This window comes from Brevibacillus sp. FIR094 (assembly GCF_050477165.1).
Taxonomy (GTDB): domain Bacteria; phylum Bacillota; class Bacilli; order Brevibacillales; family Brevibacillaceae; genus Brevibacillus.
Genome location: NZ_JBEAES010000002.1, coordinates 172,709 through 288,051, shown reverse-complemented (window position 1 = coordinate 288,051; position 115,343 = coordinate 172,709). Strand labels below are relative to the sequence as shown.

Here is a 115,343-nt window from a genome sequence, read left to right as displayed (position 1 = left end):
CTACTGGGTGGGCTGCATAGTGTAGTCAGGAAGGAACAGACATTGCAAGCTGGAGGAGGATATTGGCATTGCATTCGCAAACACGCGACTATTATCCGTACGTTGGTCCCTATGATCCTTGTCCGCCGATTCGGGTGAAGACATACCAGGTACCCCCTCAGCTGTTCATGACATTTCAGCCGGAGAACTTGCCGCAATACAGCCCGATGGAAGCGTTGAGATTAGGTACGTTATGGCCGGCACTTTTTAGCCCTTATGACCCAAGACTGAGTCATTTGGGGAGGGGGCACTCATGACAGCTGAAAATAGATTTGGCGATGAACAATATTACGCTTTGCTTGAACAATTGCAAGCGATCGACTTTGTACTGGTAGAGCTCAGTCTTTATTTAGACACGCATCCAACCGATCAGAATGCTCTTCACCAGTTTAATGATTTAACGGAGCAACGTTGGGTTTTGGCAAACGAATATGAAAAATTGTATGGACCTCTGCAAAATCTTGGTCGCAGCTATTCAGGCTATCCGTGGCAGTGGAATGATGATCCATGGCCTTGGCAAGTTTAGAAGAGAGGGATAACGAAACCGATGTGGATCTACGAAAAAAAACTGCAGTATCCGGTTCGTGTCAGTAAGTGCGATGTAAGAATGGCGAAGTATTTGATTGAGCAATACGGAGGGGCGGATGGGGAGTTGGCAGCCGCTTTGCGCTATATGAACCAGCGATATACGATCCCGAATAAAGTTGTCGGATTATTAACAGATATCGCTACCGAAGAGTTTGCGCATCTCGAAATGATTGCCACGATGGTGTATAAGCTGACCAAAGACGCGACTGTAGAAGAGTTGAAGGAAGCGGGACTGGGTGACCATTACGCCAATCATGATCGGGCGCTCTTTTACAACAATGCCAGTGGTGTTCCGTGGACGGCTGCCTATATTGCTGCCAAGGGCGATCCAATCGCGGATTTGTATGAGGATATCGCGGCAGAAGAAAAAGCCCGCGCGACGTATCAATGGCTGATCGACATGACCGATGATGTTGATTTGCAGGACAGCTTGAAGTTTTTGCGAGAGCGGGAAGTCGTTCACTCGATGCGTTTTCGCGAGGCTGTAGAGATTTTGAAGGAAGAGCGGGATGCGAAGAAGATATTTTGAGAGGGAAAAAGAGAGCCGGTGGGCTCTCTTTTTTTCAGTGGTCATTCTTCGCTGAAATCGTATGGGATCACTATGATGGATTTCTGCCCCCATTTATGATTAAAAATAACCTCGGATTCTAACATTTCTGCAACTTCTCGTAACGGGACCACAAGAATGGTATTATTGTGCAGCTTTGCTTTGGCCGATGCAGTAACTGGGTAATTATTGATTATGAATCGATTACTTCCTGCTGGAATGGTAATCCAAATTGCGCTTCCCGGATAGGTCTCTTGAGTGATTGTTGCGGACTGGGTTGAATCGTCCCATCGAATAGTAGCACCAAGAGCATCCGCTAATTCGCGAAGCGACACATACATGACATCATTTTCAACTAAGATTAGCTCATTCAGTTTTTTATTATTTACTACCACACTCAGGACGGGGTCTTTATAAGGTGCTGAGTTCTCATGCGTAAAGGAAAATTTTATCGTGTAAATATCTTGAACGCCACTAAACTTAGAGTTGATGAATTTCATTGGTATTTGAAAAGATACGCGGGCAAATTGTCCCGGTTCTAACCGCAGTGATGAATTGATAACAGCGTGATTGGTCTCGGAATAAAAGTGAACCATGCCATTCTCATCAGCTAATGAAATTCCCGAGTATTTAAAGTTTGTGGCTGTTGCCTCTCCGTGATTAGTTAAAATGGTCTTGATGGTGAGGTTGTCCCCGGATTGCTTAAATTCGATTGCTCCGGGGTGGATGTATGGTCTGAGTTCTGCTTTTTTCCCTAATGTAAATGTATACGTTGGTTTTAGATAAGCACCCTCAATTTGTGAGGGATTTGTAACGGAAGGAACAAGATCAAAGTCTACCATTTCGAAAAAGTCATAACCGCTAGTGCCGGCTTCGAGATTATATCGTTCAATGTATTTAGGTTTCGTACTGATTTTTTGACCCTGCTTATTGAGCAAATCAATGCTTCCTTTAAGTTCAATTATTTCATAAGGACTGAGATTTCCCCAATTCAAGTATCCTTGTGCATAGTGACTTCCATCCGGCTTGGTTACAAATTTTACTTCCGTATATTCGAACAGTAAAGGATTCTTCTCCAATGATGCCAAGGAAACTGGAACCGATACAAAGAAAATAAAAAAGGTCAAAGCAAGGCACGTAAAAAGTCTCACCATTTTCCCCATTTCAAATCACCTCAAGATTGAAAATATCATGTTAGAAAAGCCCTCCAGAAAGAAGGCTTTTCCCTCACACATCCATAATAATCGGCAGGATCATGGGTCTGCGCTTTGTTTTGGCATATACAAATTTCCCAATCGATTCCCGCATTCCTTGCTTCAAGCGGTTCCACTGACTCACATTCGCTTCCTGTAAATTGGTGATCACCTCGGATGCAATGCGAGTAGCTTCCTCCAACAGGCCCTCTGATTCCGGAGCATGAATGAATCCGCGAGAAATAAGGTCAGGACCCGACAAAATCTTGCCGTCGGTTTTACTGCGCGTCACAACGATCACGAGAATGCCATCTTCCGAAAGATGTTTGCGATCCCGTAATATTCCATTCCCTACATCACCGATTCCTAAACCATCCACCAAGGTATTCCCGGCAGGGATTTTTCTTTCCTGCACAGCCACACCATCCTGAATATCCACGACATCTCCGTTATTAACAATGAAAATGGACTCGAAATCAACGCCGACGGATTCTGCCAACAGACGATGTTGATGGAGCATCCGATACTCACCGTGAATGGGGATAAAGTATTGTGGCTTCATGAGAGTGAGCATGAGCTTCAACTCTTCTTGGAAGCCATGGCCGGACACATGCATGCCTGTCCCGGAGCCATAAATAACGTTGGCACCCATAATAAACAAGTTGTCGACGATGCGGGCTACATTTCGTTCGTTTCCTGGAATGGGGGAAGAAGAGAGGATGACGGTATCGCCGCGATCTACTTTAACGTGCCGATACCCAGAGGTCGACAACCGGGATAAGGCTGCCATCGGTTCGCCTTGGCTTCCCGTACATAGGACAGCGACACGGGCTGGATCGAGCTCGTTCACTTCTTCTATTTCCACCAGCATGCCTTCTGGGATATGCAAATAGCCTTGTTCTGATGCGATTTTGACCACATTGACCATACTTCGTCCCAGCAAAGCTAGCTTTCGATTCGTCGCTCCTACGGCATCAATGACTTGTTGCAGGCGGTATACATTGGAAGCGAACGTCGAGACAAATATTTTCTGCTGTGCCTTACTGAATGCTTCTAACAGACGATCGCCCACGTTCTTTTCTGATGGAGTAAAGCCTGAGCGCTCCGCATTGGTACTCTCGGACAACAAGGCCAATACACCTTTTTGACCGATTTCAGCCATTCTGTGCAAATCGGGGGATTGCTTATGTACCGGCGTTAAATCAAATTTAAAATCGCCCGTATGCACAATAGAGCCTGCTTTTGTCTCAAATACAACACCCAAGCAATCAGGAATGCTATGGTTTGTCTGAAAAAAACTGATCGTGAGCGAGCCTAATGAAATGGTAGAGTGACGATCGATGGAGATGAGAGTGGTCTGATGAAGCAAATCATGCTCCTTCAGCTTCAATTCAATAAGTCCTAACGTTAAACGGGTACCGTAAACAGGGACGTTTAATTGTCGTAAAAAATAGGGAATGCCCCCGATGTGATCCTCATGTCCATGCGTGACAATCAAGGCTCGGACTTTTTCTTGATTTTCCAGCAGATAACTAATGTCCGGTATGATCAGATCAATTCCTAAATAACTCTCATCCGGGAACTTCGAGCCACAATCAATGAGGACGATTTCATCCCCGCATTGAATCCCGTACATGTTTTTTCCGATTTCATATACTCCTCCTAAAGCAAAAATAGAAAGAGTTTCATTCCATGCATTCATACGCAGTCACTGACCTCCCAAAAAGCATCTTGTGGTTACTTTTACCGATTGGAATGCTGAGTATGTATGGCTGGCAGGTTAGATCATGCAGCAAAAATGGATGAATGAACCAATCAGGAGTCGGGCACACTGGGGTAAGACTCATTTTGGAAGGGAGCAGCTCCGGTGAAAACCAAACGATTTCTTTTCCGCTTGTTTCTATTGATTGCCATTGCGGCTGGTGTGGAATGGTTTGTGTACGCGAACCAACAAGCGCAAACCGAAGTGGTAGCAGACGAGTCGCACGCTCATCATGCAGCGCCGACACTCGCTGTGACGCATACCCTTGAGAAAGATGATTTGCAACTCAAATTGGCCGTTACGAACTTCTCTTTTTCCCTCGAAAACATGGGGAAAGAAAACAAGCACGGGGAAGGTCATGTTCATCTGTACCTCGACGGCAAAAAGATCGCTAAAGTGTTTGAGCCTAGCTATGTCATGAAGGATATCCCGGCTGGGAAGCATGAGGTCAAGGTAGAATTGGCCCATAATAACCACGAGTCGTATGGTGTTGCAGAGAGCTTTTCCATTGAGGTAAAGCCCTGATAAGTTAGGGTAACTGTTGGGAAAAGGAAAAAAGCCGACTTCGATACGCCTTGTGGCTTTCGAACTGTCGGCTTTTTTCATGGATAGACTAGCGCATATGCACACTGACTTTTGCTTGCTGGTCTGGCAGGGCAATCACCAACGTCGGATAGCTGATGACTTGTGTTTTCATCGAACCTGGAGCTGGTGCTTGTACGCGAACCTGTACGGCAAAGGCATGAGGGCCAGTCCGCTTGACTTGGTCCGCCACTAAACGATATCCTCCTGTAGGGCGCTGTCCTGCACCCACGACTACATAGGATTTTCCATTGGCACGAACAATAGTGTGTCCGCCATTTTTTCGAACTTTCTTCAAAGCTTCCTGTACAGCTGGCGGATATGGAGCAGCAACGGCCTCGTAAGCAGCATCTGCTTGTACAGCCTCTTTCGTCACGGGCTCAGATACGGTAGGATGTTGAGGTGACAAGACTTGGGTACCCGTTACTGCCAAGGTTGCTGTTAAGAGTAAACTAGGAAATACATGCAACATCAAGATCCCTCCAATTGGTAAAAGTAATGAATCGAACATCATATAGACTGAGGTGACAGGCGTGCGTGTGAAGGATTCGCTGGAATACCTGTCCGAATCAACGCGACAAGCGATTCTACATGAACAGACCAAACGATATCAGCTTGCCGAAGAGCAAGATTTAACAGCGAGATTATTGGACCCCGCTTTTATTGGGCAAGTATGGGAACAGGCAGATGAGCTGGAACGAGCCGTTATGCGGCTTTTCGTAACCAAAGCGACGAGAGGCTTTTTTAGCAAACGAACTTGGGAACGCGAAACGGCAAAAGAGCACAGACATCTGTCAGTCGGCTTGACGAAATTGCGACGGCTTGGACTGATCTTGACTGTACGGAAAATGTGGAGTGAAATCGGCTATTTAATGCCACAAGAGGTTCGAGAGCAGTTGACGAATCAAATGCTGCCGGAAGCCACTCAGGCTTTTGTTTCTCTTTCAAAAACGCTCCCTTATTATATATCAGCAGGCAGAGGGATACAGCTGGATCTTTTTGGGCTTTTGTTGTTTATTCGAGACAACCAAATTCCCATTACGCAAAAAGGAAGCATTCATCGCAGGATGTCGCAAAAAATGCTGCCGCTGCTCTCGTTTACAGACGAGCATGTAAAAGGAATCGTGATTCCGCCACTCGATCAGGAACAAAGAGAGGGCTTATCCTTGACTGTTGTCCTTGATATTGCACTCAGACTGGGCTTGGTGCATAGGGAAGAGCGAGAACTCGTACTCGATCTCAATCAAACGAAGCAATGGCTGCATCAACCGCCGCTCGTACGTTGGGAAGAGATGTACCAACTCGTCATGGAACAATTTTTGCCGCATGGCGACTGGTGGGAATTTTTCATTCAATTGATGAGACAGGTTCCTCTCGAGCAGTGGTGTTCCATCCATGAGCAATTGCGCATGCTAAAAGAAGCAGGATTCCCTTTACCCGACAATGCAGAGGAGCTCATTGTGGAGCAATGGATGCATGTGTTAGTAGGCTTGGGATGGATTCAGCTCGGAATGGACGAAGAGAGAGGGATATTTTGGCGTTGGAGCAGTCTGCCGCGATTATCGTCGGAGGAAGGCTGGTTTGTGGACCCCACAGGTGCCATTACAATCCCTCCGCTTGTTCCATTGCTGGATGTATGGGAGATCAGCCGATTTTGCCAGCTCCAATTTGATGGGCAATTGATTCGGGGTGAATTGCAAGCAAGGCTGTTGCAATCGTATTTGGCTCAAGGAGGGACGGAGGAGCAAGTCATCGAAAGGATCCGTGCCTCCTGTGTTCATCCGTTACCCGAGAGCTTGATTGAGGTTGTGAGCCACTGGGCGAGAACAGCAAGGCAGATTCAAATGGAGCCGTACTTCCTCGTGCGGACAGCACATGCTGGATTTCTGGAGGAATGGCGCGAAATTCCTGACTTTCGCCCATTCCTTACCCAAGTGATATCGACGACTGCGTTTTTAATTCCGCACTCGCAGGAAAAAGAACTGATCCGTTTACTTCGTCACTTCGGTTATGAGCCGCAGGTGCTGTCACATGTTGCTAGCGCAAGCAGAGAGCTCCAGCCGCACCAAAACAGTCTAGCGGGGAATAAAGGCTTGCTTCTCATTGAACGGCCTTGGGACGGTTATGCTATTGAAAACACGTTCCCTGAGCAAAATGAGGAAATCGCCGCATTACCCAAAATGTGGACGAAGCATTTCCAATCGTATCATCCACAGTCCATGCGGGATTTGTTTAAGCGCGCAATAGAACTGAAGCTGGAAGTCGAGGTCCAGCAAAGCGGAAAAGAAAAGCTGCGAGGTCTACCGACAGAAGTACGCCTGGAAATGGGGTATTGGATGGTTACGATTGCCGGACAGGGCGGCAAACAGTGCTACCGTCTCGAAAACATTGAGCGAGTGCGCATTGTCGTGCCCGAATATCTGTACTAAGGGTGTGCATCGTGATACAATCAGGAATGACGTAAAGTTTTCACTTTACGGCGAAAGGAGGTCTCGCTTTATGGAAGCATTGGAAGCTGTGGATATGACACAGTTGATCATGGAGTCTCATGAGCTGTCCACGATGATTAACCAATCGCGCGAGGTCTCAGAGTATCTGGAGGCCAAACGCCAAATGGAAGCAGATGAGGAAGTACAACGTCTGCTCGTCGTGTTCGAGGCAAAGAAGGAACAGTACGAAGATGTGCAACGGTTCGGGAAGTATCACCCGGATTACAATCATATATCCAAAGAAGTACGGGAACTGAAGCGCAACATTGAACTGAGGGATTCCGTACAGGCATTCAAGCGAGCAGAGGATGCTCTGGATGAGCTCTTGTATCAAGTGAGTAGAACCATCGCTCATTCCGTCTCGGATACGATCAAGGTACCGAGCAACAATCCATTTTTAGAGGCGCAGGGCAGTGGTTGCGGTACAGGTGGAAGCTGCGGTTGTAGTGTGAAAAAGCCATCGTAATCACGCTGTTCCCGATTCATTTTGGCGCAACAGGAAACAATCTTCACAAAGGTTGCCACAGCAGAATTGCTTTTCGTCAGGTACGCGAAAGCGGAAGCGATACACATGCTGCACGTCATCAGAACGCACGTAAATGCATTCTGGCTTTAATTTGGTATCAGTGGTCAGGCGCTCTCCTGTTTCCATGAGCTGCTTTGTCAGCATAGGAGCAGGGAGCGTACTGCATACATAGAAAAAGCGCTGGCCTGCATACATTCGCCAACTGCTATGGGTCACGATTTTTTCGCGGTGAAGCGCTTCCTCGAATTGACGATAAAACGTAGCCAGCATAGACCACGATTCCTTTCTGTAATAAGCTTTCACGAGTAAGTATACCACGATTGGGAAGGAGACCGACGGCAAAACATGAGAGAGCGACGTCTGGGGGTCGCCGTGTGGGTGAAAAACACGCGTGCCGCCAAAAATTTACGCAAATTTGGCACCATTCATTACATCTCCAAACGCTTAAATTACGTTTCGATGTATGTGGATGCCAATTTGTTGGATGAAACCATTCGCATTATGGAAAAGCTGCACTTCGTAACAAAAATTGAACGTTCCCATCGCCACGAGATACCGGTAGAGTACAACAATGCCAGACCGGATAAGGCAAAGGAATACGATTATAAACAAGAAAAGAACCAGGTAATGGCACTAGCAGAGACCTTACAGGCAGAGGAAAGCAGCCAAGCAACCGTTGGTTCGACATAAGTTGTTCATAAGCTGCCATTTTTCGGCAGCTTTTTTGCTTTTGTTAAACTGGCGTACATGGTATGCTAAAGTGGAAGAAAACGAGAAGCCACGCGTATGAATGCGTTTTCAAGAGATAGATTAGTGAAAGAGAAGGTGAGCATACATGATTCATCTGGATATTAACTGCGATATGGCAGAGGGCTTCAGCAGAGGTCGACAATCTGAGGATTTGGGGATTATGAAATGGATCACCTCCGTTAATATTGCTTGCGGATTGCATGCAGGTGATCCACATATTATTTGCAGAACAATCGAAGCTGCACTCAAGCATGATGTGAAAATCGGGGCACATCCCGGTTATGCAGATATTCAAGGCTTCGGACGTCGTTCGATGAACTTGTCTGTCAATGAAGTATATGAGCTGGTGCTGTATCAAATTGCAGCCTTGGCTGGGACTACAAAAGCACTCGGTGGGGAGCTGCACCATGTGAAATTGCATGGCGCGCTGTATAACGAAGCGGCTGAACGCCCAGAGCTCGCCGAAGCGGTTGTCCAGGCCATTTCGGATATTGATGAGGAATTGATCCTCTATGCGCTGTCTGGCAGTAAGCTTGTAGAAGCAGGCTTGGAACACGGCCTTCAAGTAGCAGAGGAAGTATTTGCAGAGCGGGCTTATTTGCCGAATGGTCGATTGGCCCCGCGTGAGTTGGAAGGAAGTGTCCTGATCAGCAAGGAAGAACGCATGGAGCAGACACGTCAGCTCGTTTTAAAACAAAGAGTAATGACGGTCAATGGCGAGCACATTGACTTGGCGGCCGATACCCTTTGTGTCCATCACGAGAGCCATGACGTACTGCAATTCCTTGTAGAGGTACATAAGTGGGCAAAGCAAAACGATGTGAAAATTGAACCAATCACTGCTCGATAGTAAAAAGCCATCCAGCAATGCCATCCCATTATCGGGAAATGGACGTTGCTGAATGGCTTTTTTCATTTATCCGTTCTTTGATTGTGCCGTTATCAATCAGGAAAATGACATCTGCGAGCTTCTCAGCTTCTTCACGATCATGGGTGACCAGTAGAAACGGGATGTTCCACATGGCGTGAAGGCGAAGTAACTCATCCTGGCATTGTTTACGCGTATCCGCATCCAACGCAGATAAAGGCTCATCAAGGAGCAGAATGTCGGGTTCAGTAGCGAGTGCCCGTACGAGTGCCACCCGTTGTTTTTGTCCTCCAGATAATTGGTGAGGATATTTTTGCAGCAGATGATCGATTCCCACTGTGGACAATAATGGAGCCAAATTTAGTTCATGCTCTTTTTTCAGGCCGTATCGAACATTTTGCTCGACGGTCATGTGAGGGAACAGCGCATAATCTTGAAATAAATACCCGATGTTGCGTTTTTGTACGGGAAGCGGCTTCTGTCCTTCGCGATAAAAGACGTTCTCGTTTAATTGGATCACACCGGTATCAGGATGAACCAGACCTGCAATACTGTTCAATATCGTTGTTTTGCCAGAGCCGGATGGTCCGAACAGCACGACAATTTCTTTTTGCACCGAAAAGGACACATCCAAAATAAAATCAGGCAAACGCTTCTGTATGTTGACGGAGAGCATTACGATTCACCTGCCTTACTTTTGATTGGCGTACCTGCGCACGTTGCGACGACTCCACCAATTCAGCCAGAGAGTCGTACCCATACCCAAGGAAACGATAATGATGACCCAAAACAATGCCTTATCCATTTGACCAGCTTCAACAGCAAAATAAATGGCGACGGGAATCGTATCGGTTTTCCCAGGGATGTAGCCTGCGAGCATCAGCGTAGCACCAAACTCCCCTAAACCACGGGCAAAAGAAAGAACAAACCCAGCCAACAGACCAGGCCAAGCCAACGGAAAGGTGACAGTCCAGAATAATCGCCATTCGGAAGCGCCCATCGTGCGTGCTGCATTCTCCAAACGACGATCCACTCCTGTAAAGGCTGCGACTGCACTCTGGTACATCAACGGAAAGGAAACAACAATCGAGGCAATTACGGCTCCTGTCAGCGTAAAGACGACAGTAATATTGAACCATTCATGCAAAAGCTGGCCGAGAAAGCCGTTTTTTCCGAAAAGCATCAACAAGCCGAAGCCAACAACAGTGGGAGGGAGAACAAGCGGAAGCAAAAAGAAGGACTCCAGCACATTCTTCCCCCAAAAATCTTTTTGTGTCATCCACCTTGCAAAAACCATCCCAAGGACAAATACAAAGGAGGTGGAGAGCGCAGCTACTTTAAGGGAAAGCATCAAAGGAGTAAGATTCGTTTCGATCACGCTTGCCACCCCCCATTCGATTGGTTTATTTATTGAAACCCGTACTTCTGTAAGATCGCTTTTCCTTTGTCGCTTGTCAAGTAGGTAAGAAAAGCTTTTGCTGCATCTGGGTTCTTCGATGCGCTGACGACCGCACCTGGATAAACGATCGGCTTGTGCCATTCAGGCTTGGCTGTCGCTAATACCTTTACATTTTTCGAAGCTGCCGCATCACTGGAATAGACAATACCGACTTCTGCGTTACCAGATTCTACGAAGGTCAAAACTTGGCGAACATCGCTGCCAAATACCATTTGTGCCGAAAGAGAATCCCACATTTTCAGCGTATCCAATGTTTCTTTCGCATATCGTCCAGCAGGGACTGTCTCAGGCTCACCGACGGCAATATGCTTGATCGTTGCGTTGCTCAGCTCTTCAAAAGAAGAGATAGTGATAGGACTTGTGTTACCTGCAATGAGAACAAGCGAGTTTTTCGTGAAGTCTTGGCGTGTGTCTTTGGCGATCAGTTGTTGTTCCTCTAGACCGTCCATGTCTTTTTTACTAGCCGACAAAAATACGTCAGACGGAGCGCCTTGCGTAATTTGTGTGGCGAGTTTTCCTGAGCCTCCGAAGTTAAAGGTAAGGGTAGTTCCCGGGTGTTCTGTTTCGTATTGAGTTTTCAACTCATTTAAGGCATCTGTCAAGCTAGCAGCAGCAGAAATCATTAGTTCTACCTTTGCTACTTCGGTTTTGGCAGGCTCACTTGCTTGTGGGGCTGTTTGTGTTGTCGAGCAAGCAGTGAGCATCAAGCAAAATGCCGTCACTAAGGCTAACCAGTGCTTCTTCATAAAAAAAGACCTCCATAGTTATATTTAGTTATAATTAATTATAACTGGACATAACTAGATTATATGGATTCGTAATGAATAATCAATTGCGATTTTACGACAGTTGTTTGAAAATAGAGCAAAGAGATAACGGAGGCGGGACATGAGTCAACAAAATTCTTATACCACAGAAGAAATAGCAAAAATTCTACGTATTTCCAAGCTAACGGTCTACGATCTGATTAAAAAAGGAGAACTGCCCGCTTATCGCGTCGGGCGGCAAATGCGTGTAGACGAAAGCGATCTGGAAGCGTACAAGGCGAAGGCAAAGGGAGAATACAGACAAGCCTCAGCCGTCAGCATCCCACAGACAGGACAAGCTCAGCAGCCGTCACGATATGAGCAGACAGGTACAGGCCGCAATATTATTATTAGCGGGCAGGATGTGAGCTTGGACCTACTGGGGGGGCATTTGGAGAAAAAGGATGAGGCATACCGACCACTTCGCTCGTACGTGGGCTCTCTGAACAGCCTCGTGGCGATGTATACAGGGAAAGCAGATATCGTCAGCACGCACCTGTACGATGGGGATACCAACGAATACAATGTCCCGTATATTCGTCGCATTTTATGTGGGCATCGTTTTGTTGTTATCAATATGTTGTCACGATGGGCCGGATTCTACGTCCAGGGAGGCAATCCAAAACAGATCAAAGCATGGAGCGATTTTACCAAGCGGGGCATTCGAATGGTCAATCGGGAAAAAGGGTCCGGTGCACGCACATTGATTGAAGAGCAGTTTCGACTGGCAAACATAGCGGGGAATGACGTGATTGGCTATGAACGGGAAGAGTCCAATCACCTGGCAGTCGCAGGGGTAGTAGCACGGCGCGAGGCAGACGTAGGGGTGGGCATTGAAAAGGCAGCTTCACTCGTCGGAGTCGAGTTTGTCCCAACTGTGCGTGAGCGATATGACCTTGTCTTGTTGAAAAATAAGGACAATGAACCACTCATTCAGGCTGTTCTTGATGTTCTCGATTCGCGTCCGTTTCAAAAGGAATTGGAGGCAGTCGGGGGCTATGATCTTAGTCAGACCGGAAAAATTATGTACGAAACCTGGTAAACGCTAAAGAAAGCTGCCAATCATTACGATACAATGAGTGGCGGCTTTTTTATTTCACTCAGGAAAGGCATCGTCAAATAAGGCGTTTCCTCTACAGAATCTCCTGAATTTCTACTCAGTTTGACATATATTTGCTACAATGAAACAAAAACACTTAGCGCCTGCCGCCGGGCGGTTTATTTTATGGGGGCTGTCATGAAATCACTACATAAAACGAGCTTGCTAGTATGTGTGACGATCCTCGTTTTTTTTGGCTCAGTTGGGGTCGTCGCGTATTGGCCAGCCATTTCTCAAATCATTGCCATGAATCAATCACCAGAGGAGGAGCAAAAGTTCGTTGATCCATTTTCATATGATCCACCTCTGCCGTCTTATGTAAAGGATTTGAACCCTGTCTATAAGATTCAAGCTGAATTACATACGTCCGAAGCAAAAATAACCGGAAACATGACCTTGGAGTTCGACAACCCAAAAACTCCAGATGTACGCCTGTATATTTACGACTACCTTTGGAACAAAATGACGGTGAAGTCGATTCGCTACAAGGACAAGCCGCTTTCTTTTGAACGTGGTCAATCGCTGGTGAAGCTGGCAAATCCTCTTGGTAAGGAGCTTCGAGGCGCCTTAACTATTGAATTCGAGAACCCGGTTCCACGTAGGGGCACACGATTTGGGGTCAAAGACGATATATGGACGTTGACGACATGGTACCCGATGCTCGGGGCCCAAAATCAAAAAGGTGTTTGGTATGACCCGCCGCAACGCGTTGATTTTGGTGATCCATTCGTTTACCACTATGGAGATTACGATGTGTCATTTACCTCTCCACAAGGCTACAAATGGGTCAGTTCATGGGGCAGAGGACAATCGAAGTCAATCGGTGGTAGTAAGCAACAAGTCCATTATCAAGCAAAAAATCTGTTGAACTTTGGGCTGGTGGGAAGTCCGCTTTATCACATCGAAACGATTCAATTTGCTCCGAATTTAACGGTTGACATTGCTTCCGTTGATAAAGGAAACATAGAAAGAATCAAGACCATTGCCCAATCGGTATTTCCTACTTTCATCGACATGTACGGTCCGTTGCCGTATCCACACGTGGCGATTGCGGAAACAAGTACAGGCACGACGTACGCTATGGAATACGCGAATCTCGCCGTATTCAAAAGAGACATGCATCACAACAATCTGATTGATCATTGGCTGCCGCATGAGGTAGGGCATCTTTGGTGGTACAACAGTGTGGCTACATTGGAATCCTCGCATGGGTGGCTTGATGAGGGGCTGGTGGAGCTCGGCGTGTCTCATTACTTGCAGAAGCGTTATGGTGCCCAATCAGCTACGACTCTGTTAGATGTGTACAACCGGGATGTCAAACGTTTGCAAGAGCGTTATCCAAATGGAAAGCTGGACAAGCCGCTACAGAAGTTTGCCACAGAAGAAGAGTTTAAGCTGACCTGGTATTCCCGAGGAGCACTCCTGTTCGACAACCTACGCCGCAAAATCGGTGACGATGCCTATAAGCGATTCTTGCAGCGCGTCCAGCAAAATTATCATGGCAGTGTCATTGGTGCAGAGCATCTCGATCAGGCGCTTGGACAAACCTTGCAAGGGGAAGCGAAATATTTCACCCTGTATACCAATAGTGCAAATAAGAATGGCTTTGGTGCAGTGCAATTGGAGCCCTATATTACCACGATCATTAATAACATGAGCTTTTATCCATCGATTCCGGCTCGGGTCACCCAAAATACGGTGTATATTCCGCTGCGTGAGCTCGGTGAGAAAATGGGATTAGTGATTAGCTGGGACGACAAGAAACAAATGATCCGCGTAAAAGGAAATGGACGCGAAGTATTTATAAAGGAACGGGAGCGCTTTGCTGACGTAGATGGGAAGCGAATAGATTTAGGCAGTCCGTTAATCGAAATCAAAGAACGTACGATGGTTCCACTGTCATTTTTTGAAAAAGCATTAGGATATGAGACAGCGTACAATCAACAACAAAAAACGGTGAAGATCAATACATACCGAACGATTGGAAAGGCGGCAGAAACAAAATGAAAAACCTGGTGTTAGTCGGATTTATGGGAACAGGAAAAACCACGGTTGGCGCCGCACTCGCTGCCTCTTTGGGAATGAAGCATACGGACTTGGATGATGCGATTGTGGAGTGTGAAGCTCGCAGCATTCCAGAAATCTTCACCGATCAAGGCGAAGCGTATTTCCGAGACGTGGAAACGAAACGTCTTGCACAATTACTGGCAGCAGGGCCTCAGGTACTAACAACTGGGGGAGGAGCTGTATTACGGAAGCAAAACGTAGAGATGATGATGGAGCATGGCATCGTAATCGCGCTGCATGCCACGGAAGAAGAGCTCATCAAGCGTTTGGAAAATGATACAGGCAGGCCCTTGTTGGCAGGGGGCGTGGCGACAAGGGTAAAAACATTAATGGCGGAACGCGCTGGTGTATACGATTTCGCGCCGATTCAGGTGGATACGACAGGCAAGAGCCTTTCCGATATTGTGATGGAAATTACGAGCCAAGTGGTTGAAAGAACGTAGGACGGGGAACAATAGAGGGGACAGCGCTTGCACCGTGGTGTGAATCCGCGAGTAAGAAGGAGGTCAAGTGCGATGTCCTTTCAGGAATATTTAAAGTACCTGACGAAGCTGTTTGTTCAGTACATGGATACCCCAAAAGATGAACGCCGTTTGCGTAAGACTCCACGCGAGTCCTGGTCGTCACGCTGGTTTGGTGCCATTCCCATGTCCATTCGGCTGTTGTGGCGCAAATAAAATTCGCAAACCTATCATGAACGAAGACGGAGGGTGCATATGGCGAGAGTAGCGGTAGAAAATTCCCTGTCTGAAGTGTGCAAGATGCTGCGTCAAAATGGTTACGATGTTGTTGATTTGGGCAACTGGCAGCAGGTGGTAGATGCGATTGTCATTACAGGCCAGGATATCAACGTACTAGGTAATGAAAACAAAACGATTACAGGTGCTCCCATCATTAATGCAGAGGGAATGACGGTCAATGAAATTTTTCATGCCGTTCATGAACGTCTCTCTCCTACACAACATCGGTGAATAGAAAACGTAAAAAACAAGCTCTCCAACCGGTTATTCGGCAGGAGAGCTTGTTTCGTTTACGAAAAATCGTCCGACGCGATGGGCATACGAATACGGGACAAAGCGCAGGCCCTCATCCCATACGCCGACATAAGCATTTTGGTCGTTCCATAAATGCAGGGACCCCACTACAAAGGGTGCCAAAACCTGTGACTGATGAATCGGGACGGCTAATGTTACCGGTGAGGTATAATCTTGCTGCCACAATTGTTTCCAGGACACGTCTGTGTCCGTTGTACTCATTTGGCTGACCCACCCGATATGATCAAAAGGATCAGCCTCGGCTGCGCTTAAAATTCTCATTTGAGTCAGGCGTTGTCCATTTTGTATGAGCTGCTCGCCTGCAAAAGCATCGACAGCGGGCTCACTAATTTGAAAGGAAGTGGGGTACATTTCTCCCGTTTTTGCATTGACCATTTGAGAATCTGACTTCTGGGTGATCAGCCAGTAAGAAGCGAACCCGTCATAAACTGGCTCTGCCGCGATTTCTTTCGGAGCAAAAGCGTCATCGAACAAGATGTACTCCCCGACACCGTATTCCAGCAGAACAAATTTCTCATGGGAAGTGGAATCAGGTGCTTCTCCTATCACCAAATACCCTACTTGCTTGTCCGCTTTTTTTATACTTACCAGCCATTGATGCTGCCCTGCACCAAGTGTTTGCACGTCCGTTTTTGCATCCTGCCATTGCTTGAATTGAGGGTCTCGGCTTGCGATTGCATCTACCCATTCTCGAATTTGTGCTTGGAATTGCTTGTCCCAACTTGCTTCGTCTTGCGCAAAAGCTGGTAAGGAAAGCAGCATCAGAGACAAAAGAGCAGCGATAAAAGGAAGAAATCGTCTGGTCACAACTATGCACCACCTTTTGTAAAGGCTTAACCTATTCCTATTGTAACCAGCTATGACAAAAAGATTTGTTGCAACGTGTCTTTTCTGTTTCACATTTTCTCGTTGATCTTTTACAGGATTCGCCCTGATGCGGGGAGATGTCGCATGCTTTTTGCTTTCGATGACCGCATGAGCGGAGGAGAGGAAGATAAATAGAACAAGCCACCGTTGATGAACGAAACCTCGATCCGCGGCTCGTATTGCCATGCCAACTCGTCCTTTCGGCGTTGTCTTTCCTCATCTGGCGTGCTCTTTTTCCACTCTGCTTGATTAATCTCTTCGCGTGAAGTGGTTTGGATTCCATTTGCTCGTAAAAAGTCGAGGATTCGTCCGCCAGAAGCCCGGTATTCGTCAAAAGATATTGGCTGTTCGACAGAAGCTGGTCCAGTTGGATCAGGTTCGGAATGCAGGGCTTCTTGCTCGAGCGACGACTGAGCTTCGGGCTGCTCTGCTGCATCATCGGTTTCATCTTCGGTTTTGTTCGCGTTTGCCTGCTCATCCTGTGGTTCGCGCCGTGCTAATTCTTCATAGTACGCTTCCAAGATGGACATTTCTTCGCTCAAACGTGTGCGCGCTTCCTCTGCCCATTGCTGATCTTCTTGTTCCAATGTATGTTCGACTTCCTGTTGTGCCATTTGGAGGGCTTCCTGTATGGTTACCTTTCGATCTAACGTGTAATAGTAGTCAGGGATCGCAGGGGTCAAGGAAAGTGAAAATAAAAACGAAGTGAAATCCGTCACCATCCGTGGCTGATGCAAATTAATCCCCAGGTACAATAAAATGTCACGACGCTTGTCACAGAGCAGAGAAACCTTCAAGTTCATCCCGAGCCAAGGCACGAGAGGGGTTGACCGACGCTTGCCGGCATTGCCTAAAAGTCCCCCTTGTTGCTCGTACATACAGACAAAGCTGCCATGCTTTTTGGTTGAAGAGAAAATTTGTTGCATGCGTGCAGCCCCTAGATGCAGATGCTCGGATCGTAAACCCTCAGGCGTGCAATCCGGATGAAAAGTAAAGGTGAGTATTAATGGCTGATAAGCCAAATTCATCTTATCCACCCAGCTCCAGTAAAAAGGGCGATTGCCGATATCTTTGTCCACCTCGACAGGGAGTTTGACTGTGAAATAATCCGGGTGAGATTCGACGATATGGGCTGAAAAAGTCGCCAAATAGCGCTCGACAAATTGTCTGACCTGTTGTTGCTGCATCAGGAGACCTCATTTCTTTTTCGTTTCCAACAGAATTATTGGTCAGCCGCCTCAGAAAGAGGGACCGATTCTTTTGTTATTTTGCTTGCCCGAATCGCGTGTCCAATGTTATCGAGCTTCAGCGCCATTTCTTTGGAGGAGCGGGAATCCATAATGATTTGAATCAGATTATCTTCCAAGGCGTGACTTAAATTCAGACGTTCCACAATATCATCGAGTTCACCGATGACCATTTCAAACAGGTCGATTTTTTCATACAGCAGCTTGAGAATATGCTCCTCGATCGTTCCTGTTGTTGATAAATTGTAAATGTGCACATCTCTTTTTTGTCCGAGACGATGGACGCGACCGATTCGTTGCTCCACTCGCATGGGATTCCAAGGCATATCGTAATTGATTACTTGATTGCAGAACTGCAAATTGATGCCTTCCCCGCCTGCTTCCGTCGCGATCAGGACTTGTGCACGATTTTGGAAAAGATCAGTCATCCAGTCCTTTTTGCTGCGTTTAAAGCCACCGCGGAAGGGGACAGAAGTAATGCCGTGGTCGTGCAAATACTTTTGTAGATAGTTTTGTGTTGCTCGATACTCGGTAAAAATGATCACTTTGTCGTTGATTTGTTGAATGAGCTCAACCGCTTTGGCAGCCTTGGAATGTGTCTCAATTTGTTTGATCATCTCGACTAGCTCAAGAATTTGTGTGCGCAAGGGAGAGTCCTCTCCGGTGCGCTGGTGCATGTTATACAGCGTCATAAACGCAGCTTCCTTACTTGAGCAGACCTCACGCTGCAAAGTAATCAGAGCGAGAGAGTTGAAGCCGCCTACGCCAAATCCTGTTTGGTATTGCTCACGAACAAAGCGCGTCACACCTTCGTACAAGGTCAATTCCTCTGGAGAAAGATCAATCGGAATCGACTGAACGCGGCGACTGGTGAATTGAATACCACCATCACTTCGTTTGTTGCGAATCATGACCTTTTCAATTTCTTCCCGCAATTTCTCGCTGTTTTTGGATTGGCGTTTGCCCTCTACGTAATTGGTAGAGAAGGTGGAAGTATGGCCGAGGTGACCTGGCTTTAACAAATTGATGAGGTTGTATAGCTCGTCCATCTCGTTTTGAATAGGAGTTGCGGTAAGGAGCAGGCAATATTTTTTGCGGATTTCTTTGACGAACTGATAGTTGCGTGTCCGTTTATTTTTGAGTTTATGGGCCTCGTCGATGATGAGCATGTCGTAATCGATGTCGAGTACGTGACGCCTGTGAGGATCTCGTTTTGCTGTGTCTATCGATGCGACAACGACCTCGTGTTGCCGCCACATATATTCTTTTTTTTGCGCGACTGCTGCAATCCCGAATTTCTGATGAAGCTCTTTTGTCCATTGAATGACGAGTGAGGCTGGAACTAGAACGAGAATTTTTTTAGCCAAGCCGCGGACCATATACTCCTTCATGATCAAACCTGCTTCGATCGTTTTTCCCAGACCGACCTCATCAGCGAGAATGGCTCGGCCACGCATCTCTAATAGGACACGTTTCGCCGTTTCCAACTGGTGTGGAAATGGCGATAAGAGTGGGAGGTATTTCAGACATTGCAGCTGATCAAATTCGTGAACAGACATCGCTTCCTCGGCTTCCAATGAGAGCTTGAATAGCTCCCACTTATCCCAGGGGCCATCTTCTTGCATACGTTCTGTAAGCGGATTGATCCAGTTCGTATCAAATGAAATAGGAACATTCGGCATATAAGATACTCCTTTTCATAGCTCTGCCATAACTTTCATGGTTAATGTCTAAAAACTGAACATTTATCTATTGTCAATGTCTTTTGTTAAGTTTTTCTGAAACTGACTGTTAATTTGTATATTTTCAACTTTGGACTCTCATGGTAGGATAAAGAGGTAGTACATCCATTAGTATGGAAATGATAGCAAAAACTTATGTATGACCATGAAACAACCGCGAATGATGGTAGTAGGGAGAGACTGCTTGAACGTTTGGCAGCGCCGAAGGAGCAAGCCGGTAACGGTGAATCTCTCAGGCAAAAGTACCTCTACCGGACGCAACTCTGGAGAGAGCTCACACGAGCCACCAAAGGGGAAACTTGCAAGTGGGGAAGAAAGATTCCTCATGAGCTTCGCAAGGTAACTCTCAGGTACCAAGGACAGAGGAGGAGAAATGGGCACCATTATTTTGGTGTACCCGTTTTTTCTCCTCTGTTTTGTTTTGGATCTTATTGTTCACAGGAGGTGCCACATGTCCAATTTGAAACGTACGCCACTATTTGATTCTTATGCAAAGTATGGCGCGAAAACCATCGACTTCGGTGGTTGGGATCTGCCGGTGCAGTTTACAAGCATTGGTCAAGAGCATGAAGCTGTTCGGACAAAAGCTGGTCTATTTGATGTTTCCCATATGGGAGAAGTGGACGTAAAAGGGGAAAACGCTCTTTCTTATCTCCAGCGTGTGACTACGAATGACGTATCCAAGCTGGCAGTTGGGCAGGCGCAGTACAGTGTGCTTTGCTACCCAGATGGGGGGACGGTAGACGATCTGCTTGTTTACAAATATGCAGATGATCATTACCTGCTCGTCATCAACGCGGGGAATATCGACAAAGACTATGCGTGGCTAGAAGAACATCTGATTCCCGGCGTAACGATTGAGAATATTTCGCCACAAACAGCACAAATCGCGATTCAAGGTCCTTTGGCAGAATCCATTCTGCAAAAGCTGACGACGACAGACTTGTCTCAAATCGGCTTTTTCCGTTTTGAGCGTGATGTCCAAGTGAGCGGTATTCCGGCATTGGTCTCCCGCACTGGCTATACTGGCGAGGATGGCTTCGAGATTTATTTGGATGCCGATCGTGCAGCAGAGCTGTGGAACATCTTGCTGGATGGCGGAAAAGAAGAAGGTCTTTTGCCGTGCGGTCTCGGTGCGCGCGATACGCTTCGTTTTGAATCCAAGCTGCCACTGTACGGCCAAGAGCTCAGCAAAGACATCACTCCGATCGAAGCGGGCATTGGCTTTGCTGTCAAGGTAGACAAAGAAGTGCCGTTCATCGGTCAAGAAGTGCTGAAGGCACAAAAAGAAAACGGTGCCCCACGCAAGCTGGTAGGGATCGAAATGATCGACCGTGGGATCCCGCGTACACATTACCCTGTCTATGTGGGGGAAGAGCTCATTGGCGAAGTGACGACGGGAACACAATCTCCAACCTTGAAGAAGAACGTCGGTCTCGCTCTCGTAAAAACCGAGCATGCTGCGTTAGGTACACAAGTAGAAGTAGAAATTCGCGGAAAACGTCTGAAAGCAGAAGTCGTAGCCGCTCCATTTTATAAACGTCCAAAAAACTAAGCGATACACCACATACATCCTTTTAGAGGAGGACAACGTCCGTGAAATACCGCTACCTGCCCCAAACTGATCAGGACAAGCGCGAAATGCTGGAAACCCTCGGCATTTCGAGTATAGAAGAACTGTTTGCTGATATTCCGGAAGAAGTACGTTTCAAAGGTGCTTTGAATATTCCAGAAGCACTTTCCGAGCCAGATTTGGTGAAGTATTTTACACGCCTCGCAAATAAAAACGTAAACTTCAGCACGCATGTTAACTTTCTAGGTGCGGGTGTTTATCAACATTACACGCCGAGCACAGTTAATCATATGCTGCTTCGCGGTGAATTCTTTACCGCCTATACACCTTACCAGCCAGAAATTAGCCAAGGTGAGCTGCAAGCTATTTTTGAGTTCCAAACGATGGTATGTGCGCTGACTGGCATGGAGGTAGCTAACTCCTCGATGTATGACGGCGCGACTTCTTTGGCAGAGGCAGCGATGATGGCTGCAGGTCACACTGGCAAAAAGCGCGTAATCGTTTCCCGCGCTGTACATCCGGAAGCGCGTGGTGTTTTGAAAACATATGCGTATGGACAAAACGTTGAGCTGGTTGAAGTAGGTATCAACAGCAATGGCGTTACGGATACAGCGGCTCTGGAAGCGCTTGTCGATGAAAATACAGCAGCGATCATCGTGCAGTATCCAAACTTCTTCGGAAACGTAGAGGATTTGGGAGCGATTGAACCAATTGCACACGGAAAAGGCGCACTGTTGATTACATCCTCCAACCCGCTTGCTCTGGGTGTACTGGAAGCGCCGGGCAAATTAGGCGCAGATATCGTAGTGGGCGACATGCAGCCATTCGGTATCCCAGCATCCTTTGGTGGGCCGCATTGCGGATATTTTGCTACAACATCCAAACTGATGCGCAAAATGCCAGGTCGTATCGTCGGTCAGACGAAGGACGAAAATGGCAAACGCGGTTTCGTATTGACGCTGCAAGCGCGTGAACAACATATTCGTCGTGAAAAAGCGACTTCCAATATCTGCTCCAACCAAGCGTTGCTCGCTTTGGCTGCTTCTATTGCCATGACAGCACTCGGCAAGCAGGGTGTACAAGAAATGGCGATGATGAACCTGCAAAAAGCTCATTACGCGAAGAATGCCCTGCAAGCAAAAGGCTTGGAGATCGTATTCACCTCCCCGTTCTTTAACGAGTTCGTGGTGAAGCTGAACAAACCAGTTGCAGAAGTGAACAAAGGCCTGCTGGCTGCTGGAATCATCGGGGGCTATGATCTCGGACTCGACTACCCAGAGTTTGCCAATCATACCTTGTTTGCAGTAACTGAGCTGCGTACCAAAGAAGAAATCGACACATTGGCGGCTGAATTGGAGGCGATCACACGTGCGTAACGACCAAGAGAAAGCACTGATCTTTGAAATGAGCAAACCAGGCCGTGTGGGCTACAATTTGCCGGCATTGGATGTTCCAGAAGTAGAAGTAGCAAGCCTTTTGCCAAAGCACCTCATTCGCGAAACGCCGGCTGAACTGCCTGAAGTATCTGAGCTGCAATTGGTTCGTCACTATACAGAACTGTCTCGTCGCAACCACGGGGTAGACAATGGCTTCTATCCGCTTGGTTCTTGCACGATGAAATACAACCCAAAAATCAACGAAGATGTTGCCCGTTACGCAGGCTTTGCGCAGACACATCCGTACCAACCGGAAGAAACCGTACAGGGCGCTCTGGAGCTGTTGTACAACCTGCAAGAAGAACTGGGTGAAATTACAGGCATGGACGCAGTTACACTGCAACCAGCTGCTGGTGCTGCGGGTGAGTGGACAGGTCTGATGATGATCCGTGCCTACCACGAGAGCCGTGGAGAAGGACATCGTACCAAAGTAATCGTGCCGAACTCCGCACACGGTACGAACCCGGCATCTGCTGCGGTAGCTGGCTTGGATACCGTAACCATTGCATCTGACGAGCGTGGATTGGTTGACATTCAAGCGCTGCGTGATGCAGTAGGACCTGACACAGCTGCCTTAATGCTGACCAACCCGAATACACTCGGATTGTTTGAAGAAGATATCGTGGAAATGGCGAAAATCGTCCATGAAGCAGGCGGCCTCTTGTACTACGATGGTGCGAATGCGAACGCGATTTTGGGAATTGCCCGTCCGGGAGACATGGGCTTCGACGTGGTGCATCTGAACTTGCACAAAACGTTTACAGGTCCTCACGGCGGTGGTGGTCCAGGAGCAGGTCCGGTCGGCGTGAAAAAAATTCTCGAGCCATTCCTGCCTACTCCAATCGTAGCGAAAAAGGAAGACGGCAGCTTCTACTGGGATAGCAATCGTCCGGCTTCCATCGGTCGCGTAAAAGGCTACAACGGAAACTTCGGTATTCTCGTTCGTGCGTACAGCTACATCCGTACCATGGGTCCAGAAGGCTTGCTGCAAGTATCCCAAAATGCGGTGCTCTCCGCCAACTACATGATGCGTCGTCTGGCAACGGCTTATCATCTGCCATTTGATCGCGTCTGCAAGCATGAGTTCGTCCTGTCTGGTGTAATCCAGAAGAAGCTGGGCGTACGCACGCTCGATATCGCAAAACGCTTGCTCGACTTCGGCTATCACCCGCCAACGATCTACTTCCCATTGATCGTGGACGAGTGCCTCATGATCGAGCCGACCGAAACCGAGACAAAGGAAACGCTCGATGAGTTCATCGACGTCATGCTGCAAATTGCCCGTGAGTGCGAGGAAACACCAGAAATCGTTCAGGAAGCTCCTCATACCACTGTGGTCAAACGTTTGGATGAAGCGACAGCGGCAAGAAAGCCAATTCTGCGTTATCAACCACAAGCATAATTCTAGATTCCGGGAAAAGTCGCCTGTTGTTACGGGCGGCTTTTCTTGCCGATTGGTGCTATCATGGGGGAAGAAGAGGCAGGGGAGGGTACGAACCGAATGAAGAGAAGGATTGTGTTTACCGGTGGTGGTTCGGCAGGACATGTCACTGTGAATCTTGCGCTTATCCCCCACTTTATCAAGCTAGGCTGGGAAGTCGCCTATATCGGTTCTGCGACAGGAATTGAACGAGAGCTAGTCGCCAACCAACCGGATGTTCGCTATATTGGCATTTCTTCAGGAAAACTGCGACGTTACTTTGATTGGAAAAACGTGAGTGACCCGCTGCGAGTCCTCAAAGGCATTTGGCAAGCTTCTCGCTTTCTCGGTAAGTGGAAACCGGATGTGATTTTTTCCAAAGGGGGCTTCGTCTCCGTGCCGGTCGTATTTGGGGGGTGGCTAAACCGTCTTCCTGTAGTCATCCATGAATCAGATCTGACACCCGGTCTCGCAAATAAGCTGGCTGTCCCTTTTTCCAGCAAGGTGTGCGTCACATTTCCAGATACGCTTTCGAAAGTGCCGAAAAACAAAGGGATTCACGTAGGCGCAGTTGTGCGAGATGAGCTGAAGCAGGGGCGAAGAGAAGCGGGTCTGTTATCCTGCTCTTTTACTACAAAGAAACCTGTCATGCTTGTCATGGGTGGAAGCTTGGGAGCACGGAGAATAAACGAGGCGGTACGCCATTCGCTTACTGCTTTGCTTGAACATTTTTCAATTGTACATATTTGTGGCAAAAATCAAGTGGATGAAACGATTCAGGTGGCAGGCTACAAGCAATTCGAGTATGTACAGGAGGAATTGCCCGATTTACTGGCGATGGCTGATATTGTCGTGTCACGAGCAGGCTCCAATGCGATTTATGAGTTTGTAGCTCTGCAAAAGCCGATGCTCTTGATACCGTTGTCCCGTGAAGCAAGTCGGGGTGATCAGATTTTAAATGCACAGTCCTTTGAAAGGCAGGGCTTGTGTCATGTTTTGTTGGAAGAAGAGCTAACGGCTGATCGCTTTTTTCAAGCGGTGAATGACTTGCAAAACAACAGAGAGTCCATCTTGCAGCGAATGCACGAAGAGAATGAGAAGAAAACAGATTCATTGGCGCAGGTCTTGGCCATTTTGCATGAAACAGCTCGCTCCAATTAGCCCATCAGAAGCTTGCCGTCCTTCGTGCCAGAAGCGTACAATGAAGGCGTTGTGAATGAGGAGGTACATAGATGGAACAGTGGCGCTATATCGTGACGGAAGCAATGTCACCCGCGATGAATATGGCAGTAGATGAAGCAATTTTGCAGTTACACAGTGAGGGCAAGGTTCCCCCGACCGTTCGTTTTTACACGTGGGACCCGGCGACACTATCGATTGGTTATTTCCAGAAGGCCATCAAGGAAATCAACCTAGAGGAAGTTCAAAATAGAGGACTGGGCTTTGTTCGTAGAGCGACGGGAGGGCGTGCTGTTCTCCACGATCAGGAGCTGACATACAGTGTCATCGTATCCGAAGACCACCCGAAAATGCCTTCGAGTGTGACGGAAGCCTACAAAATCATTAGCTTGGGACTGCTGCACGGATTCCAAAACCTTGGGCTCTCGGCGGAAATGGTCTCTTTGGCGAGTGATGAGGAGAAGGAAAAGTACAATTCCCCAGGGTCATCCGCTTGCTTCGATTCGCCCTCTTGGTATGAACTCGTGGTAGAGGGGAAAAAAGTAGCAGGAAGCGCTCAGACCCGACAAAAGGGCGTTATTCTTCAGCACGGCTCTATTTTGCTTGATATGGACGTAGATTTGCTATTTTCGCTCTTGCATTTCCCATCGGAGCGGGTAAAACAACGGATGATCGATAGTTTCCGACAAAAAGCAGTGACGATCAACGAAGTAAGCCCTCGGCCAATCAGTCTCCAAGAATCCATCGAGGCGTTCTCGAAAGGCTTTGCATCCGGATTGGAAGTAGAGCTGATCCCTTCAACGCTTACGGACGAAGAACTCGCGTTGGCAGAAGAACTCGTTAAGACGCGTTATGCCACAGAAGAATGGAATCTGCGTCGTTAAACAATAAACAAAAGCTCTCTCGGATGTATATGCTACATACCGGGAGAGCTTTTTTCATTACACGAGTACACTTGTGTTGATATGCTGTTCAAACAAGTCTTGTAGCGTAAGCACGACAGGTCCCGGCTGTCCGTTGCCGACAGCGACGTCATCTACCGAGATGAGTGGCATGATTTCCGCAGTCGTGCTGGTGAGGAATACTTCATCGGCTTGCTTCAAGAAAGCTATGTCGAATGCTTCTTCATGTACAGTGATCCCATTGTCTCGAGCCAAATCAATGACCACTTGGCGGGTAATTCCGTGAAGGATCAGATTGTCAGCCGGATGCGTATACAGCTCGCCATTTTTTACGACGAACAAATTGGAAGAGCTGCACTCTGTGATGACGCCGTTGCGGTGCAAAATTGATTCTTGGGCACCTGCATCCTTTGCATATTGTTTGACAAGAACAGCTCCTAGCAGATTGAGCGTTTTAATATCGCAACGCAGCCAGCGGATATCTTCGATGAGCTGTGCCGTCCAGCCTTTTTTCATATCGGCGACAGGGCGGTCCTTGCGACGGACAAAGCCCATGATCACAGGCTTGATCCCAGACGGAATATCATGAACGCGCGGAGAGGCGCCACGAGATACTTGCAGGTAAAGGCTGGCGTCATCATTCTCTGTGATGTTGTTCTTGGCAATCAGCTGATTCGCTAAGTCTGTCAGCTCTTCTACGCTCCATGGAAGCTCCATTTTTATTTCTTTGGCACTTCGGAATAAACGGGTGAGATGTCCATCCCATTGATACATGCGCCCCTTATAAATGCGTACTACCTCATATATGCCATCCCCAAAGTTATAACCGCGGTCTTCTGGATGAACTGCTACTAGCCCTTCTTCTACCCATTTGCCATCTACATACAGCATGGTACTTCCCCCTCAATGGATTCCAATCCGTTTCTTTCAAACGGTTTTTTGTTGATTCCACCTTAGCAAAAGGAAAGGACATAGGTCAATTTGAAAGTCGCCTTTTCTTTATCAATAATTTTACGGTGAAAAGCACCTTTCTATTAAGAATTCATATGGAGGGAAGCCACTCGAAAAATCGACGTTTTGGGCAGAAGAAAGCGAAAGCTGTCCAGGGATGGCGCAGGATGAAGTTATTTGACTAACTATTCTGACTAGACTCAGTTTGTCGTAACCGCCCATAATAAATACAAAGAGCGAAGGAAAGGGAGAATGCCATGCGATCTGTCCGTCATTATGCGCTATGTGCCTTGCTTGTTTGTGGAACGATATTGCCGATACCTTTCCTTTCACATCGTGCTCATGCAGAGGAAGCTCAAGATTGGATCGATAGTGAACGCTTATACAGCCATGTCGAGCAACTGGCGAGAACAGCCCGTCCACCTGCTACTGAAACGGAATTTGCGGCAGCTGTTTATGTGGAAAATACACTTCGATCTTACGGATACAAGACCAAGCTCGATCCATTTTCTTATTATACGTACCGAAAGCCTACTACTCTATCACTGACGATGGAAGAATGGCCCGGTCAAAAATGGACAGTAAGTGGATTTGCTTTTGGGATCAATGGAACCGCTACAGCAGAAGTGGTGGATGCAGGATTGGGAAGAGCAGTTGATTTTGCGAATGATGCATCCCGGGGGAAGATTGCCTTGGTCAAGCGAGGCGAGATTTCGTTCGGAGAAAAAGTACGCCAAGCAGCGGCTGCCGGAGCCGTTGCTCTTATCATCTGGAATGATCGAGAGGAAGGCTGGAATGCTTCGCTGGGCGAACCCTTAGATATCGCTGTGCCTGTAATCGCTTTGTCTAAGGCGGATGGCACGAAGCTCCAAAAACGCATCATGGATAAGCGACGCGTAAACGGGACCGTCAAGGTAGAAGGAGCCGTAAGCAGCAAGCAAACCTCGTATAATATCGTGGCAAGCCGAAAGCCCATTCAAAACGACACCGGGCAGGTCGTTCTGGTATCCGCTCACCATGATTCCGCTGGGTTATCGGTAGGGGCAAATCACAATGGCTCCGGTGTAGCGGCCTTACTTGAAATCGCGCGTAATATGGCTGACAAGCCGATCGATACGGAAGTGAGGTTCGTAAGCTTCGGTGCGGTTACATCGGGAAACAGAGGCCCGATTGCTTATGCGAATGCTTTATCAGCCAAGGAACGACAAGCCATGATTGCAGCCTTCTATGTCGATGGGGTGGGCAGCCAAAAGGCAGAGCTTGTTGCAACCAATTCGCTGGGCAACGAAAATTTGCCAATCCAACTCCTGAGAGAAGCGGGGGTGTCAACTACCGAAAAGAATGGTACACGTGAACGAAACGGTGCAGCGAGCTCTTTGGCAGCCGCAGGTATTCCTACGGCACTTGTGACAAATGCAGAGACAGGACATGCAAAAGAAGACACCTTGGCGCAAATGGATTGGGAAGAAATCACAAAGGCGACTAAGGCAATCCTATCAGCGATCCACAAAATTACGGAACAAACAACGCCAGCTTATCCGTTGGGTTCTCCAAATGGGGGACAGTTGAAAGCGGAAAGTGAGGCTTGCAGTAAACGTCTCCTTCGGGGGACGTTTTTCATTTGTGGTAAAATGAGGGAGAGTAACCATGTATAGAGGAGCCTACGTGACGATAAGTCCGTTGAATTGGATCCTATCATACGAAAAAAAGTGGCCAAGACTCTGTCTTGACCACAGGAGCTACGAGTAAACAAGCAGGTCAATGCTGATGCTTCCAAACGTACCAGCCCATTAAGAACATGCCGCAATAGGTCGTTACACTGGCGATTGCAGACATGCTCCACGGAACAACGAGTGTCAGGAGAGAGAATACAAAGATGGTAAGTAGCATGACGACAATCAGTGGCAGCATTTGCAGGTGTTGACGTGTCGCAATTGGATGTGTCAACGAGTAGAGTAGGGCTGCGACAATGATTCCGCCATGCACAAGAGAGAGGATAGCGAGAAGCCAATCTCCACCCGTCATCATTTGAACCAAAATTTGTTTGATAGGCAGAATCGCGGAGTGTGCATCATGCCAGTGGGCAAGAAGGATAGCTTGACCTAACATCATGAACAAAAGGAAGATTCCAGCTCCGATGATTGCCCCCATCCGAACCGTTCGCTCATGGGACGCACGTACTGCCAGAGGTAGAGTCGTGGCCAAGCTGATAAGAAAATGCAAGGCAAGGAAAAATACGGCGTGAATCAGCCAGTTCACATTCAGTTGATAACCCAAGCTCGGTATTGGAACATGGGATTGCGCGCTGAAAATCAATCCGAATAATAATAAACCGATGGATAGAGATATGGCTGTTGCAGTGACAATCCATCTCCGACGATTTATGATAAAGAAGATGGCTGCAATGGTCAGAAGGATGAACCATAGAGGAGAGAGCCCCTCCAAGAGGAAATCTGCCTGTTGGCCAAGCATGACTCCTGTATAGCCCAATAGCAGAATGTGGGTAATGACAGATAGGCTAGAAGCGAACGCTTCGCCACACAATACGTAGTACAGCTCGTATAGGGAGCGAATTTGCTTGCGATGGCAAAAGGTCAACAGCTGGACGCCGAACCATCCGAGGCCAAGAGCCGCAAGTGCAATGCCTATTGTCCCCCAGGAACCGAAATAAGTAAAAAAGCGTAACCACTCATATCCACCCAAGTAGAATCCACCTAACGCAGACCCTGCAAAAAGCACGGCGATATGCCAAGCGACTTTGTCCATAGGCATCATCCTCACTTGCAACTTGGTACAAGTGTATGAGGCAAACAGGTCTGTTCAGAACAGACGATATTAAATAAACATAAATGTTTACAAATTATACTTAATGGAATATAATGATGATCATACCAGTATTTAGATTATCGATGGGGTGAAACCATGAAAATTGTAGGAATAGCCGGAAGCATGAATGCCAATTCTACGACAAAACAAGCGATTCATATTGTACTCGAAGCAGCGAAGGCTGCAGGTGCCGATGTTGAAATGATTCATCTCGCGGACTGGAAGCTGCCGCTGTATGATGATCGTGATGATACCAGTACGTACCCTGAAATTGTCCATCAATTTGTCAAAGCGATTTCTGAAGCGGATGGACTTGTAATCGGTTCGCCTGAATACCATGGCACAATGACAGGTGCTTTGAAAAACGCCATTGACTTCCTGGAAGGGCGCATTTTGCGTGACAAGCAGGTTGCCATCATTGGCGTTGCTGGGGGAAGCATGGGTGCTACGAACACGGTCAACACCTTGCAGTTAATCATGCGCAATCTGCATGCATGGCCGTTACCATCTAGCCCTTCCATCCCAAGTGCTTACAATGCTTTTACACCAGAAGGCAAGTTGAAGGATGAGCGATTGCAGGCGCGCATGGAGCAGTTGGGTCAACAACTCGTACAATATGTCCAAATGATGAACCCAACACCAGAAAAACAGCTGCGATAGGTACTTTTTTCTTGCAAATGGTTCTCATTACACGGTATGATATTTCTACGTGCCTTTTTTGGCTTGATGAAATAACGGTTTGGAAATGAGGGGTTCACAATGCCGCCGACGCCGAGTATGGAAGACTATTTGGAACGCATTTACAACTTAATTGAAGAAAAGGGCTATGCTCGTGTCTCCGATATTGCTGAAGCGTTAGAAGTACATCCCTCTTCGGTCACGAAAATGGTTCAGAAGCTAGACAAAGACAAGTATCTCGTTTATGAAAAATACCGTGGGCTTGTCTTGACGCCAAAAGGGAAGAAAATCGGAAAACGCCTAGTGGACCGTCACAGTCTTCTGGAAGAATTTATGCGGATCATTGGCTTGGATGAAGAGCATATTTATCAGGATGTGGAAGGAATCGAGCACCACCTGAGCTGGGAATCGATTACATGTCTGGAGTATCTGGTTCAGTACTTCGAGTCAGATCCAAAGCGTATAGAAGAGCTTCGTAACATTCGCTTGTTAGATGAGCAAAAAGAGGAATAGTCTATATCTTTATCGTATTATAGCGCAAGCCGACCAGGCTTGCGTTTTTCTTTGTGGTAATGGAAAAGCTGTCGTCTTATACATGGAAAATGGGGAGGAATTTTAGGGAGGGGAAACAAGGTGAAAGCGGATGCGGTCTTTGAAGGTGGCGGCGTAAAAGGAATCGCTTTTATCGGTGCCTTGCGAGTCATGGAGGAGAATGGATACACATGGGAAAGGCTCGCTGGTACCTCGGCAGGCTCCATTGTTGCAGCTTTGCTCAGCGCAGGCTATTCAAGCCATGAGTTGAAACCGATCTTTGAAGAGCTGGATTACCTTCACTTTCTCAAGCGCTCAGGGCTGGGCAGGCTCCCTCTCATCGGACCAATCTATGAATTATTCGTGCGGGAAGGGGTTTATCGAGCAGATCGAATTGAGTTGTTCATAGAGGAGTTGCTACAGCGAAAAGGAGTGCGAACATTTGGAGATCTTCCTCCTGGTAAACTGAAAGTTGTCGCTTCTGATGTCACTGACGGAAAAATGCTAATATTTCCCGACGATTTGGCACGGTATGGTGTAGAAGCAGATCATTTTCCTGTGGCACGAGCCGTTCGTATGTCTTCCTCGATTCCATTTTTTTTTCAGCCCGCAAAGCTGACAAGTGCTGGACATGTGCACTACATCGTCGATGGCGCATTATTGAGCAACTACCCCGTGTGGTTATTTGATGTACCGGGTACTCCGCGGTGGCCGACGATTGGTTTTCGCCTGAGTGATGATCAAGACAAGAGGGAAGCGACCAGCATCAAAGGTCTTTTTTCCTTCTCTCGGGGATTGCTGGCGACTATGCTCGATGCCCATGACCGTCTGTATGTGGAAAAGGCAAAAGCCGTTCGGACGATTTTCATTCATACATTAGGGGTAAGGACAACCCAATTTCAGATGTCAAAAAAATTGAGGTTGCAATTGTTTGAGTCAGGGGAGGCAGCGGCTCACAAATTTTTGGCACAATGGGATTTTGAAGACTACGTCAAAGTGTTTCGTAATAGCTCTCCGAAAATGCTGGTCTAACAAAAAAACAGGTCGCCGATTCAGGCAACCTGTTCTTGTTTTTAGTGGGAGATATTATTTTGCGATTTTTCGTCTTGTTTTTCTTTTTGCTTTCCTTTATTTCCTTCGATCACACGAAACGGATGATCTTTTCTCGGGGTAGTCGACTGCTTTTTCACTGCTTGCCGACCTATGGAGGTCTTTGGCTTCACCTTGACCTTTGGCTGTCGAGGTTTACCAGAGCCTGCGCCTTGTGAAAAGAAGGAGCCGGTTTGCAAATAGTTGCGCACGACCAAGAAAAGTACAACGGATAATCCCAAGATGATAATCGTATTAACAGGATCATTGAAGAGTGTTATCAAAAATCCGTAGATCGCCAATACGATCACTATCAGAATCACTGGTGGAATGCGGCGTAACATAGGGCTTCACCTCTATGAGAATAAAAATGCCTCACGTTATCCGGTCGTAACCATTCTTTCCTGCACGTGCTTCTGATCAAGCTCCCGCATCTTTTGGAAGGAAGCGATGGCTACCTCGACTTGGTTGTCATCTGGTTCACGAGTCGTGATCTTTTGCAACCACAATCCTGGATAACCAAGGTAACGTAGGACTGGTACATCACGGAGCTTGTTTGTCCACTGCAAAACCTCATAAGAGACGCCGATTACCAGTGGCAAAAGAACAATGCGTTGTACGACCCTCTCCGTCAGGGAGTCATAACTGAACAGGGAGTAAATCACGACACCGACGAAAACTGAGAAAATGAGAAAACTGCTCCCGCAACGATAATGCAGGGCGGAAAATTTTTGTACATTGGCTACTGTTAATTCTACCCCGGATTCGAATGCGTTAATCACTTTATGCTCGGCTCCGTGGTATTGAAAAAGCCTTTTAATCAACGGAGCTTGTGCAATCGCTGTAATGTAGCCGAGGAGGAGCAAGATTTTAAATCCGCCTTCAGCCAACGTTTGAGGTACGCCATCCGGTACCCATTTTCCGAGTAAAAAGTCAGCCAGGAAAACAGGAACGAGTGTAAATACGAATTTCCCGAACAGGAAGGAAAGTACCCCGACGACAGCAACACCTAAAATCATGGTGAGCTTCGATGGACTTTCAGATACTTCTTCTCCAGACTCCATACTGTATTGTTCAGAGGCGAAGTTGAGATGTTTGGCCCCATTGGCGCTGGCTTCGACCAAACCAACAATCCCACGCACAAACGGAATCTTTTTCAGCGTAGTAATCCATTTATATTCCGATCTTGGGGATTCAAAATACTCAATTTCATGATTTTTTTTGCGAACAGCCGTAACAGTCATGGTTTTGCCACCGAACATAACTCCTTCGATGACGGCCTGACCGCCGTAGCTAGGTACGTTTTGTTGCGCCAATACAATCACCATCCTTACCACTATATTAACGGAAATGGCGACTTGAAGCTACAAGGAGTTCGCACTTTTCCAACAAATGTAAAGCGAAAGTGAAAAGCTTAGAGGAAGAGCATACTAGAGAACAGAGGTGATGGGAATGGAAATAAGCAAAACAGGACGGAAGCACAAACAAGCGCGTGTAGCCCATACGGAAGAAGAGAAGCAAGAGAGTAAAAGAATCTCCAGTTCGAAGATTTTGGAGGTCGCATTCTGGGGAACAATCATTTGGGGGCTCGCTCGGTTGATGGCTCACTTTTTGAACATGACGCCGTATGGAGTCGGAGCCTTTGCACGTCCCTTTATCAGCATCGAGGACGAAAATACGTTTGCGAGCGTGTGCCTTGGTGGTATCGTGCTGTTCGTTGAAACAGCAGTTGCTTCCTTTGTGTTCAGCTTGCTTTTTAGCCGGATCCGTGCGTGGTGGCTGGGACTCGTCTACGGGGCGGTCATGCTAGTGATAGCAGGCTTCTTCTTTCATATCGGAAATTGGGAGATAGCCACTTTAAGTACGGAAGGTGCTTGGTACTTGACGTTTGGCTTGTTTATCGGGATGACAATCGTACTCGAGCAATCCGACGAGAATCATACATGGAATGAGTCTACAAGGTAGGAGGATTTCTCCGTTCCTTGTCAAAATGGATGTAATAATGTTCGAAAAGTTGCATAGATGAATGCCCACTATGGAACTAGGACGGCTTGTGGTAAAATGTTTCATTAGTAAAAAAACTTTTATAGGGAGAGGGATGGTCGATGACTTCCGTCTTGTTATTGAACGGACCCAACCTGAATTTATTAGGGACAAGGGAGCCGGATGTTTACGGAAGGGAAACGCTGGAGGATGTGGTGACAATCTTGACGGGTGTCATGGATGAGTTGGGCGGAAAGCTTGAGCATCTCCAATCGAATCATGAAGGTGTCCTCATCGACGCGATTCATCAGGCGAGAGGTGTCCATGACGGCATCTTGATCAATCCAGGGGCATTCACACATTACAGCTATGCGATCAGAGACGCATTGGCCAGTGTGGCTCTGCCAACGATTGAAGTACATATTTCCAATATTCATGCACGGGAACCATTTCGCCATCACTCAGTCATCGCCCCTATCGCGATTGGACAAGTTGTCGGATTGGGGATCGATGGGTATGAATGGGCGCTAAGAGCGCTCGTCCGTAAAATCGAAAAAAAATAAAAGCTGTCAAAAAGGGGAAAAGGCTGCCATGAAACAACGTTTGCATAAATTGCGCGAGGCACTTACACAAGTTGGAGCAGAGGCGTTTATTACCGAAAAAACAGAGAATCGCTTCTACTTGAGTGGTTTCACTGGATCAACGGGATGGGTCATTGTCACCGAAACAGAGGCGTTTCTCGTCACTGACTTCCGCTATGTGGAACAGGCACAAGAACAAGCACCTGATTTTACAGTGGTAAATAACGAGAGAAAAGCTATTGAAGCGATTGCAAAGCTCCTGCAAGAAAAAGGGATTAAGCGTTTGGCATTCGAGAGCAGCGTGGCCTTTAGCACCTATCAGGAATGGAACAAAGGATTTGACGGAGTAGAGCTGGTGCCAACAAGCGGTCTGCTCGAAAAAATCCGCATGTTTAAAGACGAATCCGAGATGGTTATTATTCGTGAAGCGGTTCGTATCGCGGAAGCAGCATTTACGCATATTCAAGGCTACATCAAGCCAGGTGTGCGGGAATCTGATGTTGCTTTGGAATTGGAATACTTCATGCGCAAACAAGGAGCGACAGGCTCTGCATTTGATATGATCGTAGCGTCAGGCGTGCGCGGTGCTCTGCCACATGGACGAGCTTCCGAGAAAGTGATTCAGGCAGGGGAAATGGTTACGCTCGACTTTGGTGCTGCTTATCAGGGCTACAATTCTGATATCACTCGCACGTTGTCTGTGGGAGAGCCAGACCCGAAAATGCGTGAAATCTACGAAATCGTTCTGCGTGCACAACTCGCAGGTTTGGAAGCACTGAAGCCAGGTGTATCCGCAAAAGACGCAGACGCAGCCACGAGAGATCTTATTACAGCAGCAGGTTATGGCGATGCCTATGGACATAGTGCAGGTCACGGTCTCGGACTGGAAGTTCACGAGCTACCAGGGCTGTCGACTGTAAGTACCTTCGTATTGGAGCCAGGTATGCTTGTAACAATGGAGCCAGGCATTTACGTAACAGGACTTGGTGGCGTTCGGATCGAAGACGATGTGTGGATTACAGCGGATGGTCACGAGAACCTAAACAAGTCCACGAAAGAGTTGCTCATTTTGCCTGTGTAATTTATACTTATTCTGTTATTGATTGATTTGGGAGGACTACCATGATCTCTGTAAACGATTTTCGTACCGGTTTGACAATCGAAGTGGATGGCAATATTTTTACCGTGCTAGAATTCCAACACGTAAAACCAGGTAAAGGTGCGGCTTTCGTTCGCTCCAAACTGCGCAACCTGCGCAGCGGTAACACGACGGAAATGACTTTCCGTGGCGGTGAAAAAGTTAACCCTGCCCGTATCGAATCCAGCACGATGCAATATCTGTATGCGAGCGGAGACGAGTACACTTTCATGAACACAGAAACCTATGAGCAAATGACGTTCACTCAAAAGCAAATTGAGCGTGAACTGCGTTTCCTCAAGGAAAACATGAACGTGCAAATCATGCAGTACAACGGAGAAACAATCGGTATTCAATTGCCGAACACAGTTGAACTCGTTGTAACAGAATGTGAGCCAGGTGTAAAAGGTGACACTGCTTCTAACGTAACAAAGAAAGCAACCTTGGAAACTGGTTTCGTAGTAAACGTTCCTCTCTTCGTAGAAGAAGGAGAGCGTCTGATCATCGATACTCGTACGGAAGCATACGTTTCCCGCGCGTAAAAGTACGGATTACAAGAAAAAGCTGTGCCCATTTGGGTGCAGCTTTTTTTATTTGCTTCTCCTATTGATGCGATATTGTAAAAATTATGTAATTGCACTAAATTAAGTGGTACGGAGAAATAGTAGGGTGGAGGGGTATGACCTTGAGAACAGAACAAGAAATGATGAGCATGCTGATCGAATTCGCGAGGAAAGATGATCGAATCCGCTTGGTAACCTTGGAAGGGTCACGCACGAACAAAAATATACCCGCTGATCCGTTCCAAGATTATGATATTTCGTATTTTGTGACAGAGATGGATTCTTTCAAGAAAAATGATCAATGGCTCGATATTTTTGGGAATCGGATTATGATGCAAAAGCCTGAGGATATGGAGCTTTTTCCGTCCGAGTTAGGGAATTGGTTTTCCTATCTCATGCTATTTGAGGATGGAAATAAAGTAGATCTGACGCTGATTCCGATAGATGAGACAGAGCAGTATTTTGCAGATAGCGATGGTCTAGTTGAGGTTTTGCTGGATAAAGACGAGCTTATCAAACAAGAGGTGCTAGCTTCCGATCGTCAATATTGGACCCGGAAGCCAACTGCTAGAGAGTTTGATGACTGCTGCAATGAATTTTGGATGGTCTCTACTTACGTTGTGAAAGGTCTCGCGAGAAAAGAAATCCTGTTTGCGATTGACCACCTCAGCGAAATTGCCCGACCGAATTTGCTCCGAATGATGGCTTGGCAAATCGGATGTGAGAAAGGGTTTACCTTTAGTGTCGGGAAAAATTACAAATTCATCGATCACTATCTTCCAAAAGAAGATTGGGAAGCGTTACTTTCCAGCTATAGCGAAAACGACTACCCGCAGATGTGGGAATCATTGTTCACGTGCTACGAGCTATTTCGAAAGTACTCCAGCGCGGTGGCAAAAAGTCTCGGATATCCATATCCAGATTACGATGAAGCGATTACCAAGTATGCGGATAATATCTACCATTCATGGAAGTGATAGACGTCATTTGACCGCCTTTATCAAGGGCGGTTTTATTTTTGAAAGGTAATCAATCGACCAACAAAGCTGGTGAGAAGAAAAAGCACAGGGCTCGTAGACCTTGACAACGCCTACCCAGTCGGAACTTAAAAAAGGGGACCACGCTTGTCGAACACTTCTTCTTTGAGATACTACCGCCCGTAGGGTGGCTTTGGCTCGACGGTCCCCTTTTTTAAGTGGAGACGGCCAGTGAATCCCCCCTGCTGGCGTGTCAGAGTCGAAGAGAGCTGTGCTTTTTCTTCTCCTCCACCATGTTGACACAAACTTTTTTTAAAAATGCATTTATTTTTGGAAAGAAAATACAAAATGCTCCGTTAATCCATATGAACCTGCCAAAACGAACGCTGCGCAGCGAACTTTTTTGAAATGGGAGGATTTCCTTTGCAGGATGATTGGTTGCTCATACAACAGGTACAAACAGGGAATCGGGATGCCTACGCGCACCTGGTCGACAAGTACAAAGATCGATTATACGGCTATCTTTATCGAATGACGGGGCAGCAGCAGGATGCCCAAGACCTGACACAAGAGACGTTCATCAAAGCGTACTATCAACTGGATAAGTATAAGCCGACAGATGCTTTTTTGGCCTGGCTGTATCGGATTGCGTCCAACTTGTGCATAGACGCATGGCGCAAGAACAAGCACTATGCCAAAACACCTTTGGAAGAGACAACGTTGATTGAATCCGATACACCCGAAAAAGCTTATTTGGAAAAAGAAAAGCAGGATACCTTGCAGCAGCAAATCATGGCGTTGGGTGAAGAATACCGCGTTGTGTTTTTGCTGAAATACTTAGAACAGATGAGCTACAAAGAGATTAGCGAAATTTTGCATGTTCCGGTCACAACTGTACAAATGCGAATCCATCACGCCAAGAAAAAGCTCCGGGCTAGTATCGCGCAAGAAATGTCAGGAGGTGCTGCTATCTATGAATTGCTCCAAAACTGAAGAGTTGCGCAAGTATTTGACTGGTGAGTTGTCCGAAGGAACGGCTAGACTACTGGAACACCATGTCGGAGAGTGTATGCTTTGCCAAAGGCTGATGATGGAGGAAGAGGATAGCGGCGAGGATTTCCCGAGCCTGCAAGTTCAAAGCGCTTTGCCTACAGATTTTACTGCCCAGGTGATGGCTGCCCTAGAGCAAGAGCGACAGCCAAAACCAAAACCTGATTGGAAAAAAAGGAGTGTAAACATTTTGAAGAAAACCGCGTTAGCAGTAGCGAGTGTCACGGCAATCATTACGTTTGGGTCCATGGTGTCTCCGACTCTTGCGAGTTACGTAAACAGTGTCATCCAATCCATACAAGGCATCGACCAAGGAATGAAGCAGGCAGCGGAGAAGGGGTATGTCCAGGAGATCAATAAAAAGGTAACGGATCAAGGAATTACACTGGTTGTAAAAGAAGTGGTTGCGGATCCGGCGCGGATGGCGATCATTGCAAATATCGTGGATCAAAACGGCAAGCGTATCCCGTTTGATATGGAAAAAAACGCATTGTCCCTTACTTACAAAACCAAGTCAGGTGAAGACCTGAATCCTGGAGGAGGGGGATATTCCTACGGTGAAGAAGGAGAGTTTCTTGTCGTTAGCCATGATATTTTCCGATTCCTGAAAGATAGCAAGTCATTGCCAGATGAGATGATCGTCGGTGTCGAAGCAACCATGTTAGATGGGAAAGAAGGGAGTTGGAAGGTAGAGTTCCCAGTTGATATGAAGAAGGCAAGGGCAGTGGCAAACTATACAGAGATTGGACAAAAATACATGACACCGCATGGAATCGAGATCATGTTGCAAAACATTATGACGGTACCGAGCACAAGTATGATGGAGTTGGACATAGACTGGACAAAAGAAAGAGAAGAACAAATTCAAAAATGGAAAGAGCAAAACGGCTGGATTGTAAAAGAGCCAAAAACAGGTGTATTCACAGAAGCGGAGAGGATGGAGAGGTATTTTATCGACATGGGAGTAGCATTCCAAATATTTGACGAAAAAGGGAATGTGGTAGCAGGATGGGACGATGCGATGCATGAAGAACTTAACCAAATTCGAAAGAACAACGTAAAGCATTCGTACCGAGGAAAAGTGCATGATGACGGCAAAGGAGTTACGAAATGGAATGGGATAACTCCATTAGCAAAGGATCAAATGTACAAATTAAAAATGCACTCTCTGTATCTGTATGAACCATCGAAATTTCAGGCTACCATCCCGATTGGTACCCTGTTAAAGGATAAGGTGGCCGTGACGAACAGTGACAGTACCTATACCTTAACGGGCTTTACCTTAAAAACAACGGAGGGAGAAGAAAAAATCGGGGATGAGACCTATTTTGGAAAAGGTGCACTGATTTCGTTCTCGGCTATACTTCCAGAAGGCATCGTCTACACGACTGAATGGTCGGCGAAGGATGAGTCCAAGCAAACATACAAAGTAACGCTTCAAGGAACAACATATACAAAAGGCAAGAATGGTAGAGTGCATGTTACAGGAACATTCTTCATCCGTGACCTTGAAAAACAGCCGAAGGAATTAAAGCTGTCTCATTTGCTTCAACAACGCCAATATCAAGACCTCAACTGGGAAGTTCCGTTTAAGAGCTAAAACAACATAGACAAATCCCCCTCTTGCATGTAAAAGAGGGGGATTTCGTTTTTTATCTGCTTCCAAACCATTCCCACAGCTTCAACACAAACGCAGTAATACCAGCAGCCATCAAAGGTCCAACGGGAATGCCTCGAAAGAACACAATGCCAATAATCGAGCCAATCACCAGACCGACAATCATATGTGGCTCAGAGCGCAGCAAATCGAGTCCTTTTCCATTCATCCAGGTGGCAATGGCCCCACCAGCCAATGCGGTTAAGCCGACAACCGTAGTGAAGAGAGGTGTGACGTCTTTCCACGATATTTTTTCGCTGGCGAATGGAACCAGTACGGAAATGGTCAAAAAGAGCAGGCCGAGCTCCAATCCGCGACGTTCTACCGTTGGGAAAAAGCGCTCTAGCGCCGTCAGCTTCAACACCAACAAAATACTCGCAGCAGTGGCAATAATCGGTGAGCGCCCAATAAGACCGATAACGATCAGGATGACGAGCATCACTTCTCCAGACATCATTGGCATCATAACCCCTGTCCCTGTTCTCCTTTCACATTATGAGACAAGGTGTGGGAGTATGCGTTTCTCCTTGATGTACGGAACGATTTGATACTGATCTACTTGAGCACAGTACCGTATGTCGCTTGCGAGATGATGCTGGACGAGCCTTTTTCCTGTTGTTGTGTGGGGTAACAGCTCGCTCAGTTTTCCTGCGTAGTAAAGGTAGCTCGCTTTTAGAACTTCACCCAGATCACAAATTTGGATGCTCGGTAACGATTGTTGTGCCTGGGCAATCATCAAGCCGGCAGCCAGACCGTCTTCCAGAGCGAATTCCGACCGGGTACCTGCACAGTACAGCGTAATATCGAGATGATACGAAAGAGCGTGCCGCACGCATGCAGTGGCATTTAAGAAGCAGCCAATCAAGAGGGCAGAGGCACGCTCTGCTTTTTGGATCGCACGAGTTCCGTTCGTCGTGGTGAGAATCAACTGGCTCCCCGTTTTCCCCAGAGCTGCGATTTCGGTTGGTGAGTTGTTGCAGTCGAATTCTGGGATTTTCTTACAGTGGCGTTCACCAGCCAAAATACAGTCGTTGGCGCGGAGAGAGTTCGCTTGCCCGATGGTTTCGACCGGGATAACGCTACGAAAACCATTGCCTAATGCGGTGACAATCGTACTGGAGGCTCGAAGCACATCGATGACAATGACAACATGATTGCTGATCTGTTCAAAACGAATTTCTTCCACGGTCGGCACCACTTCTATTCGCACGGATAAACCCCCCCTCTCTCCATGAGTAGGGCTGTATCGCCGCGCAATCCTCGTCGTAGCGTCTCCACAGAGAATACATCCGTATAGGCAATATTTCCGAGATTTACGTCGCTGCCAATGGCCTTAATGAAGCAGACCTGTTGATCTTTTTGTGGGGCTTCCCAGATCAGGCGGGAGGCTTTTTCTTTGGCCGCCGAGACAATATCTCGAACGAAGGAGTCGTCAATATTGCCATCCCCGTCACAAACGCCGACAGTACCACTCTCTCTCGCTTCGACAATAACGTGACTGGCACCGTTGTGCAGGTCGAAGCTAAGTGTCTCCAGCAATTCTTCTCGACAAGCGCGATAATCGGCCGCTTTTTTTCCGACCTCAGTATAGACCACCAGATCATTGTCTAACGCGTAATTGATGGCTTCCTGTCGCTGTGAGAAGGATAAAGGGAACGTTCCATCGGATATTTCTACCGCAGTAAAACCGAGAGTGCGAATCAGCTTCATATAATCTGCAATCGTATTATGACGGATGGCAATTTCAAAAAAAGTTCCTCCTGGCATGATGTGTACGCCATTTTGTTTTGCGAGGGTCAATTTTTGGTTGAGAATTTCGAGGGGGTACAGAGCGATGGTGCCAAAACCGAGTTTGTATAGATCGATATAAGGAGCAGCCAGCGCTAATAAGTCGGAATAAGCGGTAAGACCAAGGCCTTTGTCAATGACCATGGTTAAGCCCTTCGTACGGGGCTTTTCTCGAAATTGCCCGGACGGATTTGCCCAGCTTTCAGGCAAAAACGACTGATCACACTCTATCATCGGCAAGTTCCTCATTTCTCTAGGCGTATGGTTCAGTGTATGCCCAGTGAAGGGGAGGAGTGAGGGCAGAAGCCTATCGTGATGATTCAAAAAGTGCTGAAATGATGTGGTACAGGCATAGAGTGAAAGGAGAGGAGGACGATACGGTATGTTGGAAAAAGCAATTATGGGTATGGCGGCGCTTAGGGTCTTCTCGGGTAGTATCGAGATCATTGCAGCTTTGCTCATTTTAAAAGTGAACCAAGTCGAAAAAGCGCTGCTCATTAATTCAGGTCTTGCGATCGTCGGGCCAATCATCTTGATCACCACTACAACAATTGGTTTGTTAGGCATGTCGGATCGGGTTAGCTTTGCTAAAATTGCCTGGATTCTGGTGGGGATCTCCTGCATCTTGATTGGTGTCCGCAAGTAGTTACCCATTTCCTTCCATTGGTAAATGCAATCATGATGGGGAACGATATGTGGGAGAGATTGGATGGGAGGGAATGTGGATGCCAGAATCATTGGCGAATCGAATCGCATACTTGCAAGGGTTGGCAGATGGATTGGAAGTGGGGGAGAAGAGCCCCGAAGGAAAAATTATGGTAGAGATGATTGAGATTCTAGGTGAGGTACAGGGTCAGCTCCGAGAGATACACGCGCGAGTGGAAGAGGCAGAGGATTATGTAGAGGCCTTGGATGAAGACTTAGAGGACATCGAGCTCTACCTTTTTGAAGATGATGATGACTTGTACGAGACCGTTGTCGATTGTGAGGATGATGACGACGAGTACGCGACTTTCTACGATTTGGATGATGATGAAGATGCACAACTGTATGAAGGACAAGTAGATCCCCATCTCGATACGACCTACGAGTTCGCGTGCCCTAGCTGTCAGAAAGAAATCTATCTGCACGAGGGCAAAGATGAGGAAGGCTACCGACACTATGTAATAGAGCCGGTGGATAACAAGAAAAACAGATAATCGATGAGCTACATAGGAAAAGCTTGCTACTCGCGTTCTAGCACGAGAGCAAGCTATTTTTTTTGCATAAATCTCGTCCACCTCAGCATAGGATGGAGGTAAGACAACGTGTACAAAGGCAGAATGCTGCAAAAGGAGGGTACCGGATGAATGAGATTTTGGCGATTTTGCCAGCAACTTTACGCACGATTTTGACGGCCCTTCCTATCGCGGTAAGAGAGAATTTGGAAGAGATTCGGCTTCGGCAAAACCAACCGCTAGAAGTCCGGTTTGGCCAACAATCTAGCTATGTGACACCGTCGGGGCAAATCACCTCGATACCCGCGCAAGGTTGGCTGTTTTCAGCAGAAGAGGCTGCAAAGCTCTTAAACCAGGTCAGCCAGCATTCTCTCTATGCCTTGGAAGAAGAGTTGAAAAGGGGTTACATCACGGTAGTTGGCGGTCATCGCATTGGCATTGCGGGGAAAGTGGTGCTGGACAAAGGTGAAGTGAAGGGAATCAGAGATGTGACCAGCTTCAACATCCGGATTGCCCGCGAGAAAAAAGGCGCGGCCAAGAAGGTCATGCCGTATTTGTTTGAGGATGGCAAATTGCTGAACACGCTGCTCATCTCCCCACCTCAGTGCGGGAAGACAACCTTGTTACGTGATATGGCGCGAACCATCAGCTACGGGAGCGAGTGGTCTTCAAGTCGCAAGGTAGGAATTGTGGACGAGCGTTCTGAGTTGGCGGGATGCTTGCAGGGAGTTCCTCAACGAGACGTCGGTCCGCGAACGGATGTGCTGGACGCTTGCCCAAAAGCTGCAGGGATGATGATGCTGATTCGCTCCATGTCTCCTGATGTTCTGATTGTGGACGAGGTGGGAAGAGCGGAGGATGGCGACGCAGTCTGGGAAGCCATTCATGCAGGGGTAGCCGTCATTTGCTCGGCACATGGAGCGAGCGTCAAGGAAGTAGCCGAACGCCCCATGCTGGGCAAGCTGATTCGCTATGGTGCCTTTTCCCGCTATATCGTACTCAGCCGCGCAAAAGGTGTTGGAACCATCCAGGCCATCTACGATCAAAGCATGAACCTAGTTGAAAGGGAGAAGGTTGCATGGTCAAGCTGATGGGAGCCGTCCTCATCCTGTTTTCAGCGTCGATGGTTGGTTGGCAGATCGGCAAGTATTACGCGAATCGTCCCGTTCAGCTTCGGGCTCTGCTCGTTGCTCTGCAAATGCTCGAAACGGAAATCGTGTTCGGGATGACTCCGTTACAGCGGGCGTTTGTGAAGGTCGGTCATCGTGTCTCCGAAGAGGTAGGGAAAGTATTTCTACTAGCCGCTGAATTCCTGCAGACAGAAAAGGCGCATTCGGCTGAGGAAGCCTTGCAACAAGCTATGAATAGACTCTGGACCCAAACCGCCTTACGCAGACAAGAGCGAGAGGTGCTTGAGAGTCTAGGTCAGGTACTCGGATCATCGATCGGGAAGACCAGCAAAAGCATTTGCGCCTAGCTGTCACTCACCTGCGAGGGCTGGAAGAGGAGGCTCGTGCAGAACAGGAAAAGTACGAAAAAATGTACAAGAGTTTGGGCTTTTTAGGTGGACTCTTGGTCGTCATCCTGATGTTCTAAAGGCGAGGTGTTCACAGTGGATTTTGATTTGACACCTGTTTTCCAGATAGGAGCAGTAGGGTTTATAACAGCCATCCTGCATACAGTCCTGAAGCAGGCGGGCAAGGAAGACATTGCGCATTGGGCAACTCTAGTCGGATTCATCATTGTCCTGTACATGGTGTCCCATTACATCGGTGATCTGTTCTCCGAGGTAAAACGCGTCTTCCTGTTCAACTGAGGAGGGGCTCCAGATGGAGATTGTACAAATTGTCGGACTAGGACTGGTGGCTACAATTCTCGCGCTAGTCATTAAGGAACAGAAGCCGATGTTCGCCTTTTTGCTGGCGATCGCGAGCGGAGTCATCATCTTTTACTTTCTCGTCGGAAAAATAGCAGATGTCATTCGTGTTTTGGAAAAATTGGCGGTTCAAGCAGATTTGAACCTTGTGTTTCTGGAAACGATTCTAAAAATCATTGGAATTGCCTATATTGCTGAATTCGGTGCACAGATGACCCGAGATGCTGGACAAGGTGCGATTGCTTCGAAAATCGAGCTCGCTGGAAAAGTCCTCATACTGGTTATGGCTGTACCGATCATCCAAATCATTATCGAAACAGTGATCGACTTGTTGCCGGCATAAGGGAGGTGGGATGTCCATGGCACACACTTGCAAGCTGATCCTGTTCTTGTTCCTGCTTCTTGCCTTGTTTCCAGTTGCGGTGTCTGCTGCAGTGACACCCGCTGTGACACCTGCAGCCGGTCCGATCAATCAAATCGTGCAACAACAGGTCGATCACTTGCAGCTAGACCGAGTCGAACAGTATTGGCATCAGTTGCAGCGCGACTATAAAGGGTACTTGCCCGACTTGAAATCGGAAGGCTTTATCCAAATCCTCATGCAGCAAGGTGACTTAAGTATTTCAGGCGTCCTGCAAGGAATGGGCAAATTCATCTTTCATGAGATTTTGATGAATGGCAAGCTGCTCAGTTCCATCATTATCATTACGGTCTTCGCGATGATTCTCGAAACGATGCAGAACGCCTTTGAACGCAATGCGGTATCGACAGTGGCGTACTCGATTACTTATCTCGTCTTGATGGTACTCGCGATCAACAGCTTCCATGTCGCCATTACCTATGCCAAAGACGCAATCGCGAACATGTCTGATTTCATGCTGGCCATGATTCCACTCGTCATCGCACTGCTTGCTTCGGTAGGTAATCTGGCATCCGCCACTATGTTTCACCCGCTGATTATCTTCATGATCAACACCAGTGGCATGATGATCTCTTATGTCGTGTTTCCGCTTCTGTTTCTCTCTGCGATGCTCTCTATCGTTAGCCTGTTTTCAGAGAGGTACAAAGTCACACAGTTAGCGACCCTGCTTCGCAATATTGCAATGGGTGTCCTTGGCTCATTTCTGACGATTTTTCTCGCCATCATTTCCATACAGGGAGCGACTTCAGCTGTTGCGGACGGGGTCACTCTCCGAACAGCGAAATACATCACAGGCAATTTCATCCCGATCGTAGGTCGTGTGTTCTCCGATGCGGCAGATACCGTACTCAATGCCTCGCTCCTGGTCAAAAATGCCGTCGGCTTGGCAGGGGTTTTAATCCTGATCATGCTATGCGCGTTTCCGGCTTTGAAGATACTGGTACTGGCTCTGATTTACAATCTGTCCTCGGCCGTACTCCAACCGCTTGGAAACAGCCCAATCATCAGTGCATTAGGTACGATTGGGAAAAGTCTTTTGTTCGTCTTCGCTGCTTTGGCGACAGTCGGCTTGATGTTCTTTCTGGCGATTACGATCATTATTGCGGCGGGCAACATCTCCATGATGGTTCGGTAGGTGATGAAATGACGTGGTTAACACTGTGGTTGAAAAAAATTATCCTGCTCGTCCTTTTGGCTGCCTTCCTCGATCTGATTCTGCCCAATACGACACTGCAACGCTACGTAAAAATGGTGATGGGCTTGATTCTCTTGCTGACGATCATTTCTCCCGTGTTTAGTCTGTTCAGCCTCTCGCAGGAAGATTTGGCCTTTCGTCTGGATCGCTACCAACAAGAGCTGAACAAACCTGCTTCGGCAGAGTGGAAACGCATCACTGACAAGCTGCTCGGTCAACAAAACCAACAGATGACCGCTTACGTCCAGTCACAGGTAGCGTCCTCGGTAAAAGCCAGTGTCAAAGAGCAGTACGGCGTAACTGTCGAAGATGTCACGATTACCGTCAATCAGCAAAATCCGGAACAGCCAACCCTTGAGCGAATCGAGTTGGTTGTCGGTGACGCGAACAAGGAAGAGCAAAAAGGGCAGAGCACGATTGAACCGATTAAACCTGTCCAGCCTGTTGAGATTTCGATTGGCGAACCCATTGAAATACAACCTGATCCCAAATCAGATATTGCAGCAACAGCTCATCATGACAATCCACTTTACGCGCAAATCACAAACGATGTCGCCAAAGAGTGGGGGCTTTCGAAGAGTCAAGTCGTCATCAAAGATGAATCGAGAGAAAGAGAGAAACAGTAGTGGATTCTGTCAGTGAAGTGAGGTGAAAACATTGAACCAATTGTGGGAAAAGCTGAAAAGTCTGTTCATAAAGAAACAAGGCGAGAGGATGCAGGAAGAAAAGAAAATCGTGGTGGGGAGCAAAGGCAAAAACCCAAAACTAAAGCCGCTGCATTATTTCATCGTCATATTGGGAATAGGTGTAGCCATTATGATTTTGACGGATTTCCTCAGAGTGGAAAAGATCAGCCACTCGGATTTGGAGATATAGGGAGTGAGGCGCCAGGTCCTCCTGGAGGTGATTCCACTTCCCATGTACTAGGGGGATCACCGACTACCGACATCATTGCAGAATATGAAAACATTTACGAGACACAGCTTCGGGATATCCTCGCTTCTGTTGTCGGCGTCGGTGAAGTAGAGGTCATGGTTAATCTGGAATCAACACCAGAGCTGGTTGTGGAAAAAAACCGAAACATTCGTTCCTCAACCAATCAGGAAATGGACAAAGAAAAGGCAACCCGCAATCAAAATGACCAGTCACGAGATGAGCAGGTCGTCATCGTGCAAGGCGGCAAGCAAGATGCCCCTGTTATTGTGAAGACGCTGAAGCCGAAAGTCCGCGGGGTCCTGGTAGTGGCTAAAGGGGCCGATAACATCCAGGTTAAAGCGTGGATCACTGAAGCCGTTCAAAAGGTTTTGGATGTACCCGCTTATAAAATATCCATTTTGCCCAAAAAAGGGTAGGAGGTAATGGCGAATGATTCTGCGAAAGCAAACGGTATGGTTGTTGACAATGCTTGCTGTCATGGTTGTGCTCTCCGGATATTACTTGGTGAAGGGGCCGCAAGAACAGGTCCCAACATCAGGACAAGAACAAGCCGTTCAGAAACAAGAGCAAAATTCTGGCGTGGTTGTTGAATCCAAGCAAGTAGATCACGCTCCACAAGCAACTCCTGTCGATCAAGCTCCAAAGGCAACTCCGGTAGACGAAAAAAATGGCACGCAGGAAGCCAAAACACCTGCTGCGCCAGAAGCAAAACCAGCCGCAACGAACACGGTCGTCCCAGTAGCAGAAACGGCGAGTGAAATCTTCCAAGGCTACAAAATGAAACGCGAAGCCATGCTGCAGCAACAAAAAGACGAACAGCTCGCAATCGTAAACAGCACGGAGTCTTCTCCGCAGGCAGTTGCAGAAGCGATGGCCAAGTTTGAAGAGCTGTCCAACGTGGAAAGTGCTACGATGACTGCAGAAGAAATGCTCAAGGCGAGTGGCTATCAGGATGCGGTCGTCACTGTCCAAAACGACAAGGCGACAGTCATTGTACAAAAAGATAAATTGAGCGCCAACGAGGTCGTGGAAATCATTGCAAACGTGAAGCAGCACTTGAATATCCCAGCGACAAACATTAACGTACAATACAAGTCATCTTAAAAAAGGCTGCGGTACTTTCTCGTTATAAGGGATTGGAGAAACGGGCATGATGGTAAGGATTTTCTCGCTTCTGTTGGAATAGAAGCGGGGAAATCCTTTCTTGACGTGGTATAGGCAACAGGCTACCATGGATTTATGGTTTGCCAAAAGGATACATAATGGACTCCACGAACCTTATTGAAAGAAAAGAAGGAGTGCTTGTTCGTAATGAAAATGCATGAAATCCGTGAAATTATTAAGTTAATTGATCAATCTTCCATTCAAGAATTTAACTTGGAAACAGAAGGTGCCAAGGTGTCTCTGAAAAAATCCAATGGTACGGAAACGATTGTCGTCACGCAACCAGCGGTTCAAGCTCCTGTTGCAGCACCAGTAGCACATATCCCGGCTCAGCCAGTTGTTGCGGCAGCGCCAGTCGTAGCAGAAGCTCCGAAAGCAGCAGTTGTACAAGCATCTGATGACGCAAATCTCCACAAGATTGTATCTCCAATGGTAGGAACTTTTTATAGCGCACCAGAACCAGGCAAGCCGTCTTACGTACAAGCTGGTGACAAAGTGAATGCGAGCAAAGTCGTTTGCATCGTGGAAGCTATGAAACTCTTTAACGAAATCGAAGCAGAAGTAAGCGGCGAGATCGTGAAAGTGCTCGTAGAAGATGGTCAATTGGTTGAGTATGGCCAAGCATTGTTTTTGGTGAAGCCAGAATAAGGTGGGGGAGAGCGGAATGTTTCAAAAAGTATTGATTGCCAATCGCGGGGAGATTGCCGTGCGTATTATCCGGGCATGCCGCGAGTTGGGCATTCGTACGGTCGCCGTCTACTCCGAAGCGGATCGTGAAGCGCTTCATGTGAAGCTGGCCGACGAAGCCTACTGTATTGGTCCAAAGGCATCCAAGGAAAGCTATTTGAATATAGCAAACATCATGAGTGTAGCGACCAAGGTAGGGGCAGACGCCATCCACCCTGGTTATGGTTTCTTGGCAGAAAACGCAGACTTTGCCGAGATTTGTACCGCCTGCAACATTACCTTTATCGGTCCAGACCCAGAAGCAATTGTGAAGATGGGGGACAAGTCCACAGCTAAGGATACGATGAAAACGGCAGGTGTACCTACTGTACCAGGTACGGAAGGACTGATTGAAGATGTGGCTGACGCTGTAGTCACCGCAAACGAGATTGGTTATCCTGTCATGGTCAAAGCGACAGCGGGTGGCGGCGGACGCGGAATGCGCGTAGCCGTTGACGACGAAGATTTGGAAAAAGCGATCCGTCAGGCGCAAAACGAGGCGAAAACGGCTTTTGGCAATTCAGGGGTTTACTTGGAGAAGTTCGTAGAAGGCCCACGACATGTGGAAATTCAAATCATGGCAGACAAGCATGGCAATGCCGTATTCCTGGGTGAGCGCGACTGCTCCATCCAACGTCGTCACCAAAAGCTGATCGAGGAAGCGCCATCTCCAGCATTGAGTGAAGAGCTGCGCCGACAAATGGGTGAAGCTGCTGTTGCGGCGGCAAAAGCCGTTTCCTATCACGGTGCAGGCACTGTCGAGTTTTTGCTGGACAAACACGGACAGTTCTACTTCATGGAAATGAATACGCGTATTCAGGTAGAACATCCTGTAACCGAGCTGGTGACTGGATTTGACCTGATCAAGGAGCAGCTGACCGTAGCGGCAGGCCAACCATTGTCCTTTACACAAGAGGATATCCAAATGGATGGCTGGTCTATTGAATGCCGCATTAATGCTGAGAATCCTGCGAAAAACTTCATGCCTTCGCCAGGTCGTATCACAGAATATTTGGCGCCAGGCGGCTTTGGTGTGCGCGTAGACAGTGCAGCGTATGCGGGATATTCCATTCCTCCATACTACGACTCTATGATCGCCAAGCTGATTGTGTGGGGCAAGGATCGTAACGAAGCGATTGACCGTATGAAGCGTGCCTTGAGCGAATTCGTCGTAGAAGGTATTACGACAACGATTCCATTCCATTTGAAGGTATTGGAGCATGAAGTATTTGTCAGCGGCAATTTCGATACGAAATTCTTGGAAACCTACGACTTGAACCTTGATGAAGAGTAAGTAGGGCTGATTTGTAAAAATACGGTGTGCTTGGTATAATGAAATACAAATCTAAAGGGAGGTGCGAAGCATGGAAGAGTTTACTCCAGATTTAGATAGAACAGAACTTGGTAAGGTCCAGATCGCTCCCGAAGTGTTGGAAGTGATTGCCGGCATGGCTGCGTCCGAAGTAGAAGGCGTAGCACAAATGAGCGGCGGTTTCGTAGGAGAAATAGCTGAACGTTTAGGCCGTAAAAATATAGCTCGTGGCGTTCGTGTGGAGGTTGGCTCCAAAGAAGCAGCGGTTGATGTGTCCATTATTGTCAAATACGGACATCGCATCCCGGAAGTCGCTCGAAATATTCAAGATAGTGTACGCAATGGGATCGAGAGCATGACAGGTCTTTCCGTAGTAGAAGTAAACGTACATATCGTTGATGTTGAGTTGAAAGCTGAAGAAAAAGCACCGGCGCCAGTACCGGTTGAAGAACACCAGCGCGTGCGCTAACAAGCAGCGGATGGATGCCCCCTACGAACAGGGGGCATTTTCCTCATTTGAAAACGTGATTTTGTTAGGCTTTTAGCGTAAATTCATGGAGTTTTTCGGAGCGTGCCGTGTTTGTCTCCTTTTTCAAACATGGCTGAAAGGAGAGGTGCTTGTGAACTTGTTTGACCGCTTTATCTTGACGATTTATAGCTTTGCGCTCATTGTTTTGTCCTGCATCGCGATTGCAGCGACCAGCGGATTGATTCATCCAGATTTTTTCCGCCCGTACGTGGATCAGATGCTGGCGGGTACGAACATCACCTATCTCGTTGTCGCGATTATTTTCCTCGTAGTCAGCCTTCGCTTCTTTTTCAGTTCTTTCCGCTCTAACAAGCCTAAAGTAGAACGGGGAATCCGTCAGCGCAGTGATTTGGGTGAGGTCAACATTACGATCCAGACAATCCAGACCATTGCAGAGCGTGCAGCCCGCCGTGTTAAAGGAGTGCGCGATATGAAAACGACAGTCAAAGCACTCGAGAGCGGCAATATTATCACCCTGCGTGTTTCAGTAGATGGCGAAACGCCATTGCCTGAACTGACACAGAAGCTACAGGCTGACGTGAAGGAGCAAGTCGAAGGGATTGCTGGTGTTGTCATTTCCGAGGTGGTCATTGTCGTGACGGAAGTAGCTCAGCAGGAAAACTACGCGGCTCGTAAACGGGTGGAATAGAAGGTGAAGTCCATGCTAAGGGAGTTAATGTGGGAACACAAGGGGAAGCTAATGGGGGTTTTGGCCGGGTTTTTTTTCGGCATCATCTACCTTCTCGTGGGATTTTGGGATACACTGGTTTTTGTTGTGATTGTCGGGACCGGTTATTACATTGGTCGCAAGCTTGATCATAAAGAAGACTTGCGTGAGATACTCGACAAGATTTTACCAGGTAAGTTTCGGTGACATAAAGAAGGTCCGAGCTCAATCTAATTAGTAGGTGAATGAATGGTATGAAACGAAGAACAGCACGAGAAAAAGCAGTTCAATGTCTTTTCCAAATCGATATGGCAGAGGTTCCGCTAACGGATGCGGTCGCCCTCGTCATGGAAGAATCCGAGGAAAATGCGCAGTACTTGCGTTATCTCCTCGACGGTGTATTGAATAACTTGACTGAGATTGATGCAGAAATCAAGAAGTATCTGCGTGGATGGCAATTGGAACGCATCGCCAATGTAGATCGCGCTATTCTTCGTCTGGCTTTTTACGAGATCATGTTCGAGCAAGGCACTCCTGACAAAGTCGTGATGAACGAAGCGATTGAGATCGCGAAGCTCTTTAGCGACGAGCAGTCCCACCGATACATTAACGGTGTGTTGTCTAGCTTCTTGCAATCGCGTGAAACCAAGCAGGCGTAATAGGTAGGAGATACAAGCATGAGTAAGGTAATGTTGGGCATCGACACGAGCAATTACCGGACATCACTGTGCTTGGCAGAGGAAGACGGCCGAATTGTCGCAGAAGCAAAACGCCTTCTGAAAGTAAAGGAGGGCAAGCGCGGACTGCAACAATCCGAAGCCGTCTTTCAGCATGTGATGAACCTGCCGGAATTAAGTGAAGAGATGAAGTGGAAGGATTACGAGATTGCAGCGATTTGCGTGAGCGAGAAGCCGCGTCCGCAAGACGGATCGTACATGCCTGTATTTAAGGTAGGAGAGGGCTTGGCGAAATCGTTGGCGACGTATTTGCGCGTTCCCCTCCACTTGACCACTCATCAAGAGGGGCATATCGCGGCGGGGGAATATACTGCTGAGGTACGTCCGACAGACGATCGCTTTTTGGCCGTACATTTGTCTGGGGGCACCAGTGAGTTGTTGTTGTGCGAGCGTCATGCAGCCGGTTATGCCATTGAGAAAATCGGTGGAACGATTGATCTGCACGCTGGGCAGCTGGTTGATCGGATTGGTGTGGCACTCGGTCTGTCCTTTCCTGCAGGTCCCGCGTTGGAGCAGTTAGCCAAGGACTCAACAGGTGCGTTTCGGATTTCTTCGGCGGTTGATGGGCTTTCCTTTAGCTTTTCTGGTCCAGAAGCTTCGCTTTTGCGTGAAGTGGAGAAGGGAAGTACGAGCCCTGCTGAGATTGCTCGGGCGACAGAGCAATGTATTGCCAATACACTAGAGAAGTCATTGCGCCATGCTGTAGAGCAAGGCTACCCGAAGGATATCTTGATTGTTGGTGGAGTAGCTGCTAATTATTACATACGTGAGCGGCTGATCAAACGCCTGCAACACCCTGCTGTGAAGGCGAAGCTGTACTTCTGTGACCCCGTTTACTCCGGTGATAATGCCTATGGAGTCGCTATGTTGGGGTGGATGAAGCAAAAGACGAACATTAAATAAATGAAAACTTTTTATAATTCGGCTTTACAGCTGAGGGGGAAATCGGTACACTTAACGTATCGACGTTGATAAAGGAGGCAATTTCTCCATGGCTGCAACCATTCTCCAGGGAAAAGAAGTAGCACAGAGTATTCGGGCCGAATTGGCGCACGAAGTAGCTGAATTGAAAAAACAAGGGATCGTACCGGGTTTGACCGTTGTCATTGTTGGAGACGACCCGGCTTCACACTCCTATGTGCGTGGTAAAGCAAAAGGCTGCGAGGAAGTCGGTATTTCATCCGAGATCATCATGAAGGACGCTGACATCACAGAGGAAGAGTTGTTGATTATCATTCAACAGTTGAACGAAAATCCGAACGTTAATGGGATTTTGGTTCAGCTTCCTCTTCCCGGTCATATTTCAGAGCATGCGGTAATTGAAGCCATTGCTCCTGAAAAAGATGTGGATGGTTTCCATCCGATTAGCGTAGGAAACATGGTATTGGGAAATGATACGCTGCTTCCTTGCACACCACACGGGATTATTGAATTGATCAAGCGCACAGGTACCCCTATGGCAGGCAAACATGCAGTAGTGATCGGACGTAGCAACATCGTTGGTAAGCCGGTCTCATTGCTACTGCAACAGGAAAATGCTACGGTAACCATGTGTCATTCTCGCACGCAAAATCTCGAGGACTACACCCAAAAGGCAGACATTCTCGTCGTTGCAACCGGTAGGGCTCATATGATCGGCAAGGAGCATGTCAAACCGGGCGCTGTCGTTATTGACGTTGGTGTGAACCGCATCGAAACGGGTAAGCTGGTTGGAGATGTCAAGTTCGACGAGGTCAAAGAAGTGGCTAGCTTTTTGACCCCAGTTCCGGGTGGTGTTGGCCCGATGACAATTACGATGCTGCTGAAAAATACCGTTGCGGCAGCGAAAAAGCAAGCAAAACAATAGAAGAAAATCGGCAACTTATTATAGAATGGATAAGGCATAAGCTTTATCCATTCTTTTGCATAGTCCTTGTTATATGCACGGCAAAGCCAAGTTTTTTGTAAAGGAGGGGCCGCATGGCATTACAAGATATCTTATCAGTGAGTGATCTCAATCGTTATATTAAGCTGGTGCTGGAACAGGAACCCCACCTTCAAGATATATGGGTGAGAGGGGAAATCTCCAATTTTACCCACCATTCCAGCGGTCATATGTATTTCACGCTCAAGGACAAGCAGTCCCGCATCAAAGTCGTCATGTTTGCGAGTCATAACCGCTTCCTGCGTTTCTTGCCCAAAGATGGAGCAAAAGCGATCGTACGCGGGTCTATTTCTGCATACGAACGGGACGGCGCGTATCAGCTGTACGCCAAAGAGATGCAGCCAGATGGTCTTGGCTCGCTTTATCTAGCATTTGAGCAGCTGAAAGAAAAATTGGCTCAAGAAGGGTTGTTTGCAGCGGAGAGGAAACGGATGCTTCCGCGTTTTCCCAAACGTGTCGGTGTCGTCACTTCTCCGACAGGAGCAGCCATTCGAGATATTTGCACGACGATTCGCAGACGGTATCCGCAAGCAGAGATCGTACTTTCACCAGCCGTTGTCCAAGGTACGGAAGCACCTGCATCGATTGTCTCCGCTATTCGGATTATGAACGACCAGCCTGATATTGATGTTCTCATCGTAGGGCGAGGTGGTGGTTCCATCGAGGAGCTGTGGGCGTTTAATGATGAAAACGTAGCGAGGGCAATTGCTGCATCACTCATCCCTGTCATCTCCGCTGTTGGACACGAGACGGATGTGACGATCGCCGACTTCGTTGCAGATGTCCGTGCAGCTACGCCTACAGCGGCAGCTGAATTGGCTGTACCGCATTATTTGGAATGGGTCGAGAGAGTGCGGCAGCTCGAAATACGGATGCATCGAGCAGTACGTGGTACCATGACAGAGCAGAGGAACCGTTTGACACGCTTGAGCAATTCGTATGCGATGCGCCAACCGGAGCGAAGATTGGAGGAAGCCTCTGAACGATTGGATCGGGCACATTTGCGGATGCGTCAATCGATGAAGCATTTGCTGGAAAGAAGACGCGAGCGCTATACGCGATTAGACGAACAGATCAAGCGCTATCGTCTTGCCGATCAAGTTGGGGATAAAAGAAAAAATCTGTCTAAACTCCGCGCCACCCTGGACGAACGAATGCTCGGCCGTCTCAACCAAAAAAGAATGGCATTCGCAGCTCGTGTAGCTACATTGGAAGCACTGAGTCCGCTGAAGGTCATGCAGCGTGGTTTCTCACTCGTATACACGAATGACAGACTCATAAAATCGGTGGAACAGTTTGCTCCGGGCGATGAGATCATGGTACGATTAAGTGATGGCAGTGCGACTGCGCGTGTAGAAAAAGTGAACCGGGAGGAGGAGAAGAAGAGTGGCTCGCAAGAAAACAGAACAAGAGACTGATATGCAGTTTGAAGACGCGATGAAGCGTCTGGAAGAAGTCGTCAATCGACTCGAGGAAGGAGATATTCCCCTCGAAGAAGCGATTTCGTTATATCAGGAAGGAGTAACTCTTTCCAGAATTTGCGGTCAAAAGCTGGATGCAATCGAAGCGAAGATTACCCAGTTGGTAGAAGAAGACGGGCAGGTAAAGCAGAAGGCTTTTCGCGTGGAAGGAGAATAATGATCGGCGTGCATACATTCGAGAGTTATTTGGTGGAGAAGACCGCCTATATAGAACAAAAACTCCTGCCCGCCCTTGAGCAGCAAGGAGTCCCGGAAAACTTGTACGAATCCATGAAGTATTCGCTCATGGCAGGCGGAAAGAGGCTGCGTCCCATGCTGGTATTGGCGGTCCTCGAAGCATTGGACAAGCCGATTGAACGGGGTGTGGCATTTGCGGCTGCCTTGGAAATGATACATACGTACTCCTTGATTCATGATGACCTCCCTGCTATGGACGACGATGATCTTCGTCGCGGAAAACCGACCAATCACAAAGTATTCGGTGAAGCAACAGCCATTCTCGCAGGAGATGCCTTGTTGACGAGAGCATTCGCATACATTGCAGAAGCTTACATGGATCGAGCTGATGTTTCAGCGGCTACTACCGTAAAACTGATTGCGGAGCTGGGAAAACGTGCAGGAGCAACTGGCATGGTCGGCGGACAAATGGCTGATATCGAAGGGGAGAGCAAGCGTCTTAACCTGGAGCAGCTCGAATTTATCCATCGTCACAAAACGGGTGATCTCTTGATCGCAGCCTTGCGCGGGGGAGGCTACCTCGCAGAAGCATCCGAAGGACAAATGGAAGCATTGACACGCTATGGCGTTTGCATTGGTCTTGCTTTTCAAATTCAGGATGACATCTTGAATGTGGAAGGAGATGCCCAAGAGCTGGGGAAAGCAGTTGGCAGCGATGCGGATCGGGAAAAGGCGACGTACCCATCGCTTCTTGGTCTAGCAGAATCGAAGACGCGTCTTGACGAATTGATTGCGGAGGCAAAAGCAGCACTTGCAGATGCGGGAATTGAGAACTCTGCACTCAGCCCTTTGGCCGACTACGTTCGTGATCGTAATAAATAAGTGAAAGCTGGCAACCCATACGGGAAATGCCAGCTTTTTTGTATACCTACGTATTACAAGCTTTTATCGTCAATGCTATTTAAAAATTGTTCAATCTCGCCAATCACTGATGGTATACTGTCGTCCTCAAAGGGAGAATACAGCTTCGCCACTTGTACCAACTCGAGGAACGATTTGCTTCCGCCTTCACGGCAAAGCGTCAAATAATCCTCCCAAGCCTGCTTCGGCTCAGATTGAGACCGTTTCCAAAATTGGAACGCGCAAATCTGTGCCAATGTGTAGTCGATGTAATAGAAGGGGCTATGAAAAATATGCGCTTGTTGCTGCCAGAAACCGCCCTCCTCCAGATACTCATTCTGTGAGTAATTGCGATGCGGGAGGTACTTGCGCTCAATTTCACGCCAAGCCCGTTTGCGCTCTGTCGGGGTCATATCTGGGTTCTCGTAGATAACATGCTGGAACTCATCAACAGACACCCCATACGGAATGAACTGGAGTCCGCCACTCAAATGAGAGAACTTGTATTTGTCGGTATCTTCTTTGAAAAAATGCTCCATCCATGGCCAGGTCAAAAACTCCATGCTCATCGAATGGATTTCACAGGCCTCATAGGTTGGGAAATGATATTCAGGGACCTCAAAATCTCGGCTTACATACACCTGAAACGCATGTCCTGCCTCGTGCGTGAGTACGTCGATATCACCAGATGTACCATTAAAATTGGCGAAAATATAGGGGAGCCTGTATTGGCTGATGTATTCACAGTAGCCGCCTGTAGCCTTCCCTTTTTTGCTCAATAAATCAAAACAGTCGTTGTCCAGCATGAAGTTGTAAAATTCGTCCGTTTCAGGTGACAACTCGGCATACATCTTTTTCCCGTTTTCCACAATCCATTCCGGCGGGCCTTTCGGGCTTGGATTCCCTGTAGCGAAATCAAAGGAGAGATCGTAATACTCAAGTGTATCGACACCAATGCGCTGGCGCTGACGTTCGACGAGCTTAGACGCTACTGGAACGATGTGCTCAAGCACTTGCCGGCGGAAACTGCCTACCATTTCTGCGTTGTAATCGGTACGGTTCATACGTGCATAGGCTAGCTCCACAAAGCTAGTGAAGCCGAGTTTTTTGGCGATGCGTGTGCGTACCTTGACGAGCTGATCGTAAATGCGATCAAATTCGTCCGTATGTTGCCGCATAAAACCATACTTCGCTTCATTAGCACGTTTGCGCATGTCTCTATCTTTCGCGATTGTAAAAGGAACGATCTCTGAAAGGTTTCGCTCTTCTCCTTCAAACATGATTTTGGCAGAAGCTTTCAGTGCGAGATATTGACTGGCCAAACGGTTTTCTTCCTGCAAATCAGAAATGACTTCTGGCGAAAATGTACGGAGTGTGCTCTCCGCGATGCGGAAAAGCTGTGCTCCCCATTTTTCCTCCAATTCAGCGCGGAAGGAAGAATCGACGATCGCCTGATAGTAGCGGGAAACGATTCCGGTATACAAAGGAGTTGCTTCATCCCAATAGTCCTGCTCGGCTTTGTAGAAAGGATCTTCTGTATTGATCGTGTGGCGAATTTGTGCGACATTCCGCGCTGATTCCACTTCTTGTCGCAGTTTGTTCAATTGAGCCATGAGTGTATCTTGCTCAGAGAAGCTTGTAGCATGTTGAAACGCTTCCAACAATTGCTTGAATTGTCCTTCAACTTTGTCCATATCCATGCGTTCATACTGAATTTGTGAGAACTTCACGGACGTCCACCTCTTTTGTTCGGAGTATGTATTCATAATTATCTTACCAGAAAATGCAAGAGATCGCCTTCATATTCGTATATGTTGATGAAAAGTGGTGTTTTTATTAAGAAACCGTTATAATGAATCAAGCTGAAAATAAGCGAAATCGGCTATAGCAATAAGGAAAGCCGGGTTTTCTAGCGGCTTGATTGATATGCAGCATGCACAATCGCCGGAGAACGAACAGTGGAAAGTGAGGAATACCAGTGCTGCTTACTACTATAAATGATCCTCAAGACTTGAAAAAGTGCACGCAACCGCAGCTACATACATTGGCATCCGAGATCCGTCAGTTTTTAATCGAGACGTTATCGAAAACAGGTGGCCATCTCGCGCCGAATCTGGGAGTCGTCGAGTTGACGCTAGCGCTGCACTATGTTTTTGACAGTCCCAAGGACAAGCTGATCTGGGATGTCGGACATCAAGCATACGTACATAAACTGCTGACAGGACGCCGGGAAATGTTTCCGACCTTGCGTCAGTATAAAGGTCTGTGTGGGTTCCCGAAAATGGTGGAAAGCCCGCATGACGTCTGGGAAACCGGGCATAGCAGTACGTCATTGTCTGCAGCAATGGGGATGGCGACTGCGCGGGATTTGAAAAAAGAAAAGAACCATGTGATTGCTGTGATCGGAGACGGTGCACTGACAGGTGGTATGGCTCTGGAGGCCTTGAATCACATCGGTCATGAGCGTAAGAATGTCATCGTTGTATTAAATGATAACGAAATGTCCATCGCGCCAAACGTTGGGGCATTGCACAACTACTTGGGGAAAATTCGCTCGACGGAGAACTATCAATGGGCGAAGGATGAAGTCGAAGGATTGTTGAAATCCATTCCGGCTGTAGGGGGCAAATTGGCTCACATGGCTGAACGCTTCAAGGACAGCATGAAATACTTGCTCGTATCTGGCGTTCTCTTCGAAGAGCTCGGCTTTACGTATATTGGCCCAATCGACGGACATAATATGGAGCTGTTACTCGATACATTGAAGACGGCCAAGCATACAAAAGGCCCTGTTTTGATTCATGCCATCACGAAAAAAGGACTAGGCTATGCGCCAGCGGAAGCTGACTCTGTCAAATGGCATGGTATCGGTACGTATAAAATCGAGTCAGGTGATACACCGAAATCAGCACCAACGTATACGTCTGTTTTTGCGGATACGATGATGAAGCTCGCAGATGAAGACAATTCGATCGTGGCTGTTACTCCTGCGATGCCAGCGGGTTCAGGCTTGATCCCATTTGGACAGAAGTACCCTGACAGACTGTTTGATGTTGGGATTGCAGAGCAGCACGCATGTACATTTGCTGCAGGATTAGCGACACAAGGCTTGAAGCCAGTCTTTGCGATTTATTCGACTTTTTTGCAAAGAGCCTATGATCAGTTGATCCACGATGTCGCACGCCAAAAACTCAATGTGATTTTCGCCGTTGACCGTGCTGGACTCGTCGGAGCAGACGGGGAGACACACCAAGGGATGTACGATGTGGCATTTATGCGTATCATTCCCAATATGGTCATTATGGCACCGAAGGATGAAAATGAGCTGCGTCACATGATGAAGACAGCAGTGGAATATAAAGAAGGTCCGATCTCTTATCGTTATCCGAGATTGCCGACTCGTGGCGTTAAAATGGATGATGATCTGCAAGTGCTGCCAATTGGAAAAGCGGAGATTGTACGCGAAGGCAAACACGTGGCAATCCTGTCGTTCGGTCACGTATTCGAAATTGCTGAGGCGGCTGTCAATCAGCTTCAAGAAGAAGGAATCAAACCGATGCTGGTTAATGCGCGTTTTTGCAAGCCTTTGGACGAAGAGCTGTTGTTCCGTCTGGCGAAGGAAGGCTACGATATCATTACGGTCGAAGAGGGCTGTGAAATGGGTGGATTCGGCAGCGCTGTCATTGAATGCTACAATCGTGCAGGCTATCACGGCATGAATGTACAGGTTGTCGCCGTACCTGATTATTTTGTTGAGCATGGAAGTGTGAAAGAACAGCGGCAAGAGGTAGGGCTCACAGCTGATAATATTGCTGCTCGTGTCCGATCCTTGATGCCAATTTCGAAGGGCGTAGTGGAAGCATGAGTGTAAGAAAAGAACGGGTTGATGTTCTCTTGGTCGAAAGAGGCCATTATGAGACCAGAGAAAAAGCAAAAGCAGCCGTAATGGCAGGTCTTGTGCAAGTAGCTGGCGAGCGCTGTGACAAGCCGGGAACCAAATTTGCCGAGGATGTTGCGATTACGGTGAAGGGCGAGGTACACCCGTATGTGAGTCGGGGTGGCCTCAAGCTGGAAAAGGCATTGCGTGTCTTTGAAATCGACATGAAGGATCGTGTCATGATGGACATCGGGGCTTCCACTGGCGGATTTACTGATTGTGCGCTACAAAACGGTGCGCGACGTGTATACGCTATTGATGTCGGGTACGGACAGCTCGCGTGGAGCTTGCGACAGGATGAACGAGTGGTCGTCATGGAACGGACGAATTTCCGCCATATGGACCCGGAAGCGTTTGAACATGAGCGTCCAAACTCGGCATCGATTGACGTATCGTTTATTTCATTGCGATTGATTTTACCCGTGTTGTACCGTTTTCTGACGGGTGGCGGTGACGTCGTTGCGCTGGTTAAGCCTCAATTTGAAGCCGGCAAGGATAGAGTCGGAAAGAATGGAATCGTCCGTGATCCAGAAGTACACGAGAGCGTGCTGACTGACATCGGTCAATTTGCCAGTGGATTGGGTTTCGCGCTAAAGGGCTTGGACTACTCTCCAATTACAGGGGGAGAAGGAAACATTGAATTTGTTATGCATGTCCAGAAAAGTGAGGGCGGCATGGATTCGGAAGCTTGGCTGCAATGCGTAACAGAGGTAGTTGCCTCTGCTCATGCGAATTTGAAATAGGATAAAAAACCAAAGCCTCGAGAGTTTTGTCACAATCGAGGCTTTTTATTTATGCATGTGAAGTTGTATACTTGTATATGAGGTTGTTCAAGAAGGATTTCCAACCAACCAGTTTTGGGGTGGACCACGTGAAGAAAATTGGAATCATAGCGAACAAAGGAAAACCCGAAGCACGTATCGTTGCACGGGAACTGCTGTATTTACTTGAGGACAGAGGGGCACAGGTATTCCTGGATGAACATGTCGCATCAGATGTAGGACATCCAGAGCTTGGCACATCTGTAGAAGAGATGGGGAAGCAGGCAGATTTGGTTTGTGTATTAGGGGGCGATGGCACGCTACTCAGAATTGCTCGCCAGCTTGCCGGACACTCGATCCCGATCTTTGGAATTAATTTAGGCACGTTGGGCTTTTTGTCGGAAGCGGAACCGGAGCATCTGCCTCAGGCTGTTGACAATCTCCTATCTGGAAAGTACGACATTGAAAAGAGAGCGATGTTGGAAGCTTGTTTGGTGCGAAAAGGAACCACATTGGGGACATACACGGCCATGAATGATATAGGGATTGCAAAAGGGTCATTTTGCCGAATCATTCAATGTGCGGTCTTTCTCGATGATGAATACGTCGCGACGTTCAGCGGAGATGGTGTCATTGTCTCTACGCCAACAGGATCAACGGCATACTCACTCTCTGCAGGCGGTCCTATAGTGGCGCCCAATGTGGACATGCTATTACTGACGCCAGTGGCTCCGCATTCCTTGACGGCCCGACCAATGGTACTGTCAGGCAATCAAACGATCCGGGTCGAAGTGGATGCCATACATCAAGAGATGGGACTGTCCATTGACGGGCAGTTTGGTTATCGACTCGAGGGCGGCGATCAGATTTACATTAAAAAGTCACCGTGTGTTACTCCGCTGATTAAGTGGAAAAAAGGTGGCTTTTTCGAAGCAATACGAACGAAATTACAAGGGGAATGGGAGTAATCCATATGAACAAAGGGCAACGACATATTCGAATTCGGGATATCATCAGCAATCAAGAGGTGGAAACACAGGATGATCTGGTGGACCGCTTGCGGATTGCTGGCTTTAACGTAACGCAAGCGACTGTATCCCGAGACATCAAGGAACTACACTTGGTAAAAGTGCCGCTCCCTGATGGACGATATAAGTATTCAATGCCTGCTGAACAAAAATTCAATCCACTGCAAAAGCTGAAACGCATGCTTGTGGATTCCTTTATTAGCATTGACCAAGCTGATCATTTTATTGTACTGAAGACACTTTCGGGACATGCGAATGCGGTAGCTGAACTGATTGACAATCTTCCGTGGGAAGAAATCATGGGGACAATCAGTGGCGACAACACCATCCTGATTATTTGCCGTTCCAAAGAAAATACCAATGAAGTGACAAAACGCTTAATGGAAATGTTGTAGAAGGTGGTCGCTTGCGATGCTAGTAGAACTCTCGATCCGAAATTTTGCCATCATCAAATCAGTGACGGTCTCTTTCCAAAAAGGCCTAAATATCCTGACAGGGGAGACTGGTGCCGGTAAATCCATCATTATTGATGCGCTAGGACTGTTGTTAGGAGGACGGGCTTCGGCTGATTTTGTCCGTTACGGAGAGCCGCGTGCAGAAGTGGAAGGACTGTTTGAATTGCCGCCTGGTCATCCTGGACTTGACGTTTGTAAGAATGTCGGTGTCCAGATTGAGCAAGACGGAATGCTCGTGGTACGCCGAGATATATCGAATCAAGGGAAGAGTATCATTCGAATAAATGGCCAGCTCGTAACTCTCGCTATGCTGCGTGAGTTAGGGCCATGGCTGGTTACGGTCCATGGACAACACGATACGCATATGCTGATGCAGTCAGACAAGCATATCAATTGGCTCGATGCATATGGGGAGGGCGCATTAGGATCTGCGAAGCAAGAGTACGGTACCCTGTATGCTGCTTACCGCAAAACAAAGCAAGATCTGGAGCGTATGGCACGTAATGATCGGGAGCTGGTACAACGCATCGATCTATTGCAATATCAGCTGGATGAAATTGAGGCGGCAACTCTCACGCCTGGCGAAGACGAGAAGCTCATGCAGCAGCGGAAAAAGTGGATGAACATTGAAAAAGTTTATTCAACGATTCAAGATGCATACCGAGCATTGCATGGTGACCAAAAGGGCATGGATTGGTTAGGGCATGCGATGGGAGAGCTTGAGCGTGGTGTGAACTACGAAGAACAGATCGTTCCGATTTTGGAGATGGTCCAATCGGCATACTACCAGATAGAAGATGTGGTACATAACCTTCGTCAATTGTCGTACCAAATGGAATTTGAACCGGAGCAATTGGCAGAAGTAGAGCGTCGTCTTGATCAAATCCAGTCGTTAAAACGCAAGTATGGCAAAAGTGTAGACGATATTTTGGAGTACGCTGCCACGATTCAGGATGAATTGGATGACATGCATCACTACGAAGACCGCCTACAGCAGGTGGAAAAGCAATTGCAGGAGTTTGCAGCCGATTTGGCAGTGGAGGCATTGGAGTTGTCGGTCATTCGTTCCGAATGTGCAGGACAACTCGCACAAGAAATCGAGCAGCAGCTAAAAGAACTGCACATGGAGCGTGCTCGTTTTGCCATCGACGTCAGGCAGACGCCAGATGATGATGGGGTAGAAATCGACGGAATCAAGCGATTCGTAGATGCAAACGGAATGGATCAGATCGAGTTTTTAATCTCACCTAACCCGGGTGAGCCATTGCGTCCTTTAGCGAAGATTGCTTCTGGCGGGGAGTTATCTCGTGTCATGCTTGCCATTAAAACGATTTTGGCGGGCACGGATCAAGTGGAGACCCTTATTTTTGATGAAGTCGACACAGGTGTCAGTGGAAGAGCAGCTCAAGCGATAGCAGAAAAGCTCGCCCGAGTCGCTGGGCAACGCCAAGTCCTGTGCATTACGCACTTGCCCCAGGTAGCATCCATGGCAGACGCGCATTTTCTGATCAAAAAGGAAATGAGCGAGAATGAAACGGAGACGCGGGTCCATCGGTTGTCTGATGATGAACGAGTAACGGAGCTGGCTCGCATGCTAAGCGGGGCAGAGGTAACAGCGAAAACAGAAGAACATGCACGCGAGATGATCCTTCTCGGCCGTGAACGAAAGACTGTCAGCTAATGTAAGTTGGCAGTCTTTTTTTCGTTAATTAGAGTACAGCAATGGCCTCCTGTGGGCTTGGTGAAGCTTGGTTTTCTAATGTTCAGAGTGGGTTATTTTCCTGACATAATCCGCTTGGCTGGTGGCAACATTAAAGGTACACAAGGTGGAGGTGTCCCTCATGACCGCTTGCGGTCAATCAAAACGGACCTGACCGTTTTGTTTTGTAGGTGTAGGTAGGGAACGGTAGGAGTGATTACTGGTGATCCGACAAAACAAAAGAAAATGGATGGGAAGTCTCCTTCTCCTCATCACGGCGCTTGTCGTGAGTTCCACCCCGTTCCGCGATCTGTCCTCCTTTCCCCGTGAATTGCGTTTGATGGAAGGGTCCCTTGAGCAACTGCGGGTCTCTGTGCCGGTAATGGGCACGCTAATCAATAGCAATCCTGATATTTTGCACGTTAACGGGACAGAGGCGCGTGAGGTATCCGTTGATTTGAGCAGGCCTATGTCCGTTGAACCGCGTAGGGCTGGGGAAGCCCAATTGCAGGTGAAGTGGCATAACATTCCGCTGACTGCTGTAAAAGTAAATGTATTGCCAGATCTGCGGTTGTACCCTGGTGGACAGTCAATCGGGGTGAAGCTGCAAACAGCGGGTGTTTTGGTTGTCGGTCATCATTTAGTTGACAATGGTAAAAACAAGTTTTCTCCAGGTGAACAGGCAGGTATACACGTCGGTGACATGATTATCAAAATGAACGACATGTACATCAATGACATGAACGACGTAAAGAAATTGATTAACGAAACGGGGAAAAAGAATCATTCCGTTCAATTGCTTGTCGTTCGTGGCAAGGAAAAGCTTTCGCTCACTTTGCACCCGGCAAAAGACAAAAAAGACAGTGAATACCGTATGGGTCTCTATATTCGGGATTCAGCGGCAGGAGTAGGGACACTGACCTTTTATGATCCGAATTCCAAAGCGTACGGGGCATTAGGGCACGTCATTTCCGACGTTGATACTGGTCAAGCCATTGTCGTAGGAGATGGCCAGATCGTGCAAGCAAGTGTCACATCGATTGAAAAAGGACAAAGTGGCAACCCAGGGGAGAAATTTGCACGTTTCTACAATGAAAGTGAAGTTCTCGGAAATATAACCAAAAATACCCCTTTTGGCATTTTCGGCAAAATGAAGGACGAGCCCAAACGCAGCTATTACCAGGAGCCGTTACCGATCGCTCTTGCTGAGCAGGTAGAGGAAGGGCCAGCCAAAATTCTTACTGTCGTGGAAGGCCAGAAGGTAGAAGAGTTCGATATTGAGATCGCAAACGTGGTCAAGCAGCATTTTCCTGCAACCAAAGGGATGATTATTAAAGTCACGGACAAACGCCTTTTGGAAAAGACTGGTGGTATCGTACAGGGGATGAGCGGCAGCCCCATCATTCAAAAAGGCAAGATCGTCGGTGCTGTCACGCATGTGTTTGTCAATGATCCTACTTCGGGATATGGCTGCTACATTGAGTGGATGCTTCAGGATGCTGGTGTGAATGTGCGGGGTACTGCCGAATCTCGAACCAATACAACCAAAGCTGCTTGAATGAAGTGCCGTCACGCGAACGAAGCGAGGCGGCTTTTCGATTTTTGCAGTCCTTTGACGAATCGATTGGGAATGAATGGATTCTTTGTCGAAATATCAGTTATATCATTCAATCTTTCGTCATTGGCAGGAATGGAATTTGCTTTGTCGAATAATTTTTGTAGAGAAAAGATGGTAAGGACTAATCCTTTTAGATTTGTTAACTTCTAGAACGCCACCTTCTTTCCAAAAGACCGTCCATTGTTAGGAGGAACGACCTTGAGCAAGATTGAAGTGTTGTTGGCAGATGATAACCGTGAATTTGTAAATCTGTTGGAAGAGTACATCAGTAGCCAGTATGACATGAATGTTGTGGGTGTTGCTTACAACGGCAATGAGGTAGTCCGACTGCTGCAGGAACGTGTACCCGATGTATTAATTTTGGATATCATCATGCCACATCTGGATGGCTTGGCTGTTTTGGAGCAAATTCAGGCCATGCGCTTAAGTCCTCAACCTAAAATTATTATGTTGACTGCTTTCGGGCAGGAAGAAATTACGAAGAAAGCAGTAGAACTGGGAGCAGCATACTACATTTTGAAACCGTTTGATATGGAGGTGCTGGCACAGCGCATCCGCCAAATCATTACAACCAAACCTGCCTCGTCTTTTGTTTCTTCTGTGAAACCGCAAGCTACCTTGCAAATCCGCGGACGTAATTTGGACGCGAGCATCACCAGCATCATTCATGAGATTGGAGTTCCTGCTCATATCAAAGGATATTTGTATTTGCGGGAAGCGATTACAATGGTATATAACGATGTCGAGCTGCTCGGTTCGATTACCAAAGTCCTGTACCCGGACATTGCCAAGAAATTCAATACAACCGCTAGTCGTGTAGAACGTGCCATCCGCCATGCGATAGAAGTAGCGTGGTCCCGTGGTAATTTGGACTCCATCTCCAGTTTGTTTGGTTATACGATTTCCAACACCAAGGCGAAGCCGACCAACAGTGAGTTCATCGCGATGGTGGCGGACAAGCTGCGGATTGAGGCGAAGATTAGCTAGGGTGTAGGCGTAGCAAAAAGTAATTAATAAGAAAATAACCAATACAAAGGACACTAGCTATAGGTAGTGTCTTTTTGTATGGTGCAAATGTCCGTAGATTTTATTAATTTAGAACAATTTCAGTCGGATTCGTTCTTCAACATCACCTATTGAGTTTAAGTAGGCTGGTTTTCGTCAAAGGTATCTAACCATTGAAGGAAAAGAGATCGCCAATACAGGTATAGATTGTGAAACCTGTCTTTTTTATGCCGACGTTTCAGGAATGGATATGAAAAACTCAACAAAAATATCCAACCAATTAAATCAAGGGATAAATACACTGGACCAAGCTTTCATGTCTGATTTATCCTGTCTCATTCCCAATGGTCATTACATTGCAACTCTGCTGAAGGTGTATCCTAGGATGAAAAGAGAGGCGATTACCCTCTTATCCTTTTTATCGATGGATGAGTCATTCGCCAGTAAGAAACAAATCGATAAACTTTTCCAAGTATTAACCTGATGAATTGGCTAAACTTAGACCTGTCTCGGGGCAAGAAGTAAGCCAAGGTATTTTAACCCTGGCTTTGATTATCATTACACAATTTTTAATAGAATCACAGAGGTTACTTCGATGTTTCTGTAGCTGGTGGTTGCTTAGGACTTGCTTCTGGATCATTTTTATATTCAAAGACCATTTCGGAAGTACTACTTAATCCGGTTTGTTCCATACCTTTACTCGTCAAGGCGATTCTGCCAAATGCGGTAACAGTGGGAGGAATTGCTCCATCTGGTTTGATAATGGACACAGAAATAGAGTTAACTTCCTCTTTCTTGTCTTTGGCTAAGGTCCGAGTATTTTCCACGAGAGCACGTAATTCCTTTTCATCATTGGACTCGGTTGACAAAGCAACGAACCACATTCCAGTACCTTCGTCAAATCGATCAATGGCTAATACATAGGCAGGTAGCCAGTACTTCAGGTGTGTTTGCCGTTTCACTACAGGCTGGAAGGATTAGTGCTAGTGCAAGTATTAAGGCTAGTCTAAATTTCAATAAAAAAAGAACTCTTTCCGGAGGAACTGAACCGATGTGTCTGGAATTATTCGTCATGATAAAAGAAACACCGGGATTTGAACCTAAGCCGCTACTTTCCCCTTATGTTTTGACAGGCAAACTGTCTCGGGAAAAATGCCCTCATTTTTTCAAGCATTTTCCGAAAAAACAGGCATGGTGGGTGACAACCGAAGAGGGTTGCGCTTGCAGATTTAGCATTTCCAAGCATCCTGATAAAGTAAAACTCGGGATGTACCCAGAAGAGGAGAGGCCTCGTTACTATCAAGAACACGTAGAGGACTATCAAAAAAGAATGGGCAGAATGATGCATCTACGTGCTTGGTGCGAGGAGCTACTTGATCACGACAAGACGCAGGTTGAACTGTATGGTCTATGGATAGGTGAGAAATTCACAAGAAGAGAACCAATTTACTCGACGATTGAGAACCTCTTCTCACCAATAAAGTTTCGTTTAGATGAGCAACATTACATCCTGACAAAATGAACCACTTGATAAGAAACTGCCATAGTCACTTGCGAGATTTTGATCCTCCTATGTAAAATAGAAAAGCATACGATACAAATACATACTACTAAGAGAGGTAGGTGCTGTGAAAGTGCGCAATTTGGATGAAATTCTCGCATTTAACCATGAATTTGTGGCGAATCAAGAATATGAAAAGTACCAAACCACCAAGTTTCCTGATAAACGATTGGTCGTGCTATCTTGTATGGATACCCGTTTGGTTGAACTGCTGCCGAAAGCCATGAACATGCGCAATGGGGATATTAAGCACGTAAAAAGCGCCGGGGCAATCGTGTCCCATCCTTTTGGGAGTATCATGCGTAGTATTCTTATTGCGATCTACGAATTGAATGCCGAAGAAGTGATGGTCGTCGGGCATTATGACTGCGGAATGAGTGCGATAGACAGCAAACGCACGATGGAGAAGATGCTGGAGCGAGGAGTCTCGGCTCAAACGTTTTCCACGCTTCAACATGCAGGGATTAACTTACATAAATGGCTGCACGGATTCGATCGTGTAGAAGAAAGTGTGAAAAATAGCGTAGAAACGATTAAAAATCACCCACTCCTCCCACCGAATGTGGAGGTGCATGGCTTACTCATTGACCCGGTGACGGGAAGATTGGACGTTGTCGTGAATGGGTATGAGCGAATGAAAGACAGTGAGTGATCCTAACCTTGCTCCCATTTCAAGAAAGACATTTCTCCACAAAGTCACGAAATGGGTAGGGGGATTAATTGGTCTCGGTATAGCGGCTGGCGTGTACGGACATGTTTGGGAACGAAAAACACTTGATGTCGTGCGATTGTCCATCACGATTCCGGGATTGCCAGAAAGCTTTAAGGGGACAAAGCTCATTCAATTCAGTGATGTCCATCTCGGTCATTATTTTGAACCGAAAGAGTTGGAGTCGGTTATTGCCTTGATTCAGAGCGAAAAACCGGATTTGATTTGCTTCACAGGGGATATCGTAGATGAAGTGACGCGACCTCTATTCGCCGCCGTTCCCCTTTTCAATCAGCTCCTAGCCCCATTAGGCAAATTCGCCGTTTTGGGCAACCACGATTATCGAGCTGGTGAACAACAAAAAGTTCGAGATGGCTTAGTCGCGTCTGGATTCGAAGTGTTGGATAATCGGCATGTTGTTGTGCAAAAAGATGACCAGCAGTTATACATGGCAGGGGTCGATGATGTTTTCTATGGCGTACCTGATCTTCCGCGGGCGTTAGAAAATATCCCGCCGGAGGGCAGCGTGATCTTGTTGGTGCATGAGCCTGATTTTGCTGATATTGCGTCAGAGCATCCTGTGCATCTCCAACTGTCCGGCCACAGCCATGGCGGACAAGTGCGCTTACCCTTCATTGGTCATCTCTTGGCGCCGCAATACGGGCGTAAATATGTACAAGGACTGTATCAGGTAGGTGACATGGCTGTGTACACTAACAGAGGGTTGGGTACGACGATCTTACCTGTTCGTTTATTTTGCCGCCCAGAGCTTACGGTACTAACACTACAATAAACTTTTGTTAATAATGTTCCTTAATCCATTGGACGAATTGCTGGAAAGCATCGTCCTCTTTTTTTGGATGCAGGTAGGCGATGAGTGTAGGGCGTACTAATTCGCCGTTTGCGATATCGTAGGCAACCAATCTTCCGGTTGCTAGCTCTTGTTGTATGGTTCTTTCCGGAAGGATCGTGATCCCTAGCTGACGTTCGACCATTTTTTTAACAGCATTGAAGCTGTCCAATTCCATAATAATATTCGGAAAAACTCCCTGCTGCGCCAGATAGCGGTCAATCCGTTGGCGATAAGGAGCGGTGTGATTCCCGAACACAATCATTTCCTCGGTTCCCCATGCCTGAAAACCTGGAAACCCGCTTGCCCAAGGATGGTTGGGCGCCATGACGAGTAGGAGCCGATCGCTGGGAAGGAATTCTTGATGGATGTGCGGGTGATACATTTCACTCCCGAGAAAGGCAATATCGGCCGTTCCGGTTAGCAGAGCACTGAGGGACTCCTCATACAACGTAGAGCGTACGTAGCAGGTGAAGCCCGGATGAGCAATGCGGTACTCCCCAATTAGTCTTGGCAGCTCATAGGCGACAAAAGCTTTTCCTGCGACGATGTTCATCGATTGGCGCTGTTCTTTCTCTTGGATAAAGGAGCGCATTTGCTCCACGATATTTGTAGCTACTGGTAGCAATCGACGTCCTTCGCCTGTAAGACTCACTCCTGAAGCAGTACGAACAAAAAGCGCACTCCCAACCTGGCGCTCTAGCTGCTTCAATCGGTGCGTAAGTGTTGATTGCGCCAAAAATAACGCCTGTGCAGCGCGATTAATCGATCCATGCCGAGCAATCGTCAAAAATACCTCAAGACTTTCTCGATCCATTGTGAGTTGCCCCCTATTCAAATTCTCGATAACTAGTTATCTGTATTCTATAACAAAGATAACAAACATTGGAATATGATAGAGGCAGGAGGTGTTCCTGATGAAGAATGAGGAGATCAAACAAGCTGTTCAAGCGCAATTTGGAAAAAATGCAGAGCAATACGTGCAAAGTAAGACGCATGCAAAAGGCAGCGATCTGGAACTGATGGTAGAGTGGATGCAGCCAGCAGCGAAGTGGCGGGCACTGGATATCGCCACAGGGGGCGGGCACGTAGCGAGGACATTGGCTCCATATGTGCGCTTGGTCGTCGCCACGGATTTGACTCACCCGATGCTCATGGCGGCGGCTGCGGCCAATGATATAGCACTTGTCCATAATGTGATGTATGTTCAGGCTGATGCAGAATCTCTTCCGTTTCTCGATGAATCATTCGAGATCGTCACATGCCGAATCGCGGCTCATCATTTTCTGGATCCGACTGCTTTTGTTCGTGAGGTGAGGCGCGTGCTTTCGCCTGGCGGGTTGTTTCTCTTTATCGACAACGTTTCGCCTGATGAGTCGTCGCTTTCGGCATTCATAAATGAAGTAGAGAAAACACGCGATCCTAGTCATGTTCGCTGTCTTTCCGTAAGTGAATGGCGCACTTTGTTTGAAGCGAACGGCTTGACTCCACAAAAGCAGCAGGAACGCAAAAAAAGATTTGAATTTTTACCATGGGTTCAGCGCACTTCCGAATCATCTGAGCAGGAGGCGGCCGTTGAAAAACTGCTGCTGAACGCTACAGACGAACAAAAGGAATATCTAGGACTTACCACAAAGGAAGGCAGAGTAATGACCCATCAGATTGACGAGTGGATGGTTCTGTGCAAAAAAAGAGGAGGGCAAGAAGACGATGACAAAAAAGCATGAATGGATTGGACTCGATCATGTACAATTAGCAGCACCAGCAGGAACGGAGGACGTAGCCCGCAAGTTTTTTGGTGAGCTTTTGGGAATGCCGGAGGTTCCAAAGCCAGAGAAGTTACTTGTCCGAGGTGGTGTATGGTTTCAATGTGGCGCTCAAATGATTCACATAGGCGTAGAGGAAGGATTCATTCCCGCGAAAAAAGCACATCCGGCGTTCCTTGTGCAAAACATTGATTCGCTGATGGAGCATCTGCAAGCAAATGGGGTATCGTATCGGATTGACGAAGAAATTCCTCACCTTATCCGCTTTTTCACAGAGGACCCATTTGGAAACCGACTGGAGTTCATGGAGGCGAAATAGGAATGACAATTGATTTTCACGCGGTGAAGAACCAGTCGAGCTATACGGGGAGAACTGCTGATGATTCGTGGAGTCAGACGATCCTGTCACTCGTCAATCCCGAGGGAAAAAACGTCGTGGATATCGGTTGTGGCGGTGGAATTTACAGCAAGGCCTGGGCTGGGCGCTGCTTCTGTCACAGGCATTGATTTTTCCCAGGTGATGGTAGAAGCGGCGAGAGAGCAATGCGCTGACGATCCGAAGATTTCATTTGCACAGGGGGATGCCCGCGCAACAGGCTTGCCGAGTCAGTGTGCGGATATTGTATTCGCTCGCGCCTTGATCCATCATTTCCCCGAGCAAGACTTGCAAAAGTTTTTTAAAGAAGTTAACAGGCTATTGGCACCAGGGGGAGTATGCTTAATCCAAGACCGGACGATGGACGATGTCAAAATGCCAGCATCGCCGACTCATTTTCGCGGTTACTTCTTTACCCGGTACCCGCGCTTACTAACGATCGAACAGACACGAAGACCGGATGATATAGCGGTACAGAACACCATGAAGCTCGCGGGACTTGAACAGGTGAACAAGAAGACGCTATGGGAGACAAGACGTGAATATAATAGCTGGTCTGAATTGGAAGCTGACTTGCTTTCAAGAAAAGGCCGCTCCATTCTGCATGAATTAACCGATTCGGAACTAGAGGACCTCATTCACACCATCCATGATCACGTAGCCGGGCAAGAAAAATGGAATGAGCAAGATTGCTGGAGTATATGGATAGGTAGCGTAACATGTGGCACAATAAAAGGGGAATAATTGTGAAACTTTTTGTTCACAAATTTGGATATGCTTGTCTCATAATACGTGAAGCTATATAATGGAATTGCCATTGTATTCCGGTTTGCGTCATCATGGTGAAGGAGTTGTCGTTTATGAAAATCGTTTTATTTGACATCCTGATGTTTATCTTCACATTCTTTATTGCTTGGGGCTGTTTGAGTTCCATCAAAGCGAAAAACACATTTGCAATCTTATTTGGCTTTGTATCTTTGATGGTTTTCCTGTTCGCAGATGGTTTGATCATTTACTACCTGGTCAAGGGTGCGTAGATGAAACTGAAAACGCTTCGCTTAAAAGAGGTTGTGCATTTGATGCACGGCTTCTTTTTTTTGCATGTAGAAAGGAAATATTTAGCATACTAAGGGCGGAGGTGGAAACGTGGGCAAACGAAAAGGTTCTGCAGCACATTCATACACGGCTGTCGTAGCAGCTGATCTGAAGACAAAGCAGTTGTGCAAACGTCTCCATTCCCATCATATTGCCATCATTGATCATCCGGACGTTGATGAGATAGCAGCACAGTCCTTGCTAGAAAAAGGGGTAAAAGTCGTTCTCAACCTTTCGTCATTCATGACGGGGCAATACCCAGCTGAAGGAGCTCGCCAACTTTTAACTAACGGAGTCACACTCTATGAGGCACTAGATGTAGATGTGTCGGATTCGTTCGTGGAATGGATCGAGGGCAAGTATGCAACGATACGTGAAGAAAATCTGTACATCCTATTGGAAGAGAAGTGGGTCCGTGTATGTAGGCTGCAACAGGTGACGGTTCCAGCTATTTTGAACCGATGGCATGAAGCGCACGATAAGTTGGATGACACGCTCTCATCGTTTATTGACAATACACTTTTGTACGCTAGCAAGGAAAAAGACCTATTTTTAAAACCACTTTGCCATGTGCGATTACATACAAAAATGGAACAGCGACATGTCGTTGTCGTCGTTCGTGGGAAACACTACAGAGAGGATTTACTGACGCTGTCTTCCTATATTCGGGAATATCGACCTGTTTTGATTGGTGTCGATGGCGGTGCAGATGCCCTCATGGAAGCAGGGTATCGTCCAGCTCTGATTGTGGGAGATATGGACAGCGTCTCAGACAGAGCGCTCCAAAGCGGAGCGGAGATCGTCGTACATGCTTTTGTGGATGGGACAGCACCTGGAACGACTCGTGTAAAAGCACTCGGTTTGCCTTATCATGTATTGCCGGCACCTGGTACGAGCGAAGATGTGGCGATGCTGTTAGCGTACGAAAAAGAGGCTGAACTGATCGTCACGATCGGTGCCCATACAAATATGATTGATTTTCTGGAAAAAGGCCGCAAAGGTATGGCGAGCACGTTATTAGTCCGCACGAAGATCGGGACAAAGCTAATTGATGCCAAAGGAGTCAGTCATCTCTATCGGCCGAGCGAATCATGGAAGCTGTGGGGTTGGTGTATAGTCGCTATGCTTCTCCCTATTTCAGCCGCGCTCGTCATTAATCCGATCACCCGTCATGCTGTCCAGATGATTTGGACCCAGTGGCGGACTTGGACATTATGAACAACGCACTTTCATGGAGGTATACATGATACCCTTCCGCTATCATTTGATTTCTCTGGCTGCCATATTTGTTGCCCTTGGGGTAGGTATCTTGTTAGGAGGGACGGCAGGCCATTCATGGATAACACAAGGCACAAAAGGCATTCTTTCCAATATGGAAGTAAAGTACGATCGCGCCCTCAAAAGCAACCATGAATTAAGGCAGCAAATGAATCGATTGCTCAAGGAAGTTGCGCGCAGCAACCAAGAAGTCGTCCAGCTCATGAGCATACGCTATGTGGATGAACTTGGAGGACGCAAGGTGTATGTTTGGCAGGAGGATGGCAGCGTTGCTGAACAGATTCAACAACTGATGCATTCGGTAGGCATGGAAGTGGTTTCGTATCGAGAGGGAAACAATTGGGAAGATGGGGTGCTTTTAGTGGTAGCTAGGCAAGCACCGCCTTGGCTACGGGAAAGACAGGTGAATTCCTGGATTCAGGTCGTAGAAGTGCCTGACTCTCCTGCAAAACAATGGGCACTTTTGGAGCAAGTGCAAAATAGATTGGCTGAGAGGAAGGGCTCGCGTGAAAAAAGTTAGCGTCGTCATCCCGGCGTTCAACGAACAGGCTTCCATCGGTGATACACTCCGGGCCATCCGTGAACGTTTTATTTGTGATGAACTGATCGTTGTTGATGATGGCAGTATAGATGAGACGGCACACATCGCAAGCAAGTGGGCGGATACGGTGATTCGAGCGCCGCGTAATCAAGGGAAAGGGGCAGCTGTTCAACTGGGCTGGAAGAGCGCCAGTGGGGATGTGGTCATGCTTCTCGACGGTGATTTGCGGGACAGCGCAGCGGAAGCCGCACATTTAGTTACGCCGGTGCTACAAGATGTGTGTGATATGGCGGTAGCTGTTCTTCCACCTCCGACAGTGAAAGCAGGGCTCGGATTAGCAAAAGGCTTGGCCCATCATGGCATTCGGATGTTGACAGGCTTTGAAGCAAGAGCCCCTTTATCGGGACAACGGGCAATACGTCGCGAGCTTCTTGACCGATTGGGGAGCCAGGATAAAGGATTTGGCATAGAGGTGGGGCTCACTGTCGATGCTTTGCGGGCAGGGTATCGTGTAGCAGAGGTCCCTGTCTTTTTTTCGCACCGTGAAACGAAAAACGATTGGTCAGGCTTTTGCCATCGTGGGAAAGAGTTTGTCGCAATTAGCCGAACGCTATGCTGGAAATGGTGGGAGGGGCAGGAGTGGAAACGAAAATCATGATGCTCTTGATGCTTGTCGCGGTTGTTTTTCCGCTGGTGCTTGACCGCCAGCTTCATAAAATCGGTATACAAAAGCTCAAAGCCCTGGAGATGAAAAGATTCAATTACGATAGAGAGCTAGTACTAACAGCAGGGGGGCTTATCCTCGTATGTTCGAGTGCTATAACCGGGATCGTGCTGATCGGAATCCTTTTGCTCAGAGGGACCAAAAGTGAGATTCTCCTGCACGGCTTTTTATTTCTGGCAGGCATGATCACAATGGCCTTTTGGGGATGGCGTGACGATTGCGCATCAGATCGGGATGCAAAAGGCTTTCGTGGACATTTCGGTGTGTTATGGAGAGAGAGGCGAATGACCAGTGGTATGTGGAAGCTGATAGGCGGGACAAGCACGGCTTTTTGTCTTTCCTTCTTTCTTTCGAACTCGTTGTGGGCAGGTATTGTTTCCTTTGGTTTACTTGCTCTCTCCCCCAACATCATTAACTTGTTTGATTTGCGGCCTGCACGTGCGATCAAAGTGTATTGGGGCCTGACATTGCTGGTAGGGACCATTGGCATTTGGACAATAGGAGCCAGTGCGGCGGTGGCAAGCTGGATTTTTTTGATGCCTATTTTCATGGCGAGCATACTTATGTTTCCTCATGACGCTGGAGGCAAAATCATGCTAGGAGATACAGGGTCGAATGCCTTGGGGTTTGCAGCAGGCTTTTCCTTTGTCATCGGGACACCGATTTATGTACAGGCGAGTATGCTCGTGCTGTTCTTGTGTCTTCAGGTTGCGGCAGAATTTTGCTCGTTTTCCCGTGTCATTGAACAGGTTGGTTGGCTCCGTCTACTCGATCAATGGGGGAGAGTTGCAGAAGCTGAAAATAAAAAAAACCAGACTGGCTCGTCCGGTTTGGTCTAGTCCTCGTCATCAGGTTCAGGAACCATGAAACGGGGCTGTACGCGATTTTTTTTGCGTTCGTGATGGAGAATAAATCCGGCAATAAACCATACAGGGATGGCGAAAGCCAGTATACCTAGAATGAGTTTTCCCCATAAAAATCCAACATCTGGAGAGGCAGAAAAGAAGAATGCGTCACGGATTAACTTGATGCCGTACATGGCAATTGCCGCCGGGATTACCATAATTAAGAGTGCAATGATTTTCTGAAAAACCAAGGGTTTTTCACCCCTTTCTCGATTGCGTAAACGACTACAACAACTACAATACGGTCTTTTCATCATATCGGATGCGAACAGCCTTGTCCACCGTACCTATTGCACATGAACGAGCGCACGTTAGGGAAGAACGCCTGTCCATCAACGGTTTGTTGGAGTACAATGGTAACGAGTAAGATCGTAAAGAGGTTGTTCAAAAAGTGAGGGGTCTCTCGCATGCACAAGCTGCTCATCGTTGGTGCGGGACGTGGTGGAACAGCACTCCTGCGGATGCTAAACCAGATGGACCGATTACAAGTCGTTGCTGTCGTCGATCAAAGGCCGGACGCTCCAGGTATACTGCTGGCCCAATCATTGGGGATTCCGGTCGATCAAGATTATCGGCCTTATTTGGATGAGGATCTGGATGTCATTTTAGAAGCTACAGGGGACCTGGGGGAGTATGAGCATCTCAGGCAATTAAAGAAAGGTAAGACGGTGCTCATCCCAGGAACGTTTACGAGAATCGTCATGAAATTGATTCGGGAACGCGATAAACTGATTGCAGTCTTGATGCAAAATCAGCGAGAGCGCGAAACGATGCTGAACTCCACACATGACGCGATTATCGGGGTCAATCGCCAAGGAATTATTACGTTGTTCAACAAAGCTGCAGAGCGATTGATGGGCATCGAGGCGAGCGAAGTGCTGGATACAAAAGTTTCGGAGCGTATACCGAATACTCGGTTACATATTGTATTAAAGACAGGCTCTCCCGAATTAAATCAGGAGCAAGTCTTGCCGAATCAGACGCGGATTATTACAAACCGCGTGCCCGTTCGCAATGATCGAGGAGAAGTTGTCGGAGCTGTTGCCATATTCCGTGATATTACAGAAATCATGACGTTGGCAGAAGAAGTGACGAACTTGAAAGATTTGCAGAGCATGCTACAAGCGATTATTCAATCATCGGACGAAGCGATATCAGTCGTTGACCAATACGGGAATGGACTTTTGATCAACAAGGCCTACACAAGGCTTACGGGCTTTTCGCAAGAGGACATCATCGGGAAACCAGCGACGGTAGACATTTCCGAAGGCGATAGCATGCACATGCAAGTCCTCAAAACGAAGAAGGCAGTGAGAGGCGTCCCCATGAAATTGGGACCAAAACGCAAGGACGTCGTGGTCAATGTTGCACCGGTTGTGGTCGATGGGGAGTTGAAAGGCAGTGTTGGCGTTATTCACGATGTCTCTGAATTCAAGCGCCTGACAGAAGAGCTGGAGAGAGCTCGTCGTATCATCCGTAATTTGGAGGCAAAATATAGCTTTGCAGACATCATCGGCTATAGTGAGCCTATGCAGCAAGCAATTGAGCAAGCCAAAAAAGCGGCGTCAACCCCAGCAACAGTCCTTCTTCGTGGGGAATCGGGAACGGGGAAAGAACTATTTGCCCACGCCATACATAATGAAAGTGAACGAAAGTACAACCAATTCATTCGGGTCAATTGTGCAGCGATCTCAGAGAGCCTGCTGGAAAGCGAGCTTTTCGGTTATGAGGAAGGTGCGTTTACAGGTGCGCGTCGAGGAGGAAAGCGGGGGCTGTTTGAGGAAGCGAGCGGTGGAACGATCTTTTTGGACGAGATCGGCGAGCTGTCCATGAGCATGCAGGTCATGCTTTTGCGCGTCCTGCAGGAGCGAGAGGTTGTACGAGTCGGTGGAACGAAGCCGATCAACATCGATGTTCGCGTCATTGCGGCTACCCATGTGAATCTGGAGGCTGCGATTGGAGCGGGACGTTTCCGTGAAGACCTGTATTATCGTCTCCACGTCGTGCCGATACATATCCCTCCACTTAGACAGCGCTTGGAAGATATTAAGCCGATTGCTATGCATCTGCTACGAAAAGCCAATCTGGAGTACGGAAGAAATGTAGAAGAGCTGCATGAAGAAACAATGCAGATGCTTCTGTCCTACCACTGGCCAGGCAATGTACGTGAGCTAGAGAATGTACTGGGCAGGGCGATGATTCATATGCGGATCAACGAGCGAATCATTTTGCCGGAGCATTTACCCCCACTGGAAAGAAGGATTGTTTCGACCAAAAAGGAAGAGGCCCAGCATGAGGGTTCCACGGGAACCACGTTAAAAGAAGCTGTGGAGAAGGCAGAACGTCAGCACATATTGCGGGAACTGACAGCAGCCAAAGGCAATCGCACCCTTGCAGCCAAACGCCTCGGAATCGCGATTCGCAGTTTGTACTACAAGATGGAAAAATTGGGAATCATGGATGTGCAGGAAGAGTAATGAAGTAACCGTGCAAAATATTGCACGCAAATCTTTGCGCGTATATGCAAAAAAATGCAGACTTGACGTCGGGATACTCATTCCGCGTTCTTGTAAATAAAGCGCTTTCATGAGTTTGGTTTTATTGGCATGACTTTTGCATATACCTCTTGACGGGAAATTCTCCAAATGGAGCCCACTGTTACGCTAGCTTACCTAAGCGGAAAACGAAAGATACTAGGGAGGTTTCTTCAGTGAACATCTTTGACTACATGCAAAAGTACGATTACGAGCAATTGGTATTTTGCCAAGACGAAAATTCCGGTTTGAAAGCAATTATTTGCATTCATGATACGACATTAGGACCAGCACTCGGCGGTACACGCATGTGGCCGTATAAAACAGAAGAAGAGGCGATTGTGGACGTACTGCGTCTCGGTCGTGGGATGACTTACAAAAATGCAGCAGCAGGACTGAACATCGGTGGTGGTAAAGCAGTCATCATCGGTGATCCACGCGAGCATAAGAGCGAAGAGCTGTTCCGTGCTTTCGGTCGCTATATTCAAGGGCTGAATGGCCGTTACATCACAGCTGAGGATGTAGGAACAACGGTAGCAGACATGGATATGATCCACTTGGAAACAGATTTCGTCACAGGTGTTTCTCCAGCATTCGGTTCCAGTGGCAACCCATCCCCAGTAACAGCTTATGGTGTTTACCGTGGAATGAAAGCTGCGGCTAAGTTGGCTTTCGGTTCTGACTCTCTCTCCGGACGTGTGATTGCCGTACAAGGTGTAGGTAACGTAGCGTACAATCTGTGCCGCCACCTGCATGAAGAAGGCGCGCATTTGATCGTAACGGACATCAATCAAGAAAACGTAGATCGCGCAGTGAACGATTTCGGTGCCAAAGCAGTAGGCGTAAACGAGATCTTTGGTGTAGAGTGCGATATCTTCTCTCCATGCGCATTGGGTGCAATCATCAACGATGACACCATTCCACTTTTCAAAGCAAAAGTGATTGCAGGTGCAGCTAACAACCAGCTGAAAGAAGAGAGACACGGCGACCAAATTCACGAAATGGGTCTCATCTACGCCCCAGACTACGTGATCAATGCTGGTGGTGTAATCAATGTGGCAGATGAGCTGCAAGGCTACAACCGCGAGCGTGCACTGAAAAAAGTAGAAACAATCTATGACAGCATCCTGAAAATTTACGAAATCGCTGAGCGTGATGGCATGGCTTCCTACCAAGCTGCTGACCGCATGGCGGAAGAGCGCATTGCAAGTGTTGCAAGATCACGTAATACTTTCCTGCAAAACGGCAAGACTGTTTACAAGCGCTAATCTCGTTTCTTCTATAAAGTTCATACTCCTGACCGCTCTTCTAAGGGGGCGGTCAGGGATACATAAACCGTTTTCTTTGAATATTCATATTCTCGTAAATAAGCAGGTTAGCTTTCCGAATGAAAGGAGAGATCGTGGTGTCTCAAGAGTTTGATTTAGTCGTCCTCGGGGGAGGTACCGGCGGTTATGTAGCGGCAATCCGCGCTTCCCAATTGGGAATGAAGGTAGCAATCGTGGAAAAAGAAAAGCTCGGTGGTACTTGCTTGCACCGTGGTTGCATCCCGTCCAAAGCGTTATTGCGCAGTGCAGAAGTATTCTCCACCCTGAAGGAAGCTGACAAATACGGAGTCTCGGCAGGTACTGTAGGCTATGACTTCACAAAAATACAAGAGCGAAAGCAAGGCATTATCGACCAACTTCACAAAGGGATTCAGTACCTGATGAAAAAAGGCAGCATTACTGTCTTTGAAGGCTTTGGAAGAGTGATGGGACCTTCCATTTTTTCTCCGCAGGCCGGTGCTGTGCGCATTGAAAAGGAGAACGGGGACCAAGAAATGATCGTTCCACGATTCCTTTTGCTGGCAACAGGTTCTCGACCACGCACACTTCCTGGTTTGGTCATCGACGGCTCATATGTGGTAACAAGCGATGAAGCGTTGCAGTGGGAGCAATTGCCTGCCTCTGTTGTCATCGTTGGTGGCGGTGTCATTGGAATTGAGTGGGCTTCCATGCTCAATGATTTCGGTGTGGAAGTAACGGTTGTGGAGTACGCCGACCGTATTTTGCCGTTTGAGGATGAAGAAGTGAGCAAGGAATTGGCTCGTCTGTTGAAAAAGCGGAAAGTCAACATCGTGACGGGAGCAAAGGTGCTGCCTGAATCGTTGGAAAAAGGGGAAGGCAAAGTCTCTATTCAGGCGGAAGTCAAGGATGGAGTCCAAACCCTTGAAGCCGAAAAGGTACTCGTATCAGTAGGACGCCAAGCGAATGTAGAAAACATCGGTTTGGAAGCGACAGAAATCAAAGTCGAGCGTGGCGTAGTTGTGGTTAATGAATTTTTCCAGACCGCAGAGCCTCATATTTATGCGATTGGTGACGTGATTGGCGGTCTGCAATTGGCGCATGTTGCTTCGCATGAAGGAATACTCGCGGTAGAGCATATGGCTGGACAAAACCCGCACCCGATGGATTACACCAAGGTTCCGAAATGTACGTATAGCAGACCTGAAGTCGCAAATGTCGGACTCACTGAAAAAGAAGCAAAAGAACAAGGCTACGATGTGAAAATCGGCAAGTTCAGCTTTAAGCCGCTGGGCAAAGCACTGATCCACGGTGAGAATGACGGCTTTGTGAAGTTGGTCGTTGATGCCAAGACCAATGATTTGTTAGGGGTTCACATGATCGGTACACATGTGACAGATATGATTTCCGAAGCGGGCTTGGCTCGTGTACTGGATGCGACTCCGTGGGAGATCGGACAGACGATTCACCCGCATCCATCCTTATCCGAAGCAATCATGGAGGCAGCGCAGGCTGTCGACGGAAAAGCGATACACAATTAGCAAGGAGGGTATGTAACGATGACAACCAAGCGACATGAGCAAGTGGGATTGACCGATGCGCAAGTCCTTGACATGTATTATTACATGCTATTGGCCAGAAAAATTGACGAGCGCCAATGGCTGTTGAATCGTGCGGGCAAAGTACCGTTCGTGATTTCCTGCCAGGGTCAGGAAGCAGCTCAGGTGGGAGCAGCTTTTGCGATGGAAAAAGACAGAGACTTCTTGTGCCCTTACTATCGCGATCTTGGTTTGGTTCTGGTCTTTGGGCAAACAGCCCGTGATTGCATGCTGTCCGCTTTTGCGAAAGCAGAAGATCCGAATAGCGGTGGAAGACAGATGCCAGGTCACTTCGGTGGTAAGAAGTACAATATTTTGACGGGCTCAAGCCCTGTGACTACTCAAGTCCCACACGCTGTTGGTATGGCTTTGGCAGGTAGAATGAAGCAAAAAGATTTTGTTGTGTATGCATCGTTCGGAGAAGGCTCCAGCAACCAGGGGGACTTCCACGAAGGTGCGAACTTTGCGGGTGTCCACAAGCTCCCGGTTATCTTTTTCTGCGAAAACAACAAATACGCGATCTCTGTACCACTGAATAAGCAGTTGGCTTGTGAAAGTGTAGCAGACCGTGCGATCGGTTACGGCTTCCCTGGAATCAGTGTGGACGGAAACGATCCGATTGAAGTATATCGTGTTATGAAAGAAGCGGTTGAACGTGCTCGCAGTGGTCAAGGGCCAACGCTGATTGAAGCCGTTATGTATCGCCTTGTTCCGCACTCCAGTGACGATGACGATCGTGTGTATCGTACGAGAGAAGAAGTAGAAGAAGCGAAGAAAAAGGACCCGTTGATTGTTTTCGCTGCATATTTGAGAGAGATCGGACTCTTGGACGAACATAAGGAAGCAGATATGCTTGCCCGCGTACAGCTGGAAGTGGATGAAGCCACTGAATATGCAGAAAGCGCGCCATATCCAACACCAGAATCGACAATGACATACGTATACGGGGAATAAGGGGGGATCTTTTATGGCAGTCATTTCTTTTATTGATGCAATTACAATGGCGATGCGTGAAGAAATGCGTCGCGATTCCAATGTGTTTATCCTCGGAGAAGACGTTGGCGTACGCGGTGGGGTTTTCCGTGCGACAAACGGGTTGATTGATGAGTTTGGCGAGGAGCGCGTGATTGATACGCCACTGGCTGAATCCGCTATTGTCGGTGTAGGGATTGGTGCGGCAGCTTATGGTATGCGTCCAATCGCGGAAATCCAGTTTGCGGACTTCATCATGCCAGCTGTGAACCAAATTGTCAGTGAGGCGGCGAAAATGCGCTATCGTTCGAACAACGACTGGCATTGCCCAATTACGATTCGTGCCCCATTCGGTGGCGGGGTTCACGGTGCACTGTACCACTCGCAGTCTGTGGAAGCGATGTTCACGAACACCCCTGGTTTGAAAGTAGTGGCACCTTCGACTCCTTATGATGCAAAAGGTCTTCTGAAAGCAGCCATTCGCGATGAAGATCCGGTGCTCTTTTTCGAGCACAAGCGCTGCTATCGATTGATCAAGGGCGAAGTGCCTGAGGATGACTATGTGCTGCCGATTGGCAAAGCGGATGTGAAGCGAGAGGGGACAGATATCACGGTCATTTCCTACGGCTTGACTCTACACTTCTGCCTGCAAGCTGCGGAAAAGCTCGCACAAGAAGGCATCAGCGCGCATGTTCTCGATTTGCGTACATTGTATCCGTTGGACAAAGAAGCGATTGTGGAAGCGGCTTCGAAGACAGGCAAAGTATTGATCGTACACGAGGACAACAAAGAAGGTGGCGTTGGCGGTGAGGTAGCTGCCATTGTTGCGGAGCATTGCCTGTTCGATTTGGATGCACCGATTAGACGTCTTTGTGGACCAGATGTACCGGCTATGCCATACAGCCCGCCGATGGAAAAATACTTTATGCTGAACCCGGAAAAAGTATTGGAAGCAATGCGCGAGTTGGCCAACTTTTAAGGCGAGGAGGACCAAGGATCATGGCAACGAAAGTACTTATGCCCCAGCTCGGAGAGAGCGTGACCGAGGGCACCATCAGCAAATGGTTGGTCAATGTAGGCGACACGGTAAAGAAATACGACTCGCTGGCTGAAGTGACGACGGATAAAGTAAACGCAGAGGTTCCTTCTACCGTTTCAGGACGCGTTACTGAGATCGTCGTGCCAGAAGGTGAGACAGTTGCTGTCGGCACATTGATCCTGTATATAGAAGAAAGTGGAGCGGAAGGTGGAACTGCAGCTCCTGCTAGCACGCCGGAAACAACCTCTCCACAAGCGCCTGCAACCGAGCAGCCAAAGGCAGCTACGCCGGCTGTATCGATTCAGCAAGCACCAGTCATTGATGGACCAAAACAGCGTTATTCACCTGCTGTCGTCATGCTCTCACAGCAACATGGCATTGATTTGTCCCGCGTTGTAGGGACTGGAGCAGGCGGTCGTATTACCCGTAAAGATGTCCAAGCGATTATCGACGCGGGCGGCCAAAAGCCAGCTGAGACAGTGAAAGAGACGGTCGCGCAGGCTCCCGTGGCAGTAGTCGAACAATCTACTGTCGTTTCAACACCTACGCCGTCAGCACCAGCTTCGACTCCTGCTGTTTCCGTAGATATTCCGGTTGCAAGCGGTGATCAAGTTGTATCCGTAACGTCGATTCGTCGTACGATTGCAAACCGGATGGTACAGAGCAAGCACGAAGCACCACATGCTTGGACGATGGTTGAAGTAGACGTGACCAATCTCGTTAACTTCCGCAATCAGGCAAAAGGTGAATTTGCGAAAAAAGAAGGGCTCAACCTCACATTCCTTCCGTTCTTTATCAAAGCGGTTGTAGAAGCGTTGAAAGAGTACCCGATGATCAATTCTACATGGGCACATGACAAAATCATCGTGAAAAAGGACATCAACATCTCCATCGCAGTAGCCACGGAAGATGCTCTCTATGTTCCTGTCATCAAGCATGCTGACCAAAAATCAATTCTTGGCATTGCTAAGGCAGTCGATGATCTGGCAGCACGTACTCGTGCAGGGAAATTGACGATGGATGACATGACAGGCGGAACCTTTACGGTTAACAACACAGGCTCCTTTGGCTCTGTTTTGTCCCAGCCGATTATCAATGCTCCACAAGCTGCGATTTTGAGTGTCGAGTCCATTGTGAAACGCCCTGTCGTCATTAACGACATGATCGCAGTGCGTTCGATGGTCAATTTGTGCATGTCCTTGGATCATCGTGTGCTGGATGGTCTGATTTGTGGACGATTCCTACAGAGTGTGAAGCAAAAGCTTGAAAATGTAGGACCGGATACCAAGCTGTATTAGGGTGTTGAAAAACCAGGTCAAGTGAAGACCTGGTTTTTTTGATAAAAGATTGACAAAAAAAATTTCCAAAATCGATCATTACGTATGTAACTTTTTCCGAGACATCTTCGTCTTACCAATTGGAGCCAGTAAGTCTCATAAATGATCTAGAAGAGATTCCCACCAGATAGCATTTGTGGTAGACTGGTAGCGACCTGCTAGAGAGATTTTCCAGATTAACGGTAAATATGGGAGGAAAAACATGAAGAAAAGTAAAAAAGCACTACCTATAGTGCTGGCATCAGCGCTGGCCGCTACACCTTTTGTTGCAGTACCGCAAGCATATGCTGTTGAAAAGTTGGATGTATCAGCTGACAACGATGGTGCCGGTAAAGAAAGTGACTATGATATTAAATTTACGCTAGAAGAAGATCTGTCGAGCGGAGATACCATCACGGTTGAGTTCGACAGTGATTTCGATGTGGATAGTAGTATCAGCAAGAAAGATATTTCTGGTATCGATGTCAAAAAGTTGAAGTGGATGACAATGAAATAATCATCACGGTAGATGAGGATTTTGATGAAGGAGATAAAATCTCTTTTACCATTAAAAAAGGGATCACCAACCCTGATGATAAGGGTACATATGATGTAAGTGTAGAAACCGAAAATGAGAGCTCTGACACGGACGAAGTTGAGATCAAAAAAAGCAGCTCCAGCTCTAGCAGCAATAGCAAGTCTAAAAATGATTACAGTGTAACGTTGAGCAGCAAAGCAGCGGGTGAAAAAGTAAGCCTCAAACTCGGCAAAATTTCTCTGAAAGGTAGCGATGAGCTGGAGACGAACTCCACCATTACTGTCACTTTCCCGGAGAAAGGCATGTTGCCTTCGAGTATTGATGAAGACGATGTAAAAGTAAACGGTACGAAAGCGAAATCCGTAAGTATTAGCGGTAGCTCGGTAGATATCAAGATTCCGAGTGGAGCAGATTCAGATGATTACATTACGCTGGAATTTGACAAATCTGCTGGCATTGAGAATCCTAGTTCCGGCGACAAATATGTTATTAAAGTGAAATACGATGGTACCACATATGAGTCAGATCAATTCGAAATTACGAAAAACGGCTCCAGCTCAAGCAGTGCTTCCGACAGCTTTACGGTTAATCTGTCTGATCCAGCTGCAGGAGCTCGCTCTAGCTACACGTTTGATGCTGACTTCGGCAGCAAAGAGTTGAAAGAAGATGGAGAATTGATTCTTGAGTTCCCGTCCTCTGATATGGTACCGGGCATTGTGACAGCATCAGACTTCTTGCTCAATGGGAAATCAGCGAGGAAAGCAACTGCAATGGGGAACAGAATTGCTTTGGTTGCACCAACCGGTTTCAAAGCGACTAGCAAAGTGAAGGTTGAAGTTACTTACGGAGCGTGGGTTTCGAATCCTAAATCGGCTGGCAGTTACACGTTGAAGGCTACTGTTTCCGGAAGAACCCTGGAATCCAAATCCTTCAGCATCGGTGGCTCTTCCGTGAACCCGACGCCAACCAACCCGACCAACCCAACTAACCCGACAACTCCAGTACCTGTTCCAAATACATCTACCAATAACAGCACGGCAACAATCGCATTGACGCAAAATGCACTTGGCAAGCAGACGGGTGTGAACGTGGCAATCAAAGGATTGGGTGTTGGTCTGCAAAAGCAGCGCGATTTCATCGAGATCGTATTCCCTGTAGGCTACAAGGTACCTGCTTATATCGCGCCAGCTAACATCTCTGTGAATGGTGTAGGTGCGAATTTCGTTGCGGTTCGTGGACAAAACGTTCTGATTTATCCGTCTCAGGATATTCCTGCGGCAACTAACGCTAATATCGTGGTCAATCCAGCAGCGAACATCGTAAATCCTGCTGTGAAAAACACATATAGCATCAGCGTATTTACTTCTGAAGAAAGAGGTTTGCTGTTTGCACGTGCTGTTGGTGTAGGTATGCCTTCCCCGGCTCAACCAAAGCCTGTAACGCCAACACCACAACAACCGCAACAACCTTCAACTATTCCAGCGAACTCTGCAGCCTTTAAAGTAAATACAGCAAACTTCTCGCTGCATGGCAAAACGTATCCTCTCTCTGTAGCTCCTTACATTGATGGAAATACGACCATGGTTCCAGCTCAATTCTTTAAAGAAGCACTGGCGCTGACTACGCAATGGAACAATTCAAGTGTTGCTGTTATCAGTGGAACCAAAGTCGTGAAATTTACAGTTGGGTCGAAAACAGCAAAAGTAGGCAAAACGGATATCCAATTGCCAACACCTGTTGTCCTCAAAAACGGCATGCCAATGATCCCAATCCGTACCGTTACGGATAATCTTGGTTACAAAGTCGGCTGGGATGCGAAAACTTCCAGCGTTTACGTTTACAAATAAAAACGAGCTGGGACAAACGAAAAACCCCTTTCCGCTTTTCGGTCGGAAAGGGGTTTTTCATCGTTTATCATCACTCATTTATTGAAAGTAAAAAAACGTGGGAACGATGAGTGAGAGTATTAGAATGCCGATTAGGATTTTGCAAAAAGCGATTGGTGTCTCATTCTAATCAAACCTCCTTTCAAGGTAAGGAAATTATCAGGTGATTCTGTAAGTGGCTGTGCTAGAATGAAGAAGAGGATATCATTGGCTTTCTTTTTTTCGCCCATGCTGAAATTGTACCGAAATGTAGCCAATGAGACAACCACTTACAAAAGGATGATGATTCGTGAGCGCACCGAAAAAAATTGCCCATATCGGCATTGCGGTTAAAAGCTTGGAAAAAACGCTTCCCTTTTATACCGAGCAATTGGGATTGGAGTTGGTTGGTACCGAGATCGTAGAGAGCGAACAAGTACAAGTGGCATTTTTAAAGATCGGGGAAAGTCATATTGAATTACTGGAACCGTTGAGTGATGAGAGTCCGATAGCAAAATTTATGGAAAAACGCGGAGAAGGCATTCACCACATTGCTTTTGATGTGGATGATGTTACGGGTCGTCTAGCCACATTAAAGGAGCAAGGTGTACCTCTCATTCACGAGGTCCCCAAAGCGGGTGCGCACGATGCGTTGATTGGATTTTTGCATCCAAAGGCAGCAAATGGCGTTTTGTATGAGCTATGCCAATATCCGAAAGAATCATAGGCGTTTACGTAGTAGAAAAAATTTTTTTGCGGTATACTGGAACTTGTGAATATGTACCAAAATCGGGCAGTACGATCAGGAGGTAACGAGTGTGAGTACGATCAACCAAGAGCGTTTGTTAAATGAATTTTTAGAGCTCGTCCAAATTGACAGTGAAACGAAGAACGAAGCAGAGATCAACAAGGTGCTCAAAGAAAAACTGATTGAGATGGGCTTTACTGTAGAAGAGGATGACGCAGCAGCGAAAACCGGACATGGAGCCAACAATCTGATCGCAACCTTGGAGGGAACTGGAAAAGGCCCAGCTATCCTGTTTAGCAGTCATATGGATACGGTTGTACCAGGAAACGGAATCAAGCCACAAATTCGTGATGGCTATATTTATTCCGATGGAACGACGATCCTCGGTGCGGATGACAAAGCAGGAATCGCGGCGATCTTTGAAGGTATTCGCAGCTTGAAAGAGCAAAACTTGCCACATCCAACGATCCAAGTCGTACTGACTGTGGGTGAAGAGTCAGGACTTGTAGGCTCCCGCGCAATGGATTCCAGCCTGTTGAAAGCAGAAATGGGCTTCATCCTCGATTCGGAAGGTCCGGTTGGAAAAATTACAGTAGCTGGTGCTGGGCAATATCGCATCGTAACCAAAATTCACGGCAAAGCAGCGCATGCTGGTGTGAATCCAGAGGATGGCATCAGTGCTATATCGGTTGCTAGTAAAGCAATTTCCCGTATGCCACTAGGCCGTATCGATGCGGACACAACTGCAAACATCGGTCGCTTTGAAGGCGGAAAAGCGTACAATATCGTAACGGATTATGTGGAAATTTGGTCCGAGGCTCGCAGCTTGGTCATGGACAAGCTGGAAGCTCAAGTGAAGAAAATGACGACAGCATTTGAAGAAGTGGCAGCCGAGATGGGTGCGACTTGCGAAAATGACGTTATTTTTATGTACCACGGATACAAATTCAACGAAGAGACGCCTGTTGTACAAAAAGCGATTGCAGCGGTTAAACGTGTTGACCGCAATCCGGAGCTGGTTGCAAGCGGCGGCGGAAGCGACGGTAACGTATTTAACGGCTACAACGTGCCAAGCGTAAACTTTGCCATCGGCTATGAAGAAATCCATACAAAAAGCGAGCGCATGCCAATCGCTGAACTGAACAAAGCGGCTGAGCTGGTGCTTGCTGTTATTGCAGAAGTACAAGAGTAACCAAATGAAGGTCGGAATCTCCTTGCGAGGGGTTCCGGCCTTTTTGTTCGTTTTCTTACTTGTTTGCATGATTGAGACAACCACTGTTCATCATAGACTGAATAGAAAGTGGGGACGAGGCAGGAATGAAGGGGGGAAGCTGAGTGCTCCGTTTGGCGGTGGGGAAGGTCCAAAAGGTTCTGGAAAAGCAAACAGGGATGCAGATACTCGAAGTCCGGATAGAATCGATTGCTGGATACAAAATGGAGAGAGTGTTGTCTTTTTTGCAGGAGGATTATAAAAGTGGCGATTTACTCTTGATCAATACAACTGCTGTTCGCCTTGAATTGGGGACAGGCGGGTATCACTTCGTCGTAGGGAAGGTTACCCAACCATCGGAAACGGATGTCCTTCCGAATGAGTGGGGGCATGTCATGAAAATGCGCTATTCGCCATGGCAGCTGGCAGTTGATACGGTAGAAGAACAGACTAGCCCGTACCACCATTTGTTTGTGCAAGAAGACTTATCCTTGGAAGGTATCCCTGTTTTGATCGGCGAGCTACATAGTCTTCTACCTGTTGCTGTCCTTGCGTTGCATAAAAAAAATCCAAATGTCCGTATCGTATATGTCATGCCAGACGGCGCGTCCTTGCCGATTGCCTTGAGCCAGCACGTCCATCAATTAAAAGCAAACAGAAGCTTGGCGGCGACCGTGACGACAGGACATGCGTGGGGCGGGGATCGCGAGTCATTGACGATTCATAGTGGCTTGTTGGCAGCGCGACATGTAGAGCATGCCGATATCGTTGTTTGTATGCTGGGACCTGGGGTAGCAGGTACGGGTACACCTTATGGGTTCTCAGGAATTCAGCTAGCAGAGGTGATTCATGCCGTAGCCACTCTCGGAGGAACACCCTTTTTTATTCCACGAATCAGTTTTGGGGACCCACGTACCAGGCATTACGGTGTCAGTCATCATACTGTCTCGATTTTAAACCGATTTGTTCTCTGTCCATCCCTGGTTACCATTCCGATTTTCGGGGATGAAAGAGATGAAATCCTTTCACGGCAAATGAAAACGATAGAAGTTGTGGGGAAGCATATTTTCATAAAAGGAAAAGTCCCAGACCTGTCAGAACTGGCTTCACTGGAAAAGGGGTATGGCTTGTCCTTTTCTACGATGGGTCGAAATTGGCAAGAGGACCCTGCTCCTTTTCAGACAGCATGGATGGCTGCCGATTTTGTAGGAAACAGTCTGGGCTACATCCTCCAAACCGTTAACGACGCCCCGCATTCGCCCGCTTCATCAAGTACTCTTGAAGCGTTAGGTCTTTATTTGACCAGGAACGGAGTGCAGCCTTGATCTCCCAAGCTTTCCCGACCATACGCAATTGCTTTTCGCCAACATATGTTTTCATTCTTGATCTCCTCCGATACAATAAGGTGGACAAGCTCTATGCTCCCAACTTATGGAGGGAAACGACGATTTAGAACGACTTCATGAAAAAAGGATGATGACGGCAGTGAGTAAATATGATCACTTATATGAAAAAACCATTTCCAGTCAACCGATTTATGACGGAAGAATTATTAAGGTCAAGGTGGATGAGGTGCTTCTGCCCAATGGCAACACAGCCAAGCGAGAAATCGTGAACCATCAAGGGGCGGTTGCCGTATTGCCGATCACAGATGATAACAAAATGGTTGTGGTTCGACAGTTCCGCAAGCCATTGGAGCGTACGATCGTGGAAATCCCAGCAGGAAAGATGGAGCCAGGGGAAGAGCCGCTTGCATGTGCAATGCGCGAGCTGGAGGAAGAGACGGGTTACATTGCAAGTCAGTACACACCGCTCAGCTCTTTTTACACGTCGCCAGGCTTCGCGGATGAGATTTTACATGTTTTTGTGGCCACTGGTTTGAAAAAAGGAGAAAGCAAGCCGGACGAGGATGAGTTCGTCGATGTGCTGGAAGTAACATTAGAAGAAGCGCATGCCCTGCATCAAAGTGGAGAAATTCGAGATGCCAAGACAGTTGTGGCATTGTTTGCGTGGGAAAACACAATGCTGCGCCAACGTGGTTAGTCCTATGCTTTCTTCCTATTTTTGCGACATGCATATTCACATCGGTGGTACGTGGACGGGTAAACCTGTGAAAATAACGGCTTCTCGCCAAATGACACTCACCAAAATTTTGGAGGAAGCCTCTGAGAAAAAAGGGATGGATGTCATCGGGATTATCGATGCACATTCGCCGGAGGTTCAGGATGAGCTGCTAGATCTGTTGGAAAAGGGATTAGCCACTGAACAGGTGGATGGAGGAATTTCCTACAAAGATACACTGCTAATCTTGGGGTGCGAAGTAGAAATCAAGGAGCCAGGGCGTGGTGCAGCTCATTTTCTCGTTTATCTGCCGAGGCTGCAAGAAATGAAGCAATTTACCATGTGGCTGTCTGAACGCTGCAAAAATGTGCAATTAAGTTCTCAGCGTATCTACACATCACTGAGGGAATTACAAGCCTGTGTCGATCAATTGCAGGGCCTCTTGATCCCGGCACATATTTTTACGCCGCATAAAGGGTTGTATGGGAGCTGTACGGATTCGATGGCCGAAGTGCTTGATTCATCGCTTATCTATGCGGTTGAACTGGGATTGAGTGCGAATACCATCATGGCAGACCGCATATCCGAGCTCCATGACAAAACCTTTCTCACAAACTCAGATGCCCATTCTCTGGCGAAGATAGGCCGAGAATATCAAGCGATATATATGCAAGAGCGTTCCTTTGCTGAGTGGGTAAAAGCAATGAAGCGCATCGATGGCAGAGGGGTTCATATGAACTACGGTCTGCACCCCGAGCTTGGCAAGTATCATCAGACGGCGTGTCAAGGGTGCCAGTCTTTACTAGCGGCGGATGCTTCAGGCAAATGTCCGGAATGCGGCTTCCAACGAATTGTGCGAGGGGTTGCAGCGCGCATTGATCAGCTGGCGGATGTAGAGGCAGGCCAGCATCCGGTGTTCCGTCCTCCTTATATCGAGCAAATCCCGTTGGAATTCATTCCGGGAATCGGTCCGAAATTGTTGGACAAGCTGTATCAGTCGTTTGGTACACAGATGAACGTATTGCATCGCGTGAACGAAGAAGAGCTCACTCATGTTGTCAGAGAGAAAATCGCTTCGCTTATCGTACAAGCACGAGAGGGAAAGCTCTCTGTCCAAAAGGGCGGCGCCGGTACCTACGGAAAGATCGTCCCGATGTAGGTTGTCATAGGGGAGAACTCGTCCGCATAAGCTGTACAGTAATCAGCCAAGCGGGAGGCGACGAAGCGTGCGTTCACGAGTCGGACAAACTATCCAATCCTATGCGAGAGAACATCAGTCACTCTACTGGTTCACGATCGTCCTGTTTACGATGGGCATTATTTTCGGAGCCGTCCTCGTCAATTCACTGCCATTGTCACAGAAGCAGGAGCTGTACGGTTTTCTGCAATATTTTTTCAACAGTCTTGGCAGTGATGGAATCCCTGAGACTAGTGCCCATTTTCAGCAGGCGTTTGGTCATTATGCCAAAACCGTAGCGATCATGTGGGTGCTAGGATTATCCATTATTGGGTTGCCTATGATTTTGTTGATGCTCTTCTTAAAAGGAGTCGTGGTTGGTTTCACCGTCGGTTTTTTGGTGAGTCAACTCCAATGGCAAGGCGTAACATTTGCCATGGTGGGTGTTCTCCCACAAAATTTATTAGTCGTCCCTGCCCTTTTTATTGTAGGCGTTAGCGGAATATCGTTTTCCCTTCGACTCATACGAACAAGAGTGCTAAGTAAAAGGGATGTCATCATGCCGCATTTTATGGGCTATACCGTACTTGTTCTTACTATGCTGGCGGTATTGACGATTGCAGCCTTGTTTGAAACCTTCATTTCCCCAAGGTTGATGCAGCTCGTGCTTAATTAAGAATAATTCTCAGGTAAGAACTTATGCATTTGACTTATTCGTTGCCCCTCTACTATAATAGGAACAGGTTTCATGCGAGCGGGGAGGGGCATTAATGTTGGAAGAAAAATTAGAGAAAATTAAGCAGCAGTTGCATTCACAAAACTACAAGCTGACACCACAGCGTGAAGCCACTGTTCGCGTGTTGTTGGAGAATGAAGAAGATCACTTGAGCGCGGAAGATGTTTACTTGTTGGTGAAGGATAAAGCGCCGGAAATCGGGCTTGCTACCGTATACAGGACATTAGAGCTGTTGAGCGAACTGAAAATCCTCCATAAAATGAATTTTGGCGATGGTGTTGCTCGTTACGATCTTCGTGATGATAATGCTGCCTATCACCATCATCACCTCATTTGCCTCAATTGTGGTACGGTGGATGAAATTTTTGAAGATCTGCTTGTCACAGCAGAAGAGAAAGTCAAGAATGTTTACAACTTTTATATTACCGACCACCGATTGACCTTCTACGGGATCTGCAATCGTTGCGTAGATAAAGTGAACGTGGAGGACTTCAAATAAAGTCGACTTCTCTGGGAACGGAGAAGTTTTTCTTTTTTCATTGGGAGCTTTTGTAATGGCAGACCTATTCCTGTGGAATCCTAAGAGAGGATCTATTCGAATGGAGCAAGGGACAAGTGCATATACATGAAAGAAAGTCTGCAAGGAGGCTTACGGATGAAGGTCTCTTATCGCCGCTTGATGGAGGGTCTTCGTTTCTTGCTTCTTTTCATTACCTGCACCTTGCTCTCCTATGGCATCATTACCTTGCTGGCGGACAAATTTCTCCCGGCAAACCCTTATCATGAACCACATGGGAATGCGGTGAAGGTAGTAAAAGTCATCAATACCTCTCAGGCACAGGATTTTGACGGTTATGTCGCACGACTACAGCTCTTTTTTTTAACGGGAGAGTAATGCAAGTTTTAGTTTTTTATCTGGAGAAGCAGGAGTTTCTTTTTCTTTGTGGAAAGCAATACAAGATACTTATCAGCTGAAGGGGACAGCTTCATGGACAGTCTGATTGATCAGTTTATTCATTTCCTGACTGTGGAGAAAGGGTTATCGAGAAATACCCTGGAATCCTATCAACGGGATATGGTGGCCTTTACCTCGTACTTACAGGAGCAAGGTGTTGCTCGAATAGAGGATTCTACTCGGACGCACATCATTGGTTACTTACTTGTTTTACGGGAAAAAGGACGTGCTACAGCAACGCTTTCTCGCAATATGGCATCGATACGAGCGTTTTATCAGTTTCTCATTCGGGATAAATACATAGACAAAGACCCATCCATTCATCTAGAAACACCGAAGATCGAAAAACGCTTGCCGAAAGTGCTCTCTGTTGAGGAAGTGGAACGTCTTTTGGAAAGTCCTCCTGTCAATCATCCTGCCGGGCTGCGGGACAAGGCGATGCTTGAGCTTTTATATGCGACAGGCATTCGTGTCTCGGAGTTAGTCAATCTGGATTGTGCTGATGTAAATCTGGATATGGGCTTTGTCAAATGCATGGGAAAAGGATCAAAAGAGCGAATCATTCCGTTAGGCTCGGTTGCCATTCAAGTGGTTCGCCACTATTTACAGGCAGGGCGCCCCAAGCTGGTAAAAGGAACTGGCGATACTGCATTATTTCTGAATCATTTGGGCAAACAAATTACACGGCAAGGTTTTTGGAAAATCATTAAACGATATGCCCAAAAATCAAACATCCGTGCAGAGATTACACCCCATACACTTCGCCACTCTTTTGCCACCCACTTACTTGAAAATGGAGCGGATTTGCGCTCTGTTCAAGAAATGCTTGGGCATGCTGATATTTCAACCACCCAGATTTACACACATGTAACCAGAACGCGGATTAAGGACATCTATGCCAAGACGCATCCGCGAGCATGAGTATGAAAAAACGATCGACTCCGCCTGATTGTCGGGCGGAGAAAAATTTTCTGAATCAGGTCAGACGTCTGACGACTTGAATTTAGAATTCGAATGACTGGTAAACAGGAGGCGTTAAGATGCAGTATTCACGAGTTTTTTTGATCGTCATGGACAGCGTAGGGATTGGCGAACAACCTGATGCGCCTAAGTTCAATGATGCAGGAGCGAATACCTTAGGGCATATTGCGGAGCGAGTTGCAGGATTTTCATTGCCCAACTTGCAAAAATTGGGTTTGGGAAATATAGCACCACTCCAGAACGTTGCGCCAGTAGCAACTCCTATGGCCCATTATGGAAAAATGCAAGAAATCTCCATGGGGAAAGATACGACGACTGGTCATTGGGAGATCATGGGTCTGCATGTGTCTACTCCGTTTAACACGTATCCAGATGGATTTCCACAAGAGCTGATCTCGGAATTTGAACAACGTATCGGTCGCAAGGTGCTCGGGAACAAAGTTGCTTCGGGGACAGACATTCTCGACGAGCTTGGCGAAGAGCATATGAAAACGGGTGCGGTGATTGTCTATACGTCTGCGGACAGTGTATTCCAGGTAGCAGCGCACGAAGAGGTTGTTCCGCTTGAAGAGCTGTACCATATTTGCGAGGTAGCTCGTGAGTTGACGCTGCGTGATGAATTCGCCGTTACTCGTGTTATTGCACGTCCATTTGTTGGACAGCCAGGCAATTTTAGCCGCACAGCAAATCGCCACGATTATTCCGTGAAGCCATTTGCTCCGACAGTCATGAATCGTTTGCAAGATGCTGGCCTTGCTTCTATTGCAATTGGCAAAATCAGCGACATCTACGCAGAAGAGGGCGTTACTGAATCTATCCGTACCAAAGATAACATGGACGGTGTAGATCAAATTCTGGGTACGATGAAACAATCGTTTACAGGCCTTTCTTTTGTAAACCTTGTGGACTTCGATGCGAAGTTCGGTCATCGCCGCGATCCAGAAGGGTATGGTCAGGCGTTGATGGAGTTCGATGCTCGTATTCCAGAACTTTTGGAAGCGCTACAAGAAAATGATTTACTGGTAATCACGGCAGACCATGGAAACGATCCTGTACATCATGGCAGTGACCATACGAGAGAATACGTTCCGTTGCTTGCTTATCACAAGGGTATTCAAGCTGGGGCACATTTGGGCATCCGTGAGACATTTGCAGACTTGGGTGCGACCATCGCAGACAATTTTGGGGTAACTGCTCCAGCGATTGGGAGAAGCTTCCTCAATCATTTATAAAGGTTAGCAAAAATAAACATTTATATAATAGAAGAAACACAAAAAAGGAGAGAGTTAAATTGGCAAATTTCCATGATGCAGTAGCATATATCGAACCGAAACTGACAGAAAAACCAACCATTGGCCTCGTACTCGGATCAGGACTGGGTGTTTTGGCAGATGAAATCGAAAATCCGGTGATCATTCCTTATCATGAAATCCCTGGCTTTACTGTGTCCACGGTTGTCGGACACAAAGGACAACTCGTGATTGGCAAGTTGCAAGGCAAGCAAGTCGTTGCGATGCAAGGTCGTTTCCACTTTTATGAGGGACATGGTCTGGATGCCGTTGTTTTCCCAACCCGTGTCATGAAGCTGCTCGGCGTAGAAACTATTATTGTGACCAATGCGGCTGGCGGAATTAACGAAGGCTACAATGCAGGAGACCTCATGCTGATTTCCGATCACATCAACATGACGTTCCGCAATCCATTGATCGGTGCAAACGATGAACAATTGGGAGCGCGTTTCCCAGATATGTCTGAGGCTTATTCCAAACAGCTCCGCAAGCTGGCTCATGAAGTTGCTTCCGAGCAAGGAATCCAGCTCCGTGAAGGTGTATACGCAGGTCTGCTAGGTCCTACCTATGAAACTCCTGCAGAGATCCGTATGCTTCGCCTGTTGGGTGGGGATGCTGTAGGGATGTCAACTGTACCAGAAGTAATCGTGGCACGACACATGGGTGTGAAGGTGCTCGGTATTTCGTGCATTAGCAACATGGCAGCAGGTATTTTGGAACAGCCTCTGTCCCATGATGAAGTAATGGAAACAACAGAAAAGGTAAAATCGCAATTCCTGGCTCTGGTCAACGGTATCGTAGCCAAAATGTAAGTAACGGATTCGGAGGGATTAACAATGCGTATGGTCGATATGATCGCCAAAAAACGTGATGGCGGAGAACTGACAACAGAAGAGATTCAATTTCTGGTGACAGGCTATACAGATGGAAGTATTCCTGACTACCAAATGTCCGCATGGGCAATGGCAGTCTTTTTCCGTGGCATGACTGCGAGAGAGACAGGAGATCTAACCTTGGCAATGGCAGGGTCAGGCGAACAGCTTGACCTGTCTTCCCTACAAGGAATTAAAGTAGACAAGCACAGTACAGGTGGGGTAGGCGACAAGACTACCCTTGTTGTTGCACCATTGGTTGCGGCAGCAGGTATTCCTGTGGCAAAAATGTCTGGAAGAGGCCTTGGATACTCAGGAGGCACCATTGACAAGCTAGAGTCCTTCGCAGGTTTCGAAGTAGAACGCACACGCGAGCAATTTTTGCAGCAGGTGCGTGATATTGGCGTGTCCGTAATCGGGCAGTCTGGCAACCTGACACCTGCAGATAAGAAGCTGTATGCTCTGCGTGACGTGACAGCTACTGTAGAAGCTGTGCCGTTGATTGCAAGCTCCATTATGTCCAAGAAGATTGCCGCTGGGGCAGATGCCATCCTGCTTGACGTAAAAGTAGGGAAGGGCGCTTTCATGAAAAGCATTGAAGAGGCAGAAACATTAGCAAATGCGATGGTTGCAATCGGCAGCCAAGTAGGACGTAAAACGGTGGCGGTTATCAGCGATATGAACCAGCCGCTTGGCTTTGCTGTGGGCAATGCATTGGAAGTGAAAGAAGCGGTGGAGACACTAGCAGGTAAAGGTCCTCGCGATTTGACCGAGCTGGTATTGGCTATTGGTTCCCGCATGCTTGTTATGGGTGGGCTTGTTACTGATGTGGAAGAAGGACGTAAGAAGCTCGAAGACCTAATGGCTTCCGGAAAAGCAGTGGATAAACTGGCCGAAATGGTAGAGGCTCAAGGCGGCAATAAGCAGGACGTCTATGATTTGTCTCGTCTGTCGCAAGCAAAGATCATTCATACCGTTACAGCCGATCAGGACGGCTTTGTGAGCGCGATTGATGCGGAAGCAATCGGTCATGCTTCTGTTGTCTTGGGTGCTGGCAGATTGACAAAAGAAATGCCAATTGACTTGGCAGTAGGTCTTGTTCTGCACAAAAAACGCGGGGATCAGGTGAAGGCTGGAGAAGTTTTGGTCACTATCCATGCCAACGAAGACCATCTTCTGCAAAATGCGTTGAAAGAAATGGAAGGTGCCTTCCAAATTTCGACGGCAATCGACGGAGAACAACCGTTGATCTATAAAATTATCGAAGCATAGAATGTCTGGAAATTAGTTGAACAATCAAATAAAACAAGGCGTGCACAGCACATGAGCACGCCTTGTTTTATGAGTAAAAATACAGTTTCTCGAAAAAATATTGTTGATTAAATCTAGTTTTTCATATTCAATAGTAAGATATAAGTCGTTTTTTATTATATAAAATATATTTTACTGTTCGGATTGACTTTATAAAGTTTTATAATTCTACTTGTCAAATTTCGTTGACACCGCTATCATTTCCGATTACTTTTATTGTATTAGACTGTTTGTAAAAGATTATTGCGAAATTCGTAAAAAATGATGGAGGTTCCCAGAAAATCGTATTTATGAAAAAGCTGGACCATGTCGACAGACAGATTCTGCAAATCCTCCATGAAGATGGGCGCATCCCATATACAGAAATCGCCCATCAACTAGGCGTGAGCGAAGGAACGATTCGATCGCGCATCACTCGTCTTTTGCAAGACGGAGTCTTCCAATTCGTAATACAACCCGATCCAGAGAAATTAGGATTACATGTGCAGGTTATCATCGGGTTAACCACAAAGCTAGGTTTGCAGAAAGAAGTGGCAGAAAAATTGAGCAAATTTTCTGCAGTACGTTTTGTAGGCGCTTATAGCGGTAAGCACGACTTGATTATCCAAGCGTGTTTCCATAGTAATGATGAGCTGATCACCTTTGTCAATGAACGACTCTCTCAAATTGAAGGAATTGCAGCTGCGGACGTTTCACTGGAACTGAAGCAGTACAAAGACACCTTCTCTTTCGTTCAAGACGACGAGGTGACCCTGCAATGAAAGGGGTTGATGCCTTCCAGCCGAAGTCAAGCAGCTTCGCGTAGTTTTCATTTTTTTTTCGTCCTTTATTTTCAGAAAAAAGACAAAAAAGAAAAACGTACTGGGGGTTATTGCGTTGAAAAAGAATATGTTTGCACTTGTGAGCTCGATTGCTGTATTAGGAACTGCACTGGCAGGGTGCGGAGGAGGTCAACCAGCTGCCGCTCCACCGGCAGGAGGAACATCTGCGACGCCAGCAACTACACAGCCTGCAACACCAGCTGCTGAGAAGAAGCCACAAGTTTTAAAGATGAACCTGCACACCGAGCCACCTACAACTGATCCAGGGCTTGCAGAGGACACGACTTCAGGCGCGATTATCTTGGCAACCTTTGACGGCTTGACCCGCATTGGTACCGACGATAAGCCACATGAAGCTGCCGCTGAGAGCTACACCGTCTCTGATGATAAGCTCACTTACACATTTAAAATCAGAGAAGCGAAATGGAGCAATGGTGACCCTGTAACAGCACATGACTTTGAATATGCTTGGAAGCGTGCTCTCGATCCAAAAACAGCTTCCAACTACGCATATCAGCTGTACTACGTGAAAAATGGTGAAAAAGCAAATAAGGGCGAAGCAAAGCTTGATGAAGTAGGCGTGAAGGCACTTGACGATAAGACGCTGGAAGTTAAGTTGGAGAATCCAACTCCATACTTCCTGGAATTGCTCGCATTCCGTACCTACTTCCCAGTTAACAAAAAAGTAATTGATGCAAATCCGAAGTGGGCAGGCGAAGCAAGTTCGCACGTCGGTAACGGACCTTTCAAAATCGAATCTTGGGAGCACAAGAGCAAGATGGTGCTCGTGAAGAACGACAATTATTGGGATAAAGACAATGTAAAGCTCGACAAAATCGAATTCTCCATGGTAGAAGACGAAAATACAGAGCTCTCCATGTTCGAAAATGGCGAAATCGATTGGGCGGGCGCACCTATGAGTGCTTTGCCGACAGATGCGATTCCAGCATTGAAAGATCAAGGCAAGATTCAAACCAATCCAATCGCTGGTACGTACTGGTACAAGTTCAATACCGAGAAACCGCCATTTAATAACATTAAAGTCAGAAAAGCATTTGCCTACTCGATCGATCGTAAAGCCTTGATCGACAACATTCTTCAAACGGGTCAAATCCCGGCGACAGGCGCTGTACCTCCATCCATGGTGCTGAATCCAAACGGCTATTTCAAAGACAAAGATTTAGAAAACGCGAAAAAGCTTTTGGAAGAGGGACTGAAAGAGGTTGGTATGAGCAAGTTACCAGCGATTACGTTGTCCTACAACACATCTGAGGCTCACAAGAAGATTGCTGAGGCCATCCAAGACCAATGGAAGAAAAATCTCGGTGTAGATGTGAAACTCGAGAACAAAGAGTGGAAAGTTTACCTGGAGGATATGCATGAGGGTAACTTCCAGATTGGACGGATGGGCTGGCTGGGTGACTTCAATGACCCAATCAACTTCCTGGAGCTCTACAAGGATAAAATGGGTGGAAACAACGATACGCGTTGGGAAAATGCAAAATATAAAGAGTTGTTGAACCAATCCGCTCAGGAATCAGACCTCGAGAAACGTAAGAAAATTTTGGCAGATGCAGAACAAATCCTGATGGATGAAATGCCAATCATGCCAATTTACTTCTACACGCAATCTTGGGTACAGAAGCCAGAAGTGAAAGGCGTTCACCAAACTGGCCTGGGTGACGTGGATTGGAAAGGCGCATACATCGAGTAATTTCATAACGAAGGAAACGGGATTTGCGGCAGAGGGTATATGATTGCGCATATACTCTCTGCTATGCAAGCCCTTCCCATAAATACCAGCTGGCATCATTGCCAGCAAAGAGAAAAATAGAGAGAGAAGCTTTACTGCAAGAGATCTAAGGGTTATTTACACAGCCGATTTTTACACTGTGTCGGCAGCGTTCCGCAGTGTAAACATGGGACGTGAAAGCAATCAAAAATCTACAAGGGGGTAAGTTAGTTGATCCGTTATCTCGGTAAGCGCATCATTTTTATGCTCATCTCGCTCTTCTTAATTGTAACGGCCACCTTCTTCATCATGAAAGCAGTACCAGGTGGTCCATTTACATCCGAGAAGCAGGTCCCGCCGGAAATTAAGGCAGCACTAGAGGCAAAGTACAAGCTGAACCTGCCGTTGCACGAACAATACTTTGAATATTTGAAGGGTGTAGTAACGTGGGATCTTGGTCCGTCGTTTACGGAGAAATCTTCAACTGTTAACGACATGATTAATCGTGGCTTCCCAGTTTCTGCTCACTTGGGAGCACAAGCTTTATTGCTCGCTATCTTTGGTGGGATTACGTTAGGGGTTATCGCAGCGCTAAACCATAATAAATGGCAAGACTATTCCGCGATGGTCATCGCCGTTTTGGGATTATCGGTACCAAGCTTTATTTTGGCGTCCTTTTACCAATACATTTTCGCTATTAATTTGGGCTGGTTTCCAATCGCGAAATGGGAAGGATTCGAATACACCATCCTTCCATCATTGGCACTCGCCGCATCACCGATGGCATTTATTGCGCGTTTGACGCGTTCCAATATGATTGAAGTTATGGGTCAAGATTACATCAAAACAGCAAAAGCAAAAGGCTTGCACACTGTTGCTATTACAGTAAAACACGCAATCCGTAATGCGCTCTTGCCAGTTGTTACTTACTTGGGTCCACTGATTGCCGGTATTTTGACAGGTGCATTCGTTATTGAACGTATTTTCGGTGTTCCTGGTCTTGGTCGCGAATTCGTATTGTCCATTACAAACCGCGACTATACGGTAATCATGGGTACGACCGTGTTCTACTCCATGATCCTAGTTGTGATGATTCTGATTGTTGACATCGCATACACCTTGGTAGACCCACGGATCAAACTTTCGGACGCAGGAAAGGAGTAATGACACGTGCAAAACTTGACTAAAGAACATTTTGAGCCAATTTCCGTAGACCTTCGTCAAGCGGAAGCAATCAAGCGCCCAAGTCTCTCTTTTTGGTCTGACGTTTGGCGTCGTTTGAAAATGAATAAAGTCGCAATGATTTCTATGATCTTCATTGCTGCATTGATCGTATGTGCCATTGTGGTTCCATGGCTAACTCCCCAAGATTATTTTACGACGGATTTGGCTGGCAAGAACAAAAAGCCGTCTGCTGAACACTGGTTTGGAACGGATGACCTAGGTCGTGACGTATTTGAGCGTATTTGGTACGGTGCACGTATCTCTCTGCAAGTAGGTCTTGCCGCAGCGTTCATTGACCTGATCATTGGTGTGATCTGGGGTGGTCTCGCAGGTTTCTATGGTGGAAGAGTAGATGAAGCCATGATGCGTTTCGCAGATATCTTGTTTGCGATTCCTTACCTGCTGGTTGTTATTTTGTTGATGGTTGTTTTAGAGCCTGGTGTTGGAACGATTATTCTTGCCTTGACGATAACGGGATGGATCGGTATGGCCCGGATTGTGCGTGGTCAGATCCTTCAATTGAAGAACCAAGAGTTTGTACTGGCTGCACGCTCCCTTGGTGCTGACGCCAACCGTCTGATCTTCAAACACTTGATTCCTAATGCTTTGGGTCCAATCATCGTTACATTGAGCTTGACAGTACCTTCCGCGATTTTCGCAGAATCCTTCTTGTCCTTTATCGGGTTAGGGGTTTCGGCACCAATTGCATCGTGGGGAACGATGTCCAATGAGGGCTTGCCGGCCATGAAGTACTATCCATGGCGTTTGACATTCCCGGCAATTTTTATCTCCATGACCATCTTGGCATTTAACTTGTTCGGTGACGGTCTGCGCGATGCAGTAGACCCACGCCTGCGTAAATAGGAGGGATCGTCGTAATGGAACGCATTCTTGATGTAAAAGACCTGCATGTATCCTTCCATACGTATGCAGGTGAAGTAAAAGCAGTCCGCGGTGTGAATTTTCACGTCAACCGCGGAGAGGCTGTAGCGATTGTAGGGGAGTCCGGTTGCGGTAAATCCGTAACCGCTCAAACCCTCATGAAGCTGATTCCTATGCCTCCAGGTGAAATTAAACAAGGGCAAATTCTCTTCAATGGCGAGGATATCGTCAAGAAGTCGAAAAAAGAAATGGAATCGATCCGTGGTAAAGATATCGGGATGATTTTCCAAGATCCGATGACTTCCTTGAACCCAACCATGACTATCGGTAGCCAAATTACTGAGGGCTTGATCAAACACCAAAACATGTCGAAAGCTGCAGCACGTGATCGTGCCATTGAGCTGTTGACCATGGTTGGTATTCCGCAACCTGAGAAGCGTGTGGAGCAATATCCACACGAGTTCTCTGGCGGTATGCGTCAACGTGCGATGATCGCAATCGCTCTCGCCTGTTCGCCGAAGCTGTTGATCGCGGATGAGCCGACGACAGCTTTGGATGTAACGATTCAGGCGCAAATTTTGGACCTGATGAAAGATTTGCAAAAGAAAACGGGCACTTCCATTATCTTGATCACACATGACCTTGGTGTTGTTGCCGAGATGTGTGAACGCGTAATTGTTATGTACGCAGGAAAAGTGATCGAGACTGGAACCGTTGACGATATTTTCTACAATCCGCAACATCCTTACACCAAAGGCTTGCTTCGCTCGGTACCACGTCTTGACTTGAACCGTGACGAGCCACTGACACCGATTTTTGGTACGCCGCCAGACCTTCTGCGTCCACCAGTTGGCTGTGGATTCACTGCGCGTTGCGAATCAGCGATGCGTGTGTGCCAAGAGATCGATCCTGAGCTGAACGACGTCAGCACGACTCAGCGAGCAGCTTGTTGGCTTCAGCATCCGCTTGCTCAGAACCGTGCATGAACGTAGAAGGAGGGATATCAGTGGATAAACGTGAAAATTTAATTGAAGTACGTAATCTAAAAAAGTTCTTTTCTATTGGCGATAATACTCTGAAAGCTGTGAATGATATCTCGTTTGAGATTAAACGTGGAGAAACATTGGGCGTAGTAGGAGAGTCAGGCTGTGGAAAGTCCACGGCTGGTCGTACCATCTTGAGACTGTATGATGCGACTGAAGGGGACGTCCTGTTTGAAGGTAAGAGCATCATGAATTTGAACCAGCAGGAAATGAAGGCGATGCGCCGCAACATGCAAATGATTTTCCAAGACCCTTACGCATCTTTGAATCCGCGTATGACAGTTGGGGATATCATTGGCGAGGCGCTGGATATTCACGGCCTGGCGACTGGTCAGAAGCGCAAAGAGCGCATCCAGGAGCTCCTTTCCCTGGTGAGCTTGAATCCTGAGCATATGAACCGTTTCCCACATGAGTTTTCAGGCGGACAGCGCCAACGTATCGGAATTGCCCGTGCATTGGCAGTAGAGCCAAAATTCATCGTGTGTGACGAGCCGATCTCTGCTTTGGACGTATCCGTACAAGCACAGGTTGTAAACTTGCTCGAACAGCTGCAAGAAAAAATGGGCTTGACCTACATGTTCATTGCCCATGACTTATCCATGGTAAAATACATTTCCGACCGTGTAGCGGTTATGTACCTGGGTAAAATGGTTGAGCTGGCAGAAAGTGATGCTTTGTATGAAAAGCCGCTCCACCCGTATACGCAAGCGCTGTTGTCTGCGATTCCGATTCCAGACCCAGAAATTGAGCGTAACCGTGAGCGCATTGTATTGCAAGGCGATGTACCTAGCCCAATGAACCCACCAAGCGGTTGCCATTTCCGTACTCGTTGCCCGAAAGCAATGCCGGAATGCGCTGCATCCACACCTGTATGGAAAGAAGTAGAGCCAGGACATTTCGCAGCTTGTCATTTGTATAACTAAATCAACTACAAATAACGAGTTCCGAGGCTACTCGTGCAGCCCGGAACTCGTTTCCCTTCATAAGGGAGGTTTTACCTCTGAAAAAAGTGGGTATTGTACCCAGAGGCAGTTTTTTCAGGGGTATTTTTTCGGAGTCTTGCACTGGAAAATTGTAGTAGCAATAAAGGGGGCAAGTAGCATGAGTAAATTTTTGTCGCCACGATGGAAAAAGAAGGAGGGAATTTCCAATCTCTTAAAAAAAGTAAATCTGACTAGCCAAGTAGCAACGGATAAGCTAAAAGGCTCTCTTGCTACAAAGATGATTGTGTTTGGTCTAATTCTAGTACTTATTATTATCGGTTCTTTGCAATACATAGCCCTTTCCTTCTCGAAATCAACGCTGTTTAGCATTACCTCTAACCAGGCGAAAATGCTGGCTGACCAGCATGCGAATAGCATAGAAGATGACATAAAAGCAATTGTGAACTCCACGAAATCGGCGGCAACCAAACGTGTGATGATGACAGAGCTGCAACCGCTTATTATGGAGCAGTTTACTCTATTGCGCCAGGCACATAAAGAAGTATCCAGAATCTATTTGATCGACACGGCTACCGGGAAATCCCTGTATTCCTTGACCGGGACCAATGAGATTGACTTCAAGCAAAAGCAATACTTTCAAAGAGCACTGACTACGAAATCCTTGGTCATTTCTGATGAAGAAATCGTTGAAGGCAGCAACAAGAGTTTTCTTTATATTGCGACACCCATAGGGGAAAAGACAGATGATACGAGCCGATTGTTCGTTGTTGGGTTCACGATTGACCAAATGATTCAAAAGATTCCTGAGATCTCTTTCATGGAGAATGGCTATGCATTTGTCGTTCGACAAGATGGCTTGGTTGTAGCCCATCAAAATCCGAATAACAACAACAAGCTCGTGCTAGCTGGTGACAAAGATTATGAAGAGATGCTTGCCTTGATGCAGTATGAGACAAGTAACAGCTTACTGTACTCGGATCATGGTATTGATTCATTTGCAGCTTTTGCACCAATACCGATGTTGAAATGGAATGTAGTTTTGTCCACAGGAACCGACGAGGTGTATGGTGAGGTAGACGGAATGTGGCTGTACTTCGTGCTCTTCAGCTTGCCGATCATCGGACTCTCGGTTTGGGCGATCTGGTGGTTTGCGAAACGGATTCGACTCTCCTTGTTCGCGATAGCCCGAGATATGGATCAAATCGGCGCCGGACATTTTAATATCAACGTAAAAGTAAACGGCAATGACGAACTGGCAATGGTTGGTCGCAAAATGAATGAGATGGCGGCTGAGCTTCGCAAGCTGATTGCCCTTGTACAGGGACAAGCTACACAATTGAATGTAGCGACAGATGAACTGACTCTATTTGCGCAAGAGAACAAAGGAGCCATTAACGTCATTACAGATAATATTTCAACGATTGCCCAACGCGTTTCTACGCAGACGAACGAAGTGCAAGCGACGGCCGATACCGTCTCGGAAATATCGGAAGGCGTTGAACAGGTGGCTGTGGCTGCCGAATCTACATCGGTTGCCACGACCCGTACGTTTGAGAGAGCGCAAGGCGGAATGGAGTTAGTGGAGAACGTAATCAATACGGTAAGACGTGCCACTAATGAGGTAGAACGTACTGCTGGGCAAATGCACAGTCTTCGTGAGCGGGCTCGTGAAATTACGAGCATCGTGGAAATGATTACGAGTATTGCTTCGCAGACGAATTTGTTGGCGCTGAATGCAGCCATTGAGGCTGCCCGTGCAGGAGATGCTGGACGAGGCTTCTCGGTTGTAGCCAGCGAGGTTCGCAAGCTCGCAGAGGAAAGCAGTTCCTTCTCTGAGCGTATTGCTGCCATTGCCCATTCGATCAATGATGAGGCAATGGATATGAGCAAGCATATGGACGAGATCGTTACCATGGTGAGTGGAGGCTTGCAGTCTGTAGAGTCTGTGGGTACTGCTTTCCAAAATATCGTGGCAGAGATTCAATCGGCTGCAGAGCAAAGCGAATCGATGACGGCGACCTCGGAAGAGATGGCCGCAGGTAATCAGGTTGTGACGAACTCCATGCAGCGTCTCGCCACCATGTCGGATGAAATTAGTGATTCCATCTCAGGTGTGGTAGAGACTGTGGATGAACAATTGAATTCGATTGCGCGCATTAATGAAAACGTAGAACAATTGAAAAAAATGGCGGACGAGTTAACTCAAAATGTGAGCCGATTCGTCATTTAAGAAAGTGTCCCTTCTGCTAGCAGCGGAAGGGATTTTTTTGTGTAACCGAATTGTCTTTCGCGAAGATAATCTTGCCGTTTTTGTGTGAATATTTTCCTTTCATGATGGTGAGAATAAAACCATGAATGGAGGGAAGAGACTGCTATGAAACGGAATGGATACCTCGCTCTATGCTTCGTTATGTGCTTTACCATCTTTTCTCCGATGGCTGTTGCCCAAGAAAAGGCTGGACAGCAAAAGGGTGACAATCATTTTGCCCCACTAGCTTCATCCGCAGTGATGATTGAAGCGGATACGGGAACAGTCTTGTATGAGAAGAACGCCAATGAAAAAATGCCACCCGCCAGTATCACCAAAGTTATGACCATGCTTTTGATCATGGAAGCGGTGGAGCGGGGAGAGCTTAAGTTTACCGATAAGGTTCGAACAAGTGAAAGAGCAGCATCGATGGGCGGGTCGCAAATTTTTCTACAGCCCGGTGAAGAAATGACGGTAGAAGACATGTTGAAAGGGATTGCGATTGCTTCTGGGAATGATGCCTCGGTAGCGATGGCTGAGCACTTGGCTGGGACAGAAGAGAGTTTTGTCGCGCGAATGAATGAACGCGCACAGCAGCTCGGCATGAAAAATACGCATTTTGTCAACTCCAATGGGCTTCCTGCCACGAATCACTACTCTTCGGCAGTAGATATTGCGATCATGTCACGTGAGCTCTTAAAGCACGATGGCATCACGAAGTTCACCGGTACCTACCAAGACTATTTGCGGAAAGATACAGAGAGCCCCTTCTGGCTTGTGAACACGAATAAGCTGGTGCGTTTTTATGAAGGGGTGGACGGTTTGAAAACAGGGTACACAGGCGAAGCGAAATACTGTTTAACAGCGACTGCGAAACGCAACAATATGCGTGTCATTGCAGTCGTCATGGGTGAGCCTGATGTGAAAACGCGCAACAATGAGGTTTCGACCATGTTCAATTACGCATTCACACACTTCCAGGTGACGCCGATGTACAAAAAGGGAGAAGCTGTGCGTACACTCGTTGTAGATAAAGGTCAGAAACCGCAAATTAATGCGGTGACACCACATGCTGTTAGTTTGTTGATGAAAAAAGGAGAATCGGCCGATACCTTCCAGAAGGAAATTGTCATCAATGAGGCGGTTCACGCACCTATAGCAAAAAACCAAGTAATAGGCCACATTTTCATCCGTACGAAAGATGGCAAGGAAGTGAACCGAATCGATCTGTTCCCAGAAGATCAGGTAGATAAAGCCAACATGTGGGAGATTCTCAAGCGAACCACCAAGAGTGTTTTGATTAGCTACTGACAGACAGCATGAGCGCGAAAAGAATCGAGTTGCCCCGAATGGAATGGCGCGGCTGCTCGATTTTTTTGTTCTTTTGTCGGCTGGCAGGAATTGGTTTCGTCGAGGAAGAAAGAGAGTTTCTATCAAGGGAGAAGGAGTGTGTCAGCTATGAGTTTACGAGTTGCGATGGAGACACGGCAGGATGTGCTGGTGATCCGTTTGCAGGGTGAGCTGGATCATCATACGGCAGAGGAGTTGCGGAAGAAGGCGGATGATCTTTTGCGTACCTCTACTATACGGCATATTGTGCTGAGTCTGGCTGATTTGACGTTTATGGACAGCTCTGGTATCGGGGTTATATTGGGAAGATACAAGCAGATTTCTGCCCGATCTGGAGAAATGTACGTCTGCTCGATCAATCCTACGATCTATCGAATATTTGAGATGTCCGGGTTATTCAAGGTGATCAAGTTTCGCGAAAACGAAGCGGATGCTTTGCATGTTTTGGGGGTGGCGTAATGATGGTACAACGTAACTTTATGTCAGTGTCGTTTGCAGCATTGAGCCAAAATGAAGCATTCGCACGTGTAGCAGTCGCAGCCTTCATTTCTCAACTCGATATTACGATGGACGAGCTGGAAGAAATCAAAACCGTTATATCCGAGGCTGTTACCAATGCCATTATTCATGGTTATGACGAAAATCCAGAGGGTGTGGTACAGATCTCTGTGCGAATTCAAGAGGACAGCGTTGATCTGATTGTAGAAGACAATGGACGTGGAATTGAGGATGTGGAGCAGGCTATGCAGCCACTCTATACGACGAAACCGGAGCTTGAGCGCTCTGGGATGGGCTTTACGATTATGGAGAATTTCATGGATTCTTTGGAAGTGGCAACGGTTGTGGGTAAAGGAACAACTGTGCGCCTCACCAAACGCCTAGCGTTTGCCAAAGCCTTGCAAAATTAGGGGTAGTGCCTATGGGTGCCGATATCAAAAACGCGAGTCAACCATTTCTGACCAATGACCAAGTAAAAGAGCTAATCGCCAAAAGCCAAGCTGGCGACACTGAGGCCCGAGAGCTTTTAGTCAACAGCAATATTCGACTGGTCTGGTCCGTCGTCCAGCGCTTTATCAACCGTGGATACGAAGCGGATGATTTGTTTCAGATCGGTTGTATTGGCCTTTTGAAAGCCGTAGACAAGTTTGATCTCTCTTATGATGTTCGATTCTCAACCTATGCTGTGCCGATGATTATCGGAGAAATTCAACGCTTCTTACGTGATGACGGTACAGTCAAGGTAAGTCGATCACTCAAAGAAACAGCCAATAAGGTACGACGAACAAAGGATGAGCTGTACAAGCAATTCGGTCGCGCACCCACGATTGCTGAGGTTGCGGACGCGGTGGGGATTACGCCAGAAGAAGTCGTGTTTGCGCAAGAAGCGAATCGGGCACCTTCTTCCATCCATGAAACGGTTTTTGAAAATGACGGGGACCCCATTACTTTGATCGATCAGATTGCGGATGAAGGGGTCAACAAATGGTTTGAAAAAATTGCGCTCAAGGATGCGATCAGCCGATTGAGCGAGCGGGAACAACTCATTGTCTACCTGCGCTACTACAAGGATCAGACGCAGTCAGAGGTAGCGGAGAGGCTTGGAATCTCGCAAGTGCAGGTATCGCGCCTTGAGAAGCGCATTTTACAAACGATCAAAGAGCAAATAGAGCATTAACAGATGCAAACACTCCGGTCACTACGTGGCTGGGGTGTTTTGTTTTGTGAAAAACATCTCGTTTTGTTTCATTAAACAGAATGTGACCGCGTGCGAGCGGAAAATAAACGATCATTTCCGTTTATTTGCATGGGTTTTGTGGCTCGGCACATACTAGCGAATAATCAGGTATGTGATGGAAGGGGAAGGTACCATGAAAGACGCGTTGTTTCTGCGCCTGAGAAAGCGATTGGCCGTACAGCCACAAGCCATGATTACGCTTGGGGACATTTGCCAGCTTTACTGGGATGGAGAGCGCGAGGAAGCCTTAAAGCGGATGCCCATTTATCAGACAAAGCCAACGGATGGCAATTTGATCATTATCGATATTATGCAGGTGATTAAAAGGCTGCGTTCTGTCTATCCTGACGTGGAACTGGACGTCCAGGGTGCACCCCAAATTATTGTGGAAGTACTCAATCCGCGTAAGAAAGCGAATCCAATTTTGGTGGCATTGGTATGGCTTTTGTTGTTCATTGGCTCAGGATTGGCGATCATGAATTTTCATACTGATGTCAGCATGATGCAGGTTCACGAACGAATCTACTATTTGATTACAGGGGAAAAAAGCCATCAGCCTTTGTGGATGCAAATCCCTTACTCTATCGGAATCGGCTTGGGGATGATTCTGTTTTTCAATCATATCTTTCAGAAAAAAATCAATGAGGAACCTAGTCCGCTAGAAGTGGAATTGTTTATGTATCAGCAAAGCCTGGATCAATACTACATACAAAATGAAAACAAGGAAAACCAACGGACGAAGAAATGAGCGTCATCAAGTGCTTGTTGCTTATATTGATCGGGCTGGGTGGAGGGCTTGCAGTAGGGAGCGGGCTGGTCGCGTTTATTACCGTTCTGGACATCATTCCGAGGTTGACACAATTAACGAATGCTCATCGGTATATCCGCTCGCTGGAATGGGCTCTGGTGGCCGGAGCGCTTTTTTTTACGTTTATTGATTTTTTTCATTGGGGTGTTCAATTGCCCGTTATCGTTTCTTCGCTTTACGGGATCTTTGCAGGGATATTTGTGGGAACACTCGCCGCAGGCTTAACTGAGGTACTGAACGTCTTTCCGATATTAGCAAAGCGAATCCACATGGACGGTAGTCTTCTTTTTCTGTTGATGGCAGTGGTGCTGGGGAAAGTGACAGGTTCCTTATTACAATGGTTGCTCCATCTGTGAAATGGTAAATACCACTATTCATAGGCATCTTTTGAAAAAGGAAGGATATAGGAAGAAAGCTTACAAAGGGAGTGAAAGGGCATGGCAACCAAAACAAAATCCAAAAACCCCGGATCGATGCAGATGACCAAACAGCTGTATCAACAGCAGGCTTCCAAGTTCCAGCCCAAACGAAATGTTCTACTTAACTCGTTTCGTGCTTTCTGGGTGGGAGGGACCATATGTTTGTTGGGTCAGGCCATTCAAAATATGTATATTACCTTCTTCGGATTTACGGAGAAAACAGCAAGTAATCCGACCGTTGCGACGCTCATCTTTCTATCTGTTTTGCTCACAGGTTTAGGTGTGTATGACAATATCGGGCAGTATGCCGGAGCAGGATCAGCTGTGCCTGTTACAGGCTTTGCCAACTCGATCGCTTCTGCTGCCATTGAACATCGGAGCGAAGGATTGGTGCTCGGGGTTGGGGGAAATATGTTCAAGCTGGCTGGTTCGGTCATTGTATTTGGGGTTGTTGCTGCTTTCATTGCGGGAATTTTAAAGAGCCTGATCAACATGCTTTTCTAAGGGAGGGCTGTCAATGTCAAACAAACCAGCAGTGAAACGAGTCAATCGGCAAACCTGGCACTTCGATCAAGATGTTCGCCTGCAAAGCTCGGCAGTGGCTGTGGGACCAAAAGAAGGAGAAGGGCCGCTAGCGCACTTGTTTGATAAGATCCACGATGATATGTATGCAGGCCAACAAACGTGGGAAGACGCCGAACGCCAGTTGATGGAGGATGCAGTCAACACCTTGCTGCAAAAGGCGGGGATCACGGGCAAGGATGTGGATATCATTCTTGCGGGTGATCTGTTGAATCAAAACATCACCACCAACTTTACAGCAGAAAAGTTGACGATTCCGCTTTTGGGCATGTACGGAGCTTGTTCTACTTCAATGCTTACACTGGCAAATGCGGCAGCTTTGGTAAACGCAGGTTATGCAAACAAGGCGATTGCTGCTTGCAGTAGCCACAATGCCACAGCAGAAAGGCAGTATCGTTACCCCACGGAATACGGAGGCCAGAAGCCACCCAGCGCCCAGTGGACAGTGACAGGAGCCGGCGCTGGATTGGTCGGGATAGGGGGAAATGGTCCGCGCATAACGTATGCGACGATGGGGAAAGTAGTGGACATGGGGATTAAAGACCCGTTTGATATGGGGACGGCCATGGCGCCAGCAGCTGCTTCAACGATTCAGACGCATTTTCAAGATACGGGGCGCTCCCCACAGTCCTATGATTTGATCGTGACTGGTGACCTGGCAGCTGTCGGGTACCCGATTTTAAAGGAGCTCATGCTGACAGAAGGATACGACATGGATCAAGTCTACAATGATTGCGGATTGATGATATATACCCCCGATCAGGATGTATTTGCAGGCGGGAGCGGTTGTGCTAGCAGTGCAGTGGTCACTTATAGCTACATAATAGATCAGCTCAACCGTGGGTTACTGAAAAACGTGTTGGTCTGCGCAACGGGAGCACTATTAAGCCCGGTAAGTACGCAGCAGGGCAATTCGATTCCATGCATCGCCCATGCGGTTGCACTTGAGGGAGGAAAATGATGGAGTACCTGATTGCTTTTGTCGTAGGAGGATTGGTTTGTGTAGTGGGTCAACTCCTTCTGGATGTTGGCAAGCTAACGCCTGCTCATGTCATGAGTACGCTGGTCGTGGCAGGAGTTTTTCTCGATTTCATCGGCGTGTATGACAAGTTTATTGATTTCGCAGGGGCAGGTGCAACTGTACCGATTACGAGCTTCGGTCATTCTTTGTATCACGGAGCCATCAGTGAGGCCGAACAACATGGGTTGATCGGTGTGGCAACGGGGATTTTTGAGGTCACAAGTGCGGGCATATCGGCCGCGATTGCATTCGGATTTTTTGCCTCACTCATCTTCAAACCCAAAGGGTAAGTCCAGGCAGTAAAAGGCGGTGACCCAGCATGGACACAGTACGCCGGAAAGTCATATTGGTGACAGACGGAGATCATATTGCCCAAAAAGTTATCGAGAATGTCGCCAAGCAATTTGGAGGTCGATGTATATCACTGTCTGCCGGGAATCCGACTCCATTACGAGGCAATCAGATGGT

At 47.3% G+C, this 115,343-nt stretch carries 122 protein-coding genes, 3 pseudogenes and 2 riboswitches (1 of these 127 cut by a window edge); of the genes and pseudogenes, 104 read left to right on the top strand and 21 right to left on the bottom strand.

From position 1 onward, the window contains the following. Positions 1-68: 68 nt before the first annotated feature. Genes ACQ5DJ_RS02695 through ACQ5DJ_RS02685 form a run of 3 tightly spaced genes read left to right on the top strand, consistent with a single transcriptional unit; the run spans position 69 to position 1,156 of the window. A complete protein-coding gene (locus ACQ5DJ_RS02695; RefSeq protein ID WP_069844587.1) occupies positions 69-296 on the top strand; it encodes a spore coat associated protein CotJA in 228 nt (75 codons plus the stop codon). Next, positions 293-565, top strand: a complete 273-nt coding sequence (locus ACQ5DJ_RS02690) for a spore coat protein CotJB (RefSeq protein ID WP_137029509.1) — start codon at positions 293-295, stop codon at positions 563-565. Before ACQ5DJ_RS02695 ends, ACQ5DJ_RS02690 begins: the two co-directional genes overlap by 4 nt. A 21-nt stretch (positions 566-586) precedes the next feature. Further along, positions 587-1,156, top strand: a complete 570-nt coding sequence (locus tag ACQ5DJ_RS02685) for a manganese catalase family protein (protein ID WP_007725798.1) — start codon at positions 587-589, stop codon at positions 1,154-1,156. Between the two features lie 41 nt (positions 1,157-1,197). Here ACQ5DJ_RS02685 and ACQ5DJ_RS02680 read toward each other — a convergent pair whose 3' ends face one another. Together ACQ5DJ_RS02680 and ACQ5DJ_RS02675 are read right to left on the bottom strand one after the other, a co-directional pair. Next, positions 1,198-2,337, bottom strand: a complete 1,140-nt coding sequence (locus tag ACQ5DJ_RS02680) for a copper amine oxidase N-terminal domain-containing protein (protein ID WP_429841055.1) — start codon at positions 2,335-2,337, stop codon at positions 1,198-1,200. 64 nt (positions 2,338-2,401) lie between these two features. Next, positions 2,402-4,069 (bottom strand): ribonuclease J, encoded by a 1,668-nt coding sequence (locus tag ACQ5DJ_RS02675; protein ID WP_429841054.1) that lies wholly within the window; start codon positions 4,067-4,069, stop codon positions 2,402-2,404. Positions 4,070-4,234: 165 nt separating this feature from the next. Between ACQ5DJ_RS02675 and ACQ5DJ_RS02670 the strand changes: the two genes are divergently transcribed. Further along, positions 4,235-4,654 (top strand): hypothetical protein, encoded by a 420-nt coding sequence (locus tag ACQ5DJ_RS02670; RefSeq protein WP_017247955.1) that lies wholly within the window; start codon positions 4,235-4,237, stop codon positions 4,652-4,654. Between the two features lie 88 nt (positions 4,655-4,742). Here ACQ5DJ_RS02670 and ACQ5DJ_RS02665 read toward each other — a convergent pair whose 3' ends face one another. After that, the gene (locus ACQ5DJ_RS02665; RefSeq protein WP_429841053.1) at positions 4,743-5,183 is read right to left on the bottom strand and encodes a protease complex subunit PrcB family protein; all 441 of its coding nucleotides are present in this window, start codon (positions 5,181-5,183) and stop codon (positions 4,743-4,745) included. Positions 5,184-5,244: 61 nt separating this feature from the next. Between ACQ5DJ_RS02665 and ACQ5DJ_RS02660 the strand changes: the two genes are divergently transcribed. Both ACQ5DJ_RS02660 and ACQ5DJ_RS02655 read left to right on the top strand, forming a co-directional pair. After that, positions 5,245-7,140, top strand: a complete 1,896-nt coding sequence (locus ACQ5DJ_RS02660) for a hypothetical protein (RefSeq protein WP_429841052.1) — start codon at positions 5,245-5,247, stop codon at positions 7,138-7,140. 70 nt (positions 7,141-7,210) lie between these two features. Continuing rightward, positions 7,211-7,666: a YlbF family regulator gene (locus tag ACQ5DJ_RS02655; RefSeq protein WP_429841051.1), complete on the top strand. Its 456-nt coding sequence runs from the start codon at positions 7,211-7,213 to the stop codon at positions 7,664-7,666. Here the strand turns inward: ACQ5DJ_RS02655 and ACQ5DJ_RS02650 are convergent, their stop codons facing one another. Then, the gene (locus ACQ5DJ_RS02650) at positions 7,667-7,996 is read right to left on the bottom strand and encodes a hypothetical protein (protein WP_429841050.1); all 330 of its coding nucleotides are present in this window, start codon (positions 7,994-7,996) and stop codon (positions 7,667-7,669) included. It abuts the gene before it with no gap. Positions 7,997-8,071: 75 nt separating this feature from the next. Between ACQ5DJ_RS02650 and ACQ5DJ_RS02645 the strand changes: the two genes are divergently transcribed. Further along, entirely contained in the window at positions 8,072-8,416 is a 345-nt protein-coding gene (locus tag ACQ5DJ_RS02645; protein ID WP_429841049.1) for a YlbG family protein, read from the top strand. A 145-nt stretch (positions 8,417-8,561) separates the two neighbouring features. Beyond that, positions 8,562-9,326 (top strand): LamB/YcsF family protein, encoded by a 765-nt coding sequence (locus ACQ5DJ_RS02640; protein WP_429841048.1) that lies wholly within the window; start codon positions 8,562-8,564, stop codon positions 9,324-9,326. Positions 9,327-9,354: 28 nt separating this feature from the next. Here ACQ5DJ_RS02640 and ACQ5DJ_RS02635 read toward each other — a convergent pair whose 3' ends face one another. Genes ACQ5DJ_RS02635 through modA form a run of 3 tightly spaced genes read right to left on the bottom strand, consistent with a single transcriptional unit; the run spans position 9,355 to position 11,549 of the window. Then, entirely contained in the window at positions 9,355-10,020 is a 666-nt protein-coding gene (locus ACQ5DJ_RS02635) for an ABC transporter ATP-binding protein (RefSeq protein WP_429841047.1), read from the bottom strand. Between the two features lie 15 nt (positions 10,021-10,035). Continuing rightward, complete coding sequence (gene modB, locus ACQ5DJ_RS02630; RefSeq protein ID WP_106652886.1) at positions 10,036-10,722, bottom strand: molybdate ABC transporter permease subunit; 687 nt, start codon at positions 10,720-10,722, stop codon at positions 10,036-10,038. A gap of 29 nt (positions 10,723-10,751) precedes the next feature. Beyond that, on the bottom strand, positions 10,752-11,549 hold the full coding sequence (gene modA / locus ACQ5DJ_RS02625; protein WP_429841046.1) for a molybdate ABC transporter substrate-binding protein: 798 nt from the start codon (positions 11,547-11,549) through the stop codon (positions 10,752-10,754). Positions 11,550-11,691: 142 nt separating this feature from the next. Between modA and ACQ5DJ_RS02620 the strand changes: the two genes are divergently transcribed. The 5 genes from ACQ5DJ_RS02620 (at position 11,692) to ACQ5DJ_RS02600 (ending at position 15,746) form a co-directional block, all read left to right on the top strand. Further along, positions 11,692-12,651, top strand: a complete 960-nt coding sequence (locus ACQ5DJ_RS02620) for a substrate-binding domain-containing protein (protein WP_429841045.1) — start codon at positions 11,692-11,694, stop codon at positions 12,649-12,651. A gap of 195 nt (positions 12,652-12,846) precedes the next feature. Beyond that, a complete protein-coding gene (locus tag ACQ5DJ_RS02615; protein ID WP_429841044.1) occupies positions 12,847-14,715 on the top strand; it encodes a stalk domain-containing protein in 1,869 nt (622 codons plus the stop codon). Further along, positions 14,712-15,218: a shikimate kinase gene (locus ACQ5DJ_RS02610; protein WP_429841043.1), complete on the top strand. Its 507-nt coding sequence runs from the start codon at positions 14,712-14,714 to the stop codon at positions 15,216-15,218. The genes ACQ5DJ_RS02615 and ACQ5DJ_RS02610 overlap by 4 nt, the downstream gene beginning before the upstream one ends. Positions 15,219-15,290: 72 nt before the next feature. Next, the gene (locus tag ACQ5DJ_RS02605; RefSeq protein WP_007725773.1) at positions 15,291-15,452 is read left to right on the top strand and encodes a YqzE family protein; all 162 of its coding nucleotides are present in this window, start codon (positions 15,291-15,293) and stop codon (positions 15,450-15,452) included. 39 nt (positions 15,453-15,491) lie between these two features. After that, a complete protein-coding gene (locus ACQ5DJ_RS02600) occupies positions 15,492-15,746 on the top strand; it encodes a YkuS family protein (RefSeq protein ID WP_429841042.1) in 255 nt (84 codons plus the stop codon). A 33-nt stretch (positions 15,747-15,779) separates the two neighbouring features. On the opposite strand, the gene ACQ5DJ_RS02595 is transcribed toward ACQ5DJ_RS02600, so the two are convergent. From ACQ5DJ_RS02595 to ACQ5DJ_RS02585, 3 genes are all read right to left on the bottom strand, one after another. After that, on the bottom strand, positions 15,780-16,637 hold the full coding sequence (locus tag ACQ5DJ_RS02595) for a hypothetical protein (protein ID WP_429841041.1): 858 nt from the start codon (positions 16,635-16,637) through the stop codon (positions 15,780-15,782). Between the two features lie 110 nt (positions 16,638-16,747). Continuing rightward, a complete protein-coding gene (locus tag ACQ5DJ_RS02590; protein WP_429841040.1) occupies positions 16,748-17,884 on the bottom strand; it encodes a YqhG family protein in 1,137 nt (378 codons plus the stop codon). 35 nt (positions 17,885-17,919) lie between these two features. After that, positions 17,920-19,626 (bottom strand): DEAD/DEAH box helicase, encoded by a 1,707-nt coding sequence (locus ACQ5DJ_RS02585; RefSeq protein ID WP_429841039.1) that lies wholly within the window; start codon positions 19,624-19,626, stop codon positions 17,920-17,922. Between the two features lie 220 nt (positions 19,627-19,846). Then, positions 19,847-19,944: riboswitch (glycine riboswitch) on the top strand. Further along, positions 19,945-20,059, top strand: a riboswitch (glycine riboswitch). Between the two features lie 78 nt (positions 20,060-20,137). On the opposite strand from ACQ5DJ_RS02585, the gene gcvT reads away from it, so the two are divergent. From gcvT to ACQ5DJ_RS02560, 5 genes are all read left to right on the top strand, one after another. Continuing rightward, positions 20,138-21,241 carry a glycine cleavage system aminomethyltransferase GcvT gene (gene gcvT, locus ACQ5DJ_RS02580; protein ID WP_429841038.1) on the top strand — a complete coding sequence of 368 codons (1,104 nt, stop codon included), beginning with the start codon at positions 20,138-20,140 and terminating at the stop codon, positions 21,239-21,241. 41 nt (positions 21,242-21,282) lie between these two features. Next, positions 21,283-22,635: an aminomethyl-transferring glycine dehydrogenase subunit GcvPA gene (gene gcvPA / locus ACQ5DJ_RS02575; protein ID WP_429841037.1), complete on the top strand. Its 1,353-nt coding sequence runs from the start codon at positions 21,283-21,285 to the stop codon at positions 22,633-22,635. Next, complete coding sequence (gene gcvPB / locus ACQ5DJ_RS02570; protein WP_048032510.1) at positions 22,628-24,097, top strand: aminomethyl-transferring glycine dehydrogenase subunit GcvPB; 1,470 nt, start codon at positions 22,628-22,630, stop codon at positions 24,095-24,097. Before gcvPA ends, gcvPB begins: the two co-directional genes overlap by 8 nt. Before the next feature lie 99 nt (positions 24,098-24,196). Continuing rightward, positions 24,197-25,276 carry an undecaprenyldiphospho-muramoylpentapeptide beta-N-acetylglucosaminyltransferase gene (locus ACQ5DJ_RS02565; protein ID WP_429841036.1) on the top strand — a complete coding sequence of 360 codons (1,080 nt, stop codon included), beginning with the start codon at positions 24,197-24,199 and terminating at the stop codon, positions 25,274-25,276. Positions 25,277-25,347: 71 nt separating this feature from the next. Further along, positions 25,348-26,178: a lipoate--protein ligase family protein gene (locus ACQ5DJ_RS02560; protein ID WP_429841035.1), complete on the top strand. Its 831-nt coding sequence runs from the start codon at positions 25,348-25,350 to the stop codon at positions 26,176-26,178. A 57-nt stretch (positions 26,179-26,235) separates the two neighbouring features. Here ACQ5DJ_RS02560 and dat read toward each other — a convergent pair whose 3' ends face one another. Continuing rightward, positions 26,236-27,087 carry a D-amino-acid transaminase gene (gene dat, locus ACQ5DJ_RS02555; RefSeq protein ID WP_429841034.1) on the bottom strand — a complete coding sequence of 284 codons (852 nt, stop codon included), beginning with the start codon at positions 27,085-27,087 and terminating at the stop codon, positions 26,236-26,238. A gap of 317 nt (positions 27,088-27,404) precedes the next feature. On the opposite strand from dat, the gene ACQ5DJ_RS02550 reads away from it, so the two are divergent. Further along, positions 27,405-28,802, top strand: a complete 1,398-nt coding sequence (locus ACQ5DJ_RS02550) for a M28 family peptidase (protein WP_429841033.1) — start codon at positions 27,405-27,407, stop codon at positions 28,800-28,802. 103 nt (positions 28,803-28,905) lie between these two features. Here ACQ5DJ_RS02550 and ACQ5DJ_RS02545 read toward each other — a convergent pair whose 3' ends face one another. Beyond that, positions 28,906-29,913 (bottom strand): hypothetical protein, encoded by a 1,008-nt coding sequence (locus ACQ5DJ_RS02545; RefSeq protein ID WP_429841032.1) that lies wholly within the window; start codon positions 29,911-29,913, stop codon positions 28,906-28,908. A gap of 156 nt (positions 29,914-30,069) precedes the next feature. Here ACQ5DJ_RS02545 and ACQ5DJ_RS02540 point away from each other — a divergent pair, with 156 nt between their 5' ends. The 3 genes from ACQ5DJ_RS02540 (at position 30,070) to ACQ5DJ_RS02530 (ending at position 32,214) form a co-directional block, all read left to right on the top strand. Beyond that, the gene (locus ACQ5DJ_RS02540; RefSeq protein WP_429841031.1) at positions 30,070-30,633 is read left to right on the top strand and encodes an NADPH-dependent FMN reductase; all 564 of its coding nucleotides are present in this window, start codon (positions 30,070-30,072) and stop codon (positions 30,631-30,633) included. A 99-nt stretch (positions 30,634-30,732) separates the two neighbouring features. Beyond that, entirely contained in the window at positions 30,733-31,164 is a 432-nt protein-coding gene (gene mntR / locus ACQ5DJ_RS02535; RefSeq protein ID WP_173621541.1) for a transcriptional regulator MntR, read from the top strand. 120 nt (positions 31,165-31,284) lie between these two features. Then, positions 31,285-32,214, top strand: a complete 930-nt coding sequence (locus tag ACQ5DJ_RS02530) for a patatin-like phospholipase family protein (protein ID WP_429841030.1) — start codon at positions 31,285-31,287, stop codon at positions 32,212-32,214. A 41-nt stretch (positions 32,215-32,255) separates the two neighbouring features. Here the strand turns inward: ACQ5DJ_RS02530 and ACQ5DJ_RS02525 are convergent, their stop codons facing one another. Both ACQ5DJ_RS02525 and ACQ5DJ_RS02520 read right to left on the bottom strand, forming a co-directional pair. Next, on the bottom strand, positions 32,256-32,615 hold the full coding sequence (locus ACQ5DJ_RS02525) for a hypothetical protein (RefSeq protein ID WP_429841029.1): 360 nt from the start codon (positions 32,613-32,615) through the stop codon (positions 32,256-32,258). Positions 32,616-32,651: 36 nt separating this feature from the next. Further along, positions 32,652-33,599 (bottom strand): DUF1385 domain-containing protein, encoded by a 948-nt coding sequence (locus tag ACQ5DJ_RS02520; protein ID WP_429841028.1) that lies wholly within the window; start codon positions 33,597-33,599, stop codon positions 32,652-32,654. 124 nt (positions 33,600-33,723) lie between these two features. Here ACQ5DJ_RS02520 and ACQ5DJ_RS02515 point away from each other — a divergent pair, with 124 nt between their 5' ends. The 7 genes from ACQ5DJ_RS02515 (at position 33,724) to ACQ5DJ_RS02485 (ending at position 40,163) form a co-directional block, all read left to right on the top strand. Beyond that, complete coding sequence (locus tag ACQ5DJ_RS02515) at positions 33,724-34,236, top strand: YqhR family membrane protein (RefSeq protein WP_429841027.1); 513 nt, start codon at positions 33,724-33,726, stop codon at positions 34,234-34,236. A 140-nt stretch (positions 34,237-34,376) separates the two neighbouring features. Beyond that, positions 34,377-34,817, top strand: a complete 441-nt coding sequence (gene aroQ / locus ACQ5DJ_RS02510) for a type II 3-dehydroquinate dehydratase (protein ID WP_007725740.1) — start codon at positions 34,377-34,379, stop codon at positions 34,815-34,817. Positions 34,818-34,845: 28 nt separating this feature from the next. Continuing rightward, on the top strand, positions 34,846-35,916 hold the full coding sequence (locus tag ACQ5DJ_RS02505) for a M24 family metallopeptidase (protein WP_429841026.1): 1,071 nt from the start codon (positions 34,846-34,848) through the stop codon (positions 35,914-35,916). 41 nt (positions 35,917-35,957) lie between these two features. Further along, the gene (gene efp, locus ACQ5DJ_RS02500; RefSeq protein WP_007725738.1) at positions 35,958-36,515 is read left to right on the top strand and encodes an elongation factor P; all 558 of its coding nucleotides are present in this window, start codon (positions 35,958-35,960) and stop codon (positions 36,513-36,515) included. Between the two features lie 143 nt (positions 36,516-36,658). Beyond that, positions 36,659-37,513 (top strand): aminoglycoside 6-adenylyltransferase, encoded by an 855-nt coding sequence (gene ant(6) / locus ACQ5DJ_RS02495; protein WP_429841113.1) that lies wholly within the window; start codon positions 36,659-36,661, stop codon positions 37,511-37,513. Positions 37,514-37,936: 423 nt separating this feature from the next. Beyond that, entirely contained in the window at positions 37,937-38,506 is a 570-nt protein-coding gene (locus ACQ5DJ_RS02490; RefSeq protein WP_429841025.1) for an RNA polymerase sigma factor, read from the top strand. Further along, positions 38,487-40,163: a DUF4179 domain-containing protein gene (locus ACQ5DJ_RS02485; protein WP_429841024.1), complete on the top strand. Its 1,677-nt coding sequence runs from the start codon at positions 38,487-38,489 to the stop codon at positions 40,161-40,163. Before ACQ5DJ_RS02490 ends, ACQ5DJ_RS02485 begins: the two co-directional genes overlap by 20 nt. A gap of 52 nt (positions 40,164-40,215) precedes the next feature. On the opposite strand, the gene ACQ5DJ_RS02480 is transcribed toward ACQ5DJ_RS02485, so the two are convergent. From ACQ5DJ_RS02480 to ACQ5DJ_RS02470, 3 genes are read right to left on the bottom strand one after another with little or no spacing between them, the layout of a single operon-like run. Beyond that, the gene (locus tag ACQ5DJ_RS02480; RefSeq protein ID WP_012686015.1) at positions 40,216-40,677 is read right to left on the bottom strand and encodes a DUF441 domain-containing protein; all 462 of its coding nucleotides are present in this window, start codon (positions 40,675-40,677) and stop codon (positions 40,216-40,218) included. 36 nt (positions 40,678-40,713) lie between these two features. Then, on the bottom strand, positions 40,714-41,430 hold the full coding sequence (locus ACQ5DJ_RS02475; protein ID WP_144616230.1) for a 2-phosphosulfolactate phosphatase: 717 nt from the start codon (positions 41,428-41,430) through the stop codon (positions 40,714-40,716). Continuing rightward, positions 41,421-42,242, bottom strand: coding sequence for a phosphosulfolactate synthase (locus ACQ5DJ_RS02470; protein ID WP_429841023.1), 822 nt, complete (start codon positions 42,240-42,242; stop codon positions 41,421-41,423). Before ACQ5DJ_RS02470 ends, ACQ5DJ_RS02475 begins: the two co-directional genes overlap by 10 nt. A gap of 148 nt (positions 42,243-42,390) precedes the next feature. Here ACQ5DJ_RS02470 and ACQ5DJ_RS02465 point away from each other — a divergent pair, with 148 nt between their 5' ends. From ACQ5DJ_RS02465 to ACQ5DJ_RS02365, 21 genes and pseudogenes are all read left to right on the top strand, one after another. Then, positions 42,391-42,654, top strand: coding sequence for a YqhV family protein (locus ACQ5DJ_RS02465; RefSeq protein WP_007725730.1), 264 nt, complete (start codon positions 42,391-42,393; stop codon positions 42,652-42,654). A 79-nt stretch (positions 42,655-42,733) separates the two neighbouring features. Further along, complete coding sequence (locus ACQ5DJ_RS02460) at positions 42,734-43,207, top strand: CD1247 N-terminal domain-containing protein (protein ID WP_429841022.1); 474 nt, start codon at positions 42,734-42,736, stop codon at positions 43,205-43,207. A gap of 146 nt (positions 43,208-43,353) precedes the next feature. Further along, positions 43,354-44,316 carry a stage III sporulation protein AA gene (gene spoIIIAA / locus ACQ5DJ_RS02455; protein WP_392429177.1) on the top strand — a complete coding sequence of 321 codons (963 nt, stop codon included), beginning with the start codon at positions 43,354-43,356 and terminating at the stop codon, positions 44,314-44,316. Beyond that, a pseudogene (spoIIIAB, locus tag ACQ5DJ_RS02450) lies at positions 44,304-44,821 on the top strand (stage III sporulation protein SpoIIIAB). The gene spoIIIAA and the pseudogene spoIIIAB overlap by 13 nt, the downstream one beginning before the upstream one ends. A gap of 16 nt (positions 44,822-44,837) precedes the next feature. Further along, positions 44,838-45,041, top strand: a complete 204-nt coding sequence (gene spoIIIAC / locus ACQ5DJ_RS02445; RefSeq protein ID WP_007725726.1) for a stage III sporulation protein AC — start codon at positions 44,838-44,840, stop codon at positions 45,039-45,041. A gap of 13 nt (positions 45,042-45,054) precedes the next feature. After that, a complete protein-coding gene (gene spoIIIAD / locus ACQ5DJ_RS02440) occupies positions 45,055-45,444 on the top strand; it encodes a stage III sporulation protein AD (protein ID WP_017247996.1) in 390 nt (129 codons plus the stop codon). Positions 45,445-45,460: 16 nt separating this feature from the next. Next, positions 45,461-46,657 (top strand): stage III sporulation protein AE, encoded by a 1,197-nt coding sequence (spoIIIAE, locus tag ACQ5DJ_RS02435; RefSeq protein ID WP_174224779.1) that lies wholly within the window; start codon positions 45,461-45,463, stop codon positions 46,655-46,657. An 8-nt stretch (positions 46,658-46,665) separates the two neighbouring features. Next, a complete protein-coding gene (spoIIIAF, locus tag ACQ5DJ_RS02430) occupies positions 46,666-47,343 on the top strand; it encodes a stage III sporulation protein AF (protein WP_429841021.1) in 678 nt (225 codons plus the stop codon). Between the two features lie 31 nt (positions 47,344-47,374). Then, positions 47,375-48,069, top strand: a pseudogene (gene spoIIIAG / locus ACQ5DJ_RS02425) (stage III sporulation protein AG). Between the two features lie 13 nt (positions 48,070-48,082). Then, positions 48,083-48,757, top strand: a complete 675-nt coding sequence (locus ACQ5DJ_RS02420; protein WP_429841020.1) for a SpoIIIAH-like family protein — start codon at positions 48,083-48,085, stop codon at positions 48,755-48,757. 207 nt (positions 48,758-48,964) lie between these two features. Next, positions 48,965-49,465: an acetyl-CoA carboxylase biotin carboxyl carrier protein gene (gene accB / locus ACQ5DJ_RS02415; RefSeq protein ID WP_429841019.1), complete on the top strand. Its 501-nt coding sequence runs from the start codon at positions 48,965-48,967 to the stop codon at positions 49,463-49,465. A gap of 16 nt (positions 49,466-49,481) precedes the next feature. Next, the gene (gene accC / locus ACQ5DJ_RS02410) at positions 49,482-50,837 is read left to right on the top strand and encodes an acetyl-CoA carboxylase biotin carboxylase subunit (protein ID WP_429841018.1); all 1,356 of its coding nucleotides are present in this window, start codon (positions 49,482-49,484) and stop codon (positions 50,835-50,837) included. 70 nt (positions 50,838-50,907) lie between these two features. Further along, positions 50,908-51,324, top strand: a complete 417-nt coding sequence (locus ACQ5DJ_RS02405) for an Asp23/Gls24 family envelope stress response protein (protein ID WP_017248004.1) — start codon at positions 50,908-50,910, stop codon at positions 51,322-51,324. A 151-nt stretch (positions 51,325-51,475) separates the two neighbouring features. Then, positions 51,476-52,033 carry an alkaline shock response membrane anchor protein AmaP gene (amaP, locus tag ACQ5DJ_RS02400; protein ID WP_144616206.1) on the top strand — a complete coding sequence of 186 codons (558 nt, stop codon included), beginning with the start codon at positions 51,476-51,478 and terminating at the stop codon, positions 52,031-52,033. A 12-nt stretch (positions 52,034-52,045) separates the two neighbouring features. After that, positions 52,046-52,258 carry a DUF2273 domain-containing protein gene (locus ACQ5DJ_RS02395; protein ID WP_429841112.1) on the top strand — a complete coding sequence of 71 codons (213 nt, stop codon included), beginning with the start codon at positions 52,046-52,048 and terminating at the stop codon, positions 52,256-52,258. A gap of 47 nt (positions 52,259-52,305) precedes the next feature. Continuing rightward, entirely contained in the window at positions 52,306-52,710 is a 405-nt protein-coding gene (nusB, locus tag ACQ5DJ_RS02390) for a transcription antitermination factor NusB (protein ID WP_186380595.1), read from the top strand. Between the two features lie 18 nt (positions 52,711-52,728). Then, on the top strand, positions 52,729-53,691 hold the full coding sequence (locus tag ACQ5DJ_RS02385) for an O-sialoglycoprotein endopeptidase (protein WP_429841017.1): 963 nt from the start codon (positions 52,729-52,731) through the stop codon (positions 53,689-53,691). 88 nt (positions 53,692-53,779) lie between these two features. Continuing rightward, positions 53,780-54,634 (top strand): bifunctional methylenetetrahydrofolate dehydrogenase/methenyltetrahydrofolate cyclohydrolase FolD, encoded by an 855-nt coding sequence (folD, locus tag ACQ5DJ_RS02380; protein WP_429841016.1) that lies wholly within the window; start codon positions 53,780-53,782, stop codon positions 54,632-54,634. A gap of 113 nt (positions 54,635-54,747) precedes the next feature. Next, positions 54,748-56,130 carry an exodeoxyribonuclease VII large subunit gene (gene xseA / locus ACQ5DJ_RS02375; RefSeq protein ID WP_429841015.1) on the top strand — a complete coding sequence of 461 codons (1,383 nt, stop codon included), beginning with the start codon at positions 54,748-54,750 and terminating at the stop codon, positions 56,128-56,130. After that, positions 56,099-56,350: an exodeoxyribonuclease VII small subunit gene (gene xseB, locus ACQ5DJ_RS02370; RefSeq protein ID WP_144616196.1), complete on the top strand. Its 252-nt coding sequence runs from the start codon at positions 56,099-56,101 to the stop codon at positions 56,348-56,350. The genes xseA and xseB overlap by 32 nt, the downstream gene beginning before the upstream one ends. Continuing rightward, a complete protein-coding gene (locus ACQ5DJ_RS02365) occupies positions 56,350-57,252 on the top strand; it encodes a polyprenyl synthetase family protein (protein ID WP_429841014.1) in 903 nt (300 codons plus the stop codon). Before xseB ends, ACQ5DJ_RS02365 begins: the two co-directional genes overlap by 1 nt. Before the next feature lie 53 nt (positions 57,253-57,305). Here ACQ5DJ_RS02365 and ACQ5DJ_RS02360 read toward each other — a convergent pair whose 3' ends face one another. Then, positions 57,306-59,000 (bottom strand): M3 family oligoendopeptidase, encoded by a 1,695-nt coding sequence (locus ACQ5DJ_RS02360; RefSeq protein WP_429841013.1) that lies wholly within the window; start codon positions 58,998-59,000, stop codon positions 57,306-57,308. Between the two features lie 248 nt (positions 59,001-59,248). Here ACQ5DJ_RS02360 and dxs point away from each other — a divergent pair, with 248 nt between their 5' ends. From dxs to spo0A, 7 genes are all read left to right on the top strand, one after another. Next, positions 59,249-61,135 (top strand): 1-deoxy-D-xylulose-5-phosphate synthase, encoded by a 1,887-nt coding sequence (dxs, locus tag ACQ5DJ_RS02355; protein WP_429841012.1) that lies wholly within the window; start codon positions 59,249-59,251, stop codon positions 61,133-61,135. Next, on the top strand, positions 61,132-61,950 hold the full coding sequence (locus tag ACQ5DJ_RS02350; RefSeq protein ID WP_429841011.1) for a TlyA family RNA methyltransferase: 819 nt from the start codon (positions 61,132-61,134) through the stop codon (positions 61,948-61,950). The genes dxs and ACQ5DJ_RS02350 overlap by 4 nt, the downstream gene beginning before the upstream one ends. Before the next feature lie 128 nt (positions 61,951-62,078). Further along, positions 62,079-62,936 (top strand): NAD(+)/NADH kinase, encoded by an 858-nt coding sequence (locus ACQ5DJ_RS02345; protein WP_429841010.1) that lies wholly within the window; start codon positions 62,079-62,081, stop codon positions 62,934-62,936. 5 nt (positions 62,937-62,941) lie between these two features. Beyond that, positions 62,942-63,391 carry a transcriptional regulator AhrC/ArgR gene (gene ahrC / locus ACQ5DJ_RS02340; protein WP_017248017.1) on the top strand — a complete coding sequence of 150 codons (450 nt, stop codon included), beginning with the start codon at positions 62,942-62,944 and terminating at the stop codon, positions 63,389-63,391. A 16-nt stretch (positions 63,392-63,407) separates the two neighbouring features. Next, positions 63,408-65,132, top strand: coding sequence for a DNA repair protein RecN (gene recN, locus ACQ5DJ_RS02335; protein WP_429841009.1), 1,725 nt, complete (start codon positions 63,408-63,410; stop codon positions 65,130-65,132). A gap of 241 nt (positions 65,133-65,373) precedes the next feature. Further along, a complete protein-coding gene (gene spoIVB / locus ACQ5DJ_RS02330) occupies positions 65,374-66,708 on the top strand; it encodes a SpoIVB peptidase (protein WP_069844632.1) in 1,335 nt (444 codons plus the stop codon). 258 nt (positions 66,709-66,966) lie between these two features. After that, the gene (spo0A, locus tag ACQ5DJ_RS02325; RefSeq protein WP_007720793.1) at positions 66,967-67,755 is read left to right on the top strand and encodes a sporulation transcription factor Spo0A; all 789 of its coding nucleotides are present in this window, start codon (positions 66,967-66,969) and stop codon (positions 67,753-67,755) included. 605 nt (positions 67,756-68,360) lie between these two features. On the opposite strand, the gene ACQ5DJ_RS02320 is transcribed toward spo0A, so the two are convergent. Then, entirely contained in the window at positions 68,361-68,735 is a 375-nt protein-coding gene (locus ACQ5DJ_RS02320; RefSeq protein ID WP_429841008.1) for a hypothetical protein, read from the bottom strand. A gap of 89 nt (positions 68,736-68,824) precedes the next feature. Between ACQ5DJ_RS02320 and ACQ5DJ_RS02315 the strand changes: the two genes are divergently transcribed. The 3 genes from ACQ5DJ_RS02315 (at position 68,825) to ACQ5DJ_RS02305 (ending at position 70,836) form a co-directional block, all read left to right on the top strand. Then, positions 68,825-69,295, top strand: coding sequence for a hypothetical protein (locus ACQ5DJ_RS02315; RefSeq protein ID WP_429841007.1), 471 nt, complete (start codon positions 68,825-68,827; stop codon positions 69,293-69,295). A gap of 112 nt (positions 69,296-69,407) precedes the next feature. Then, on the top strand, positions 69,408-69,986 hold the full coding sequence (locus tag ACQ5DJ_RS02310) for a beta-class carbonic anhydrase (RefSeq protein ID WP_173620346.1): 579 nt from the start codon (positions 69,408-69,410) through the stop codon (positions 69,984-69,986). Continuing rightward, positions 69,979-70,836: a metallophosphoesterase gene (locus ACQ5DJ_RS02305; protein WP_429841006.1), complete on the top strand. Its 858-nt coding sequence runs from the start codon at positions 69,979-69,981 to the stop codon at positions 70,834-70,836. Before ACQ5DJ_RS02310 ends, ACQ5DJ_RS02305 begins: the two co-directional genes overlap by 8 nt. Positions 70,837-70,843: 7 nt before the next feature. Here the strand turns inward: ACQ5DJ_RS02305 and ACQ5DJ_RS02300 are convergent, their stop codons facing one another. After that, positions 70,844-71,710: a LysR family transcriptional regulator gene (locus ACQ5DJ_RS02300; protein ID WP_429841005.1), complete on the bottom strand. Its 867-nt coding sequence runs from the start codon at positions 71,708-71,710 to the stop codon at positions 70,844-70,846. Between the two features lie 100 nt (positions 71,711-71,810). Between ACQ5DJ_RS02300 and ACQ5DJ_RS02295 the strand changes: the two genes are divergently transcribed. From ACQ5DJ_RS02295 to ACQ5DJ_RS02260, 8 genes are all read left to right on the top strand, one after another. Beyond that, on the top strand, positions 71,811-72,620 hold the full coding sequence (locus tag ACQ5DJ_RS02295) for a class I SAM-dependent methyltransferase (RefSeq protein ID WP_429841004.1): 810 nt from the start codon (positions 71,811-71,813) through the stop codon (positions 72,618-72,620). Beyond that, positions 72,604-72,978 carry a VOC family protein gene (locus tag ACQ5DJ_RS02290; protein ID WP_429841003.1) on the top strand — a complete coding sequence of 125 codons (375 nt, stop codon included), beginning with the start codon at positions 72,604-72,606 and terminating at the stop codon, positions 72,976-72,978. Before ACQ5DJ_RS02295 ends, ACQ5DJ_RS02290 begins: the two co-directional genes overlap by 17 nt. Positions 72,979-73,038: 60 nt before the next feature. Next, positions 73,039-73,779: a class I SAM-dependent methyltransferase gene (locus ACQ5DJ_RS02285; RefSeq protein WP_429841002.1), complete on the top strand. Its 741-nt coding sequence runs from the start codon at positions 73,039-73,041 to the stop codon at positions 73,777-73,779. A gap of 116 nt (positions 73,780-73,895) precedes the next feature. Then, positions 73,896-74,072, top strand: a complete 177-nt coding sequence (locus ACQ5DJ_RS02280) for a DUF2759 family protein (RefSeq protein ID WP_144616167.1) — start codon at positions 73,896-73,898, stop codon at positions 74,070-74,072. Between the two features lie 109 nt (positions 74,073-74,181). Further along, positions 74,182-75,348 (top strand): putative cytokinetic ring protein SteA, encoded by a 1,167-nt coding sequence (gene steA, locus ACQ5DJ_RS02275; RefSeq protein WP_429841001.1) that lies wholly within the window; start codon positions 74,182-74,184, stop codon positions 75,346-75,348. 25 nt (positions 75,349-75,373) lie between these two features. Then, positions 75,374-75,928: a copper transporter gene (locus ACQ5DJ_RS02270; RefSeq protein ID WP_429841000.1), complete on the top strand. Its 555-nt coding sequence runs from the start codon at positions 75,374-75,376 to the stop codon at positions 75,926-75,928. Beyond that, positions 75,915-76,607 carry a glycosyltransferase family 2 protein gene (locus ACQ5DJ_RS02265; RefSeq protein ID WP_429840999.1) on the top strand — a complete coding sequence of 231 codons (693 nt, stop codon included), beginning with the start codon at positions 75,915-75,917 and terminating at the stop codon, positions 76,605-76,607. Before ACQ5DJ_RS02270 ends, ACQ5DJ_RS02265 begins: the two co-directional genes overlap by 14 nt. Then, positions 76,589-77,512 (top strand): UDP-N-acetylmuramyl pentapeptide phosphotransferase, encoded by a 924-nt coding sequence (locus tag ACQ5DJ_RS02260; protein WP_429840998.1) that lies wholly within the window; start codon positions 76,589-76,591, stop codon positions 77,510-77,512. The genes ACQ5DJ_RS02265 and ACQ5DJ_RS02260 overlap by 19 nt, the downstream gene beginning before the upstream one ends. Here ACQ5DJ_RS02260 and ACQ5DJ_RS02255 read toward each other — a convergent pair. Then, complete coding sequence (locus ACQ5DJ_RS02255; protein ID WP_409178564.1) at positions 77,509-77,769, bottom strand: DUF2627 domain-containing protein; 261 nt, start codon at positions 77,767-77,769, stop codon at positions 77,509-77,511. The genes ACQ5DJ_RS02260 and ACQ5DJ_RS02255 overlap by 4 nt on opposite strands. 216 nt (positions 77,770-77,985) lie before the next feature. Between ACQ5DJ_RS02255 and ACQ5DJ_RS02250 the strand changes: the two genes are divergently transcribed. The 36 genes and pseudogenes from ACQ5DJ_RS02250 to ACQ5DJ_RS02075 form a co-directional block, all read left to right on the top strand. Continuing rightward, on the top strand, positions 77,986-80,055 hold the full coding sequence (locus ACQ5DJ_RS02250) for a sigma 54-interacting transcriptional regulator (protein ID WP_429840997.1): 2,070 nt from the start codon (positions 77,986-77,988) through the stop codon (positions 80,053-80,055). Positions 80,056-80,288: 233 nt separating this feature from the next. Further along, positions 80,289-81,380, top strand: coding sequence for a Glu/Leu/Phe/Val dehydrogenase dimerization domain-containing protein (locus ACQ5DJ_RS02245; protein WP_429840996.1), 1,092 nt, complete (start codon positions 80,289-80,291; stop codon positions 81,378-81,380). A gap of 137 nt (positions 81,381-81,517) precedes the next feature. Continuing rightward, complete coding sequence (gene lpdA, locus ACQ5DJ_RS02240) at positions 81,518-82,939, top strand: dihydrolipoyl dehydrogenase (RefSeq protein WP_429840995.1); 1,422 nt, start codon at positions 81,518-81,520, stop codon at positions 82,937-82,939. 18 nt (positions 82,940-82,957) lie between these two features. Further along, the gene (locus ACQ5DJ_RS02235; protein ID WP_429840994.1) at positions 82,958-83,950 is read left to right on the top strand and encodes a thiamine pyrophosphate-dependent dehydrogenase E1 component subunit alpha; all 993 of its coding nucleotides are present in this window, start codon (positions 82,958-82,960) and stop codon (positions 83,948-83,950) included. 13 nt (positions 83,951-83,963) lie between these two features. Then, positions 83,964-84,947 (top strand): alpha-ketoacid dehydrogenase subunit beta, encoded by a 984-nt coding sequence (locus ACQ5DJ_RS02230; RefSeq protein WP_429840993.1) that lies wholly within the window; start codon positions 83,964-83,966, stop codon positions 84,945-84,947. A 20-nt stretch (positions 84,948-84,967) separates the two neighbouring features. Next, positions 84,968-86,305: a dihydrolipoamide acetyltransferase family protein gene (locus tag ACQ5DJ_RS02225; protein WP_429840992.1), complete on the top strand. Its 1,338-nt coding sequence runs from the start codon at positions 84,968-84,970 to the stop codon at positions 86,303-86,305. 241 nt (positions 86,306-86,546) lie between these two features. Next, a pseudogene (locus ACQ5DJ_RS02220) lies at positions 86,547-88,708 on the top strand (copper amine oxidase N-terminal domain-containing protein). A gap of 328 nt (positions 88,709-89,036) precedes the next feature. Continuing rightward, on the top strand, positions 89,037-89,453 hold the full coding sequence (gene mce / locus ACQ5DJ_RS02215; protein WP_056492626.1) for a methylmalonyl-CoA epimerase: 417 nt from the start codon (positions 89,037-89,039) through the stop codon (positions 89,451-89,453). A gap of 91 nt (positions 89,454-89,544) precedes the next feature. Continuing rightward, positions 89,545-90,666: a M20/M25/M40 family metallo-hydrolase gene (locus tag ACQ5DJ_RS02210; RefSeq protein ID WP_429840991.1), complete on the top strand. Its 1,122-nt coding sequence runs from the start codon at positions 89,545-89,547 to the stop codon at positions 90,664-90,666. A 143-nt stretch (positions 90,667-90,809) separates the two neighbouring features. Continuing rightward, a complete protein-coding gene (locus ACQ5DJ_RS02205) occupies positions 90,810-92,009 on the top strand; it encodes a DUF3866 family protein (protein ID WP_429840990.1) in 1,200 nt (399 codons plus the stop codon). 160 nt (positions 92,010-92,169) lie between these two features. Further along, a complete protein-coding gene (locus ACQ5DJ_RS02200) occupies positions 92,170-92,727 on the top strand; it encodes an NUDIX domain-containing protein (RefSeq protein WP_429840989.1) in 558 nt (185 codons plus the stop codon). A 4-nt stretch (positions 92,728-92,731) separates the two neighbouring features. Beyond that, positions 92,732-93,904, top strand: a complete 1,173-nt coding sequence (locus ACQ5DJ_RS02195; RefSeq protein ID WP_429841111.1) for an endonuclease Q family protein — start codon at positions 92,732-92,734, stop codon at positions 93,902-93,904. Between the two features lie 67 nt (positions 93,905-93,971). Continuing rightward, positions 93,972-94,598 (top strand): stage II sporulation protein M, encoded by a 627-nt coding sequence (gene spoIIM, locus ACQ5DJ_RS02190; protein ID WP_429840988.1) that lies wholly within the window; start codon positions 93,972-93,974, stop codon positions 94,596-94,598. A gap of 94 nt (positions 94,599-94,692) precedes the next feature. After that, the gene (locus ACQ5DJ_RS02185) at positions 94,693-95,157 is read left to right on the top strand and encodes a Fur family transcriptional regulator (protein WP_007720739.1); all 465 of its coding nucleotides are present in this window, start codon (positions 94,693-94,695) and stop codon (positions 95,155-95,157) included. Positions 95,158-95,313: 156 nt separating this feature from the next. After that, entirely contained in the window at positions 95,314-95,553 is a 240-nt protein-coding gene (locus tag ACQ5DJ_RS02180) for a YqzK family protein (RefSeq protein WP_007720735.1), read from the top strand. Positions 95,554-95,646: 93 nt separating this feature from the next. After that, complete coding sequence (gene xerD, locus ACQ5DJ_RS02175; RefSeq protein ID WP_429840987.1) at positions 95,647-96,534, top strand: site-specific tyrosine recombinase XerD; 888 nt, start codon at positions 95,647-95,649, stop codon at positions 96,532-96,534. 119 nt (positions 96,535-96,653) lie between these two features. Beyond that, complete coding sequence (gene deoB / locus ACQ5DJ_RS02170) at positions 96,654-97,826, top strand: phosphopentomutase (protein ID WP_429840986.1); 1,173 nt, start codon at positions 96,654-96,656, stop codon at positions 97,824-97,826. Between the two features lie 59 nt (positions 97,827-97,885). Next, complete coding sequence (locus ACQ5DJ_RS02165) at positions 97,886-98,695, top strand: purine-nucleoside phosphorylase (RefSeq protein ID WP_429840985.1); 810 nt, start codon at positions 97,886-97,888, stop codon at positions 98,693-98,695. Positions 98,696-98,719: 24 nt separating this feature from the next. After that, positions 98,720-100,027: a pyrimidine-nucleoside phosphorylase gene (locus ACQ5DJ_RS02160; RefSeq protein WP_429840984.1), complete on the top strand. Its 1,308-nt coding sequence runs from the start codon at positions 98,720-98,722 to the stop codon at positions 100,025-100,027. Between the two features lie 329 nt (positions 100,028-100,356). Next, positions 100,357-100,827 (top strand): Lrp/AsnC family transcriptional regulator, encoded by a 471-nt coding sequence (locus ACQ5DJ_RS02155; RefSeq protein ID WP_007720718.1) that lies wholly within the window; start codon positions 100,357-100,359, stop codon positions 100,825-100,827. Between the two features lie 115 nt (positions 100,828-100,942). Further along, complete coding sequence (locus ACQ5DJ_RS02150; RefSeq protein ID WP_429840983.1) at positions 100,943-102,601, top strand: peptide ABC transporter substrate-binding protein; 1,659 nt, start codon at positions 100,943-100,945, stop codon at positions 102,599-102,601. Between the two features lie 249 nt (positions 102,602-102,850). After that, positions 102,851-103,783, top strand: a complete 933-nt coding sequence (locus ACQ5DJ_RS02145) for an ABC transporter permease (RefSeq protein ID WP_376898582.1) — start codon at positions 102,851-102,853, stop codon at positions 103,781-103,783. A 6-nt stretch (positions 103,784-103,789) separates the two neighbouring features. Continuing rightward, the gene (locus ACQ5DJ_RS02140) at positions 103,790-104,707 is read left to right on the top strand and encodes an ABC transporter permease (RefSeq protein WP_429840982.1); all 918 of its coding nucleotides are present in this window, start codon (positions 103,790-103,792) and stop codon (positions 104,705-104,707) included. A 14-nt stretch (positions 104,708-104,721) separates the two neighbouring features. Further along, positions 104,722-105,711 carry an ABC transporter ATP-binding protein gene (locus ACQ5DJ_RS02135; RefSeq protein ID WP_144616119.1) on the top strand — a complete coding sequence of 330 codons (990 nt, stop codon included), beginning with the start codon at positions 104,722-104,724 and terminating at the stop codon, positions 105,709-105,711. 20 nt (positions 105,712-105,731) lie between these two features. Further along, complete coding sequence (locus tag ACQ5DJ_RS02130; RefSeq protein ID WP_429840981.1) at positions 105,732-106,691, top strand: ABC transporter ATP-binding protein; 960 nt, start codon at positions 105,732-105,734, stop codon at positions 106,689-106,691. A gap of 178 nt (positions 106,692-106,869) precedes the next feature. Further along, positions 106,870-108,942, top strand: coding sequence for a methyl-accepting chemotaxis protein (locus ACQ5DJ_RS02125; protein WP_429840980.1), 2,073 nt, complete (start codon positions 106,870-106,872; stop codon positions 108,940-108,942). A 144-nt stretch (positions 108,943-109,086) separates the two neighbouring features. Beyond that, on the top strand, positions 109,087-110,271 hold the full coding sequence (locus tag ACQ5DJ_RS02120; RefSeq protein WP_429840979.1) for a D-alanyl-D-alanine carboxypeptidase family protein: 1,185 nt from the start codon (positions 109,087-109,089) through the stop codon (positions 110,269-110,271). 147 nt (positions 110,272-110,418) lie between these two features. After that, a complete protein-coding gene (gene spoIIAA, locus ACQ5DJ_RS02115) occupies positions 110,419-110,769 on the top strand; it encodes an anti-sigma F factor antagonist (protein WP_007724108.1) in 351 nt (116 codons plus the stop codon). Further along, complete coding sequence (gene spoIIAB, locus ACQ5DJ_RS02110) at positions 110,769-111,218, top strand: anti-sigma F factor (protein ID WP_048032581.1); 450 nt, start codon at positions 110,769-110,771, stop codon at positions 111,216-111,218. Before spoIIAA ends, spoIIAB begins: the two co-directional genes overlap by 1 nt. Before the next feature lie 11 nt (positions 111,219-111,229). Continuing rightward, positions 111,230-111,985 carry an RNA polymerase sporulation sigma factor SigF gene (sigF, locus tag ACQ5DJ_RS02105; protein WP_007724105.1) on the top strand — a complete coding sequence of 252 codons (756 nt, stop codon included), beginning with the start codon at positions 111,230-111,232 and terminating at the stop codon, positions 111,983-111,985. Positions 111,986-112,178: 193 nt separating this feature from the next. Then, positions 112,179-112,793 carry a stage V sporulation protein AA gene (locus ACQ5DJ_RS02100; protein WP_429840978.1) on the top strand — a complete coding sequence of 205 codons (615 nt, stop codon included), beginning with the start codon at positions 112,179-112,181 and terminating at the stop codon, positions 112,791-112,793. Next, positions 112,790-113,209 carry a stage V sporulation protein AB gene (locus ACQ5DJ_RS02095; RefSeq protein WP_017248056.1) on the top strand — a complete coding sequence of 140 codons (420 nt, stop codon included), beginning with the start codon at positions 112,790-112,792 and terminating at the stop codon, positions 113,207-113,209. The genes ACQ5DJ_RS02100 and ACQ5DJ_RS02095 overlap by 4 nt, the downstream gene beginning before the upstream one ends. Before the next feature lie 81 nt (positions 113,210-113,290). Further along, the gene (spoVAC, locus tag ACQ5DJ_RS02090; protein ID WP_392428769.1) at positions 113,291-113,776 is read left to right on the top strand and encodes a stage V sporulation protein AC; all 486 of its coding nucleotides are present in this window, start codon (positions 113,291-113,293) and stop codon (positions 113,774-113,776) included. A 13-nt stretch (positions 113,777-113,789) separates the two neighbouring features. Beyond that, the gene (gene spoVAD / locus ACQ5DJ_RS02085) at positions 113,790-114,815 is read left to right on the top strand and encodes a stage V sporulation protein AD (protein WP_429840977.1); all 1,026 of its coding nucleotides are present in this window, start codon (positions 113,790-113,792) and stop codon (positions 114,813-114,815) included. Further along, positions 114,815-115,165: a stage V sporulation protein AE gene (gene spoVAE, locus ACQ5DJ_RS02080; RefSeq protein WP_007724093.1), complete on the top strand. Its 351-nt coding sequence runs from the start codon at positions 114,815-114,817 to the stop codon at positions 115,163-115,165. The genes spoVAD and spoVAE overlap by 1 nt, the downstream gene beginning before the upstream one ends. A gap of 29 nt (positions 115,166-115,194) precedes the next feature. Next, a protein-coding gene (locus ACQ5DJ_RS02075; RefSeq protein ID WP_429840976.1) for a stage V sporulation protein AE crosses the window boundary here: on the top strand, positions 115,195-115,343 show its 5' portion. 466 nt of this gene lie beyond the right edge of the window; the window shows 149 of its 615 coding nt (coding positions 1-149); the start codon lies at positions 115,195-115,197; the stop codon falls past the right edge of the window.

Coding starts and splice junctions, on each gene's coding strand:
- ACQ5DJ_RS02690 (WP_137029509.1), top strand. CDS start 293: ATGACAGCTGAAAATAGATTTGGCGATGAACAATATTACGCTTTGCTT.
- ACQ5DJ_RS02685 (WP_007725798.1), top strand. CDS start 587: ATGTGGATCTACGAAAAAAAACTGCAGTATCCGGTTCGTGTCAGTAAG.
- ACQ5DJ_RS02680 (WP_429841055.1), bottom strand. CDS start 2,337: ATGGGGAAAATGGTGAGACTTTTTACGTGCCTTGCTTTGACCTTTTTT.
- ACQ5DJ_RS02675 (WP_429841054.1), bottom strand. CDS start 4,069: ATGAATGCATGGAATGAAACTCTTTCTATTTTTGCTTTAGGAGGAGTA.
- ACQ5DJ_RS02665 (WP_429841053.1), bottom strand. CDS start 5,183: ATGTTGCATGTATTTCCTAGTTTACTCTTAACAGCAACCTTGGCAGTA.
- ACQ5DJ_RS02655 (WP_429841051.1), top strand. CDS start 7,211: ATGGAAGCATTGGAAGCTGTGGATATGACACAGTTGATCATGGAGTCT.
- ACQ5DJ_RS02650 (WP_429841050.1), bottom strand. CDS start 7,996: ATGCTGGCTACGTTTTATCGTCAATTCGAGGAAGCGCTTCACCGCGAA.
- ACQ5DJ_RS02645 (WP_429841049.1), top strand. CDS start 8,072: ATGAGAGAGCGACGTCTGGGGGTCGCCGTGTGGGTGAAAAACACGCGT.
- ACQ5DJ_RS02640 (WP_429841048.1), top strand. CDS start 8,562: ATGATTCATCTGGATATTAACTGCGATATGGCAGAGGGCTTCAGCAGA.
- ACQ5DJ_RS02635 (WP_429841047.1), bottom strand. CDS start 10,020: ATGCTCTCCGTCAACATACAGAAGCGTTTGCCTGATTTTATTTTGGAT.
- modA (WP_429841046.1), bottom strand. CDS start 11,549: ATGAAGAAGCACTGGTTAGCCTTAGTGACGGCATTTTGCTTGATGCTC.
- ACQ5DJ_RS02620 (WP_429841045.1), top strand. CDS start 11,692: ATGAGTCAACAAAATTCTTATACCACAGAAGAAATAGCAAAAATTCTA.
- ACQ5DJ_RS02615 (WP_429841044.1), top strand. CDS start 12,847: ATGAAATCACTACATAAAACGAGCTTGCTAGTATGTGTGACGATCCTC.
- ACQ5DJ_RS02610 (WP_429841043.1), top strand. CDS start 14,712: ATGAAAAACCTGGTGTTAGTCGGATTTATGGGAACAGGAAAAACCACG.
- ACQ5DJ_RS02605 (WP_007725773.1), top strand. CDS start 15,291: ATGTCCTTTCAGGAATATTTAAAGTACCTGACGAAGCTGTTTGTTCAG.
- ACQ5DJ_RS02600 (WP_429841042.1), top strand. CDS start 15,492: ATGGCGAGAGTAGCGGTAGAAAATTCCCTGTCTGAAGTGTGCAAGATG.
- ACQ5DJ_RS02590 (WP_429841040.1), bottom strand. CDS start 17,884: ATGCAGCAACAACAGGTCAGACAATTTGTCGAGCGCTATTTGGCGACT.
- ACQ5DJ_RS02585 (WP_429841039.1), bottom strand. CDS start 19,626: ATGCCGAATGTTCCTATTTCATTTGATACGAACTGGATCAATCCGCTT.
- gcvT (WP_429841038.1), top strand. CDS start 20,138: ATGTCCAATTTGAAACGTACGCCACTATTTGATTCTTATGCAAAGTAT.
- ACQ5DJ_RS02565 (WP_429841036.1), top strand. CDS start 24,197: ATGAAGAGAAGGATTGTGTTTACCGGTGGTGGTTCGGCAGGACATGTC.
- ACQ5DJ_RS02560 (WP_429841035.1), top strand. CDS start 25,348: ATGGAACAGTGGCGCTATATCGTGACGGAAGCAATGTCACCCGCGATG.
- dat (WP_429841034.1), bottom strand. CDS start 27,087: ATGCTGTATGTAGATGGCAAATGGGTAGAAGAAGGGCTAGTAGCAGTT.
- ACQ5DJ_RS02550 (WP_429841033.1), top strand. CDS start 27,405: ATGCGATCTGTCCGTCATTATGCGCTATGTGCCTTGCTTGTTTGTGGA.
- ACQ5DJ_RS02545 (WP_429841032.1), bottom strand. CDS start 29,913: ATGGACAAAGTCGCTTGGCATATCGCCGTGCTTTTTGCAGGGTCTGCG.
- ACQ5DJ_RS02540 (WP_429841031.1), top strand. CDS start 30,070: ATGAAAATTGTAGGAATAGCCGGAAGCATGAATGCCAATTCTACGACA.
- mntR (WP_173621541.1), top strand. CDS start 30,733: ATGCCGCCGACGCCGAGTATGGAAGACTATTTGGAACGCATTTACAAC.
- ACQ5DJ_RS02525 (WP_429841029.1), bottom strand. CDS start 32,615: ATGTTACGCCGCATTCCACCAGTGATTCTGATAGTGATCGTATTGGCG.
- ACQ5DJ_RS02520 (WP_429841028.1), bottom strand. CDS start 33,599: ATGGTGATTGTATTGGCGCAACAAAACGTACCTAGCTACGGCGGTCAG.
- ACQ5DJ_RS02515 (WP_429841027.1), top strand. CDS start 33,724: ATGGAAATAAGCAAAACAGGACGGAAGCACAAACAAGCGCGTGTAGCC.
- aroQ (WP_007725740.1), top strand. CDS start 34,377: ATGACTTCCGTCTTGTTATTGAACGGACCCAACCTGAATTTATTAGGG.
- ACQ5DJ_RS02505 (WP_429841026.1), top strand. CDS start 34,846: ATGAAACAACGTTTGCATAAATTGCGCGAGGCACTTACACAAGTTGGA.
- efp (WP_007725738.1), top strand. CDS start 35,958: ATGATCTCTGTAAACGATTTTCGTACCGGTTTGACAATCGAAGTGGAT.
- ACQ5DJ_RS02485 (WP_429841024.1), top strand. CDS start 38,487: ATGAATTGCTCCAAAACTGAAGAGTTGCGCAAGTATTTGACTGGTGAG.
- ACQ5DJ_RS02480 (WP_012686015.1), bottom strand. CDS start 40,677: ATGATGTCTGGAGAAGTGATGCTCGTCATCCTGATCGTTATCGGTCTT.
- ACQ5DJ_RS02470 (WP_429841023.1), bottom strand. CDS start 42,242: ATGATAGAGTGTGATCAGTCGTTTTTGCCTGAAAGCTGGGCAAATCCG.
- ACQ5DJ_RS02465 (WP_007725730.1), top strand. CDS start 42,391: ATGTTGGAAAAAGCAATTATGGGTATGGCGGCGCTTAGGGTCTTCTCG.
- ACQ5DJ_RS02460 (WP_429841022.1), top strand. CDS start 42,734: ATGCCAGAATCATTGGCGAATCGAATCGCATACTTGCAAGGGTTGGCA.
- spoIIIAA (WP_392429177.1), top strand. CDS start 43,354: ATGAATGAGATTTTGGCGATTTTGCCAGCAACTTTACGCACGATTTTG.
- spoIIIAD (WP_017247996.1), top strand. CDS start 45,055: ATGGAGATTGTACAAATTGTCGGACTAGGACTGGTGGCTACAATTCTC.
- spoIIIAE (WP_174224779.1), top strand. CDS start 45,461: ATGGCACACACTTGCAAGCTGATCCTGTTCTTGTTCCTGCTTCTTGCC.
- spoIIIAF (WP_429841021.1), top strand. CDS start 46,666: ATGACGTGGTTAACACTGTGGTTGAAAAAAATTATCCTGCTCGTCCTT.
- ACQ5DJ_RS02420 (WP_429841020.1), top strand. CDS start 48,083: ATGATTCTGCGAAAGCAAACGGTATGGTTGTTGACAATGCTTGCTGTC.
- accB (WP_429841019.1), top strand. CDS start 48,965: ATGAAAATGCATGAAATCCGTGAAATTATTAAGTTAATTGATCAATCT.
- accC (WP_429841018.1), top strand. CDS start 49,482: ATGTTTCAAAAAGTATTGATTGCCAATCGCGGGGAGATTGCCGTGCGT.
- ACQ5DJ_RS02405 (WP_017248004.1), top strand. CDS start 50,908: ATGGAAGAGTTTACTCCAGATTTAGATAGAACAGAACTTGGTAAGGTC.
- ACQ5DJ_RS02395 (WP_429841112.1), top strand. CDS start 52,046: ATGCTAAGGGAGTTAATGTGGGAACACAAGGGGAAGCTAATGGGGGTT.
- nusB (WP_186380595.1), top strand. CDS start 52,306: ATGAAACGAAGAACAGCACGAGAAAAAGCAGTTCAATGTCTTTTCCAA.
- ACQ5DJ_RS02385 (WP_429841017.1), top strand. CDS start 52,729: ATGAGTAAGGTAATGTTGGGCATCGACACGAGCAATTACCGGACATCA.
- folD (WP_429841016.1), top strand. CDS start 53,780: ATGGCTGCAACCATTCTCCAGGGAAAAGAAGTAGCACAGAGTATTCGG.
- xseA (WP_429841015.1), top strand. CDS start 54,748: ATGGCATTACAAGATATCTTATCAGTGAGTGATCTCAATCGTTATATT.
- ACQ5DJ_RS02365 (WP_429841014.1), top strand. CDS start 56,350: ATGATCGGCGTGCATACATTCGAGAGTTATTTGGTGGAGAAGACCGCC.
- ACQ5DJ_RS02350 (WP_429841011.1), top strand. CDS start 61,132: ATGAGTGTAAGAAAAGAACGGGTTGATGTTCTCTTGGTCGAAAGAGGC.
- ahrC (WP_017248017.1), top strand. CDS start 62,942: ATGAACAAAGGGCAACGACATATTCGAATTCGGGATATCATCAGCAAT.
- recN (WP_429841009.1), top strand. CDS start 63,408: ATGCTAGTAGAACTCTCGATCCGAAATTTTGCCATCATCAAATCAGTG.
- ACQ5DJ_RS02315 (WP_429841007.1), top strand. CDS start 68,825: ATGTGTCTGGAATTATTCGTCATGATAAAAGAAACACCGGGATTTGAA.
- ACQ5DJ_RS02300 (WP_429841005.1), bottom strand. CDS start 71,710: ATGGATCGAGAAAGTCTTGAGGTATTTTTGACGATTGCTCGGCATGGA.
- ACQ5DJ_RS02295 (WP_429841004.1), top strand. CDS start 71,811: ATGAAGAATGAGGAGATCAAACAAGCTGTTCAAGCGCAATTTGGAAAA.
- ACQ5DJ_RS02290 (WP_429841003.1), top strand. CDS start 72,604: ATGACAAAAAAGCATGAATGGATTGGACTCGATCATGTACAATTAGCA.
- ACQ5DJ_RS02285 (WP_429841002.1), top strand. CDS start 73,039: ATGATTCGTGGAGTCAGACGATCCTGTCACTCGTCAATCCCGAGGGAA.
- ACQ5DJ_RS02280 (WP_144616167.1), top strand. CDS start 73,896: ATGAAAATCGTTTTATTTGACATCCTGATGTTTATCTTCACATTCTTT.
- ACQ5DJ_RS02270 (WP_429841000.1), top strand. CDS start 75,374: ATGATACCCTTCCGCTATCATTTGATTTCTCTGGCTGCCATATTTGTT.
- ACQ5DJ_RS02250 (WP_429840997.1), top strand. CDS start 77,986: ATGCACAAGCTGCTCATCGTTGGTGCGGGACGTGGTGGAACAGCACTC.
- ACQ5DJ_RS02235 (WP_429840994.1), top strand. CDS start 82,958: ATGACAACCAAGCGACATGAGCAAGTGGGATTGACCGATGCGCAAGTC.
- ACQ5DJ_RS02230 (WP_429840993.1), top strand. CDS start 83,964: ATGGCAGTCATTTCTTTTATTGATGCAATTACAATGGCGATGCGTGAA.
- ACQ5DJ_RS02225 (WP_429840992.1), top strand. CDS start 84,968: ATGGCAACGAAAGTACTTATGCCCCAGCTCGGAGAGAGCGTGACCGAG.
- ACQ5DJ_RS02195 (WP_429841111.1), top strand. CDS start 92,732: ATGCTTTCTTCCTATTTTTGCGACATGCATATTCACATCGGTGGTACG.
- ACQ5DJ_RS02185 (WP_007720739.1), top strand. CDS start 94,693: ATGTTGGAAGAAAAATTAGAGAAAATTAAGCAGCAGTTGCATTCACAA.
- ACQ5DJ_RS02180 (WP_007720735.1), top strand. CDS start 95,314: ATGAAGGTCTCTTATCGCCGCTTGATGGAGGGTCTTCGTTTCTTGCTT.
- xerD (WP_429840987.1), top strand. CDS start 95,647: ATGGACAGTCTGATTGATCAGTTTATTCATTTCCTGACTGTGGAGAAA.
- deoB (WP_429840986.1), top strand. CDS start 96,654: ATGCAGTATTCACGAGTTTTTTTGATCGTCATGGACAGCGTAGGGATT.
- ACQ5DJ_RS02160 (WP_429840984.1), top strand. CDS start 98,720: ATGCGTATGGTCGATATGATCGCCAAAAAACGTGATGGCGGAGAACTG.
- ACQ5DJ_RS02155 (WP_007720718.1), top strand. CDS start 100,357: ATGAAAAAGCTGGACCATGTCGACAGACAGATTCTGCAAATCCTCCAT.
- ACQ5DJ_RS02135 (WP_144616119.1), top strand. CDS start 104,722: ATGGAACGCATTCTTGATGTAAAAGACCTGCATGTATCCTTCCATACG.
- ACQ5DJ_RS02125 (WP_429840980.1), top strand. CDS start 106,870: ATGAGTAAATTTTTGTCGCCACGATGGAAAAAGAAGGAGGGAATTTCC.
- ACQ5DJ_RS02120 (WP_429840979.1), top strand. CDS start 109,087: ATGAAACGGAATGGATACCTCGCTCTATGCTTCGTTATGTGCTTTACC.
- spoIIAA (WP_007724108.1), top strand. CDS start 110,419: ATGAGTTTACGAGTTGCGATGGAGACACGGCAGGATGTGCTGGTGATC.
- spoIIAB (WP_048032581.1), top strand. CDS start 110,769: ATGATGGTACAACGTAACTTTATGTCAGTGTCGTTTGCAGCATTGAGC.
- sigF (WP_007724105.1), top strand. CDS start 111,230: ATGGGTGCCGATATCAAAAACGCGAGTCAACCATTTCTGACCAATGAC.
- ACQ5DJ_RS02100 (WP_429840978.1), top strand. CDS start 112,179: ATGAAAGACGCGTTGTTTCTGCGCCTGAGAAAGCGATTGGCCGTACAG.
- ACQ5DJ_RS02095 (WP_017248056.1), top strand. CDS start 112,790: ATGAGCGTCATCAAGTGCTTGTTGCTTATATTGATCGGGCTGGGTGGA.
- spoVAC (WP_392428769.1), top strand. CDS start 113,291: ATGGCAACCAAAACAAAATCCAAAAACCCCGGATCGATGCAGATGACC.
- spoVAD (WP_429840977.1), top strand. CDS start 113,790: ATGTCAAACAAACCAGCAGTGAAACGAGTCAATCGGCAAACCTGGCAC.
- spoVAE (WP_007724093.1), top strand. CDS start 114,815: ATGGAGTACCTGATTGCTTTTGTCGTAGGAGGATTGGTTTGTGTAGTG.